This window comes from Aedoeadaptatus acetigenes (assembly GCF_025566985.1).
GTDB classification, from domain to species: Bacteria; Bacillota; Clostridia; order Tissierellales; family Peptoniphilaceae; genus Aedoeadaptatus; species Aedoeadaptatus acetigenes.
On record NZ_JAOQJD010000003.1, the window covers coordinates 57,672 to 173,014 of the forward strand.

The 115,343-nt window shown below is 48.8% G+C and carries 100 protein-coding genes, 1 tRNA gene, 5 pseudogenes and 2 riboswitches (2 of these 108 cut by a window edge); of the genes and pseudogenes, 19 read left to right on the forward strand and 87 right to left on the reverse strand.

Annotated features, from left to right (window positions below):
- The 14 genes from OCV31_RS01995 to purF form a co-directional block, all read right to left on the reverse strand.
- Window positions 1-6,405, reverse strand: the 5' portion of a protein-coding gene (locus OCV31_RS01995; protein ID WP_148472133.1) for an S-layer homology domain-containing protein. It extends 135 nt beyond the left edge of the window; 6,405 of the gene's 6,540 nt are visible here — the first part of the coding sequence; its start codon is at window positions 6,403-6,405; the stop codon falls past the left edge of the window.
- 283 nt (window positions 6,406-6,688) lie between these two features.
- On the reverse strand, window positions 6,689-7,405 hold the full coding sequence (locus OCV31_RS02000) for a hypothetical protein (RefSeq protein WP_148472135.1): 717 nt from the start codon (window positions 7,403-7,405) through the stop codon (window positions 6,689-6,691).
- A 137-nt stretch (window positions 7,406-7,542) separates the two neighbouring features.
- Window positions 7,543-8,241, reverse strand: coding sequence for a 50S ribosomal protein L1 (gene rplA, locus OCV31_RS02005; RefSeq protein ID WP_148472137.1), 699 nt, complete (start codon window positions 8,239-8,241; stop codon window positions 7,543-7,545).
- Window positions 8,242-8,283: 42 nt separating this feature from the next.
- Window positions 8,284-8,709, reverse strand: a complete 426-nt coding sequence (gene rplK / locus OCV31_RS02010) for a 50S ribosomal protein L11 (RefSeq protein WP_148472139.1) — start codon at window positions 8,707-8,709, stop codon at window positions 8,284-8,286.
- Between the two features lie 58 nt (window positions 8,710-8,767).
- Window positions 8,768-9,325 carry a transcription termination/antitermination protein NusG gene (gene nusG, locus OCV31_RS02015; RefSeq protein WP_148472141.1) on the reverse strand — a complete coding sequence of 186 codons (558 nt, stop codon included), beginning with the start codon at window positions 9,323-9,325 and terminating at the stop codon, window positions 8,768-8,770.
- Window positions 9,326-9,344: 19 nt separating this feature from the next.
- Window positions 9,345-9,566: a preprotein translocase subunit SecE gene (gene secE / locus OCV31_RS02020; RefSeq protein WP_148472144.1), complete on the reverse strand. Its 222-nt coding sequence runs from the start codon at window positions 9,564-9,566 to the stop codon at window positions 9,345-9,347.
- Window positions 9,567-9,577: 11 nt separating this feature from the next.
- Window positions 9,578-9,727 (reverse strand): 50S ribosomal protein L33, encoded by a 150-nt coding sequence (rpmG, locus tag OCV31_RS02025; protein WP_108831860.1) that lies wholly within the window; start codon window positions 9,725-9,727, stop codon window positions 9,578-9,580.
- A gap of 133 nt (window positions 9,728-9,860) precedes the next feature.
- Window positions 9,861-10,424 (reverse strand): hemerythrin domain-containing protein, encoded by a 564-nt coding sequence (locus tag OCV31_RS02030; protein ID WP_267303744.1) that lies wholly within the window; start codon window positions 10,422-10,424, stop codon window positions 9,861-9,863.
- On the reverse strand, window positions 10,411-11,961 hold the full coding sequence (locus OCV31_RS02035) for an NAD(P)/FAD-dependent oxidoreductase (protein WP_148472148.1): 1,551 nt from the start codon (window positions 11,959-11,961) through the stop codon (window positions 10,411-10,413). Before OCV31_RS02035 ends, OCV31_RS02030 begins: the two co-directional genes overlap by 14 nt.
- Window positions 11,962-12,075: 114 nt before the next feature.
- Window positions 12,076-17,019 carry a phosphoribosylformylglycinamidine synthase gene (locus tag OCV31_RS02040; RefSeq protein WP_148472150.1) on the reverse strand — a complete coding sequence of 1,648 codons (4,944 nt, stop codon included), beginning with the start codon at window positions 17,017-17,019 and terminating at the stop codon, window positions 12,076-12,078.
- Window positions 17,020-17,028: 9 nt separating this feature from the next.
- Entirely contained in the window at window positions 17,029-18,555 is a 1,527-nt protein-coding gene (purH, locus tag OCV31_RS02045) for a bifunctional phosphoribosylaminoimidazolecarboxamide formyltransferase/IMP cyclohydrolase (RefSeq protein ID WP_148472152.1), read from the reverse strand.
- On the reverse strand, window positions 18,552-19,106 hold the full coding sequence (gene purN, locus OCV31_RS02050) for a phosphoribosylglycinamide formyltransferase (RefSeq protein ID WP_148472154.1): 555 nt from the start codon (window positions 19,104-19,106) through the stop codon (window positions 18,552-18,554). The genes purH and purN overlap by 4 nt, the downstream gene beginning before the upstream one ends.
- Window positions 19,103-20,137, reverse strand: coding sequence for a phosphoribosylformylglycinamidine cyclo-ligase (gene purM, locus OCV31_RS02055; protein ID WP_148472156.1), 1,035 nt, complete (start codon window positions 20,135-20,137; stop codon window positions 19,103-19,105). The genes purN and purM overlap by 4 nt, the downstream gene beginning before the upstream one ends.
- 8 nt (window positions 20,138-20,145) lie before the next feature.
- Window positions 20,146-21,492, reverse strand: coding sequence for an amidophosphoribosyltransferase (purF, locus tag OCV31_RS02060; RefSeq protein WP_148472158.1), 1,347 nt, complete (start codon window positions 21,490-21,492; stop codon window positions 20,146-20,148).
- Between the two features lie 422 nt (window positions 21,493-21,914).
- On the opposite strand from purF, the gene OCV31_RS02065 reads away from it, so the two are divergent.
- The gene (locus OCV31_RS02065) at window positions 21,915-22,745 is read left to right on the forward strand and encodes a patatin-like phospholipase family protein (RefSeq protein WP_148472160.1); all 831 of its coding nucleotides are present in this window, start codon (window positions 21,915-21,917) and stop codon (window positions 22,743-22,745) included.
- 176 nt (window positions 22,746-22,921) lie between these two features.
- On the opposite strand, the pseudogene OCV31_RS02070 reads toward OCV31_RS02065, so the two are convergent.
- The 21 genes and pseudogenes from OCV31_RS02070 to OCV31_RS02170 form a co-directional block, all read right to left on the reverse strand.
- Window positions 22,922-23,089 (reverse strand): annotated as a pseudogene (locus tag OCV31_RS02070) (IS3 family transposase); the annotation flags it as partial.
- 201 nt (window positions 23,090-23,290) lie between these two features.
- Window positions 23,291-25,102 (reverse strand): ABC transporter permease, encoded by a 1,812-nt coding sequence (locus OCV31_RS02075; protein WP_148472164.1) that lies wholly within the window; start codon window positions 25,100-25,102, stop codon window positions 23,291-23,293.
- Window positions 25,086-25,781, reverse strand: a complete 696-nt coding sequence (locus tag OCV31_RS02080) for an ABC transporter ATP-binding protein (RefSeq protein WP_148472166.1) — start codon at window positions 25,779-25,781, stop codon at window positions 25,086-25,088. The genes OCV31_RS02075 and OCV31_RS02080 overlap by 17 nt, the downstream gene beginning before the upstream one ends.
- 69 nt (window positions 25,782-25,850) lie before the next feature.
- Window positions 25,851-26,891 (reverse strand): sensor histidine kinase, encoded by a 1,041-nt coding sequence (locus tag OCV31_RS02085; RefSeq protein WP_267303745.1) that lies wholly within the window; start codon window positions 26,889-26,891, stop codon window positions 25,851-25,853.
- 8 nt (window positions 26,892-26,899) lie between these two features.
- Window positions 26,900-27,580, reverse strand: coding sequence for a response regulator transcription factor (locus OCV31_RS02090; protein WP_148472168.1), 681 nt, complete (start codon window positions 27,578-27,580; stop codon window positions 26,900-26,902).
- Between the two features lie 121 nt (window positions 27,581-27,701).
- Complete coding sequence (locus OCV31_RS02095) at window positions 27,702-28,001, reverse strand: hypothetical protein (protein WP_267303746.1); 300 nt, start codon at window positions 27,999-28,001, stop codon at window positions 27,702-27,704.
- 210 nt (window positions 28,002-28,211) lie between these two features.
- Window positions 28,212-28,958, reverse strand: a complete 747-nt coding sequence (locus OCV31_RS02100; RefSeq protein WP_148472170.1) for an ABC transporter permease — start codon at window positions 28,956-28,958, stop codon at window positions 28,212-28,214.
- Between the two features lie 9 nt (window positions 28,959-28,967).
- On the reverse strand, window positions 28,968-29,666 hold the full coding sequence (locus tag OCV31_RS02105) for an ABC transporter permease (protein WP_148472172.1): 699 nt from the start codon (window positions 29,664-29,666) through the stop codon (window positions 28,968-28,970).
- A complete protein-coding gene (locus tag OCV31_RS02110) occupies window positions 29,663-30,580 on the reverse strand; it encodes an ATP-binding cassette domain-containing protein (protein ID WP_148472174.1) in 918 nt (305 codons plus the stop codon). Before OCV31_RS02110 ends, OCV31_RS02105 begins: the two co-directional genes overlap by 4 nt.
- A 50-nt stretch (window positions 30,581-30,630) precedes the next feature.
- On the reverse strand, window positions 30,631-30,894 hold the full coding sequence (locus tag OCV31_RS02115) for a hypothetical protein (protein WP_148472176.1): 264 nt from the start codon (window positions 30,892-30,894) through the stop codon (window positions 30,631-30,633).
- A gap of 31 nt (window positions 30,895-30,925) precedes the next feature.
- Window positions 30,926-33,361 carry an ABC transporter permease gene (locus OCV31_RS02120; protein ID WP_148472178.1) on the reverse strand — a complete coding sequence of 812 codons (2,436 nt, stop codon included), beginning with the start codon at window positions 33,359-33,361 and terminating at the stop codon, window positions 30,926-30,928.
- The gene (locus OCV31_RS02125; RefSeq protein WP_148472180.1) at window positions 33,354-34,034 is read right to left on the reverse strand and encodes an ABC transporter ATP-binding protein; all 681 of its coding nucleotides are present in this window, start codon (window positions 34,032-34,034) and stop codon (window positions 33,354-33,356) included. Before OCV31_RS02125 ends, OCV31_RS02120 begins: the two co-directional genes overlap by 8 nt.
- A gap of 52 nt (window positions 34,035-34,086) precedes the next feature.
- The gene (locus OCV31_RS02130; RefSeq protein ID WP_148472332.1) at window positions 34,087-34,947 is read right to left on the reverse strand and encodes a sensor histidine kinase; all 861 of its coding nucleotides are present in this window, start codon (window positions 34,945-34,947) and stop codon (window positions 34,087-34,089) included.
- 3 nt (window positions 34,948-34,950) lie between these two features.
- Window positions 34,951-35,601, reverse strand: coding sequence for a response regulator transcription factor (locus tag OCV31_RS02135; RefSeq protein WP_148472183.1), 651 nt, complete (start codon window positions 35,599-35,601; stop codon window positions 34,951-34,953).
- Window positions 35,602-35,727: 126 nt separating this feature from the next.
- The gene (locus OCV31_RS02140; RefSeq protein WP_148472185.1) at window positions 35,728-36,081 is read right to left on the reverse strand and encodes an IS3 family transposase; all 354 of its coding nucleotides are present in this window, start codon (window positions 36,079-36,081) and stop codon (window positions 35,728-35,730) included.
- Window positions 36,066-36,314: an IS3 family transposase gene (locus OCV31_RS02145; protein WP_148472187.1), complete on the reverse strand. Its 249-nt coding sequence runs from the start codon at window positions 36,312-36,314 to the stop codon at window positions 36,066-36,068. Before OCV31_RS02145 ends, OCV31_RS02140 begins: the two co-directional genes overlap by 16 nt.
- Before the next feature lie 41 nt (window positions 36,315-36,355).
- Window positions 36,356-36,940, reverse strand: a complete 585-nt coding sequence (locus tag OCV31_RS02150; RefSeq protein WP_148472189.1) for a helix-turn-helix domain-containing protein — start codon at window positions 36,938-36,940, stop codon at window positions 36,356-36,358.
- 66 nt (window positions 36,941-37,006) lie between these two features.
- A complete protein-coding gene (locus OCV31_RS02155; protein WP_148472191.1) occupies window positions 37,007-37,627 on the reverse strand; it encodes a hypothetical protein in 621 nt (206 codons plus the stop codon).
- Window positions 37,628-37,656: 29 nt separating this feature from the next.
- Entirely contained in the window at window positions 37,657-38,985 is a 1,329-nt protein-coding gene (mgtE, locus tag OCV31_RS02160; RefSeq protein ID WP_148472193.1) for a magnesium transporter, read from the reverse strand.
- A gap of 161 nt (window positions 38,986-39,146) precedes the next feature.
- Window positions 39,147-45,833: a S8 family serine peptidase gene (locus OCV31_RS02165; protein WP_148472195.1), complete on the reverse strand. Its 6,687-nt coding sequence runs from the start codon at window positions 45,831-45,833 to the stop codon at window positions 39,147-39,149.
- Window positions 45,834-46,351: 518 nt separating this feature from the next.
- Window positions 46,352-46,428, reverse strand: a tRNA-Pro gene (locus tag OCV31_RS02170).
- 157 nt (window positions 46,429-46,585) lie between these two features.
- Between OCV31_RS02170 and OCV31_RS02175 the strand changes: the two genes are divergently transcribed.
- Window positions 46,586-47,074: a ferritin family protein gene (locus tag OCV31_RS02175; RefSeq protein ID WP_108832209.1), complete on the forward strand. Its 489-nt coding sequence runs from the start codon at window positions 46,586-46,588 to the stop codon at window positions 47,072-47,074.
- Between the two features lie 260 nt (window positions 47,075-47,334).
- Here the strand turns inward: OCV31_RS02175 and lepB are convergent, their stop codons facing one another.
- From lepB to OCV31_RS02220, 9 genes are all read right to left on the reverse strand, one after another.
- Window positions 47,335-47,904, reverse strand: a complete 570-nt coding sequence (gene lepB, locus OCV31_RS02180) for a signal peptidase I (protein ID WP_148472197.1) — start codon at window positions 47,902-47,904, stop codon at window positions 47,335-47,337.
- Between the two features lie 110 nt (window positions 47,905-48,014).
- Window positions 48,015-48,707 (reverse strand): hydroxyacylglutathione hydrolase, encoded by a 693-nt coding sequence (gene gloB, locus OCV31_RS02185; protein WP_148472199.1) that lies wholly within the window; start codon window positions 48,705-48,707, stop codon window positions 48,015-48,017.
- 119 nt (window positions 48,708-48,826) lie between these two features.
- Window positions 48,827-50,554: a vWA domain-containing protein gene (locus tag OCV31_RS02190; RefSeq protein WP_148472201.1), complete on the reverse strand. Its 1,728-nt coding sequence runs from the start codon at window positions 50,552-50,554 to the stop codon at window positions 48,827-48,829.
- Window positions 50,551-51,459, reverse strand: a complete 909-nt coding sequence (locus OCV31_RS02195) for an AAA family ATPase (protein WP_148472334.1) — start codon at window positions 51,457-51,459, stop codon at window positions 50,551-50,553. Before OCV31_RS02195 ends, OCV31_RS02190 begins: the two co-directional genes overlap by 4 nt.
- Window positions 51,460-51,523: 64 nt before the next feature.
- Window positions 51,524-53,041, reverse strand: a complete 1,518-nt coding sequence (gene murJ / locus OCV31_RS02200; RefSeq protein WP_148472203.1) for a murein biosynthesis integral membrane protein MurJ — start codon at window positions 53,039-53,041, stop codon at window positions 51,524-51,526.
- A gap of 6 nt (window positions 53,042-53,047) precedes the next feature.
- Complete coding sequence (locus OCV31_RS02205; RefSeq protein WP_267303748.1) at window positions 53,048-54,067, reverse strand: polysaccharide deacetylase family protein; 1,020 nt, start codon at window positions 54,065-54,067, stop codon at window positions 53,048-53,050.
- A gap of 9 nt (window positions 54,068-54,076) precedes the next feature.
- Window positions 54,077-55,462 (reverse strand): hypothetical protein, encoded by a 1,386-nt coding sequence (locus tag OCV31_RS02210; RefSeq protein ID WP_148472205.1) that lies wholly within the window; start codon window positions 55,460-55,462, stop codon window positions 54,077-54,079.
- Window positions 55,463-55,531: 69 nt separating this feature from the next.
- Window positions 55,532-57,184, reverse strand: a complete 1,653-nt coding sequence (locus OCV31_RS02215; RefSeq protein WP_148472207.1) for a hypothetical protein — start codon at window positions 57,182-57,184, stop codon at window positions 55,532-55,534.
- Window positions 57,177-58,097 (reverse strand): FUSC family protein, encoded by a 921-nt coding sequence (locus OCV31_RS02220; RefSeq protein WP_148472209.1) that lies wholly within the window; start codon window positions 58,095-58,097, stop codon window positions 57,177-57,179. Before OCV31_RS02220 ends, OCV31_RS02215 begins: the two co-directional genes overlap by 8 nt.
- 125 nt (window positions 58,098-58,222) lie before the next feature.
- Here OCV31_RS02220 and hpf point away from each other — a divergent pair, with 125 nt between their 5' ends.
- Window positions 58,223-58,762: a ribosome hibernation-promoting factor, HPF/YfiA family gene (hpf, locus tag OCV31_RS02225; protein WP_148472211.1), complete on the forward strand. Its 540-nt coding sequence runs from the start codon at window positions 58,223-58,225 to the stop codon at window positions 58,760-58,762.
- Between the two features lie 47 nt (window positions 58,763-58,809).
- Here the strand turns inward: hpf and OCV31_RS02230 are convergent, their stop codons facing one another.
- Together OCV31_RS02230 and OCV31_RS02235 are read right to left on the reverse strand one after the other, a co-directional pair.
- On the reverse strand, window positions 58,810-60,084 hold the full coding sequence (locus tag OCV31_RS02230; protein WP_148472214.1) for a sensor histidine kinase: 1,275 nt from the start codon (window positions 60,082-60,084) through the stop codon (window positions 58,810-58,812).
- Entirely contained in the window at window positions 60,084-60,779 is a 696-nt protein-coding gene (locus tag OCV31_RS02235; protein ID WP_108831843.1) for a response regulator transcription factor, read from the reverse strand. The genes OCV31_RS02230 and OCV31_RS02235 overlap by 1 nt, the downstream gene beginning before the upstream one ends.
- A gap of 72 nt (window positions 60,780-60,851) precedes the next feature.
- Between OCV31_RS02235 and OCV31_RS02240 the strand changes: the two genes are divergently transcribed.
- Entirely contained in the window at window positions 60,852-61,784 is a 933-nt protein-coding gene (locus OCV31_RS02240) for a YihY/virulence factor BrkB family protein (protein ID WP_267303749.1), read from the forward strand.
- Window positions 61,785-61,803: 19 nt separating this feature from the next.
- Entirely contained in the window at window positions 61,804-62,580 is a 777-nt protein-coding gene (locus tag OCV31_RS02245) for a PhzF family phenazine biosynthesis protein (RefSeq protein WP_148472218.1), read from the forward strand.
- Window positions 62,581-62,631: 51 nt separating this feature from the next.
- On the opposite strand, the gene OCV31_RS02250 is transcribed toward OCV31_RS02245, so the two are convergent.
- The 12 genes and pseudogenes from OCV31_RS02250 to OCV31_RS02305 all read right to left on the reverse strand — a co-directional run bounded on the left by OCV31_RS02250 (window position 62,632) and on the right by OCV31_RS02305 (window position 76,138).
- Complete coding sequence (locus OCV31_RS02250) at window positions 62,632-63,261, reverse strand: ComF family protein (RefSeq protein WP_148472220.1); 630 nt, start codon at window positions 63,259-63,261, stop codon at window positions 62,632-62,634.
- Window positions 63,255-65,423, reverse strand: coding sequence for an SF1B family DNA helicase RecD2 (gene recD2 / locus OCV31_RS02255; RefSeq protein ID WP_267303750.1), 2,169 nt, complete (start codon window positions 65,421-65,423; stop codon window positions 63,255-63,257). The genes OCV31_RS02250 and recD2 overlap by 7 nt, the downstream gene beginning before the upstream one ends.
- A gap of 25 nt (window positions 65,424-65,448) precedes the next feature.
- Window positions 65,449-66,633 carry a methionine adenosyltransferase gene (gene metK / locus OCV31_RS02260; protein WP_148472225.1) on the reverse strand — a complete coding sequence of 395 codons (1,185 nt, stop codon included), beginning with the start codon at window positions 66,631-66,633 and terminating at the stop codon, window positions 65,449-65,451.
- A gap of 52 nt (window positions 66,634-66,685) precedes the next feature.
- Window positions 66,686-66,782: riboswitch (SAM riboswitch) on the reverse strand.
- Window positions 66,783-66,829: 47 nt separating this feature from the next.
- Window positions 66,830-68,143: an acetyl-CoA hydrolase/transferase family protein gene (locus OCV31_RS02265; RefSeq protein ID WP_148472227.1), complete on the reverse strand. Its 1,314-nt coding sequence runs from the start codon at window positions 68,141-68,143 to the stop codon at window positions 66,830-66,832.
- Window positions 68,144-68,186: 43 nt separating this feature from the next.
- A complete protein-coding gene (locus OCV31_RS02270) occupies window positions 68,187-69,527 on the reverse strand; it encodes a butyryl-CoA:acetate CoA-transferase (RefSeq protein WP_148472229.1) in 1,341 nt (446 codons plus the stop codon).
- A gap of 176 nt (window positions 69,528-69,703) precedes the next feature.
- Window positions 69,704-70,510 carry a nitrilase-related carbon-nitrogen hydrolase gene (locus tag OCV31_RS02275; RefSeq protein ID WP_148472232.1) on the reverse strand — a complete coding sequence of 269 codons (807 nt, stop codon included), beginning with the start codon at window positions 70,508-70,510 and terminating at the stop codon, window positions 69,704-69,706.
- A gap of 75 nt (window positions 70,511-70,585) precedes the next feature.
- A pseudogene (lysS, locus tag OCV31_RS02280) lies at window positions 70,586-72,070 on the reverse strand (lysine--tRNA ligase); the annotation flags it as partial.
- 16 nt (window positions 72,071-72,086) lie between these two features.
- Window positions 72,087-72,566 carry a transcription elongation factor GreA gene (greA, locus tag OCV31_RS02285; protein WP_148472236.1) on the reverse strand — a complete coding sequence of 160 codons (480 nt, stop codon included), beginning with the start codon at window positions 72,564-72,566 and terminating at the stop codon, window positions 72,087-72,089.
- Between the two features lie 104 nt (window positions 72,567-72,670).
- Window positions 72,671-73,615, reverse strand: coding sequence for a tRNA dihydrouridine synthase DusB (gene dusB, locus OCV31_RS02290; protein ID WP_148472238.1), 945 nt, complete (start codon window positions 73,613-73,615; stop codon window positions 72,671-72,673).
- Window positions 73,615-74,388: a type III pantothenate kinase gene (locus tag OCV31_RS02295; protein ID WP_148472240.1), complete on the reverse strand. Its 774-nt coding sequence runs from the start codon at window positions 74,386-74,388 to the stop codon at window positions 73,615-73,617. Before OCV31_RS02295 ends, dusB begins: the two co-directional genes overlap by 1 nt.
- Before the next feature lie 17 nt (window positions 74,389-74,405).
- Window positions 74,406-75,167 carry an ECF transporter S component gene (locus tag OCV31_RS02300; RefSeq protein WP_148472242.1) on the reverse strand — a complete coding sequence of 254 codons (762 nt, stop codon included), beginning with the start codon at window positions 75,165-75,167 and terminating at the stop codon, window positions 74,406-74,408.
- Window positions 75,168-75,217: 50 nt separating this feature from the next.
- Window positions 75,218-76,138, reverse strand: coding sequence for a P1 family peptidase (locus OCV31_RS02305; protein WP_148472244.1), 921 nt, complete (start codon window positions 76,136-76,138; stop codon window positions 75,218-75,220).
- A gap of 194 nt (window positions 76,139-76,332) precedes the next feature.
- On the opposite strand from OCV31_RS02305, the gene OCV31_RS02310 reads away from it, so the two are divergent.
- Window positions 76,333-78,714 (forward strand): transglycosylase domain-containing protein, encoded by a 2,382-nt coding sequence (locus tag OCV31_RS02310; RefSeq protein WP_267303751.1) that lies wholly within the window; start codon window positions 76,333-76,335, stop codon window positions 78,712-78,714.
- Window positions 78,715-78,774: 60 nt separating this feature from the next.
- Here the strand turns inward: OCV31_RS02310 and OCV31_RS02315 are convergent, their stop codons facing one another.
- The 12 genes from OCV31_RS02315 to thiS form a co-directional block, all read right to left on the reverse strand.
- The gene (locus tag OCV31_RS02315) at window positions 78,775-79,518 is read right to left on the reverse strand and encodes a cyclase family protein (RefSeq protein ID WP_148472248.1); all 744 of its coding nucleotides are present in this window, start codon (window positions 79,516-79,518) and stop codon (window positions 78,775-78,777) included.
- A gap of 128 nt (window positions 79,519-79,646) precedes the next feature.
- On the reverse strand, window positions 79,647-80,921 hold the full coding sequence (locus OCV31_RS02320) for an ISL3 family transposase (protein WP_148472251.1): 1,275 nt from the start codon (window positions 80,919-80,921) through the stop codon (window positions 79,647-79,649).
- A gap of 40 nt (window positions 80,922-80,961) precedes the next feature.
- Window positions 80,962-82,263 carry a phosphomethylpyrimidine synthase ThiC gene (thiC, locus tag OCV31_RS02325; protein WP_148472253.1) on the reverse strand — a complete coding sequence of 434 codons (1,302 nt, stop codon included), beginning with the start codon at window positions 82,261-82,263 and terminating at the stop codon, window positions 80,962-80,964.
- A complete protein-coding gene (gene thiD / locus OCV31_RS02330) occupies window positions 82,263-83,033 on the reverse strand; it encodes a bifunctional hydroxymethylpyrimidine kinase/phosphomethylpyrimidine kinase (protein WP_394800632.1) in 771 nt (256 codons plus the stop codon). The genes thiC and thiD overlap by 1 nt, the downstream gene beginning before the upstream one ends.
- Before the next feature lie 5 nt (window positions 83,034-83,038).
- A complete protein-coding gene (locus tag OCV31_RS02335; protein WP_148472257.1) occupies window positions 83,039-83,725 on the reverse strand; it encodes a thiamine phosphate synthase in 687 nt (228 codons plus the stop codon).
- Window positions 83,726-84,541 carry a hydroxyethylthiazole kinase gene (gene thiM, locus OCV31_RS02340; protein WP_148472259.1) on the reverse strand — a complete coding sequence of 272 codons (816 nt, stop codon included), beginning with the start codon at window positions 84,539-84,541 and terminating at the stop codon, window positions 83,726-83,728.
- 69 nt (window positions 84,542-84,610) lie between these two features.
- Window positions 84,611-84,707: riboswitch (TPP riboswitch) on the reverse strand.
- Between the two features lie 154 nt (window positions 84,708-84,861).
- The gene (locus OCV31_RS02345) at window positions 84,862-85,608 is read right to left on the reverse strand and encodes an EFR1 family ferrodoxin (protein ID WP_148472261.1); all 747 of its coding nucleotides are present in this window, start codon (window positions 85,606-85,608) and stop codon (window positions 84,862-84,864) included.
- Window positions 85,609-85,638: 30 nt separating this feature from the next.
- On the reverse strand, window positions 85,639-86,253 hold the full coding sequence (gene thiE, locus OCV31_RS02350; protein WP_148472262.1) for a thiamine phosphate synthase: 615 nt from the start codon (window positions 86,251-86,253) through the stop codon (window positions 85,639-85,641).
- Window positions 86,250-87,407, reverse strand: coding sequence for a 2-iminoacetate synthase ThiH (thiH, locus tag OCV31_RS02355; protein WP_148472264.1), 1,158 nt, complete (start codon window positions 87,405-87,407; stop codon window positions 86,250-86,252). Before thiH ends, thiE begins: the two co-directional genes overlap by 4 nt.
- Window positions 87,408-87,417: 10 nt before the next feature.
- Window positions 87,418-88,221: a thiazole synthase gene (locus tag OCV31_RS02360; protein ID WP_148472267.1), complete on the reverse strand. Its 804-nt coding sequence runs from the start codon at window positions 88,219-88,221 to the stop codon at window positions 87,418-87,420.
- Window positions 88,179-88,778, reverse strand: coding sequence for a sulfur carrier protein ThiS adenylyltransferase ThiF (gene thiF, locus OCV31_RS02365; RefSeq protein WP_267303753.1), 600 nt, complete (start codon window positions 88,776-88,778; stop codon window positions 88,179-88,181). The genes OCV31_RS02360 and thiF overlap by 43 nt, the downstream gene beginning before the upstream one ends.
- Complete coding sequence (thiS, locus tag OCV31_RS02370) at window positions 88,768-88,962, reverse strand: sulfur carrier protein ThiS (protein WP_267303754.1); 195 nt, start codon at window positions 88,960-88,962, stop codon at window positions 88,768-88,770. The genes thiF and thiS overlap by 11 nt, the downstream gene beginning before the upstream one ends.
- 651 nt (window positions 88,963-89,613) lie before the next feature.
- Here thiS and OCV31_RS02375 point away from each other — a divergent pair.
- Complete coding sequence (locus tag OCV31_RS02375) at window positions 89,614-90,996, forward strand: alanine/glycine:cation symporter family protein (protein ID WP_148472274.1); 1,383 nt, start codon at window positions 89,614-89,616, stop codon at window positions 90,994-90,996.
- Window positions 90,997-91,143: 147 nt separating this feature from the next.
- Here the strand turns inward: OCV31_RS02375 and OCV31_RS02380 are convergent, their stop codons facing one another.
- Complete coding sequence (locus OCV31_RS02380; RefSeq protein ID WP_148472276.1) at window positions 91,144-92,004, reverse strand: LysR family transcriptional regulator; 861 nt, start codon at window positions 92,002-92,004, stop codon at window positions 91,144-91,146.
- 100 nt (window positions 92,005-92,104) lie between these two features.
- Between OCV31_RS02380 and OCV31_RS02385 the strand changes: the two genes are divergently transcribed.
- Both OCV31_RS02385 and gorA read left to right on the forward strand, forming a co-directional pair.
- Window positions 92,105-93,118, forward strand: a complete 1,014-nt coding sequence (locus tag OCV31_RS02385; protein WP_148472278.1) for a YeiH family protein — start codon at window positions 92,105-92,107, stop codon at window positions 93,116-93,118.
- A 75-nt stretch (window positions 93,119-93,193) separates the two neighbouring features.
- The gene (gorA, locus tag OCV31_RS02390; protein WP_148472281.1) at window positions 93,194-94,543 is read left to right on the forward strand and encodes a glutathione-disulfide reductase; all 1,350 of its coding nucleotides are present in this window, start codon (window positions 93,194-93,196) and stop codon (window positions 94,541-94,543) included.
- A 49-nt stretch (window positions 94,544-94,592) separates the two neighbouring features.
- Here gorA and OCV31_RS02395 read toward each other — a convergent pair whose 3' ends face one another.
- From OCV31_RS02395 to OCV31_RS02415, 5 genes are read right to left on the reverse strand one after another with little or no spacing between them, the layout of a single operon-like run.
- Complete coding sequence (locus tag OCV31_RS02395; RefSeq protein ID WP_148472283.1) at window positions 94,593-95,135, reverse strand: hypothetical protein; 543 nt, start codon at window positions 95,133-95,135, stop codon at window positions 94,593-94,595.
- Window positions 95,122-95,757, reverse strand: a complete 636-nt coding sequence (locus tag OCV31_RS02400) for an ABC transporter ATP-binding protein (protein WP_148472285.1) — start codon at window positions 95,755-95,757, stop codon at window positions 95,122-95,124. The genes OCV31_RS02395 and OCV31_RS02400 overlap by 14 nt, the downstream gene beginning before the upstream one ends.
- Window positions 95,758-95,766: 9 nt before the next feature.
- Entirely contained in the window at window positions 95,767-96,480 is a 714-nt protein-coding gene (locus OCV31_RS02405) for a hypothetical protein (protein WP_148472287.1), read from the reverse strand.
- Entirely contained in the window at window positions 96,464-97,240 is a 777-nt protein-coding gene (locus tag OCV31_RS02410) for a hypothetical protein (protein WP_148472289.1), read from the reverse strand. Before OCV31_RS02410 ends, OCV31_RS02405 begins: the two co-directional genes overlap by 17 nt.
- Before the next feature lie 59 nt (window positions 97,241-97,299).
- Window positions 97,300-97,731 carry a hypothetical protein gene (locus OCV31_RS02415; protein WP_148472291.1) on the reverse strand — a complete coding sequence of 144 codons (432 nt, stop codon included), beginning with the start codon at window positions 97,729-97,731 and terminating at the stop codon, window positions 97,300-97,302.
- Between the two features lie 258 nt (window positions 97,732-97,989).
- Between OCV31_RS02415 and OCV31_RS09740 the strand changes: the two are divergent.
- Window positions 97,990-98,076 (forward strand): annotated as a pseudogene (locus tag OCV31_RS09740) (hypothetical protein); the annotation flags it as partial.
- A gap of 102 nt (window positions 98,077-98,178) precedes the next feature.
- Here the strand turns inward: OCV31_RS09740 and OCV31_RS02420 are convergent.
- The 6 genes and pseudogenes from OCV31_RS02420 to dnaX form a co-directional block, all read right to left on the reverse strand.
- Complete coding sequence (locus tag OCV31_RS02420; protein WP_148472293.1) at window positions 98,179-98,958, reverse strand: copper amine oxidase N-terminal domain-containing protein; 780 nt, start codon at window positions 98,956-98,958, stop codon at window positions 98,179-98,181.
- Window positions 98,959-99,256: 298 nt separating this feature from the next.
- Window positions 99,257-99,934 (reverse strand): annotated as a pseudogene (locus OCV31_RS02425) (ISL3 family transposase); the annotation flags it as partial.
- A gap of 12 nt (window positions 99,935-99,946) precedes the next feature.
- Window positions 99,947-100,531, reverse strand: coding sequence for a transposase family protein (locus tag OCV31_RS02430; RefSeq protein WP_148472297.1), 585 nt, complete (start codon window positions 100,529-100,531; stop codon window positions 99,947-99,949).
- 78 nt (window positions 100,532-100,609) lie between these two features.
- Window positions 100,610-101,209 (reverse strand): recombination mediator RecR, encoded by a 600-nt coding sequence (gene recR / locus OCV31_RS02435; protein ID WP_148472299.1) that lies wholly within the window; start codon window positions 101,207-101,209, stop codon window positions 100,610-100,612.
- A 2-nt stretch (window positions 101,210-101,211) separates the two neighbouring features.
- Window positions 101,212-101,550 carry a YbaB/EbfC family nucleoid-associated protein gene (locus OCV31_RS02440; RefSeq protein ID WP_148472301.1) on the reverse strand — a complete coding sequence of 113 codons (339 nt, stop codon included), beginning with the start codon at window positions 101,548-101,550 and terminating at the stop codon, window positions 101,212-101,214.
- Between the two features lie 9 nt (window positions 101,551-101,559).
- On the reverse strand, window positions 101,560-103,170 hold the full coding sequence (gene dnaX, locus OCV31_RS02445; RefSeq protein WP_267303755.1) for a DNA polymerase III subunit gamma/tau: 1,611 nt from the start codon (window positions 103,168-103,170) through the stop codon (window positions 101,560-101,562).
- A gap of 172 nt (window positions 103,171-103,342) precedes the next feature.
- Here dnaX and OCV31_RS02450 point away from each other — a divergent pair, with 172 nt between their 5' ends.
- The 7 genes from OCV31_RS02450 (at window position 103,343) to OCV31_RS02480 (ending at window position 109,887) form a co-directional block, all read left to right on the forward strand.
- Entirely contained in the window at window positions 103,343-103,618 is a 276-nt protein-coding gene (locus tag OCV31_RS02450; protein WP_148472306.1) for a hypothetical protein, read from the forward strand.
- Window positions 103,619-103,753: 135 nt separating this feature from the next.
- Window positions 103,754-105,508, forward strand: coding sequence for a zinc ribbon domain-containing protein (locus OCV31_RS02455; RefSeq protein ID WP_148472308.1), 1,755 nt, complete (start codon window positions 103,754-103,756; stop codon window positions 105,506-105,508).
- 124 nt (window positions 105,509-105,632) lie between these two features.
- Entirely contained in the window at window positions 105,633-106,949 is a 1,317-nt protein-coding gene (locus OCV31_RS02460; protein ID WP_267303756.1) for an aspartate kinase, read from the forward strand.
- A 161-nt stretch (window positions 106,950-107,110) separates the two neighbouring features.
- Window positions 107,111-107,407, forward strand: coding sequence for a thiamine-binding protein (locus OCV31_RS02465; RefSeq protein WP_148472312.1), 297 nt, complete (start codon window positions 107,111-107,113; stop codon window positions 107,405-107,407).
- Window positions 107,382-108,146: an ABC transporter permease gene (locus tag OCV31_RS02470; RefSeq protein ID WP_148472314.1), complete on the forward strand. Its 765-nt coding sequence runs from the start codon at window positions 107,382-107,384 to the stop codon at window positions 108,144-108,146. Before OCV31_RS02465 ends, OCV31_RS02470 begins: the two co-directional genes overlap by 26 nt.
- Window positions 108,147-108,155: 9 nt before the next feature.
- A complete protein-coding gene (locus OCV31_RS02475) occupies window positions 108,156-109,154 on the forward strand; it encodes an ABC transporter substrate-binding protein (protein ID WP_267303757.1) in 999 nt (332 codons plus the stop codon).
- A complete protein-coding gene (locus OCV31_RS02480; RefSeq protein WP_148472316.1) occupies window positions 109,135-109,887 on the forward strand; it encodes an ABC transporter ATP-binding protein in 753 nt (250 codons plus the stop codon). Before OCV31_RS02475 ends, OCV31_RS02480 begins: the two co-directional genes overlap by 20 nt.
- 147 nt (window positions 109,888-110,034) lie before the next feature.
- Here the strand turns inward: OCV31_RS02480 and OCV31_RS02485 are convergent, their stop codons facing one another.
- Complete coding sequence (locus tag OCV31_RS02485) at window positions 110,035-111,216, reverse strand: hypothetical protein (RefSeq protein ID WP_148472319.1); 1,182 nt, start codon at window positions 111,214-111,216, stop codon at window positions 110,035-110,037.
- A 78-nt stretch (window positions 111,217-111,294) separates the two neighbouring features.
- Complete coding sequence (locus OCV31_RS02490; RefSeq protein ID WP_267303758.1) at window positions 111,295-112,359, reverse strand: C39 family peptidase; 1,065 nt, start codon at window positions 112,357-112,359, stop codon at window positions 111,295-111,297.
- Between the two features lie 341 nt (window positions 112,360-112,700).
- On the opposite strand from OCV31_RS02490, the gene OCV31_RS02495 reads away from it, so the two are divergent.
- Window positions 112,701-112,859 carry a hypothetical protein gene (locus tag OCV31_RS02495; protein ID WP_267303759.1) on the forward strand — a complete coding sequence of 53 codons (159 nt, stop codon included), beginning with the start codon at window positions 112,701-112,703 and terminating at the stop codon, window positions 112,857-112,859.
- Between the two features lie 21 nt (window positions 112,860-112,880).
- On the opposite strand, the gene OCV31_RS02500 is transcribed toward OCV31_RS02495, so the two are convergent.
- From OCV31_RS02500 to OCV31_RS02505, 3 genes and pseudogenes are all read right to left on the reverse strand, one after another.
- Window positions 112,881-114,317 carry an S-layer homology domain-containing protein gene (locus tag OCV31_RS02500; RefSeq protein WP_267303760.1) on the reverse strand — a complete coding sequence of 479 codons (1,437 nt, stop codon included), beginning with the start codon at window positions 114,315-114,317 and terminating at the stop codon, window positions 112,881-112,883.
- 66 nt (window positions 114,318-114,383) lie between these two features.
- Window positions 114,384-114,461, reverse strand: a pseudogene (locus OCV31_RS09745) (YSIRK-type signal peptide-containing protein); the annotation flags it as partial.
- Between the two features lie 138 nt (window positions 114,462-114,599).
- Window positions 114,600-114,758, reverse strand: a complete 159-nt coding sequence (locus tag OCV31_RS02505) for a hypothetical protein (RefSeq protein WP_267303761.1) — start codon at window positions 114,756-114,758, stop codon at window positions 114,600-114,602.
- Between the two features lie 48 nt (window positions 114,759-114,806).
- Between OCV31_RS02505 and OCV31_RS02510 the strand changes: the two genes are divergently transcribed.
- Window positions 114,807-115,343 carry the 5' portion of a helix-turn-helix domain-containing protein gene (locus OCV31_RS02510; RefSeq protein ID WP_267303762.1) on the forward strand. Its footprint extends 48 nt past the window's final position, so only the first 537 of its 585 coding nucleotides appear in the window; its start codon is at window positions 114,807-114,809; its stop codon lies beyond the right edge, outside the window.

The window sequence follows — 115,343 nt, forward strand, 5'->3', positions numbered from 1 at the left end:
GCGGTCTCCGCCAAAGGATCCGTCCTCGTAGCCGACGACGATGCCCGCTTCTTTCAGGGCGCCGGCATAGCCTGCATACCACGCGTTTGCGGGAACATCTTTAAATCCGCCCTGTTTCGGTTGAAGGCCTTTTAATCTGGCGATCATGGTCACCGCTTGGGCTCTGGTTACCCCTTCATTGGGACGGTAATTGCCGTCGCCGTAGCCGGTAATAATGCCTGCATTGATTAAGGTTTTAAAGCTGTCGAAATACCAATCCGTGGGGCGAATGTCTGCCAGGGCTTTTTGTAAATCGCCGCTTACGCTTACAAAACGCGCCAGCATGGTGGCGATTTCCGAACGAACCACCTTTTGATTCGGTTTAAAGCTTCCGTCGGGATAGCCTTTGACGAAGGCTTCTTTCGGCACATTGACCGTAAAGTTCCGTTTCGTTTCCGTTACCTTCGGTTTTTCAACCGGTTTGCTTTCCTGAGGTTTCGACGAAGCGGATTGGGTGTTTGCGCCGAATCGATTGCTTGCGCTACCGGAAGAGGAGCCGCCGGGCCTGTTTTTATTTTCATTGGAAGGATTCGGTGTCGGCTTCGGTTGCGGCTGCGGCGTCGGCTTCGGCTGCGGCTTCGGTTGCGGATTCGGCTTCGGTTGCGGTTGAGGCGTCGGTTGAGGCGTCGGTTTTTGTGCTTCTTTTAAGCCGGCGACTGCTTTTCCAAGATCGGCTTTCGCCTTGTCTATGGCCGCTTTGTCCCTTCCCGCTACATCTCTTTCTGCCTGAGTGATGGCCTTTTCCACCGCTGTTTTCGTTTCGGCCGTGTAGGCCTTGCCGTCTTTCAATTTAGCTTTTGCTACTTTGATGGCCTTGGTTAAAGCCGTTTTCGCTTCTTGAAGCTTGGCGTCTTCTTGTGGAACAACTTCCTTTTCTTTAAGGGCCTTCACGGCTTCTTCAAGATCAGCTTTTGCCGCGTTCATAGCTTCGGCATCGTTGCCTTTTAATGCTTCATTAGCAGCTACCACTTTTTCTTCTACTGCTTGCTTCGTTTCGTCGGTGTAATCTTTGCCGTCTTTAAGCGTAGCTTCTGCGGCTGCGATGGCCTTGGTTAAAGCTGCTTTCGCTTCTTGAAGCTTGGCGTCTTCTTGTGGAACAACTTCCTTTTCTTTAAGGGCCTTCACGGCATTTTCAAGATTAGCTTTTGCCGCGTTCATGGCCGCTGCTTCGTTGCCTTTTAATGCTTCGTTAGCAGCTACCACTTTTTCTTCTACTGCTTGCTTCGTTTCGTCGGTGTAATCTTTGCCGTCTTTAAGCGTAGCTTCTGCCGCCTCAATGGCTGCCCTTAACGCATCCTTTGCCTTAGCAAGGCTCTCATCGGCCGACGTTTCGGGCGTCTTGAAGTCGACCGAGTAATAGAATTCCGTTTCGAAATTATTCTTCGAAAGCATGAGGCGTCGGGTCAGTTTGTAATTCGCGCCGGAATCCAACGCTGTTTCAATGACGGGGTTTAAGCTGTCCACCGGATCGATTTCCGATTCGATCTCGTTGTGGCCCTTGTTTTTCACAAAACCGTTATAGACCACTGTGGCCTTGACGCCGTCAATTTTTTCAATGGTGTCTTGAATCTTCCAGTCCCATCCGTCTTTATCCAAGACTTGTGCTATGGCCAATTGCTCGTTGCCTGTGCGAATGCCGTATTTCCTGTAAATGGTGTTTTCCACAAAGTCTTTGTATTCGCCGGGGCTCTTGAAGAATTTCCAATCGTTAATGTCGCCGCTATTCCAGTAGAACATTTGAAGTAAATCCAAATCTTGGCTTACCTTTACTTTGCCCTCTGCATAGCTCACTTGTGCATTCATGGCGCTACGTTGCGGTTGGTAATAGTTGTCGTGGGTGTCTTTTATGGTCACGCCCGCTTTTTTAATGATGGCCAATTCGGCGTCCGTCAAGGTAGATTTCAAGTAGTTGCAGGATACGTCGAATTTATTGAAGCGCACCCGTTGACCGCTTGCTTTTGCCGCGATTTTATCGAAGGGAATGTTTTTCAACAGATTGCCCTTTACGATTAAATTCGGATACTTCGTGGCGTATTTATTGGCGTTATCCGCCATGCGCAGCCAGAGGCTTTCCGGCAGGGATTCAATTTCGTTGTTTTCCAGGTAAAGAGATACCAGTCTGTTTAATTGATCCATGGTCTTCGGAAGGGCCTTCAGCCTGTTGTTGTTGGCGCGAAGTTCTTCCAAGGATTTGTACTTGCCGAATGCTTCCGGCAGGGCTGTCAATTCATTGTCGTTCACATTGATGATTCTCAAGCGTCTATACTTGTCCGCCAAAACTCCGTCCAGGCTGGTCAATTTGTTTTCGGAAGCATAGAAGGTTTCCAGGCGACTCGCATCTTTTAAGAAGCCTTCCGGCAGTTTTTCAATGCCGTTGTTGGACAGGTCGATCTCCTTGATGTATTTGTTTTTCGCCAACAGGCCTTTGTCCAGGTCTTTCAATTTGTTCCCGGACATCCACAAGGTGGAGAGGTATTCGTTGTTATCGAAAATGCCCTTGGGAAGGCTTTCGAGCTTGTTGCCGTAAATATTAATATGGGTGAGGCCCGTCATCTTATCGAAAAGCCCTGCGGGAATTTCGGTAATGTCGTTGCTGGAAAGCTCGATGCCCGTCACGCCGGGGCCGAGATCCTTCAACATGGAAATATCCGGCGTCTTAGCGATTTTTTCTCCGGAAAGATCCAGGTGGCCCGTGGCCTTTTGCAATTCTTCAGGGGAAAGCTTGCCGTCATCGTCCAAATCCTTTACGCCGGCATCGATAAGCTTCAAGGTAAGATTGTCGGCGTTTCTCTTCTTTTGTGCTTCGGGATCCGTGGGATCGTCATAGCCTGTAAAGCCTTTTTTAATAGGGGCTTTAAAGTGGAGGTCGGCCTTTGTATACTTATCGAACTGATCTTTTTTGTCGGCACTTCCTCCCATCATGCCGTTTACAAGAACAGCGAGCTTTTGAATTTGATCCAAGTCCTTCACTTCGCAAGTGTAGATGGCTTGATCTTGTTTTAAGCCATCGGTGGTTTTTACGCCGGATTTAAATTGACCGTCGATCTTCATGCCTAGGTCCAGTATTAGATTCGCCAGTCTGCCTGCTCGCAAGGACAAGGTCATTTTGCCGTCCTCTACGACAAGCCTGGCGCGATTGCCGATAATGCCGCTTACCATAGGAAGGTCTGTGGTTTCGCCCTCTCTCGATGCCATAAATCGAATGGTGTATACGCCGTCGGGAAGCTTGTCCGTTAAATTGAAGTTGTCGGTCTTCGCAGGTGCCTCGCCGGCTTTTCTGTTTTCCCACTGGCTTCCGTCGGAGAAGACCACTTTAATGTGAGGATTTTCTCCCGCCTTTTCTATGGCCTCTTGCAGGTCTCTGCTAATGACGTCGAAGGCATTGACGCTGCCGTAGGAGCAGTAGCCTTCCACATTCTTAACGGATTCCCTGCCGTTAATCGTAAAGGTGGCTTCCTTTATGGCCTTGGCTAAGGCCTTTTGTGCTTCTTTTTCATCTTTGTTCGGATAGTTTTTAAAGTAAATCTTTAGTGATTTCGAGCCGTAGCTTGAGGTTTCGAGTTTCACCGCTTCAATGGCGAATCGTTCATTGAGCTTCCTTGTATCCCCCGGCTTATCTTTTACGCCGGAAGTGACGAAGTAGTAGCTGAATTTGTCCGCTTCAAAGACGATGTTGTTCCCTTGGATCTTCACGCCTTTTACAAGTTCGGGTGCCGCTGTACTTTCTTTGTCGTAATGGTAAACCTTTACGCTGTCTTTATCGTGGGCCCCAAGGGGAAGGGTCACCATGATTTTGCGCTTCGGCTGTTGTTTCGCATTGTTAAGCAAGAAGCTGATGTCAAAAGCCGTTACAGTCTTGGCTTTTTCGGCAACAGATTTCACCGCTTCATTGTCTTTTACAAATTGATCGCCTGTGACACTTACAACTTTTAATTCCGTTCCGTCTTTGAACGCGCCCTTCGGGTATTCAACCGTTACCTTCGCCGCGTCGTCGGTTTTGGTGATCATCTTGTCGCTTGTCATGGCGTAGGTGGTAAAGGTGTTGGTGGAGTAGGTGATAAAATCCCCTTCCACTTTCGGTTCCACTTTGTAGGTTCCCGTTTGCAGTTGATCGTCGTCATCTTCGTAAGCATAGGCTTGATATAAATTAACGCCTGTCTTGTTGTGGCTGCCTAGGGGGAAGAATAGCTTCACATTCTTAATCGTACCTTGCTTTGCTCCGTTCTTTACGAAAGAAACAGTGTAGGCGGTGAAGTTGCCTGCATTTTCAATTTCCTTGGCAGCATTTTTATAGGTTTTTAAGAATGTCGCTTTTTCGACTTTCTCTACTTTAAATTCCGTTCCCTCTTCAAAGACATCGGACATGTATTCCGCTTTTACGCCTGTGGCAGCATCGACTTTGGTGACGAGCGTCGGCTCTTCCGGTTGCGGTTTCGGCGCATTGGGATCTGCCACGGGCTTAATGGTCACGGTTTTGGTCGCCGTCGTGTTGTCGTTGTAGGTAATTTCCACTTTGATTTCGCTCTTGCCGTAAAGGGCTTTGGCGATTTCTACATCGTTGGAAACGTAGTGATCGGTGACCGTACTAAAACCAAAGGTCGATTTGTCGTATGCTTTTCCGTTGATCTTAATGGTCTTAATTTCGTTTCCAACTTCTTTTGCCTTTTGAGCCGAACCGAAATCCAATTCCAATTGCGGTGAGGCTCCATTGATTCTAAAGATAATGTTTTGAATGGGGTATTCGTCTTTCTTTCCGGTTTCAGGTGCCGGCGTTTCGTGGCCGCTTTCGCCCGGTTTGTTGTCCCAAACGGAACCGTCGGAGAAGGTAACTACAATATGAGGATCTTCCCCGGCTTCTTTTATTGCTTTCCCTAAAGCCGGTCCGCCATATTCACTGGTAGAATAAGCTTCAAAACATTCCGTCGAACCGCGCGTGATCCAACCTTGAACATTGGTAATTTTTTCTCCGCCATTGATTTGGAAAGAGGCATTCTTCATGGCTTCTTCTAAAGCATTGCTCTCTTCCCTATTGGAACTCAGCGGAAGGTTTTTAAAGAAAATTTTAGGCGTACTGTAGTCGTATTCCTTTTTCCAGTTTTTAGAGAAACCGATGCGCTCGATTTGGAAGCGCTTCGCCAATGTGTTTTCATTGCCCGTTTCCGGTTTTTGCTTTTTATCTTCCTTTTCAATGTATTTCTTCACATCGAATTTAATTTCTTTCGGCGCTACATAGCCCGCTTGGGTGTAGGTAATGGTATTGTCGTCTTTAAAGCCGATTTCGATTTTGTGGGCCTTGTTGTCCAGTAATTTTAAGCCCGTCATGGCAAATTCGAGCTTCCCATTAAACAGCGTAAGATCTCTCGTGTCTTTCTTCGCATCGATAAAGAAGTTTGTAAAGCCCGGTCTTAAATCATTGCCTTGATTGTCGTCGACGAGGATGTAACGAATGTTTTGGAAGTATTTGGTATGCCATTGATCTTGCGGCGTATCACTTGAAAGGATCAGGGCGTTGCCTAATTTTTCAGGCGTTCCCACACCGGTAATTTCCAAACCTTCTGCCATGCCGCCGGTATTCACTTGGCTAAGTTTATTATTCGGCGCAGGTTCTTTGTTTTCGTCCACATAGCCCGCTTCCGTCTTCACGACTTCCGAGCCGTCTTTCATAATAATTTTAAATTCGTGGGCGGTTTTTCTGCCGAAGTTTTCTACAATGGCCGCCGCGTCTTTCATCTTATCCCAAGTGCGGAAAACGCCGCCTTGCCAGAGGAGATTGGGATAATTGTCGCTGCCTATAAAGTTCAGCGTCTTGCCGTCGATGACGACTTTTTCCACATTATTTTTTAATAAGTAAGTTAATGCGCCACCGTTGGAATCATGGGCGTATCTCAATCGAACACCGACATAAGTTCCCACGGGATCCGTGCTGGATTGGCCTGTTTCAATGGATGTGATCGTCAGACCGTCTGCCATTTTCTTTATGTTTTCGTTTTTGATCACGCCTTTATAAAAGGTATAACCTTGCGCCGTAATCTCAATGAGATTTTCCGGCAAGACGAGGACATGATTGTCGATGATGATCTTTCCTTCGTCTTCATCATATCCGAAGGTGTAATTCGCCTCGCCTGTCGACGTGCCCTCTCTGTAATAAGATTGCTTGTTGATTTTAATCGCCGTGATGCTTCGCATCCAATCGCTTTGTGCTTCTCCGGGCTCATCGCCTGCAAATCCTATTTTCAAAGCACCTTCCGATGTGTCGAAGACAATGCCCTGAGGCACTTCCTTCGCCCCATTGGCGTGGACACTGCTTACAGGAAAACTTGTCAGCAGCATACAAAAAGCCAACAAGAGTGCTATGTGTCGTTTCATTCATGTTCCTCCTTCTGTCTATGGTTTGATAAAAACTAACTGATTGTTGCTATCATTATATTAATTAAGCCGATAGACTTTATCAATGGATTCGGTATAATTTTTTCGTTAACCTCGGTTAACGCCCGGGGAGTGATATCATTTCTCATCGCTCCCTTATCCCGAAGATTTCAAGGTTTTTCCCACGGTAAACAGGGGGTTATTTTAATTTCAATCTTTGCTTTTCAATGGCACAAAAAAAGCACCTCCGTGGAGATGCTTTCGCCCTTTGGTATGAAATTTTTTACATTTTTACCGAGGTCAATAGGGACATAATTCCGTCGATGGCGTAGGAGCGGCGGCTCGGCACCTCGCCCTGTTTTCGCGGTTCTTTTTCTTTCACTGTGGCCACCAAATAGTTTCCGTCTTTCGCACCTAAGAGGAGCTGATCTTTTTTCGGAAAGTCTTTTGGGTTTTCTTCAATGGTGCCTAAGATTTCGCCGGTGGCTTTAAACTTAAAGGCGATGCTGTCTTTGCCCTTTACCACCTCCACCCCTTCGATGCCGTCTTCCGGCCAATCCCAGGTAATGGCGGGATCGCTTAGGGTTTCTTTTTGCGTGATGTCGCTGTATGCCAAATCCTTCCGGTCGAAGGTGCCCAGGACGAGGAGGTGCTTCTCTTCATCGTAGCAGACGGTTTTTTTCTGGGATTCAAAGACTTCTTCCATGTTCACGTAGCGTTTGTCGCCTTGAAGGAGGACGGTATCTTTTCCAATGGGAATTTGAATGATCTTCTCCCGCGTCGTTTTAAAGGACACATTTTTATCGTCTTTCACGGGCAGATAGCAGGCCTTTTCCATGACCACCGCTTCGTCGATGAATGCCTTGCCGTCTTTTCCTATGTAATCCGTTGCGTCCAATAGTTGACCGCAAAAGATCACATGATCGATCGTTCGCGACGCCGGCGCCGTGCAGCCCACCAAAAAAAGCAAGAGAAGCGCGGCGAATAATCCTTTTTTCATTTCATCTCCCCCTTTTTTCTCATTATAGCAGAGGCCGCTAAAGAAAAAGAGTCGGCGCATCTAAGCTTTTGCTAAGATTCAAGGCTTTGTTTGCAAAAGAAAAGCGCCCGCCGAGGCGAGCGCAATCTTTTATCTTGTTAATCCATTAATTTAGAGCCGTTTACGCGGATCCCGGGGCCCATGGTGGAAGCCACGGTGACGGAGCGCAAGTAGCGACCTTTGGCTGCTGCCGGTTTCGAACGAATAATGGCAGACATTAAGGTTTTGAAGTTTTCGGTAAGTTTTTCGGTACCGAAGGATTTCTTGCCGATGGGTACGTTGATGATGGCCGCTTTGTCGACGCGGTATTCAACTTTACCTGCTTTGATTTCTTGCACGGCTTGTGCTACTTCAAAGGTAACGGTGCCGGCTTTCGGGTTCGGCATGAGGCCCTTGGGACCTAAAACACGACCGATGCGACCGACGACGCCCATCATGTCGGGTGTTGCCACGACGACATCGAATTCGAACCAGTTTTCATCTTGGATCTTCTTCATGAGCTCTTCGCCGCCGACGTAATCTGCGCCGGCTTCTTCGGCTTCTTTTGCCTTTTCGCCCTTAGCGAAGACCAAGATGCGTTCCGTACGACCGGTGCCGTGAGGCAGGACGACGGTGCCGCGGACTTGTTGGTCGGCGTGACGGGGGTCGACGCCGAGACGAACGGCGAGCTCGATGGTTTCATCGAAATTAGCGACGGCGGTCTTTTGTACCAATTCAATGGCTTCGTTCACATCGTAGAGATTGGAACGATCGACGAGTTTAAGACTGTCTTGATATTTTTTACCTCTCTTAGGCATGTTTAACCTCCTTGTGGTTCAAACGAAATGGAATTTCTCCCACTAACCTTCTACTTCGACGCCCATGCTGCGTGCCGTACCGGCGATCATGCGCATGGCCGCTTCGACATCGGCTGCGTTTAAGTCGGGCATTTTCGTTTCGGCAATTTGACGGCATTGATCTTTGGTGATCTTGGCCACTTTGTTCTTGTTGGGCTCGCCGCTTGCCTTGTCGATGCCTGCCGCTTTTTTAATTAAGACGGCTGCCGGCGGGGTCTTGGTAATAAAGGTAAAGGAACGATCTTGGTAGACGGTCAAGACAACCGGAATGATCATGCCGGCTTGGTCTTGCGTCTTGGCGTTAAATGCTTTGGTAAATTCCATAATGTTAACGCCGTGGGGCCCGAGGGCGGTACCGACCGGCGGTGCCGGCGTTGCCTTGCCTGCGGGGATTTGTAATTTAACGATTGCTATGACTTTCTTTGCCATAGTACACCTCCTAATGTGGTTTTGCGGGGTTTCCCTCCCACTCTTAATGTGCTTACGTTTATGCCTCGGTTAATTGGTTGACATCCAATTCTACCAATGTGTCGCGGCCGAACATGGAAATGGTGACTTTCACCTTTCGATTTTCCTCGTCCAGCTCTTTGACAATGCCGACGAAATCTTCGAAGGGTCCCGTCAGAACTTTGACGCGATCGCCCACGGCATAGGTATCCGACAGGGCTTCTTTTTTCGTCACGCCTAAGTGCTTGACTTCTTCGTCGGACAGGGGAATGGGTTTGCTCCCCGGGCCGACAAAGCCGGTGACGCCTCTGGTATTTCTGACGACGTACCAGGATTTATCGTTCATAATCATTTTTACCAGGACGTAGGAAGGGAACATTTTGCGTTCCTTTAATTTCTTTACGCCGTCTTTTTCTTCGACGTAATCTTCCATGGGAACCTGGACATCAAAGATCATGTCGCCTAGATCCTGATTTTTCACCATGGATTCCATATTGTCTTTGACTTTGTTTTCGTGGCCGGAATAGGTATGGATCACATACCAATGGGCTTCTTCCTGAGAGGTTTCGCCCTGGGTGCGATTTAAATCATCTGTCAATTGAAATCCTCCATACCGCTTATATGCCGAAAATCAGGCCCATAATGTGGCTAAAGACAAAGTCAACGGCGTAAAGAAACAGGGCGGTGACGATGCTTACGAAAATAACGATTAAGCTATATTGGAATAATTGTTTTTTCGTCGGCCATACGACCCGTTTAAATTCCCTTTTGACACCGCGAAAATATTTCGTCAAGGATTGTTTTTCCTCAACTTTCGGCGTAGTGGATTTTTGCGCCATCGTATCTCTCCTTACTTCGTCTCCTTGTGGACCGTATGAGTCTTGCAGAATTTGCAATACTTCTTGATTTCCATACGTTCAGGCGTATTTTTCTTGTTCTTGTACGTGACATAGTTTCTTTGCTTGCACTCTGTGCATTCTAATGTGACGCGATCTGCCATCACACACCTCCTCTGACTAAATTAATGGAAATAAACTCAATAAAAAAGGGGCTTGTATCAAGCCGCTTTTTCCGGTTTTCCGGATTTGGTTTACGGAGTAATCTTATCAAATATCCGGCTTCCTGTCAATTGTTTAGGCCTTTTTATTTTCCAAAAGCCCTTCCCAACGGTCCAATTCCTTCAGGTAGTTTTCCCTACGCGCAGCGTGTTCGGTTTCAAATGCTTTCGTCTCCCGATCCACGGCCTCTAAACGCTCGGGACTTAGGTTCCTTTCGGCAAAGGGATAGACCACGGCGTTTTCACGCTCGGCGTGGGCCTCCAGCAAAAAGGCGTAGTTGTACATGAGCCCGAAGACATCCAGGAGATGTTCATCGGTGGGATCAGCTTCCCACACTTGCCACGCCTCGTCTAAATTCCTCACGATGTTTCGCGCCTGATCGTGTTCGGCAAACATGCCTTGGCGCACGATTTTTTCCGCCACGGGGCCTAAATCCGCGAGCATGTAGCGAAAGAGAATGTCTTCTTCCTTGCCGTGGTGATGGGCGTCGGAATAATTGCGAATAAATTCGATCATGGGAAGTACTTCGTCTTGAAACAAAACCTCCCCTTCCAATGCCTTGACTAAATAGCGGCGAATGATCCCGGTGAAGCGCAGGATCTGTTCGTGTTCTTTCATGAGTACATCAATTCCGTACATGGTTTTTCTCCTTTTCGATGATTTTTTCCGCCACGCGCATGCCGTCCATGGCGGAGGAGACGATACCCCCGGCATAGCCCGCCCCTTCCCCGGCGGGATAGAGGTTTTCGTGGCTTATGGATTCCAACGACGCCGAATCTCTCGTGATCCGCACCGGCGAAGAGGAGCGGGTCTCCGGCGCCGTGAGCAGCGCCTTTTCGATGAGGGCCGGGAAGCGGCGGCCCATGTCTTTGAGCCCTTCCGTCAAGGCACGGTCCAGTTCCTCGGAATAAATGGTATGCAGGTCTGCAAAAAATGTGCCGGGCTTGTAGGTCGGCGTAACGGCCGCCGTTTTCTCGCCGTAAAGGTAGCTGCTCGCGCTTTCAACCGGCGCCTTGTAGCTGTTCGTCATGGCGAAGACCTTCCGCTCGATTTCGCGCTGAAATTCCACGCCGGCGAGAACGCCTTCGCCGTAGGTGGTGTGATCCACGGTGACGAGGACGGCGGCGTTGGCATTTTCCCCGTCCCGCGCCTTGTAGCTCATGCCGTTGGTCACGACGCCGCCTTCCTCCGACGCGGCGGCCACCACTTTGCCCCCGGGGCACATGCAGAAGGTGTAGACGCCCTTTTCTTCCACTTTGGCGGTGAGGCTGTAATCGGCGGCGGGAAGGAAGCGGCACATGTCCCCGTACTGGCTTTCATTGATGGCGGCCTGTGGCTCTTCGATGCGAAAGCCCACGGCGAAGGGTTTCTGCTCCATGGCCACGCCCTTTTCGTGAAGCATATAAAAGCTGTCACGAGCCGAGTGGCCCAAGGCGAAGACCACATATTTGGCGCGAAAATCCCCGCTGTTTGTTGTGAGGAGATAGCCCTCTTCATCTTTTGTAATGGATTTTAACGCCGTGCGGAAGTGGATCTCCGCTCCCATATGCTCCAGTTCTTTTCTTAAAAGAACCAAAACCTTTCTCAGGGCATCGGTGCCTACGTGAGGCTTTTTCTTGTAGAGAATGCTCTCATCCACCGCCAGGCGGCTGAACAACTCAAGCACCGTGCGACCACGGGGATCTTTGGAGCGGCTGGTGAGTTTGCCGTCGGAGAAGGTGCCGGCGCCTCCTTCGCCGAACTGCACATTGCTCTCGGGATCCAGCTCGCCGGTTTCCCAAAAGGCTTCCACTTTTTTCACGCGATCTTCCACGGCGTCGCCTCGCTCCAAAAGGATCGGCGCCATGCCCCGCTTGGCGAGCACCCAGGCGCAGAAGAGCCCGGCCGGTCCCGCGCCGACGACGACGGGCCGCTCCGCCGTTTCTATGGGCGACAAATCGTAGGGCTTTTCTCTTACGGGAAGGATCTGTTTGTTTTTGCGCACTTTTTTGTCCGTGATTATGTCCACGGCGGCGGTGAAGCGCATGGTGCGCCCCTTCCTCGCGTCCACGGACTCCCGGTGGCGGCGCCAGGTGTAGTCGCCGGCCTTTAATCCGGTGATTTTTTCGATTTCGGCCTCGTAGGCTTCGGGTTTCGAGTCGATGGGCCGATGTAAATTGTTGATTCGATAGTTCATAGGCTCAATTATCCTTTGTCTTTTTCAAAAGGTCAAGTTCAGTGTACGGTATTTTCCTGAAAAATTCCGTAACTTATGTAACGAAAAAGCCTCCCCGCAGGAAGGCCTTTCGAATTATTTATTTTTCTTTCCCAAAATGTAGTCCACGCCCGCTTGAATCACCGGCATGATCTTCATATTCGGAATGTTTTTAAAGAGATTGTCTTCGACCCGTTCGATGTGGCCCATCTTTCCTAAGATGTGGCCGTCGGGGCTGATGAGCCCTTCGATATTGAATTCGCTGCCGTTGGGATTGTCCACATAGGTAAAGGCCACTTGATTGTTTTCGACCAGTGCCTTCGCCTGTTCTTCGGAAAGAACCAGCCGACCTTCCCCGTGACTGATGGGCACGGCGTATTCGTCGCCGGGATTCAGGTACATGAGCCAGGGCGAATCGTTGGTCATGACTTGGGTGGTGACCATGCGGGCCACGTGGCGGGAATTGTCGTTGAAGGTCAAAGTAGGCGAATCGCCTTCTTGCACGCGGGCTTCGCCGTAGGGCAGGTAGCCGGATTTAATCAGGGCTTGGAAGCCGTTGCAGATGCCGAGTACCAGGCCTTTCTTTTCCTTCACCAAATGATCCACGGCGGATTTCACGACCTCGGTGCGAAGGATATTGGCGATAAATTTCGCCGAGCCGTCCGGTTCGTCGCTGAAGCTGAAGCCGCCGGGAATGGCGAAGATGTCCGCTTCTTTGATCTTTTCGGCAAGTTCCGAAATGCTCTTCACCGTTTCTTCCGCCGTTTGATTCTTGAAGATAAAGACTTCCGCTTCGGCGCCGGCCTTGGTGAACACATCTTTCGTGTCGTATTCGCTGTTGGTGCCCGGGAAGCAGGCGATGAGCACGCGGCAGCTGTCTTTTGCGGCGGCGTTTTCCGTGCGGCTACTTGCGATTTGTACCGTGGCCAAAGCTTTCTTTTGATCGTGAATTTCCGGCGGGAAGACTTTGTCCAGTCCCGTCATGTAGGCGTTTTTAATTGCTTTTTCATCGAGGGTTTCGCCGTTTACCACATAGCCGGATTCTGTCAGGCTGCCGATGGCTTTTACGCCGTCGAAGGTTTCTTTGTATTCCACGATGATGTCGCCGTAGCGGGCGTTGCAAAGGTCATCCAGCTCGACGTCGAAGCCGAGATCGTTGCCTAAAGCCGAGATAATCATCCCCGGCAAGGTGCCCTTGTGGGTAATGGCTGCGGCGGAAAGAATATTCCCCGTCGCCATTTCTTTTTTCAGGACCTTGGCCGATGCCTTAAAGGCGTCGATGTCGATTCTGCCGTCGCCTAATCGTTTTGCTTCCACGATGCCCAGCTTGTTCCCTGCCGCCGTGAAGGCATTGCCGAGAACATCTTTCGCCGCCATGGGGGCGATGGCGAAGGAGACCAAGGTGGGCGGAACGTCTTTGTCCCGGAAGGTGCCGCTCATGGAGTCTTTTCCGCCGATGGGAGGAATTTCAAAATCCATGCAAGCGTCGAAGGCGCCTAAGAGAGCCTTTAAGGGCTTTTGCCAACGGGTTTCGTCTTCGGCGAGTTTTTCGAAATATTCTTGGAAGGTGAAGTACATGTCGCAGATTTCCGCGCCGGTGGCCACGAGTTTTGCCACGGATTCAACCACGGCGTAGTAGGCGCCCAGGTATTGATTTTCCGAAAGAAATTCGGGATTCGAGCCGTAGCTCATGACACTGGCCGTTTGGCTCTTCTTCCCTTCTACGGGAATGAGCCCCGCCATGGCTTGGGTAGGGGTGAGCTGCATCTTGCCGCCTAAGGGCATGAGCACCGTGCCGCGGCCGACGCTGTTGTCGAATTTTTCGATTAAATTCTTTTGGCTCACCACATTTAAATCGCCCATGCGTTTTAAAATGTCTTTGGCCTTGTAATCGTCGTAGCGATTCAGATAGCGGCAAGTGGGATCTTTTTCCACCTTCACCTTTTGACTCCGGTCCACGCCGGCGGTGTCGATAAAGGCGCGGTCCAAGTCCACGATGCACTTGTCTTCGTAGTAAAGGCGCATGGCGGCCTCTTCAGTAACTTCCGCTACCACGGTCATTTCAAGATTTTCTTCCCGACTCATTTCTTCGAAGAGGGGCAGGTCTTCTTTTTCGATGACCACGGCCATGCGTTCTTGGGATTCGGAGATGGCGATTTCTTTCGGCTTGAGGCCCGCGTATTTCAAGGGCACTTTGTCCAATTGCACGCGAATCCCCGGAGCCAGTTCGCCGATGGCGACGGAGACGCCGCCGGCACCGAAGTCGTTGCAGCGCTTAATGCGGGAGGCGATTTCCGGGCGGCGGAACAAACGCAGGAGCTTGCGCTCTTGCGGGGCGTTGCCCTTTTGCACTTCCGCACCGGCCGTGGCCAAGGAGGCCGCCGTGTGTTTTTTACTGCTTCCCGTAGCGCCGCCGATGCCGTCGCGGCCCGTGCGACCGCCCATTAAGAGGATCAAATCCCCGGGCTTCGGTTCGCCGCGCCATACATTGCTTTCGGGAGCGGCACCGACTACGGCGCCTACTTCCATGCGCTTGGCCATGTAGCCGTCGTGGTAAAGTTCTTCCACGAGGCCGGCGGGAATGCCGATTTGATTGCCGTAGGAGGCGTAGCCGTTGGCGGCTTCCGTGGTGATCTTCTTTTGGGGCAGCTTGCTTTCCCAAGTGTCTTCAATGGGCATGGTGGGATCGCCGCTTCCCGTGAGGCGCATGGCCTGATAGACAAAGGCTCTGCCGGAAAGGGGATCGCGAATGCAGCCGCCCAAACAGGTAGAAGCGCCGCCGTAGGGTTCGATTTCCGTCGGGTGGTTGTGGGTTTCGTTTTTAAACATGAGAAGATAGGGAATGGTTTCTTCATCGCCTGTGCGGAGATCTTCCGCCACCACGTCCACGCGTATGGAGCAGGCGTTAATTTCTTCCGATTCTTCCATATTTGTCTTTACGCCTTCGGCCTTTAGGTGTTTCGCCACCAAAGTGCCGAGATCCATGAGGCTTACGGGCTTTTTGCGGTTTAACTCTTCCCGCGTTTTCATGTAGCGATCGTAGGCGGCGGTAATTTTTTCATCCACGCCTTCGTCGAATTCGATTTCCAGGGCCGTGTTAAAGGTGGTGTGGCGGCAGTGGTCGGACCAATAGGTGTCCAAAATCGCCAATTCCGTTTCGTTAATGTCTCGGCCCACGTCTTTAAAGTGGTCTTGGATAAAGGCGAAGTCTTCAAAGCTCATGGCCAGATCCATGGCATCGAAGCGGCGCTTTAATTCCTCTTCGTTCCAGGAAATAAAGCCTTCGATCACGGCGTTGTCCGTATTCTTTTCCGACTCTTTTTTAATGGTGGTAGGCACGCCGAATAGGTTTCCGATCCTTTGATCCACGGGATTTACCAAGTGCTTCACGATGGCGGCGTAGTCGTCTTCGTCGATGTCGCCGATAAAATCGTAGACCGTAGCGCAGGTGGCTTCCAGGTGGGTGTGGCCGAAAATGGCCGTAGCCGTATCCAAAACGCCGGCTTGGCGCTGATCGTATTGACCCGTTTGGTATTCCACCACGAGGCCGTGATCCATGTCAGACTGGAGCTTGAAGGCGTCGGCATCGGCAAAGACCACGTCGCTCGGGGCTTCGGAAAGCACTTCTTTTGTGAGGCGATCCACTTCCGCAGCCGTCAGGCCTTCCAGATCGTAGCGGGCGTAAATTTTCACGTCGTCCAGATGAATGCCCAGCTCTTCGTTTAATTGGGCGGCGAGACCCTTGGCCGCATTGTCGAAGCCGAGCTTTCTGCCCACGTAGACGCGGCTGATCATGGGGCCGATGTCACGGCGGATTTGTTTATGTTCGAATTGAATTCTTTCCGCGCCGGCGTAAGCTGCGGCAACGGCCTCTTCGAAGGTATCGCCTACGGCGGTGACGGTGAGCACCCGTCCCCCGTCGGTGACGAGCTTTCCGTCTTCCATCTTCGTGCCGGCGTGGAAGACGGTGACGCCTTTTAAGTCCTCGGGAATGGTGATTTCAACGCCTTTTTCCGAGGATTCGGGGTAGCCGCCGCTGGCTAAGGTCAGGGACACGACTTTCTTGTCGTTTTCTTTTACGGACACTTTGTCCAATTCGCCCTTGGCTGTGGCCATCATAATGTCCAAAAGATCGCCGTCGAGGCGTTCCAGCACCGATTGGGTTTCCGGATCGCCGAAGCGGCAATTGTATTCGAGAATTTCCGGGCCGGCGTCGGTAATCATAATGCCCATGAAAATCAGGCCGCGGAAATCCATGCCGTCTTTTTTCAAGCCTTCCATAAAGGGGCGCACCAATTTTTCGTCGATGGCATCCAACAGGGGCAAAGCTTCCACATTGGGAGCGTAGCTGCCCATGCCGCCGGTGTTCGGTCCCCGGCCGCCTTCGTAAATGGATTTGTGGTCCTTGGCCGTGGAAAGGGGCACGATGGTTTTGCCGTCGCAGAAAGCGAGCAGGCTCATTTCAAAGCCTTCAAGGAATTCTTCCACGACGACGCGGTCCGTATGGAAGCGGTCTTTTTCATAGACGTCGATCAAGAAGGCCTCGATCTCCGCTTCCGAATAGGCGATTGCCACGCCTTTTCCGGCGGCCAAGCCGTCGGCTTTTAAAACGCAGACGCCTTTATCCGCGAGAAGATTCATGGCCGCTTGGCGCACCGTATCGCGATCCGTGGATTCGGAATAGGCCGCCGTGGGAATGTTGTGGCGCATGCAAAATTCCTTCGTAAAGAGCTTGGAGCCTTCCAGCTGTGCCGCTTCTTTTCTGGGACCGAAAATCGTAAGGCCCGCATCTTCAAAATCATCGACGATGCCGTCGACCAGGGGCGCTTCGGGGCCGACGACGGTTAAATCCACGGCCATGTCTTTGGCGAATTTCAACAGGCTTTGAATGTCGTCAGCGGAAATGGCGATGTTTTCGCCTACATCTTCCGTGCCGCCGTTGCCCGGTGCAAAGTAAATTTTTTCTACCTCTTTGTTTTTGGCGATGGCATGGCCGATTGCGTGCTCGCGACCGCCGCCGCCGACAATTAGTACCTTCACAATGCCTCCTTAATGTTTAAAGTGACGGACGCCCGTAAATACCATGGACAGTCCTTTTTCGTTACAAGCTTTGATGGAATCCTCGTCGCGAATGGAGCCGCCCGGTTGCATAATGGCGCTCACGCCCTTTTCCGCCGCCGCCTTGACGCAGTCGTCGAAGGGGAAGAAGGCGTCGCTGGCCATGACGGAGCCTGTGAAATCGCGATCGGGATTGTGGTTAAAGATATTTTCAAGGGCCCAGATGCGGCTGGTTTCGCCGCCGCCCACGCCCAAGGTCATGCCGTCTTTAATGAGGACCACGGCGTTGGAGCGCACGTATTTTACCACCTTCATGCCGAAGAGGAGGTCCCGTTTTTCAGCTTCCGTGGGCGCCTTGTCCGTGACGACTTTGTAGTCTTCCGCCGCGTCGAGATCCGTATCTTGAACCAGAACCTTGCCGCTTGCGAAGCGCATTTCTTTTTTCATGGTGCCGGCTTCGTAGTCCACTTGAATCACCCGCAGGTTTTTCTTTTGTTTAAAGACCTTCAGGGCCTCGTCGGTAAAGTCTTTTGCCGCGACCACTTCCAGGAAGATTTTTACCATTTCTTCGGCGCAGGCCTTGTCTACAGTAGTGTTTAAGGCCACGATGCCGCCGAAAATGGAGAGGCTGTCCGCTTCAAACATCTTCTTGTACGCGTCCACATCGGTTTCGCCTAAGGCGACGCCGCAGGGGGTGGCGTGTTTTAAGCCGACGCAGATAATGCCGTCTTTTTCTTCGTCGAATTCCCCGGCGAGACTGACCGCCGTGTTAAAGTCGTTGTAGTTGTTGTAGGAAAGTTCCTTGCCTTGGAACTGTTTCAGGTGGCTGAAGTAGCTGTTGACCATGGGATCGGAATAGACCGCGGCCTTTTGATGGGGATTTTCCCCGTAGCGCAGATCCGCATCTTTCTTCAGGCCGATGGTCAAGAGATCGTCCTCTTCCCCGGTAACTTCCTTGAAGTAGCGGGCGATCATGGAATCGTAATAGGCGGTTTTGCTGAAGGCCTTCATGGCGAGCTTCCGACGGAAGGCGAGGTCGTCTTTTCCTTCTTTTAATACGCTGAGCACGTCGTCGTAATCGCAGGGATCGGTGACGATGAGCACGTCTTTGTGATTTTTCGCCGCGGAGCGCACCATGGAGGGGCCGCCGATGTCGATGTTTTCGATCATGTCCGCTTCGGATTTCTTTTGCTTGTAGCTTTCTTCAAAGGCGTAGAGATTGACGCAGACCAAGTCGATGGCGCCGATGCCGTGTTCCTTCACCGTATCCACGTGGCTCTTTTCGTGGCGTTTAAATAAAATTCCGCCGTGTACTTTCGGGTGCAGGGTCTTTACCCGGCCGTCGAGCATTTCGGGAAAGTCTGTGTAGGCATCAATGGGGGTGACCTCCACGCCGCCTTCGGCGATGGCTCTCAAGGTGCCGCCGGTGGACAAAAGGGTGAAGCCCAGATCCACCAGGCCCTTGGCGAAGCTCACAATATTTGTCTTGTCCGTAACGGACAGCAATGCGTATTTCATAGTATGCCCTCCTCGCAAAATCGAATGGCTGTCTTAAGTAATTGATGCTCCAAGACGAGCACCGTTTGTTGAATGGCTTCCGGCGACGTTAATTTTTCTATGTCCACGGAAGATTGAAGCAGGATGGCGCCGCCGTCGACGGTTTCCGTGACGTAGTGCACCGTGGCGCCGCTTCTCTTTTCCCCGTGGGCGAACACGGCCTCGTGGACGTGGAGGCCGTACATGCCCTTGCCGCCGTATTTCGGCAGAAGGGCCGGATGGATGTTAATGATGCGCCCGGCGTAGCGCGTCAAAAGATCCTTCCCGAGGATTTTTAAATAGCCGGCGAGGACGATAAAGTCGATCTCGTTCGCTTCCAAGACGGCCATAAGGTCGCCGTCTTTTTCCACAAAAGTGGCCTTGCCCGCTTCCTTCGCCCGCACGAGGCCATAGGCGTCGCGGCGATTGGAGACGACCAGGGCGATTTCCGATTTGAAAAACCCCTCCGCCTCGGCATCGAGGAGGGACTGCAAATTGGTCCCGGAGCCGGAAATAAATACGGCGATTTTCATTTCAGCACGGTCTTGCCTTCGCCTGCGGTGATTTCGCCGATCACCGTGGCTTTTTCGTCGGTCTTTTCATTTAAATAGGCCAGGGCTTTTTCCGCTTCGTCTTTGGCCACGATAAGAACCATGCCAATGCCCATGTTAAAGGAGCGATAGAGCTCTTCTTCGGCGATGGCGCCGGTGTTTTCGATAAAGGTGAAGAGATCGCCCTTGTCCCAGCTGCCCTTTTCGATGGTGCAGTTTAAATCGTCGGAGAGAATGCGGGGAATGTTTTCGATGAATCCGCCGCCGGTAATGTTCGAGACGCCCTTCACTTCCACCTCGTCCATCAGACCCAAGACGGGCTTCACATAGAGGCGGGTGGGGCGAAGGAGCACCTCGCCCACCGTGCCTTCAAGGCCTTCCACGGTGCTGTGAATGTCCAATTTTAAGTGATCGAAGAACAGCTTCCGCGCCAGGCTATAGCCATTGGAGTGAAGGCCGCTGGAGGCCAGGCCGATGACCACGTCCCCTTCTTTTACTTTGCTTCCGTCGATGATTTTATTTTTATCGCAAAGACCTACGGCAAAGCCCGCCAGATCGTATTCGTCTTCCGCGTACATGCCGGGCATTTCCGCCGTTTCACCGCCGATTAAAGCGCAGCCCGATTGGCGGCAGCCTTCGGCCACGCCTTCCACGATCTTTTGCATTTTTTCAGCGGACACGCGGCCCGTGGCCACGTAATCCAAAAAGAACAGGGGCTTCGCGCCTTGGCAGATCAAATCGTTCACGCTCATGGCCACGAGATCGATGCCCACCGTGTCGTGAATGTCCATCATTTGGGCCACCATGAGCTTCGTGCCCACGCCGTCCGTGGCGCCTAAAAGCACGGGATGTTCCATGTCCTTGGCGGCGGAAAGGTCGTAGCCGCCTGAGAACAATCCGATGTCACCTAATACATTCTTGTCGTAGGTGGATGCGACGGCTTTTTTCATGAGTTCGACGGCGCGATTGCCTTCGGTAATGTCGACGCCGGCGTCTTTGTACGATAAAGTCATAATGCCTCCTAAATAACCGTGGGGTCTACCGGGTAGTCCCCGTTAAAACAAGCGATGCAGTAATTGTCCATGCTCTTCTTTCCGGCGCGTGCCAGGCCGTCCATGGAGATAAAGGCCAAGGAATCGGCGCCGATGTTTTCTTCGATTTCCTTAATGCTTTGATTGGCGGCGATTAAGTGTTTTCTGTTCGGCGTGTCGATGCCGTAGTAGCAGGAATATTTTACCGGCGGCGAGGTGATGCGCATATGCACTTCCTTGGCACCGGCCTCGCGCAGGCGGTGAATTAAATTGCGGCTCGTCGTGCCCCGCACGATGGAGTCGTCCAACAAGACGATGGATTTTCCCTTCACCACGTCGCCTAAGGGATTGAGCTTGAGTTTTACCGCCATGTCCCGTTCCTTTTGGGTGGGCTTAATAAAGGTGCGGCCCATGTAGCGGTTCTTCACCAGGCCTTCGCCGTAGGGAATCTTTGCCGCTTGGGCGTAGCCGATGGCCGAGGGGATGCCGCTGTCCGGCACGGGAACGACGAGGTCCACATCACAGGGCGCCTCTTCCCACAAAATTTCGCCGCAGCGTCTTCTGAAGGTGTAAGCGTTAATGTCGTCCAGTGTGGCGTCGTTTCTGGCGAAGTAGACGTATTCGAAAATGCAGTTTTTCGGCGTATCTTCCGATTCAAAGTGATCGGAATGGATGCCCGTTTCGTCGATGACGAGAATTTCCCCGGCGCCGATGTCTCGGGTCATTTGGCCGCCGATAATTTCAATGGCGGCATTCTCGCTGGCCACGATGACGTCGTCTTCGTCGCGGCCTAAAACCAAGGGGCGGAAGCCGTTGGGATCTCTGAAGGCCACCACCTTGCCCTTGACTAGGGCCGTGACGGAATAGGCGCCCTTAATGACCTTCATGGTCTTTTTAATGGCGGCCACGATGTCGCCATCGTAGTAGCGGGTAATTAAGTACAAGATGACTTCCGTGTCGTTGGTGGTTTGAAACATCATCCCCTCTTCTTCCAGGCGCTCCCGAAGCACTTGGTAGTTCACCAAATTCCCGTCGTTGGCGATGGCGATGGTTTCCCCGCCGACAAAGCCCATGATGGGCTGAATATTGTAATCGTGGGAACCTTCCGCCGTGGAATAGCGCACGTGTCCGATGCCGATATTTCCCGCAAGCTCCCGCAAACTTTCTTCCGTGTAGGCGTCGATGACCAAACCCATGGCCCGCTTTCTCAGAATTTCCTCCCCATTGTCGATGGCCATGCCCGTGGCTTCCTGTCCCCGGTGCTGCAGCGAATTCATGCCGTAAAAAAGACTGGTTGCCACATTCGATTTGCTATAAATTCCAATAACTCCACACATACTTTGCGTTTGATCCTTTCTATATAACGATACCTTCTTTGTTCGTGCTACTTGATTGTTTTAAAAGGATACTTCTTCATCGGCTTCTCTTATGAAGCCACGCACAAAACCTCCTAAAAGTGAAAAAAGAGATACGGGTGCCGTATCTCTTTAAATGCCTACACTAAGGCCGTGGAGTGGTCGAATTTTTCGCGTAAAAAAGCAAGCTCGCGAAAAGCCATGTGCTTTAAATGCAATTGAATGAAATCAAATCGGATCAACCCCACGCCCCCCTTTTTCAGAAATATTGTACCATATTTTTTTAGGCGGAACAATCGACCGGGAAAAAAACGGGACGTGTCGGGAAAATCCATCTTGTCAGTTTCGATCAATCGTGAAATAATGAAAACAAAACAAGATTTCGTCAACGAAAAGAGGGATACATGCTTGGAATAATTGATGTAGGCGGCGGCATGCGCGACGTGTTCGGCGCCGGCGTATTGGACTACTGTTTGGATCATGGCATTCAATTCGACTACTGCCTCGGCGTCTCCGCCGGTGCCAGCAATTTAATCGGCTACTTGGCACAGCAGCCGGGCCGCTCCAAAACCTTTTACACGGACTACGCCTTTCGCGACGACTACATGGGCGTGAAGCACTACAAGGAAACAGGGGATTTCATTAATCTGGATTACATCTACGGCACCCTTTCCAATCACGACGGGGAATACCCCCTGGATCTGGATCGGGTAAAGGCCTCTTCCGCGCAATTTGTCATCGTGGCCACCGATGCCTTCACAGGCGAGGCCACCTATTTTACAAAAGACGATTTGGCCCAAGACCGCTACGGCGCTATCGCCGCCTCGGCCTGCGTGCCGGTGGTCAATCGCCCTTTGGCGTTTCAGGGCGGCCGCTACGTCGACGGCGGCGTCTCCGATCCCATTCCCATCGAGAAGGCGCAAGCCGACGGCGTGACAAAGACGGTGGTTATTTTGACGCGGCCAAAGGATTACTTCAGGCGCCCGCGGCGGGATCTCTACTTCGTCCTGCGCCTCCGGAGAGAATATCCCGCCCTGGCCCGGGCCCTTTCCAAGCGGGCCGAAACCTACAACCGTCAGCTGCGCCGCATATTGGCCGACGACAACGCCCTCGTCATCGCCCCCAAATCCACCCTTCACATGAAGACCTTGAAATTGGATCTGGAGAAAATGAACATCCTCTACGACGAGGGCTATAAAAAAGGTGCGCAAATCGAAAAATGGCTTGCCCGCTGATCCGGCACCGATAACAATTCCATTTCCGACAAAAAAAGACCCGCGATAGAGTGACCCCATAAAGTTGGACTTAATCGAGCAAGCGAAATGCTTGCTCGATTTTGTTTTACATAATATTCGTTATATGCAGATTGCATCCGTTCACGGTATTGCTTTGGACTCAAGCCTCCTAACTTTTATTTGATTCGATCGTTGTTGTAATAGTGGATAAAGTTTTTAATAGCCCGGACGAGTTCTCTCCGGCTCTGGTAGATGTGACCGTCGTAGATTTCTCTTTTCAGTACACTGAAGAAGTTCTCCATGGGTGCGTTGTCGTAGCAGTTGCCTTTTCTCGACATGGTTTGAGTGGTCAGTATGGATAAAATTTCATATTTCTCAAAAGCCTCGTATGTGGGAAAATGTTAATCAATAAACATCTTATAATTCATTATATCATTTTAGAGTTAAGAAAAAACAGCCCATAAAAGAGCTGTTTAAATCCTCTAATTGAACTAATTATAATACTACTAAGATGACCAGCAAATATAGCTATAAGAAAGAATAATTTACAATTCATTTATATTGTCAGTTATGGACATCTTATTAATTCTTTTAATAGGTTTATATGTTGAAATGATTACTGAAGTCAATATAAAACCTATCGAAATTATTACCGGCAAAATTGGAAACTGCCAAACAGCATAGGAAAAGTGATTTTCTATCAGTTTTGTGAAGATAATTTTATTCAGTAAAACACCAACTATTATCCCTATAAAACAACCAAAGAAACCATAGGTTGCTGATTCTACTTTAATCATTCTCTTAATTTGAAGCTTATCCATACCAACTGCACGCATCATTCCATATTGTTTTATTTTTGATGATACGCTTATGGATATGCTGTTGATACTATTTAATAGACTTACAAGACCAATAATCGCTATGAAACCATATACAAAAAACATAAATGCCATATATGTTCCCGTTGTCTTTTGTTCTCTACGATCATTTATTGTATTCTTGTTCCCCATAATCTTTTGAACTTCGTTTATACTTTCATTTGAAAAATTCTCATCAGTCTGTAACATGACTAAGTTATATCCATTTTCATTTGTTATCTGTTTGAATGTTTCATTTGAAGTTATTATTGTAGTTTTACCTCCAGTTTCACCATCGCTACTAAATGGATCATATTTCAATAGTCCAGCTATTTCAAAATCTTCTCCTTTAATTTTTATTTTATCTCCAATTTTATTATTGCTATCTCTATCCCAAGTAGATAAAACATAATGGCTATTGCCAAATACATTCGATAAATCACTTTTTCTCTTTAGGGCTTTATCTTTTTTTAGACTTTTTAAATCAAAATCATCATATGAGATAATATCTATTTTTTCTCTACGGTTAGATTCAGATTCTAAAATTGCATTTACATCAAAAGCGCTTCTTCTACCATATACATTTTTTACTCCATATACTTCTTTTAATTTATTCAACAAATTTGGATCAATATTATTTGAAATATCCTTACTTGTAATCTCTATATCTGCTCTGGCAGAAGATTGTGGCATTATATAATTTACAAATTGTCCGAAAACTATAAATGTTAGAAACAAGATAATACTTAATGCAAAGGAAGCTGACATTAGAAATAAATTCTTTTTATTTTCTATAGCATGATTTATTCCTAGTGATTTTTCAATATGAAAGAGTCTATTATTTACTAATTGTTTATTTCCTATATTAGATTCTGTATTTCCAGAAAGAGCCGCAATTGGAGAAATCTTAGAGGCTTCTTTCGCAGGTTTTTGTGCGGCAATTAAAACACTTGCAAGTCCTACCAGAACACCTGCTAGAATACCAGTTACACTTATTGTAAAAATAGGTATGTTAGAAAATTCTTCCCCAACTATATATCTTAGTCCACCACAAAGAATCCAAGTTGAAACAACACCTATTAACGTACCAATAGGAATAGCTGTTTTGCACCAATTTAGTGACTCTAACCTTACAAACTTTTTAATCTGACCTTTGCTCATCCCAAGAGAGCGCATCATACCAAAAAACTTAGTTCTTTGAGCAACACTATTATTAATACTTCCAGAAATCATTAAAGCACCAGCTACAAGTATCAAAATAAATAATAACATAGCTACAGGAATTAAAGTTTGCCCCAAGTAACTTTTTAATACATCATTGAAACTAAAACCAGTATGCTTTAACTTCAATCTATCAATTTCCATTCGTAAGCCAATTTCAGCCATACTAAAAATTGCTGTTACCAAAAATACTGAAATAGCTATGCACATTATAGTTAAATGATTCTGTTTTTTACGAATTTTAGCTGATATTGGAATTAAACTAAGATAACTTTTCATTTGTAGCACTTCCCTGATCAACTAGTATTCCATCTGAAACTCTTAAAACTCTATCTGCTGCTTGAGCTATCGAACGGCTATGTGTAATCATAATTATAGTTTGTTCATATTTCTGTGAAGATTCTTTTAGTAAACTAATAACCTCTGAACTATTTTTAGAATCTAGGTTTCCCGTTGGTTCATCCGCTAGAATTAGAGAAGGTCTTGTTATAAGTGCTCTACCTATAGCAACCCTCTGTTGCTGACCACCAGAAAGTTCACTTGGCAAGTGATTCTTTCTCTCTTGTAGTCCTAATATATTTAATAGTTCTTCAAGATACTTTCTATCTGGTTTCTTGTAATCCAATAAAACTGGAAAGATTATGTTTTGTTCCACAGTTAACTCTGGAATCAAATTAAATCCCTGAAAAACAAAACCTATATTTCTGCGGCGAAATACTGTAAGCTCGCTATCTTTCATTGAAAACAAATCTTTATTATTAATAATAACCTTACCTTCAGTAGGAGTATCTAGCGCACCTATTATATTCAGTAAGGTACTTTTCCCAGAACCTGACTCTCCTACTATAGCTATATATTCTCCTTTATCTACAGAAAATTTAATATCTTTTAAAGCATGCACTGCATTGTTGCCTTTTCCATATATTTTAGAAACAGATTTAACTTCTAATAAACTCATAAAACACCTCGATCTTATTCTATTTATTAAAGAATAACACTCCATTCCTACAATTAAATTACTAAAATCCTACAATTTTGTAGGATTTCTAAAAGTTAATATAAAATTAGTCCCATAACCTAATTCACTAGAAACTTCAATTGTGCCTCCATGTCCTTCGATGATAGACTTTGCTAAGGGTAGTCCTAAGCCTGTCCCTTGCGAATCTGTTAAATGTCTACTTCTATAGAAACGCTTGAAAATATGATAAAGATCATCCTCATGTATACCAAAGCCATTATCAGTAATTTTTATCTGTAAAATCGACGAGAATTGCTCCCATTCAATTTTAATTACATCACCGCTTTTAGTATGGTCAAAAGCGTTTTTGACAATATTATTTATTGCTTCCAATAGCCAATCTCTATCACAAGTAAGATTTATTTTTTCATCTCCAGAAACTTGTAGATGTTTTTTTTCACTTTTCGCACGGTATGTAAAGTGGAGTTCTACATCTTTAATCATTGCATACACATTTTCATTCAATTTTTCAAGAACAATCACACCTGCATCAAACTTAGCTAACTTCAAAAGGTTTTGTATTAATGTATTCATTCGATTAAGCTCATGGTCTGACGCTTCACATAAATCTTTAATTGGATAATCTTTATCAACCTCATTAAAAATAAGTTCATTATATATGTTTAAAGCTGCTAATGGTGTCTTTAGTTGATGAGATATATCAGATATAATATCTCTTAGAAATTTCTTCTCTTTCGTTTCATTCTTGGCTCGGGCATTTAATATTGAAGCCATCTGATTTATGGAATTAAATAACCTGTAAATTGTCCCTTCTTTGTCAGAATCAATCTGAACATTATGATTGCCTTCAAGATACATATTGATTTGTGCTTCTGCATTTTCTATAATTTCTTCTTGGCGTTTTAAATAAAGATAAAATATACCAGGTGTCAAAAAAATAAAAATAAGACTTATAAAAATTGAAGGAGTAGAAATAGTTTTGAACTCTTTCCAAGTAAATATTTGAATTAATAAGGCGAATAAGACATTAACTGTAAAGATATGTTTGAAATATCTTTTATTGTTTTCATCTGAAAATACTGACATCATTGTTTACCTCAACAAGAAACGTTCCACTTATATCCCAGACCTCTAATAGTTTGTATCATTTTGGGATGGCTAGGATTGTCTTCAATTTTCACTCTAAGTCTGCGAATATATACAGTTACGGAATTATTGTCTATATAATTATCATTAATATCCCATAATTTCTCTAAAATTTGATCTTTAGATAGGACAATATCAGGATTTTTCATGAATAAACAAAGCAGTTTATATTCACCACTCGTTAGATCTAAAGCGTGACCATTTTTATAAGCAACACTTTCTGATAAATGAATTTTTATACCATTTGATTCGATATTTTGGTTATTATATTTTTCTGTTCTCCTAAGAAGTGCATTTATTCTTGAGATTAAAATACTTAATCTAAATGGCTTAGTTATATAGTCATCTCCACCAATATCCAGACCCATAATTACACTTGTTTCTTCGTCAGAGGCTGTTAGAAAAATAATAGGTACATCAGAGTTTTCTCTGACTTTTCTGCAAAATTCAAACCCTGATCCATCAGGAAGATATACATCTAAAATTAATAATTCATATTTGTTTTTTGACCATAAATCTAAAGCTTCGCTTATAGTTCTAGCTATATCAGCGTCAAACCCTTGCTTTTCAAAAGAAAATGACAACCCATAAATAAGGCTCTTGTCATCTTCTAATAGTAATATCTTGTTCATATAAAATCTCCTAAAAATCATTAAATCTATGTTAGATTATACATTATAAGTACAAAAATACACTCTATTTTATAATATCACCATTTTCAGTATAAGTAAAAACAGACCCATTACGGATCTGCTATTTGTCGATATCAATTTCAATTTCAGACTTGAATATTACTTTAAGCATTTCATCATAAACCACTATCTTATCCACTAGTTTCCTTACCAATTCTTCATCATAGCTTTCTATTTCTAATTCTTGATTGTCTAAAAACTCTTCTAATTCCATTAGTCTGCTTTGTTCATTCTTCTCTTCCGCCATTTCAAGGAGTATCTTTTCTTTTTCATTTCTTAACTCTTCTACTCTGTCTGCAAGGTCTGTGTAGTCTTTCTTGGCATTAGCTACTATTAAAAGCTCTTCTTGAACCGCCAGCATTTCTTTGTCTATTTCTTCTATCTGCCTACCTCCGTCACCTGTGATGGCATTTTTAATGTTCTGTCTTATTATTTCTTTTAATTCTATCTTTTTTATTCCTATTATACTTTATTATTTAGTCTCAAGAAGTACCAATCTTTTCGCATGGCTTGAGTAATCGATATGGATAAAATTTGGTATTAGGCTAAAACTAATTTCAAAATTTTAACTCTATTTCAAATCTACTTTCTTAAAAGCATGACTCGCCAGCATAGTAAAAAATATGAAGATTATCAAAGCACTAATAATAATCATAATATGATTATTAGCACTTAAATTCTCATAAAGAACATATCTAATTTCTATTAGTGGAATAAAGTTTAATATCTTCACTTTATCAAATAAGCCTTCTGGTTTTCCATAAGCCATTAATAAGGAAAATGCTAAAATATATGTTGCTGACAAACTTAATGTCTTTCCTATATCCCTACACAAAAAAGAAATAAATATACACACAGAGAACATGGCGCTATTTAACAGAATGGAGTAGAGAATTATCTTTATTATGTGAGCTATCCCTCCTGTCATACTAATGGGAAATCCAAGTTTTGGAATCATTCGTATACATCCTGCTAAAGGAAAAGTTATGATGAGTAAATTATAAATGATTAGGCAACTTATGATTTTAGAGATAAATATATCTTTTCGAATGTTTCCAAAATAGATATCGTTATTTATAGTTCTATTTTTAAATTCTATTCCCAATAATGTTGATGTTATAAGTGTTGCTAAAATCACTATTATTGTGGAGTCAAATACCATAGCATCAAATATTCCTATGGCATCTTTACTACTTTTTAAGTCTAAAATATAGCTCTCCGCACCAAAAACCCCCATTAGTATAATGGATAAAAAGGAGATGAGTATAATTTTATTATGTTTTATTTGATATAGGTCTTTTTTAATCAAGTTTTTCATCTTATCCTCCTATTTCAAATCACATTCTTCAAAATATCTTTCTATCAAGATATTAAATATTAATAAATAACTTATAGCAACCAATAAGGCTTCAATATTTCCTGTTGTATTTTCTATTAGGAGCCTTGCTTGTCCTAGTGGGAGTATATGCGCAAAACTTAAAGCCTTTTGTGAATTTAACAAAAATATTGTTAAAAAATACAAGGCAGTTGAAGCTACTAGTATCGTGCCTGGTTTTTTTAATAAAATTGCTAAGAACATGATTACACTTATAGAAGCACTATTTAATAAAATACTCATTAATATAATAGTTATCCCTTGTGATAAAGAGTACATTTGACCCCAGCCCTTTATTGATGTATAGATAATAGTTACAATAAGCGGTTGTAATATTAAAATCAAATTAGAGAAAAATATAGAGATAACACTCTGGGCAAATACTACATCTTTTCTCTTATGGCCTGACACAATATATTTATTAATTTGTCTTTCAGAAAAATTATCACCAATATATAAAGAAATAAACACATTCACAACTATAAAAACTAGAGATGTATTGTAGAGAGTTTGATATAAAGCTTCTGCCCCATCCTTAATATCGCTATCTAGTAGTAAAACAGAGCTTATAATTAAGGATACAATCAAAATAAATAGGTTTTTTTTATCTTTTCTTATTTGATAAAATTCTGATTTTAGTATATCCTTCATAACTGTGGCCTCATCTTTGCAAATACATAGTTTTCTAGTGATTCTTTTTCGCTACGCATTTCTCTTATGTTGATTTGATTTTCAGTAAGCAAGATAGATAAATCATCAATATTCTCATTGAAGTTTTCTATTAATATACGTTCTCCCTCTATATCTATTCCTACATCAGGAAATTTATCTTTTAATATGCTGATTGTCCTACTGTTATCACTAGTAACTATATAAATATAATCTTTTCTTTTATTTAAAAGTTCGTCTTTAGATATTTCTTCTATGATGTTTCCTTCATCTATTAAAATGAAATCTGTCGCAGTATTCTCAAGCTCTCCTAAAATATGGCTTGAAATTAAGAAAGTCTTACCTTTATTTTTATTTAGGTTATCTATAAGGATTCTAATTTCTTTTATTCCCTCAGGGTCTAGACCGTTTATCGGCTCATCCCAAATAAGAAAGTCAGGATTTCCTATAAGGGACATGGCTATTCCAAGTCTTTGCTTCATTCCCAAAGAGAAGTTACGTGCTTTTTTATTTCCAACACCGCTAAGTCCAACAAGGTCTAAAAGTTCACCTATCTCACGTTCATCTTCTTTTCCTAACTGAATTTGTTGAGCCTTTAAATTCTCTTTAGCACTCATAAAAGGATATAAGGAAGGGCCTTCAACTAATGCTCCTATCTTTCTTCTAGCTTCTTGTAGTTCTTTTTCTCTTGAGTTTCCAAAAAGTGATAATTCTCCACTAGTTAGAAAAGCTAGTCCTGTAATAATTCTTATAAATGTGGTCTTACCTGCACCATTTTTACCAATAAAACCATAAACTTTACCTTTTTCTAGTTTTAAATTAATATTATTAAGTGCAGTATTGTGTTTATATTTTTTTGTTAAGTTCTTTGTTTCTAAAATTACTTTTTCTGTCATTTCCTTTGTCACCCTCCATCATTAAAATATAGCCTAGAATCCTAATTTAATTATACACCTATGACATGACCTACAAACATTGCTATAGGCAGTAATAAGATTAACATAATATTCAGCACTATAAATAATCTGTCATTTTCCTTTACCCCAAATATTAAACCTATTAGTCCAATAATTGGGCAGACAAGCATGGATGTGAGTCCAGTTGGTCTTAGACTTGTATAGCTTTCAAAGATGTCTATTGGCAGTAGGTAGGAAATCGCAAAAATCGTGAGTCCAAGTAGAAATAATTTTTTACTGATATTTTTCTTCATACTATTCTCTTACTATTCTCTTACTTTGAAATTATATTGTTCGAATTAAATCTATCGTCGGTCTGTCTAAAATTCTCTTTAAGGAGAAGTGATAGATTAGTAAGTTTATACAATATACTATTAAAGAAAATCCCAGAAACAATTTATAGTCATAATATCTTATTAATACATTAAGGCTAAAATTAGGAGCTATACGAGATATTACAAACATGACTACTAATGTGGTTATTCCGGCAACAATAAATGATTTTATTTGCTCTTCTATAAACTCTTTTCGATAAATATTCTTTAACTCATCTACGTCCATACCGCATGAATAAAGGCTGCCAATTTCCTTCTTTCTACTCATGAGACTTAAATTAATGGATGAATAACCATTTGTCACATTAAGAATAAAAATAATGAAAGCCATCGCAAATGCGACTTTCTTTAAAGATTCTAGATCACTTTTTCGATTCATTTCAATATCTGCTTTTGTGTTAATATCGTACTTTTCATTTGGCATTATCGATTCTCTTATCTTATTATCCAAATAATCCTTTACATTTCTCATATCCGAGTCTTTTACATTCACATTTAATACATACGGAGCATTAATAAATTCTTCATCTTTTGACTCATCCATAAGTTGGAAGAAGGTATCGAAATCTGTGTAGATTTTTACATAAAATGGTAAAGTTATTGAATCATAGTTTCCTAAATCCTCTATAGTTTTAGAAATTTTTATACTTTTTCGAAAATTTTCCCCTATCTGGAAGTTTATATCTTTCGGATTATTAAAATATGGTATTTTATTTGCTTTAGCTACTGGAGTGTTTGGGTCTTCTTGTACCATATTATAAAGAATAAAATCACCCTTACTTGCTCCCAATTTACTAAAGTCTTCATCTTCTAAAGCTATAAGCATCCCATTCAACTGGCTTGAATGACTCTTTTTCAAATAATACTCTAACTTTTGATCTAGAGACATGTTAATAGCTTCTTTGGACAATTCTAAATCATTATCTACCTGAATATAACTTTCTTTTGAAACATAGGACTTATTATTTGGAATTTCTCGCTGAATTTCTTTAAAGACTTTAGGAACTTTCTTATTTTCACTATAATAATTAGCTATTACATTGTACCCTGCATCATAGTAAGAAAAATCTCTGTTATATTTAGTCACTGTAATAATAATGACTAAAACAGAAATAGTAATGACACCAATAGCAGAAATATAACGCTGTGATTTAATACTATCAAGATTGTTTAATTTTAATTCTTTCCATAAATTCCTAGATCTTTTTTTCTTAAAGCTATCAAAGTCTAAATTTCCCTTTATACCTTCAATAATAGATATTTTTGAAACTTTCTTTGCTGGTTGAATAATAGAAAATACTACTACTAAAAGAGCTACTGTAACAATCGCTAGGCTAAGTAAAGGACTGAAATAACTAGATACCAAGTTTTCGACCCCTTGATCAATCTCAAGATGCCTAAACAATTTTAAGATAAGACAGTATCCAAAGATATGACCAATTAATATAGGTAGAACAGATAGGAAAATACCTTCTTTTAATAGTAACAAGTATATCTGAAAATCCGTAGTGCCTATAGACTTATATACAGAAAGTTCCTTGATTTTCCTAAAAGCCCACACCTTGAATATATTTTTTACAAAAAATACAAATAGTAATATAGCCCCTATTACAGAAAGAATGGTTCCTAATTCAGTTAAAATATTATGGGGAAAGTCATACTCAACACCGTAATAATCTATTAAATTAGAATTGAAAGTTAAGGGAACATCTCTACCTAATTTTTTATTGATTTCATTTTGTAGATTTACTTTGTTATCATAAGCCTTTTCAAAAGAATTAAACTTTAAAACTACTTTGCCTGGATCCTCTTCATTTTTCAGTGCTAAAGCATAATTAACTCTACTGTATTTATTATAGACATCTTCATAAATTCCAACCAGCTCAAAGTCTTTGCTAAAACTAAGATTGTAAGACTCCTTATCAGTAAAAGTACTTATGGCATCTATCTCCTTACCCTCTATTAGTCTATGCCCAAAATCAAGCTGTATTTTATCTCCTAATTTTAGCTTATTTTTTTCGACTAGACTTTTCGATAATACTATTTCTCCATCACTTTTAGCAAAGTGTCCTTCAAGTAAATCTGAATGCTCTCTCATTTTATTTATATCATTATCTTGATAATTTACGGCAATCAAATCATTCTTGTACTTTGCCGATTCAGGATTTATGGACATTTCACCTACAAATTCTATATTATTAATATCTTTTATTTTTTCAATATCATTACTTGTTAAGTTCCCTTCAAGTTCTGCATCATAAAAATTTACGGTCATGAAACTTTCATCATTATATTTAATAATTGTATAACCATAATAAAAAACCACAGTAAAAAACAAACTTACAATAAATAAAGAAATAAAAATAGGAAAATTCTTCTTATTCATTTCTTTCATCTCCTACAATTTTTCCATCGACTATTGTAATAATACGATTTGTTTGTAAGGCTATTTCTTCATCATGGGTGATTAGGATAATCGTCTGTTTTAAGGTTTTGTTAAAATATTTGAAGATTTCTATAATTTCCTTAGAATTTTTTCTGTCTAAATTACCTGTTGGTTCATCTGCTAGTATTATAGATGGATTGTAGATAAGACTTCTGGCTATGGCAACTCTTTGCTGCTGACCTCCTGAAAGTTCACTTGGAAAAGAGTCAAGTTTACTTTCTATACCAAGTTTTTTTACTATATCTGAAAATTCATCTTTATTTATTTTTCTTTTATCTAGTTTTAGTGGAAGTTCTATGTTATGTCTAACGGTTAAATTTGGAATCAAATTATAAAATTGATAAATTAGTCCAACTTTTCTTCTTCTAAAGTAGGCCAATTCTTTTGTAGAATACTTTGAGATGTCGTTACCATCTATATAAACCTTACCATCATCTGGGCTATCCACTCCTCCTATGATATGTAGAAGTGTTGATTTACCAGAGCCACTCGGCCCTACAATGGCAACAAATTCTCCTCTTTCAATTTCAAGGTTAACACCGTCTAAGGCAATGACCTTAGAATTACCCTCGCCGTATTCTTTTCTTAGATTTTCTACTTTTAATATTTCCATAACTGCCTCCTTTTTCTTGTGTCAAGGTAAGCATATGAAAGTAAAGTGACTTTTAGGTGACATTGTAAAATTTAATTTCAAATCTTGCTCCACCATCAATATTTGAAACAGAGATTTCCCCGTTGTTTTTTTCGACAATTGTCTTTGCCATAGCAAGTCCTATGCCAAAACCATTTGAGTCAGGCGTTTTATAAAAGCGTTTAAAGATTTTTTTGATATTATCTTTTGCAATTCCTCCGCCATTGTCTTCAATGATTAAGCATGTATAGATGGGGGTTTTGTATGATGAAACCAGGATTTTATCACAAGTCGGTCTATTATCAGCATTTTTTACAATATTAATGAAAGCTTCTGCCAGCCAATAAAAATCTCCATAAATACTATTTTTCTTTAAACTTTCTGCTACTTCTGCATTAGTAGATCTCCTTAAATCTAAACTATCTAAAGCATAAGCCACTAATTCATCTAAACGAATTTCTTCTTTTTTCATAAGATCTTTGTTGGCATCAAGGCTTGAAAGTTTGAGCAAAATATCTGATAGAGAGTTTAATCTAATAGTTTGTCTTTTTAAAATTTCTATATCTTCATTAGCTGGAAAGTCCATCTCCAAATTTTCTATAGAAAAAAGCATAGAAGTAATTGGAGTTTTTATTTGATGAGCGATGTCTTCTAGGTGTTCGATTTGCTTTTCGCTATTTTTTCTGCTTGTTTCCTTGGCTTCTACTATTTCTATAAAAAGCTTATAAATTTTATCTTCCAAAATTGAAAAATCATCTTGCTTCATAGGAATTTTGTAGTCCTGGTTTTTCATATTTTCTATTAAATCTATAAGCTCATTTATCCTATTTTTCTTCCTTTTTTCTAAAATATAGTAAAGAAGTCCCAGACTTATTATCCAAAATACATATATCATCATCTAATCCATCCTATATCCAATTCCTCTAACAGTAGAAATAACTTCCCTATCAAGCTTTTCTCTGATTCTCTTAATAGTTGATGTGAGGGTGTTATCATTTACAAATTTATCCCTATCTTCCCAAAACATTTCTAACAGTTGACTTCTGGTATAAACTCGTTGAGGATTTTTAATAAATAGGACTAGGATTTCATATTCAAGTGGAGTTAATTCTATTTGCTTATCTTTAAAATAAACTTTTGAATCATTTAAATCTATTTTGATATCCTTATAAGTAATTATTTTGTCTTGACTTAGAGGTATTGTTCTTAATACCGCATCAATTCTTGCCCTTAATATTGCAAGGGAAAATGGCTTTGTTAAGTAATCATCTGCTCCCTTATCTAAAGATTCAATTATAAAATCTTCATCATTTTTTACTGTTGTTACAATGACTCTTATGTCCTTATCTTTTAATCTTTCTATCAAATGTTGACCGTCTTTATCTGGTAGATTTATATCAAGTAGTGCCACATCCATGTCTACATTCATCTTATAGCTTGCTTCGTAAAAAGATGATGCAATCTCTACTTCATAACCATTATTAACTAAATACTTTTCCATTTGTGATGAAATTTCTTTATTATCCTCTATAATCAAAACACTCTTCATTTTAACCCTCTCATGTATCAACTCTTATATTAAAAACAGACCCTTCACGGTAGAGTGACCCCATAAAGTTGGACTTAATCGAGTAAGCATTTCGCTTGCTCGATTTTGTTTTACATAACATTCATTCTATGCAGATTGCATCTGTTCACGGTATTGCTTCGGACTCAATCCTCCTAACTTTTCTTTAATTCGATCGTTGTTGTAGTAGTGGATAAAACGTTCGATGGAACGCACGAGTTCTTGTCGGCTCCGGTAGATGTGACCGTCGTAGATTTCTCTTCTCAGTACACTGAAGAAGTTTTCCATGGGTGCGTTGTCGTAGTAGTTGCCTTTTCTCGACATGCTTTGAAAGATGAGATGTTTTTTTAACATGGCTTGATAGGCGGTCATTTGGTAACCCCAACCGCGATCGAAGTGGAAGGTGCGGCGGTAGGGGCAGGTGTCGGTGCGCTTGATAGCTTCTTCTAAACCTTGCCGCATGGTGACGCCGTTGGGTTGTGCGAAAGGATGTAGCTGATGATTTCAAGATTATACAGGTCCATGACCTGAACCAGTCGTTGAATTTTCTTTTTGCTCACCACCCCTCCCCGGTTCTTCAGCTCCAGATGGATCCCTCGATAGCCGTAGTCTTTGTGTTCGCGCCGTATGGCCAGGATCTCGTCTTTCAAGGCTTGGTCTTTGTCTTCTTCGTTCCACTTTTTCTGCCAATACATGAAAGTGGATTTTGGAAAGTTAATGGCGGCGAGGATCTCGGTTAGTTGGAATTGTTCTCGGAGTTTGGCGACGATCTTCGCCTTTTGTTCGTTGCTTCTTCCCTCTCCAAACTCCTTAATTGCTCCCAGAACATTTTTTGAATGGTAAGTTTCCGATTCTCAGCTTCTAATTCTTTGATGCGATTTTCCAATGCCTCTCGTGTGGAAGCATCAAGATCTTCACTCGACTTTGAAGGATTTGGTGCTTGATTGCGGTCGTCTTTCTTCGTCACAGGTCTCCCTCGCTTGTGTGGTCGCAGACCCTCAATGCCCTCCTCTCGGTATTTCCTGCGCCAGTTAACAATCATGGATGGATTTGTTAAACCGAGTTCAAGGGCCAATTGTTGGTAGCTGCATTCGCTCGTTTCGTAGCGTGTGATGGCTTCTAACTTAAACTCTACACTGTACGCACGTTTATTTCTAGAGCGCATTAACCCTTCATCGCCAAAATGTTTGTAATTGTTCACCCAGCGTCTGATCTGCGAATGGTCAATTTGATATTTCATAGCCAGAGTTTTATAACCTGCTTTGCGGCCCAAGTATTCCTCAACAATTTTCCTTTTAAATTCATAACTGTATTTTGCCATTAAAAGACCCCCAAAGGTTGGATTTCTTGGTCCAACTTTTGGGGGTCAGTTCACGAAGGGCCTTTTTTATTCCGGTTCCACCGGCGCATTTAATGTTTCGTTTTCGAAAAAACTCGTGCCGTCATCCCCATTGCCTTGGAAGGCGCCGAAGGTGGAAATGTAGTTTTCTCCGTCCACGGTGTAATGCACTTCCACCTGCAGGTATTCCAGAAAGTATTTTTCGTATTGACGGCTGTAACGCTTGGTGGTGTAGCTGAAGCCCAGGTCCCCTTCATCTTTAGGCTCGCCTGTAATGATCCGCGTCTTCTCGGGATCGTCGTAATGGGATGCGTGGGCGATGATTTTCATGCTAATCTTTTCAGGCTTCACGGGCTTTTCGTCTTTCTCAAATTGAAAAAAGATCCGCGGTTTTTTATTTAATTTGATGCAGGGAATGTCGCCTTCGATCTTTCCGCCGATTGTATCCTGCACCTTCGCCAGTTGATTCTCCGTTAAGTCAAGATAGTCTTTTTCTTTAAAGGTGCGGATAATGGGTTTGCGCTCGTCCCATGCCACGACAGCATCCATGCACACGCCGTCCACGGTTTGATTGCGCATAAAATCCGGCGTCGGCGAGAAGGCGTAGGTGATAAAGGCCGCTCCTGCCGCTATTAAAATACCCAAAGCGATCAATGCTTTTTTTACCATGGGCACCTCGCTTTCCTTTCAGTCGACAATCAGAAGACGCTCAGCAAATGGCTCGCCACCTCGAAATACACGAGAAGGGCGAAGGTGTCCACCAAGGTCGTAATAATGGGCCCGGCCATGACCGTCGGGTCCACGTGGATTTTGTCGGCGATCAAAGGCAGCATGCCCCCGACCATTTTCGAAAGCATAACCGTAATTAAAAGGGTCAGAGACACGGTGAGCTTCACAGGCAGGGTCTCCGGTCCTAAAAGAGTCATGCGGATAAAGTTTACGATCACGAGAATACTACCCGTAATAAAGCCGACGCGCACCTCTTTCCACATGACCTGAAGGGTGTCGGAAAAGCCGATGTCGCCGGTGTAGAGGAAGCGAATCACCGTGGTGGAGGATTGGCTCCCCGCGTTTCCGCCGCTGTCCATGAGCATGGGAATGTAGGCCGTAAGGGCCACACTGGCCGCCAAAAGGGATTCGTAGCGCTGAATGATAAAGCCCGTCATGGTGGCGGTGATCAAACAGATAATGAGCCAGGTGGTGCGGTCTTTTGCGATGGCGAAGATGGAGCGATCCAAATAGACGTCGTCGGAAGATTCTTGAATCCCGTGGATGTTCGACAAGTCTTCTTCGTACTCTTCGTGCATAATATCGACGGCATCTTCCAAGGGAACCGTCCCGATGAGGCGCCCTTCGGAGTCGGTGACGGGAATCTCCGACAAGTCGTAGCGGTAGGCGAGCTTTGCGACGATTTCCTGATCGTCCGTAGCCTGAACCGTGCGAGGCAGGGGATTAAGCATCTCTTCTACCGGCTGATCCATGTAGCGCAACACGTCGGCCAAGAACACGTAGCCCAAAAGCATCAAAGAATCGTCGGTGATCCAAATTTGCTCTAGCTTGTCCCCGTCCAAACTGGACGTCATAACGCGCTGATAAATATGTTCCATGCCTGCGGAGGCCTTGGCGGAGACGAACTCCACAGTCATAATGGCGCCGACGCTGTCTTCCGGATAGCCTAATAATTTATTGACGATCACCCGACGGTCGCCGGTGACGAATTCATCCATGAGGCGGCGCACCATATTGGCGGGCAACTCCTGCAAGGTATCCACCAGCTCGTCCTCGTCGAGCTCCTGAATCAGGGTTCGTATGGCATCGTCGGTGTAGCTGTCGATTAATTGACGCTTCGTGTCCCTGTCCAATTCCGCGAAAGTATCCGCCGCCTTGTCCTTATCCAAAAGCTTCAGCCACAAGGCCACGGATACGGGATCCATGTCCTGCAAACGATCCGCCAAATCCACCGGATCCATTTGATTGATTTCCACTTTCAGAGACTTAATTGCGTCCACATCGTAATTACGCGTCATATCGTCCCCCCTTTTCTAAAGAAAAAGGATCGAGCGCACTCAATCCTTTTTCTTTGTTTCCAATGAATAGCCAAATTATATCATAGGCCGTGGAAAGAAGATAGTTTTCACATATTTGCACAAAAAAAGACAGACCGGTCTTTCCGATCTGTCTTTTGATTTTAGTGGCCGAATTGATAGATGACTTTTGCCAGTTGCGCGCGGGTGAAGTTTCCTTTCGGAGCGAAGGTTTTGTCTTCGTTTCCTTGTAGGATTTCGTAGCGGCTCATGTGCATTACCGCTTCTTGTGCCCACGAGGGAATGGTATCGAAGTCGGTGTATTGCGGCACTTGTTCTGTTTCTTTCAATTGAATTTTTAAGGTGTTGGTGTATCGGTAGAGTATGGTCGCCATTTCGGCGCGATCCAGTGTTTTGTTCGGTGCAAAGCGATTGTCGCCTACGCCCAGGACGATTTTGTTTTCTGCCGCCCACGCGATGTAGGGGGCGGTGAAATCACCTGCGTCCACGTCTTTGTATGGCGCAAATTGATATTTGCTTGTGTCCACGTTTGCGTAGCGTGCCAGGACGGTGACAAATTGTGCCCTTGTAACGGGGTAATCGGGCATGAAGGCAATGTCGCCTGCAATGTTGTTGAAGTAACCTTTTGCCAAGGCATCTCGTATAACGGCTTCCGCCCAGTGGCCGGTGAAATCGTCTTTTATTTGCGGCGCTTTGTTTCCATTGGCAGGATCTTGGGAAGCGGATCCCCGGTTCGGTGTAGAGGGGAACCGATTTTGACTCGATCCTCTACTGCCTGGCTTCGTTCCGGGATCGGGCTTCGTTCCGGGATCGGGCTTCGTTCCGGGATCGGGCTTCGTTCCGGGATCGGGCTTCGTTCCGGGATCGGGCTTCGTTCCGGGATCGGGCTTTGTTCCGGGATCGGGGTTGCTCTCCGTATCTTTCCATTGCGCCGTAATGGTCATGCTGTCGTGAATGGTGACTTGGGTGCCGGGTTGCATCAGTTTGCCTGATACGAGCCAGCCGACAAATTCCTTTCCTGCCGGTGCTTGCAAGCCGTTTTGCGGCAAGGTAATGGTAGAGTCTTTTTCTACTTCCCTGGATTGTTCCATACCTTGTCCGCATGCTTTTTCGAAGTTGACGGTTATTTTTTCTATAGGTTTGGCGTATTTAAAGACGGCGGTAATGTCGAGATTTTTTGTGGCGTTAAGGACTTCGCCCGGTTGACGTAACCCTTTAAGGTCTTCCTTTTCCGCCGAGGGTGCCCTGCCCTGTGCTCTCGACACGCCATCCATAAAGGCGTTGGCTTCTTCTACGCGCCATCCCGCGAAGACTTTGCCTTTCGGCGCCGTCAAAGTGCATTCCGGCAAGGCGAAATCTTCCCCTTGGACGATGCTTGCGGGTGCCATGGTGCCTCCGCCTCCGCCGGCATGGAATTTAACGGTGACCTTCGTATTTTCCTTTTTGACCAGTTTGTCTTTCTCAGGATCGAAGCTCATAATTTTCACGGTCGTATTCCGCGCGTAGTCTTTTGCCACGACTTTGATTTCATAAGGAGCGTCGCCGTATTTTTCTAAGTTCGTGTCGGCGATGTAAGGTTTGCCGTTAATGAAAATTTCTTTTTCTTGGATTTTTCCTGCTTTTTCGTTGCTACGCTTATCCGTTACGCCGACATAAAGTTTTTTGTCCATGCCATAGGGAATGGCTTGGCCATTTTCTACGGAATCTTTGGAAATAGTGACCTCGGGTTTTACATCATCTAAATAGAGATGGTATTGGGTTCTGAGGGCTCTTTGAACGACATTGCCTTCGCCGTCTTTAATATCGCCGGGCATGCCGTTTCCGGAGTAATCTTTTGCCGCCCAGTCCAGGCGATCGCCGTCTTCGAAGGGTATTTTCACTTCAAAGGGTCGGCTGTTGTCGCTCTTAAGGTCGCCGTAGATCAAGTATTCGTCTACAATGCTTTCATTGATGCGCAGGTGCCAGTTGAAGCCGCCTTTATCGCCGACGACGCCTTTCATTACCAAGGGGCTCTTGCGAACGTAGAGTTCGCTGTCGGCAGTGGGGTTGAAGAAGTTTTTATCCATATCCAATTGCACAGCGTCTTTATCGAAATAAACGCATTTGCCTTTTTCGGAAATGAGATTTTCTTCTTTCAGTTCTACCTTGCCGTCCTTTTTAATCGCATTACCCTTTTCATCTAAGGCAATTCTGTAAACTTTGTAGTTTATGTGGTTAAAGCCTTGGAGAATATTGAAACGAATATTTTCGTCTTTTCCATATTCCTGACCTTGTTCGCAACGGGATGCGTCGCAGTAATACACGTCGGAGCTTAAGGGCTTTAAGCCGTTTTTGCCCGGGTTGAAGGATGTGATCTTTACGGCGTAGCCTTTGTAAATCTTCAGCTCTTCCCGCATTTTAAAGATGGTTTTGCCGTTGACGTCTTTAGCTGCTTCTACTTTGCCGTTTAAATCGCTATTGCTAAGTTCTTCGATATCGCCGACTTTGGATTCGACGGGGTGGAACTTTTTCGCTTCTTTTTTCTTCGTTTCGGGCATTCTAAAGAAGATTTCTTTGCTCTTTCCCTGTTGATCGACGACGAATAGTTTAATATCCCGTTCGTAGTTGGTTCCCTTATCGTTATTGACGTCGTCTTTGTTGCCGTAGAAGTCGAAGGAAAGGGTATTGTTTTTGTCGTTGTAATCGAAGGTCATGACCTCGGCCCGTTTGCCGGTTTTTATCATGGTCGCCGATTGATAGTAAAGCTTCGCCTTCTTCGATACATTTTTGAGGGTGCCGGATACGCGGAAGCCGCCGTCTGCATCGGGTGTAATTTTGCCGACATAACCTTTTGCCTTTAGATCCTCCATGGTTTCCTTGGTATATTCCATCTTCGTTCCGTCTTCATAGAAGAGGGGGTTGCCGTCGGCGTCGAGTTCCCCATAGAAATCGCCGTAATCGGTGTAAGGCTTTTCTTCGCCGGTAACAAAATCGTATTTGTTATAGGTCTTGGGTTTCGGCATCCTCCGTAAATCGGCTTCTTCTATTTTTCCTGTAGTGGAATGTTTTTCATCCAAGACAATCTCCGGCTTTCCTTCGACCTTTTTGTCGTTTCCTTGTTTTTCTTCTTCCGGTTTGTTTTCAAGAGGCGCGGCAGTCTTCAACTTGCTGCCGTCGATGGCATACTTGTCATCTGTCTTGTAGCCCTCTTCATCCTCGTTTGCCTTTGCGTTTACTTCATATTTCAGCTTCCCGTCGGTGAGATTTTTGTCGAATTTCACGCGGAAGGTGTCGGAGAAGTTGGTGGCGCCGTCGAGGGCCGCCAATTCCAGGGTTTTGCCTTGAAGATCGCTGTTGGCGCCTTTAATGACGTAGTGCGTTTCGCCGGTATTGGCATCGTAGCCTTTGTTGAGAACTTTTAGATTCGGCTCTTTAATTAAGTCGCCGTATTCATCCACAAAGGATGCGCCTAAGAACCAAAGTTTGTTGGAAACTTCTTTAAAGGCCTCGGGATGTTGTTTTTGATCGTAATTAAACCACGTCTTCGATTTGTCCGGGTTTTGGTGATAGGTGTCCTTCGCCACGACCTTAATTTCATCGGGGTTGGAACAATCGACAGAAAGAATCTTCGGCGCCGTATTGTCAACTTTTACAGGAACATAGGACACTTGATAGGGGTAATCCGGGGTGAGGCGGTATTGGAATTTGTAGTAGTATTGTCCTTCCGCCAAGGGCGTCAGACCCGGCTCGATGTAGTCTCCATCTATTTCCATGGTTTTCGGCGAATACACTTTGCCGTCCCATTGCATTTCGGGGAATACTTTCATCTTGGATTTTTTTAAGCCCTTTGCCGTGTTGCTCTTACAGTTTAAAATGCCCTTAACAAATTGTTGTACGGAAAGCACTTTAAGGTTCCGTTGGCCCGCTTCTTCCTGCTGGTTGACGATGGCCACTTTCGCGTCGTAGGCGGAGCGTAAAATAAGGGGCGTAGGCGTTACCATTTTATCGGTGGTGTAGCCCTTGATAATTTTACTGTCGCCGGTGGTTTGTTGCATAAAATCCATACTGTTATTCAAGGAGAAGAAAGCGGGGTCTTGTTCAAAGTTCGGGTTGCCGTCTTCAGTGTTTTGAATAACGCCTGCCGGGTTAAAGAGGTCGATGCCGTGTTCGCCTCCGCGTCCGCGGTTCATGGTGCCGGGGCGTTTTAAGTTGCCTTCGTCGTCGTGGCCGACGATGCCTTTGGATTTAGATCCATCTTCCCACGCCCATTTGTCGATAATGGTTTCTTTGTTCCAGTCTCCTGCAAAGCCCATGACCGGCATGGAAAGGGAAGGTTGTGCGTTTTCGTTTTTGCCGTCGGCAGCTTCTTTCGATTCAAAACTCAAGAAGCTTTCCACAAATTGATTGTTCGCTTTGCCCGTTTCCATTTTCGCCGCCAAATTGTAGCTGCTGTGTGCGGGAACAGTTATGGTTTCGGAACCAAGGCTTAAGCGGGCACCTTCTACTTTTTTCGGATGGATTTCCGCTACGATCTTTTGTCCGTCTTGGCTCTTTTCGTCTTTGTATTCTTCGTCCAGTTTTTTCACCGGCGTTTCCCCGTCGGTGGTGACCGGGCTTGCGGACACGTTAAATGTCAGGTCGCGGTCGGAAATGTTTCGAAGGGTAATGGTGAAATCTTTCGATCTGTCTTTAATTTCCCGCAAGGAAGCGGAACCGTAATCGTTGGATTGGCCGTCGCCGCCTTTGGCTTTTACGGACACGATGACATTGTTCTTCAACGCTTTTTCCACGTCGATAATACCTGCCCCTTGTTGACGAGGCGATGCAAACAGCGTTTGATTTTGTTCATCTTTCGTCGTCGGGTCTTTCATGGGCCGCGCCGTATTTTGAAGCATGATCTTCGTCAAGGTTACGAGGTCGATGCCCGATCCTTTAATAAGAGGATCTTTTTCAATTTGTTTTAAGCGGGGCCGAATCAATACGGTGGACGCGGAGACCACGGGGGTCGCCATGGAAGTGCCGCTCATGTATTGATAGGTGCTCTTTCCGTTGATGACGTTAAGTGTGGAGTAAATGTTTTTACCGGGAGCGGATACGTCGGGTTTTAGGAGCAGGTCGGTACGGGGTCCCCAGGACGTGGAGCCTGCCGGCACTTCTTCGTCGCCCCATTTGATTTTATCGTTTAAAAATTCGACGGAAAGATTCTTTTCCTGTCCGACGGCAGGTTTGTGTGCGTCGAATGCCTTCATGTCGATGCGGTAATCGCCTTTTTTGTTTTGCTTTTCATCGGCAGTCGTTTGTTTGCCGGTGATCATGTCCCAAAGATCTCGGCCATCGTAACCGGATACGGAGAAGACTTGTACTTGTGTACGTTCATCTTGTTCGTATCCCATGGCAGGCACATTTTCCCAGTCGTCGCGGTTGTAATAATTTACGGTGTTGACGACGATAACGCCGACTGCGCCTTTGTTTTTAACTTTTTGGAAGGCGTATTTCATGTCGGTTGAGAAAATACGATCCATGACCACGATTTTGCCTTTCACGTCTTTTCCGGCAATGTCTGCGTCTTGGCATTTACCTAAGTAAATAAAGTCGTAATCTTTTTGGGTGAAGTGGTTTTTGTCGAAGAAGGCGCCGATTTGAGAATAGCGCATATCTTTTCCCCCGATCTTCACACCGTTAAATTCCACGACGGTATTTCTCGACGATGCGACGGCGATGGCATCTTCATGTGCCGCCGTACGGGTGACGTTCCCCGTGTCGGTCATGTTAAGGGCATTGTTGCTGTAACGGTCCCATGAGGAATCCGATGCGGATGTGGCGTAGTTCCCCGTGGCGACGCAAACGGGAATGTCGGCTTTCCTCAGGCCGCGAATGGCTTGCCAATATTTTTCGCCCACAAGGCCCGTGCCCGTAAAGCCCGACGAAATGGAAATAACGTCCGCTCCGTGGGTAATGCAGTCTTCAAAGGCGTGGAACATGGTTTCGTCGCCGGCAAAGCCGTCGCTGGCGTCAGAGTACATTTTGTACGCCATTAATTGGGCGTTGGGAGCAATGCCGCGGATCCCGTTTTTAGCCTGAAGATCTTGTTTCGTGGCGTTGGCCGCTAAAATCCCGGAAATGTGCATGCCGTGGGGATCGTGATAATCGCTGCCGTCGTCATACATTTCCTTCGTAATCACGCCGCCGCTTAAGTAGTTGAAGCTACGAGGCACTTTCGGCGACAAGTAAAAGGGCTTGTCCTCGGGTTTTAAATTTTTTTCCTGTATTTTAGCGGCCGACAAGGCGTCGTCATCTAAGCGCATGTCCTTGTGCTTGTAGTCCATCCCCGTGTCGATGTTGGCGATGAGCATACCGCGGCCGTCGTAATGTTTCCCGATTTCGGGATTGGTGGCATTGATGGCCTTTAAGTAATCGGTGGCTTTATCCACTTTGACGACTTCGCGCGCATTTTCCATTAAAGGTTCGAGGGTTCCGCAACGCTCCACACTCTTGACCCCCGGCAATGTTCGGATAACTTCCGCCTGTTCGGGATAGGTTTGTATGGAAACCGCATTAAAAAGAATGTGATAATCGTATAGGATTTTCACATCTTTCATCTTTTTCAATTTTTCCTTCACCGAATCACGCATCGCTTCTTGTGAAAACTCTACGATGTAGGCGAATTTTTCGTTTTGCACTGCCACATTTTTCTGTGACGCTTCAAATTTTTTTACGATGGCACTGGCTTGCGGCGCTTTATTATGTACCGTCGCCTTTTTGGTGACGTCAACAGCTGCTGCAAGCGCACTTTCAGCCGATGAAAAAATCATCGTCGCCGCCAAAAGCAAGCTAATCGTCTTCTTCTGCATCCAAAACCTCCTTCAGTGGATCGCTAAACTATTCTTGGGAACGATAACTATTATCGTTCGATAAAGATTATAAGTTTCTAACTATTTCACGTCAAGAGACTCTTTACTTTACTGAAATTTAAACAAGTCTTTCACTGCAGGCGGATGATCGTGGTGGATTTTTTCGCGAGAACGTTCTAATTGATAATATTAATCGAAATTAATTTATTCCTTTTTCGAAAATCGATCGATCATTTTATCTTCTCTGAAAATAAAAAATGCCTTCTAAAAAAAGAAGGCATGAAAAGTTTTATGTCACGTATAATTTTTTACGACGAGGGTTCTTCCAATGCTTCGATGGACTTGATTTCATCCAACAGTGGCTCGCCCGCCTTTCCTCTAAACATCGTCACATACAAATCGGGATAAAAGTCGGGAAATCGGGATCAAAACCTCGATAAAGGGATGAGATGAAACGAAGATTGAAAAAGAAAAACGGCTGATTTACGCCGTCAGACGTAATCAGCCGTTTTTACAATTGGTCGAGATGACAGGATTTGAACCTGCGACCCCATGTCCCCCAGACATGTACGCTACCAAACTGCGCCACATCTCGATGCAACAATGGTATTATAACAACTTTACAGAGCCTTTGCAAGTGGCTCGACGATATTTTTATTTTAAGCACTACAAGGCTTCTGTACATTGGTCATTTTGCGGATCATGTTGTACAATAGGGTTGAATCATTTTATCATAGATTGAGGAGGAGTTTATGAGTCAACGAGTAGATGGAAAGGCCATTTTAGAACTGCTGGCCAAAAACGAACAAGAGGTCGCCAAGGTGTATCGTTACCTTGCGGAAGACGCAAAGTTCGGCGATATGTTTTTTGAAATTATGGCAAAAGACGAGGATCGCCACCACGATGTGTATTTGAATTTGGCGAAACAAGCCGAAGCCGACGGCGGCTGGGTCGTAGAAAAAGACGACTACGACTATTTCCGCCTTCGCCTGGAGAGAAGCCTCTTGGCGAAGCCCGAAGAGCTCGTCGAAAAGGCGAAGAAAATTCGCGACAAGATGGATGTCTTCGAATTGGCCGAACGCATCGAACGGGAAACCGTGGAAATCGTGCGGGAACTCCAGGACATCGTGCCCCGCTTTGCGCCGAAGGAATTAAAACTTATCGAGCAACAGGAAAAGGCCCACTTGAAGAAAGTGACCGAGCGAATTCGCGACAACATGCTTAATGTGCGCGGCATGTAATCGAAAAAAGAGAGCGTCCCGGATTTAGACTAATCCCATAAGTTAGACTTAATCGAGTAAGCAATTCGCTTGCTCGATTTTGTTTTACATATCATTCCTTCTATGCGAATTCCATGGATTCTCGGTATTCCTTCGGACACAGATCTTCCAAGCTCGGCAGAATACGGTCAAAGTAAAATAATTCAATACATTTCTCTCTTACGCAACTATATAACGATAAAGACGGGGCATAGTCATTACGCCCCGTCTTTATCGTTATACTAATCAAAATGTCTGATTTTTGTTAAAGGGAAAATTCTATAGCTAACTTTGCCCACTACATTCTTAAAAGGAACTTCGCCAAAAGTCCTACTGTCGATACTTCCTCCAGGATGCCTATTATCGCCAACTACAAACAGTTCATCTTCCGAAATGGCATGAGGCCCGGCTAAATGAATTGCTTCAGTGTACAAATCATTTTCTATGTAAGGTTCATTTAGAAGTTTATCGTTAATATATAATTTTCCTCCTTCTATACTTATCTTATCGCCCGGTAAGCCTATTATTCTTTTAATGTATAGCTTTTTATTACCTTTTGTCGGAGGAGAGAAAATTATTATCTCTCCTCTCGTGTATTTTGGATGTTTAATGATGTTCTCATATTTTTTGACAATTAGTAATTCCCCATCTTCAAATGTAGGATGCATAGAACTTCCATCCACATAAGCAGTCTGAAAAATAAAGGTTCTGATAAATAAGGCCAACAAGAAAGCGACTCCTATGGTTAAAGCCCATTCTCTTATACTTCTTAGTTTATTAGTATCTTTAACAGCACAAAATATTTTTTTCATTATTTGTCACCCCACAATAGTCTCTGGTACAACCCATCGTACACGAAGCATATTGCAAAATCAAACCCATTTGTAATGCAACAAACCACCGGCAAAGCCGGTGGTTCTGATTAGCTGCGATCGCGCTCTTTTCGGTAGCGGACAAATTCGTCGAAATCGTCGATGACGAGGAAGGGATTCACCTGCTTTTCCTTTCCGATGGTGGTAGGGAGAGTCACGGCGCCTTCTTCTCTCAGGCGGCGCACCCGCTCCAATTCGTTTTTCGTGGCGTCGTTTTTTAAATAGTTCACGCTCTGTTCAAGATTGGACAGGGAGTATTCGTGGGCGGAATAGACTTTCACCTCATCGTCCATGGCCTTTAATGCCGCAAGGCTTTCAAACATGGCTTCGTAATCGCCGCTGAAGACCCGCCCGCAGCTGGAAAGGAAGAGGGTGTCGCCGATAAAGAGATGGTCCTTCATTTTGTAGGCCACATGGCCTTCCGTGTGGCCCGCCGTGGCGATGACATCAAAGGTTTCGCCCAAGGCCTCGATGTGCTCTCCGCCTTTTACGATTTCCGTGGCCACGCCGGTTTCCTCGGGGCCGTAGACCGGCGCCGGATGGGCTGCGATTAAATCTTTCACGCCGCCGATGTGATCCGGGTGCTTGTGGGTTAAGAGCACGGCTTCGAGCACGTAGCCCTTCGCCTCCATAACTTGAAGCAAGAGATCCGCTTCCGAGGGATCCACCACGACGATGCGCTTTTCTTTTTCGATGATCCAAATATAATTATCCGACAGTGCCGGCAGGGGCATAATGTTCATTTTCTTCACCTCATCTACCTTATACCCTATTTTCCTTTTCAATCGAAGACATTCTTATTCCCCTTGTTCCCGACGCGGGATCGGTATTCAAACAAAAAAAGAGCCCTCGAGGCTCTTTTCTATTGCAAGCGTTCCACCACGCTCTTTAAATATTTTCCAACGACCACGGAGAAGCGCTCCAAGTCTTTGATACGCACAAAGTCCGTGCCGAAGATGAGTCTTTCCTGATCCAGCTCCTTGTCCTCGCCGGTAAAGACGCCGAGGACGGCGCGCTGCTTGAGTTTTCCCTGAAGCACTTCCGCCGCCGTGTCGTAGACCGCATCTTCCCCTTCGTAGTCGACGACGCTCCCCTTGGCCGTGTCCAGGCCGATGGAGAGAAGGTCGTTTGGCATGCCGTCGGAAAGGACGATGAGCACTTTCGTGTCCGATTCGATTTCTTCCATGGTATTGAAGACGTAGCGCAGAGCGAAGCCGTCGCGATTGGATCCGCTGGCCTTGTAGGAAAAGATCTCGCGATTTTCTTTGTTGTCGTCTTTGTAGTCCCGGAAGATGCGAATGATTTGGTAGTTAAAGAGATTGCAAAAGCCCATGACGCGGGTGGGTATCCTCAGTTGGGTCAGGGCCTCGGCGATGAGAAAGCCCTGAATGGCCACTTCCGCCTGGCGATCCTGTTGGGAGCCGCTCATGTCCAAAAGAATGTCCACGGCAAAGGAATTTTCCTGCTCGAAGGAATTTTTCTTGAATATGCGGTCGTCGCCTAAGATCACGTGGCGCCACAAGAGGCCGGTGTCCACGGCGCCGTTGGCGGCGCGCACGGCTTCCTGTGAGGAGTCGTCTAAGAGGTTTTTTCGAATGATTTCTCTTAATTCAAAGATGGATCGTTCGTAAATGTGGCGGTCTTTCTCGTAAATGGCTTCCGTCTCCTGCCTTTGGGCGAGAACTTGGTCTTCGAAAAACCGCGCGCCCATGTCGTGTTCGAAATTTCCCTTTGTCACGTGCAGGCGCATGCCGTGGTGCATGCCCGTGGCGATGGCAGATTCGATTTTTTTGGTCTTGGCGGGAGAAAGGCATTCCTTGCCGTAGTGTTTGCGCACCCGATTCAATGTGCGGGCTTCGCTGTCGGCGCGGGTCCGCGTAATGGACGCGTCGGATTCCACGACTTTCGACGTATCTCGAATGACGCCGGAAAATTCCGCCGACTCGATGATCTCCGTGTCCTTGTCTTCGATTTTTTCCGCTTTGGTCTCCACGATTTGGCGGCGCTTTTTCTTCGGCTCCGGCTGATCCGGCGGAGGCGGCGTTTCTTTGTCTTCGATCTTTTTTTCCACTTCAAAGGTCAAGGTGGGGTTCACGTGGAAATGCTCCCGCCACAGCCGCGCCAGGTAATCGTAGAACTCGCCTTCGTTTTTTATTTTATCCCCGGCGATTAATTTTCGCATTAAGGGCTCTAAAAAAGTGCCCGCGCTCATGGGCTTGCCCATGCGGTAGGCGGCGTATTGCATTTCGATTTCTTGGGCCATGTCCCGTTTGTTTAAAAAATCCAGTGCTCGGTAGCGAGCCTTGTAGGCGTCTTTGGCCATGGCCTTGATTCCCGGGCGCTCCGCATAGAGGTCGGCCTTCGTGTATTGCAAGGCCAGGATCCGCGCCACGGCGTTCATGTCCTTGCCGTTTGACACATTTTCCGTGTTCTTGGCCAGGAAGTTCGCCAGGCGATTTTTCGGAAAGGCCCGATCGATCATTCCCGATTCCGCCGCATCGAAGCCGTCGCCCTCGCCCTGGTAGCGGCGCTGGTAATTGCCGCCCACGGTCCAGTACACATTTTGCCGGCGCTTGTCCGTCCAGGTCATCGGAACAATTCACCTTTCGTCACGCCTTTTGCAAATAGGGTGTCGATGACATCGTCCACCACTTCTTTTTCGAAGCGGTCAAAGGATTTATTGACGATGCCCATGTTCAGGGCATCTTTCACATCCAGGCCCCGCTCGATCATATTTAGGGCGCCGAAAAGGCCCCGCATGTCCACGGCCTTCGAGGAAATTTCCCCTTCCAAACTCTTGTTTTGAAGATCCGTAAAGAGGCGGGCGAAGAGCAGCATGCCTTCTTCGTTTAAATTGGTTTCTTCGCGCAAAATCTGCTTCAGGCCCTCCCCTTCGAGAATGGGCATGTCGATGACCATAAAGCGGCTGATCAAGGCCTCGTTTAATTCCCGGGTGCCCATGTAGCCGTAGTTCATGGTGCCGATAAAGCGAGTGGCATCGTCGAGAGGAATGCGGTCGTAGCCGGGCACGTCGATCATGCGGCGAAAGTCCAGGGCCGAGTGCACCACGGAGAGGGATTCGTTTTTCGCCATATTGATTTCGTCGAAAATAGCGAAGCCGCCCTTTTCCGCCGCCAAGGTGACGGGGCCTTTTTTCAATACCACTTCCCCGTTTCGGAAGGTGTCCACACCGATTAAGGAGGCGCTGTCCACATTGACGTTTAAGGACATGTTCCACATGGGGCGATTAAAAAGCTGGGCCAGGTTTTCGGAAAAGACGTTTTTCCCCGTGGCCTTCGGGCCCGAAAGCAAAATATGGTAGCCGGATAAAATGGCGTAAATGGCTTTTTCCCAAATGCTTTTTCCGTAGTAGCGGTAAATGGATACAGGCACGCGGTCCGCCACGGCGGGATCCACTTCGTGTTCACGGACGAATTCTTCCACCTCCTTCAACAAGGTGGCGTCGATGGCTTGTTTGTGTAAAAATTCTACCAATTGTTCTCTCTTCATGCTCTTCCCTTCTCTATATTATTTAATTAATTTATAGTCTCGCTCTAGTTTATACCTTATTTCTCTTGGCATAAAGCAATTTTTTTATTTGTTCGATTTCATCAAATTTCATCACGAAGGCCAAAAGGAGGTAGCTCACCCCCGCCACGACGATGGCGCCGATCAGGGCCACATTGGGCGAAAGAAAGCCCATAAGGATTTTCTCCGCCACCTTGGCGAATAGACCCATAAGGGCCGAAGCCAGGGCGATTTTACCGAGATTTTTCCCGCCGCGGGTGAGCTTTAAGCCCATGGCGGTGCGCTTTAAGTGGATCAACATACCCACGGCCCCCACCCAAAGGGAGGCGGAGGTGCCCATGGCCAGGCCTCTAAGGCCCACGAGTTTCCCGAGGATAAAGCTCAGGGCCACGTTCACCGCTACCATGTAGGCGGCGTTGATTAAGGGCACGGCGGCGTCTTTTCGGCTGTAAAAGATTCGGACGCCGATTTCACGTATGCCGATGGCGAAAAGCCCCAGTGCGTAAAACAATAGCACTTCCCCCGTGGCGCGCACGTCTTCCGCGGAAAATGCGCCGCTTAAAAACAAGAGCCGCACGATTTCCTTGTGAAAGCACACGACGCCCACGGTGGCGGGCAGGACGAAGGCCGCCATGAGTGAGAGGCTCTCCCGCATCACCCGGGACAGTTCCTCGCTGCTTTCATCTTCCACGAGCTTCGCCATGCGGGGATAGGTGACGGTGACGATGCTCGTCACCACGATGCCCGTGACGAAGCCCTGAATTTTCGTGGCGTAATTAATCACCGCCACGCCGGTGGGAGCGATGGTGGAGGCCAGGGCCTTGCTCACGATGTTGTTCAGTTCCAAAACCGAAGTGGAGATCAATATGGGCAGAATCAAAAGCCACATTTTCTTCATGGCCTCCCCCTTTAGGTGATAGCCTCGTCGCAAGTGAAAGCCGCTCTTTTTCAAATAAGGGAGAAAGATCACGTATTGGAAAGAAAAGGCAAAGAAAATGCCCAGGGCCAGAATGCGCAAGTCGCCGGCGCGGCCTAAAAACATGGCGACGATTAAAATGGAGTTCATGACCACGGAGTGGAACATGGACACGATAAAGTGTTCGTGAATTTGCAAATAGGCTTTGAATATTGAAAAGACGGCCGTCACCGTCATGCTCAACGCCGTCACGCGGCTCATGGCGACGGTTTTTTCGAAGGTGGCTCCGTGAAAGCCCGGCGCCATGAGGTGCACCAACGTCGGCGCAAAGATAATGGCGAGAATGCTCAACACCAGGGCGATGGCGGCCACGGCGAAGGCCAAGGTGGTGGTAAAACGATCCGCCTCGTCGTCTCCGCCTTTGTGGGCCATTTCCGTATAGACGGGAATAAAGCCGCCGGAGATGGAGCCGGCAAAGAGATTGGAGAGAACCATGGGCAGGGTAAAGGCGATAAGAAAAATATTCGCCACATCCGATGTACCAAAAAAATGGGCTAGGGCTTTTTCCCTAGCCAATCCAAAACATTTGGTCCCTATGGTAATGAGCATTAAGAGCAGGGATGTGTGTTGCATAATTCCCTACTTCAAAATGCCGAAGCTGTAGCCGTCGTCGCGAAGGGCGTCGATGACGTGAGGCAAGGCGTCGGCGCTAAGCTGTTTGGTTTCCGCGTCGTGCATTAAGATCACGATTACCGAGGCGTCGTCGTTTTTCGGCATGGATTTCTTTAAAAATTCCACCAGACCCGGCGCCGTCGTGGGGCGGCGGCTCGCCGGTTCCGCATCGCCGGTGAGGGCGTTCCAGTCGATCCAGGAAATTCCCAAATCCTTTAACTTGCTGTCGGCTGCCTCGAGGCCTTGCCAGCTCATGTGCCCGCCCGGGTAGCGCCACACGCCGGAATGGAAGTTTTTGCCGAGAATGTCTTGAAGGGCGCCTTGGGTCTTTTTCGCCTCCTCTTCCACGGCGGCCGCACTGGCTACCCGTCCCGGATAGAGCTTGTGGTAGTCGTGGCTGTAGGAGTGAAGGGCGATGGCGTGGCCGTCGGAAAGTTCCCGAAGGAGCACGTCCCGATTCTTTTCGCCGACGCTTTTTCCTATGACAAAAAAGGTGGCGTGGGCTTCTTTTTCCTTCAAGGTATCCAGGATTTGAGGCGTAATTTTGTGATTCGGCCCGTCGTCAAAGGTTAAAAAGGCGATTTTCTTCTTTCCCGTGTACTCCCGCTTGCCTTGAATGATGTCGGAGATTTCGCCGGCGTCGTAGGCGTAGTCGGAGGCGCGGGTAATGTGGTTTTCGCCCTTGGCCAGGCGAATTTCAATGCGGTCATTAATGATGTTGTTGGTTAGGTTGCCGATTTCTTGAGGCGTATAGGCCCGCTTCGGATTCAGCGCGTCCATATTTTTCAGGACAAACCATTCGATTTGATTGCCGCCTACGCCGGATGCGCCCTTTCCGGCCAGGCTCTTTAATTTATGAAAGGCGCCGGCGAAGAGGACGACGATGACGATTAAAAGGACCACGCCGCGAATGCGCGCTTGGCGTTTTTTCTTTTTTATGCGCGCTTTTCTGCGTCGCCGTTGTCTTTCCATTTCTTCTCTGTTCATAACTCCTCCTTAAGGATGCACCGTAATGGTCTGTGCTATCTTCACGCCGTCGCCGTAGACATAGCCTTTCAGCACATTGCCGTTGTATAGCCACAGAACCCGCCGGCCTTTCAATGTATCTTCTATATTTACCATGTCCAGAAAATAGGCCATGTCGGAATCTAAATCCCTTAACTCGACTGCGTTCCCCTGACCCAGCGCCAGGTAGCGATCGCCCATAAGCTTCACGCTGCAGCGCTTGCTCTTGTCGTAGGCCATGGACGCCTTGACGTCGCGGGTATCTGCATCGAGGACCGTCACAAGTCCCAGGTCCTCGTCGTTTAAGAGGACGGAAGATGTGCTCAACTTGGCTTCTTCGGCCCGCGAATCCAGGGGGATGTCTTCCCGGTCTTCTTCATGTAAATAGAGCTCTCCGTCGAGTCGGTAGATGACGCGGCCGTTTCGCGCCTCGAATGCTTCCGCTTCTCTGTCCACCACCCGCTTCAGCACTTTCGATTTCGGCTCGTAGGCGTAAATGCCGCCGAGCCTTTGAAAGTACACGCGACCGCGATCGTAGCGGAAATTTTTCGCCCCTTCCATGGCGTAGGGCACGGGGTAAATCCTGCGGCTCCCTTTGTCAAAGGAATAAATCACGATCCGACGCCCGTCTACGGCGAGAACCGCCTTCGCCTCCTCGTCGTAATCCGCGGGGGCTTCCAAGGCCAAATTGCCGGTGTAGCGAACGGACTGCTTTTCGTCGATGTAAAAAAAACTGCCCAAGCCGCCGGGCACTTTTTCGCCCCAGCCAATGAGGCGGGTGCCGTTCGTGTCGAAAATCTCCGTTGCCATGGTGCCGTCGCGGTAGGGAGAAATGCTTCCCACTTTCACGGCGCGATCGGGCACCACCTTGCTCTTTTCCCTCGGCGGCACGATGAGCATGCGGGTTTCGTCGCCCGAGATATTCACCGTGTAGCCCATTTCTTTCAGCGAAAAGACCAGAGGCACATAGAGTACGTCCCCTTCAAATGTGGGATAGGCTTCCGCCTCCGCTCGGCCCGATTGGCGAATCACCGCCCTCTTGTCCACGGCCATGTAGACGCGATTGATTTGATTGAGGGTAATGATCTTGTCCTCGGGCAGGTAACTTATGCGGTCCTTGCCCACCAGGTGGACGAGATCCTTATAGGCCATAGCCCAGGCACCGTTTATTTTTTTTATGGGATAGGTGTAATACACCTCCGCCGCGCCCTTCGACGGGCGAAAGGTTAAAAGCTCCGGCACATCAGCGGGCGTTTCCACCGCCGGTTTTTTCGATTGAATGTCGCGAAAAAACCGCTCCTCCAAGGCATAGGGCTTTGCCCCTGCCAAAAGAAAGGCGAGGAGTAAACAGGCCGCGCAAAGGGCTTTTCGTCTCATGATCCGCTCGCCTCCTCTATTATTTTACCACAGCCTAAGGCCTCGAAAATCTAAATTAGATAGCTCTTATCATTCGAAGGGCGCAATCACATTGTCTTTTTCCAAAATGCCCATGTAGCTAAAGGCCGCCGCGCCGAAATCCGTGGGAATGAAAAACACATCGCCGCCGGGATCCACGGCCATATCGTAGAGATCCAAATCCCGCCCCAGCTGAAGGATACGCAGGCGAATCATGGCCTCTTTATCCTCGGGCGCTTCGATTAAAAGGCCCGCGCCGGCGCCGGGTTTTAAGCTCTCGGCGAAGACTTCCTGTATGGGCCATTGGCGGAAGTAGGTGTCGGTGCCTCGAAATTTTTCGTTTAAGAGCGTGCTTACCCAGAGCACCACCTTGTCTTCGTCGTCCATTTGCATGTACTGTTCCAGGCGGATCGTAGGAAGAAGCAGGCCGTCTTCTTCAAAGATCATGCTCTTTAAAAGGGCGAATTTTCTGAAAAAGACCAGCTCCGGAAAACTGCTTTCCCGATTGGCCTTGCTCGTCTGGAGGAAAATCGGCACATTCTTTCGCACCAGGGCCAGGCTCTTTTGATTGATGGCGCCGCTTTTCGTAACCACAAGGTCCTGATCCAGCACGGTTTCCAAGTAGCGATCGAACTGATCGATCCAATTGGAGGAACGGTTCATTTCCCCACGGGCTTTGACCAGGCTGTTGATGCGATACATCCCCCGCACGGAGCGGGCAAGGCGCCTTTTATAATCCAGAATTTTTTTGTCCGCAGGCTCCAGAGATTTTCGTCCGGCGTCGTTTTTTTGCTCCACGCACCAGCGGCGGAGCAGCTCGTAGATGCGGAGCAATTGGGCGTCGTCGATAAAATCCCCGTCGTTTGATGCGGCGATCATCAGTTCGTCGTAGTGGATGAAGCGATTGTCCTCGAGATTCACGCCCTCGGCCATGAGCGCCGCCGAGTCCATGTGCTCGAGAAGGTACATGTCCGCGATTACCGCATCTTCGTCCTCTGAAAACTCCTGGGCCAAGGCGAGAATGCCGTCGTCCACATCCAAGAGTTCATCGTCCTCGTCAAAGGGATAAGGGACCTCGCGCTCCTGCGCCTGAACGTAGGCCAGGGCAAAGAGAAAGAGAATCTCGGGATTGCCGTTCTTTAAGGTTTCCTGATACACTTTCGTGTTCTCGCGAATCATGGGCTGGCGCTTTTTCAGCTCCTCCACCTGCTCGGAAAAATCTTTCCGCAGATTCTCCGGCACGACATTCGCCTTGTTGAAGAGGAAATGGCCCACGGAGGAATCCACGATGCGGCCTAAGAAGATCTCCCCCTCGTTCAGCTCCTTCGCCCCTTCCGTGGCCTCGATGATGACGGCGGGCTCGGGAAATAAAATGCTTTGCACGTAAATGCCCCCCTCGCTCTTGTAATTGACGCGGTAAAGGGAGAGATAGGAATCGAAAATGCGTTCCAAATAGGGCTCCACGCCCCGCATTTTGTGAATGTGACGCCACAACTGGCCCACCAATTGGCTCGTGGTGGGGCGATTTTCCTCCGTATCGAACATGAGCCAGGCGGCCAAATCGAAATGGGATATGACGCTGCGCATGGGCGTGTACATTTCTTCGTCTTTAAATAAGTCGTCCATGGGGATGCTGTGGCGCGTGGAATCCACGATGGCCACGATATCATCCAGGGTTTTCAGCCAAAGCTGTTTGTTAGACATGGGTCACTCCTTCGTCGTAGAGGGCTTTTGTGGCCTGAAGTTTTTCCAACACCACGTGCACGTGAAAGTTTACGATGGGATCGGGAATCACTTCGTCCATGCCCTCAAACAGTTCCGTGTAGTGGAACAGTTCTTGAATAATCAATTTATTTTCCATGGTTAATTTACTTTCCATAATGTTCATTTGAGACAAAACCCGCAAAGAAACAAAGCATTCGCTGAACAGATCCAGGAGGTTCTCCACGCCGTAAAGGTCCAGCTCCCGAGCAAAGGGCTCGGTAATTTCCTTTTTTATGAGTTCAAAGGATTCCTGGGTCTTAATCAATTCTTTTTCCAGGGCGTCCAGCTGCGGCTTTTCGTCGGCGAGAATAATTTCCTCGGAGAGGCGGAAAATATCTTCGTAGGTATGCTCCAGCAGGTTTTCAAAGCTTTTCTTCGGCGTGGGCCGGGCGATAAAATAGTTGATGAGTAGGGAGACGAAAATACCGAGAAAGGTCCCGATCAGGCGGTTGACGCCGTAGATTAATTGGGATTGATCCGATGAAAAGCTGGCCACGAAAATAATATTCGTGAGATTAATGAAGCGGTTCATCTTAAACTTCAACAGCGTCAGGATAATAATCACGATGCCGAAGCCGGCGATAAAGGGGCGAATGTAGATATTATCGGTAATCAGGGCCAAAACATAGCCTAAAACCACGCCCATGACGCAGGTAAACATTCGAAGCCTCACGGCTTTGTGGGTTTCGTGAACCGAGGGCTGCATGGTGGTCATGGCGGCGATGGCCACAAACAGTGGGGTGTGAAGCCCCAGTATATTCGATAAAAACAATCCGATAACCACGGCCAATGCCGTCTTAAAGGTGCGCATGCCCACGTGGGGCAGAAATTTTTTATTCGACGGAATGTTCAAATTCTATTCTCCTTTTTCACTTCTAGAAAAAGTATAGCAAACTGAAAAAAAACTGCAAGGGACGCCCCGTTTCAATCGCCCGAATCGGGGTATCATAATAAAAAGTAGTGAGAGGAGACATGACTATGCGTATTGAATTTTACGGAAAGAACATTGAAGTAACGCCGGCTTTGAAGAAGCAAGCGGAAAAGAAGTTGTCGAAATTGGACAAGTACTTTGCCGAAGAGGTGAAAGCGAAAGCCACGTTTTCCGCCACCAAGGGTGATCACACCACCGAGATCACGGTGTTCTTACCCTCCAGCATCGTCCGCGCAGAAGAGACGACACAAGACATGTACGCCTCCATTGATTTGGCCGTGGACGCTCTGGAGCGGCAAGTGCGCAAGTACAAGACCCGCCTGAAACGGCGCAATCAAAATGCCGATACCATTCGCTTCGAAAACTTCGAACAGGCCATGCCTGAATCGGAAGAAGACGAACAGGGCAAGATTATTTCCAAGAGAAAGCACTTCAAGCTTCTGCCCATGCACGAAGAAGAAGCCATGCTTCAAATGGAACTCTTGAACCACAATTTCTTCGTCTTCTTAGATGCCGAAGACAGCGAACCGGCCCTGCTTTACAAACGGCGCGACGGCAATTTCGGCCGCATCGACTTCGATATTTAATCCGATACACTCCCCATAATAAAGAAACCGGACGCTCTGTCCGGTTTTTAATTTTTGGATTCAATTTCTTTCGGCAGCTCGATAAAGACCTGGAAGTAGTCTCCGTCGATAATCATGCGAAATTCGCCGCCCAAAATCTCCACCAAGTTTTTTGCAATATAAAGACCCAGGCCGCTGCCTTCCGTGGTGCGGCTCTTGTCCCCGCGAATAAATTGACTGGACAGCTCGGCGGTGGACTGGTTGATCTTGTTTTTCGACCGATTCTTCATATTGAAGTAGATCTTTTCCCCCACCACCGAAGTGTTGGCGGTGACGGTGGTGCCTTCTTTTGCGTATTTGTAGCAATTGGTGAAGAGGTTTTGTACGACCCGACTTAAGACATTGCCGTCGGTGTAAATGGGAATGTCTTCCACGTCGGAAGTGTAGGCGAAGTTTAAATTTCTCGATTCGTAATCGGCGGCGACGTCGCCGTAGATCTGGCCGATTAATTCGTTGAAGTCGATAATCACCGGCTCCAAGGTAACATTGCCGCTGCCTGTCTTTGAGGCTTCAATCAGATTGATGATCATGCTCTTGAGCCGCTCGGAATTGCGCCCCAAGATGTGGATGTAGTTTTTCGCCTCGTCGTCCATGACGTCTTTTTTGCTTAAAATATCGGCGTAGTTAATGATGCTCGTTAGGGGCGTCTTTAGATCGTGGCTGATATTTGTGATGAGCTCCGTCTTCATTTTCTGGGACTTCACCTGGGCCTGGGCCGCCTGATACATGCTGTCTTTGATTCGGGTCAGATCCATTAAGGCCTCGTAGGTTGATTCCTTCATCATGGGCGAAAACACCGTAATGTCCACATAGCTTTGGGTCTCGGCGATGGCGGCGCGGAGAATGCGGTTTTGAATGACCTCATCTTCCCCCATAAGCATGAGCCGCAACACGGGCATAATCAAAATGCCGTAGAGCACGGGAAAGCCCGTAAGCACCATGAAAAAATACAGGATTAAAATAATGTTCACGAAGCAGAAGAAGCCATAGATGGCTTCTTTTTTTATTTCCCGCACCAGATTGACCGTAAGCCAGGTGCGCGTCGTGGCTCGCATAAAGAGCTTCACGCCCCAAAAGGCCAAGAGGAGCACGAGGGTCGCGAGGCCGTAGAAGGCGGAGCGGGAGGGATCGTAGGCCAAGCCGCCGAAAAAGGATGCGAAAAGATTCATGCACCCCATGACGAACCACAGATCCACCCAAATGATTTCCAGATAATTGGTCCGCGCGTAGGTGTAGGCGCGGGATTTAATTCTTCGGAGAAGCCCCTTGCCGCCTTCGGGCATCAGTCCACATCCTCAAACTTGTAGCCCATGCCGTAGACGGACTTAATGTAATCGGGCTTTCTCGGATTGATTTCCACCTTGTCCCGCAAATGGGAAATATGCACGGAAATGACTTTTTTCACGTCGTGGGCAGCTTCTTCCCACACGATTTCGTAGATTTCGTCGCTGGAAAAGACCCGCCCCTTGTTTTTCATAAGCAGGCGCAGGATCTTGTATTCGTGGGGCGTTAAATTGGCCACTTCCCCGTCGACCCGCACTTCCTTGGCATTGTCGTTTAAACTGATGCGGCCCACGGTGTAATTGCCGTCGTCGATTTCCGCCGCGCCTAAGGAGGTGTAGCGGCGAATGCCGGAATTGACGCGGGCGATGAGTTCCACGGCATTAAAGGGCTTGATAATGTAATCGTCGGCGCCCATGTTCAGGCCGATGATTTTATCGGTAATTTCACTTTTTGCGCTTAAGATAATAATAGGGATGTTGCTGGTTTCGCGGATTTTTAAAATGGCGGACATGCCGTCCATATTGGGCATCATTAAATCCATTAAGACCAAATGGATGTCTTCTTCTTTCATGACTTCCAGGGCTTCGAGGCCGTCGTAGGCCGGAAAAACCTTGTAGCCTTCCGCTTCTAAGTAAATTTTTATTGCAGAGACGATGTCCTTTTCGTCGTCGCAAACCAAAATGTTGTATTGCATAAATCCTCCTCCATGATGGGTCTATTCTATCATATATATGTTATAATCGCCTTAGGAGGGAAGAAGGATTCTATGAATAAATTGAAAAGGAAACTCAAAGGTTTCGTTACAAAAAAGCCTTTCGCTTTTTTCGATATCCTTTTCTATCACATATTGAAAAACGATTTGATACAAAAGGCGGCGAGCCTGTCCTATTTTTTTGTCTTGGCCATCTTCCCCTTTTTTATCGCATTATTAAATATTCTAAACGCGGTGAACCGCAGCTATCTTTCCAAGGTGACGAAGATTATAGACAGTCTGCCTCCGGAGATACAAACCATCGCCGCGAGTTTTTTTAAAGACCTGCAACTGAACTCGTCTTCGGCGCTCTTGTCGATTTCCTTAATCGGCACCATTTACGTGGCGAGCAAGGGGATTAAGCAGCTCATTAAAAGCATCAACGACGGCCTGCCCATTACGGAAGACCGAGGTATTTTGGCTCTCACGACCCTGTCTTTTATTACCACCATCGCCCTTTTCGCCCTGGTGATTTTGCTTTTCGTGACCCAAGTCATCGGCTCGAATGTCATGCACTTTTTATTCCAGTATCTGCAAATGCCGCCGAAGGCCTACAAGCTTATTCGGCGCACCACCACCATCGTGCCCCTGGCCTATATGTTTTTAAGTTTCTACTGCCTCTACCGCTATTCGCCGAAATGGCCCGAAGGCACGAAGCCGAAGGCCACCATTCATTTGGCCGCCGCTTTGTTTTCCACCGTGGGCATTTTGCTCTCAAACGCGGTGTTCAGCTATTACGTGGCGAATTTTTCCAATTATTCCAACACCTACGGCTCTTTGGCCGGGATGATTATTTTTTTGGTGTGGCTCTATCTCTTCGGCTTGATCCTGCTTTTCGGAAGTTCCGTTCAGGCAAGTCTCTACATTTTACACACGAATGGCGCCCAATGGCCTCGGGAAGAAACCCTGCTCTCGGGCCTCGTCTCATCGCACACACAAGTGCTCTGATCAGTTTATAGGAGTTATTATGAAGCAATTTATCGTCGATACCTTTACGGAAAAAGTGTTTAAAGGCAATCCCGCCGCGGTTTGCCTGCCCGATCGCCTCTTAACCGATGAGCTAATGCTTGCCATCGCCAACGAAAATAATTTATCGGAGACGGCCTTTATCGTTAAAGACCGGGACAGGTACATTCTCCGCTCCTTTACCCCGGAGGAGGAAGTGGATTTTTGCGGCCACGCCACCTTTGCCGCCGCCTACATCGTGTTTTTGATTTTAGAGCGGGAAGAGGACACGATCTACTTCGAAACAAAATCCGGCACCTTGCCCGTCACGCGGAAAGGTGACATTTACAATGTGGATCTGCCGGCTTTTGAGTTGGAAAAAATCTCCGTCACCGACGAGATGGTCGAGGCCGTGGGCGCGCGCCCGAAGGAAGCCTATATGGGCCGGGATCTGCTTTTGGTCATGGAAGATGACTTCGACTTAACGGGATACGAACCGGATATTTTAAAGATCAGGGCCTTGGACGGCACCATGCTCCACCTGACAAAGGCGGGCGACGGGGAATACGACTGCTTCTCCCGCTCCTTCGCGCCGAAGCTGGGCGTGGACGAAGATCCCGTTTGCGGCTCCGGTCACTGCCACATTTCCGTCTACTGGGCACAGAAGTTGAATAAGCCCGACATCCTGGCCTACCAAGCCAGTCGCCGCGGCGGCATTTTGGACACCCATGTGGCGCCGGGCCACGTGAATTTATCCGGACATGCCGTCATGTTTTACCGAGGCGACATTCATATTTAATCCCTTGCGCAAAAAAGCGATCACTCTATCTTGAGCGATCGCTTTTTCTTTTTATTCGTAATTTACGTCCCGGGCCTTCATGCACACGATGCCGGTGACGGAGGCCGCTCCGGCGTCCATGCAGGCAATTTCCGCGGCCTTCATGGTGGCGCCGGTGGTGTAGGTATCGTCCAGCAGGAGGATGTGCTTCTCGGCTACATTTCTCGCGGCGAAGGCGCCTCGCACATTGAGGGCGCGGGCCCCCACGCCAAGGCCGATTTGATCCTTCACTTTTTTCGTAAGATAAAGGGCCTCGTAAAAGGGAAGCTGCATCCGCTCCGCCATCTCCCCGGCGATGAGCCCCGGTGGATTGTAGCCCCGAATCCGCCGCTTCTTCGCCGAAGTGGGCACGCAGACGACAGCATCGAAGGGGCCGAGACTCTCGTGGCGCAAAAAATCCGCCGCTATCTCGCCGAAGACCTCCGCCCAAAAGCGCTCTTCCCGAAACTTCAATCCCTCGATCATAAAGGACGCCGACCGGTTTTCCCGGAGCAGGGCGTAGACGGGAAAGGTCTTTTCGCTGTAAATTTCTTCTCCCATAAAGGAAAGGGTGTCCAAACAGCTTTCGCACAGGTGAAATTCGGCCGCCGCCTCTTTTTTGCACATACAGCAGTCGCCGGATGCGAAAAGTCCCCCTACCATTCTCTCTTCTCCTTTAAAATACTGTCCAGATCGGAGTAGCGCCAGCGAATGCGATTGTTTTGCACCATGCGCTCCAGTGCCTGAAAGCTCCCGACGATGACCACGAGCTTCCTGGCCCGGGTCACGCCGGTGTAGAGGAGGTTTCGCGTATAGAGCATGGGCGGGCCGTTTAAAATGGGCATGACCACCACGGGAAATTCCGATCCCTGAGACTTGTGCACGGTGCTGGCGTAGGCGGGCATGAGCTCCGGCAGGTATTCGCTCGTGTAGGTGCATAGCCTGTCGTCGTAGAGGACCTTGAGCCAGGCGCCGTCCGGATCCACCGCCGTGACCCGACCCAAATCGCCGTTAAAGACGCCCTCGCCCTCATTGTCGAAGACTTTGTTTTGCGACTTCCAGGGCATTTGGTAATTGTTTTTCGTCTGCATCACCTTGTCGCCGACGCAGTAGGTGAAGCCGCGGCTCGCGAGGCCCTTCTTTCCGGGATTCAAGGTCTTTTGCAAGGCTTCGTTTAAATGCTCGATGCCGCAGATCCCTTTCTTCATGGGAGCCAAGACCTGAATGTCTTCCATGGGATCCACGCCGTAGTAGGCGGGAAGGCGGTTTTTCACCAGATCACAAATAAGTTGCAGGGCTTTGTTGGGATCGCTCTCTTCTATGAAAAAGAAATCCGTGCCCTTTTCGTTAACCTGAGGCAACTTGCCGCGGTTGATGCGGTGGGCATTTTTTACGATGTAGGAGGTTTCCGCCTGGCGAAACACTTCGTCCAATTGCACGGAAGGCACTTCCCCGGAATCCAAAATATCCTTCAGCACATTGCCCGCCCCCACAGGAGGCAGCTGATCCACGTCGCCGACGAGAATCAGGCGGGTCTTTTCCTTTAACGACGTGAGCACGTCCCGCATCAAAAGCAGATCGATCATGCTGGCCTCGTCGATAATCAACACGTCGGCGTCGATGTCGTCGCCGGAGACGATGGAGTTTGTGCCCTCTTCGTCAATGTAGTCGTATTTTAGGAGGCGGTGAATGGTAGAGGCGCCTCTACCCGTGGCCTCTTCCATGCGCTTCGCAGCGCGGCCCGTCGGCGCCGCCAAGGCGATGGAAAGATTCAGACGATCCATGGCATCGACGATGGCCCGAAGGGTGGTGGTCTTTCCCGTGCCGGGCCCGCCGGTAATGACGAGGAGGTGGGAATCCACCGCCCGCATGAGGGCTTCTTTTTGTTTTTCCGCCAAGGTCATGTCCAGCTTTTCGCACACGGCATTGACCATGTCCTCCGCCATGTGCTCGGCCAGATCCACTTTGCCCCGCTTTTTAATTTCCCGCGCCACCAGTTGCTCGGCGCGGAAGTAATTGAGGAAGTAGATTTTCACCACGCCGCCGCGCTGGGCCAGGTAGATGTCCGGATCCACGGCGAGGATTTGAAGAAATTCTTCCACAAAGGCCACGTCCATCGTTAAAACCCGAGCCGCCTCTTCCATTAACAGGTCCTTGGGCAGGTAGCAGTTGCCGTCCAAGACCCCGTTGGTCAGGACGTATTTCATACAGGCGACGATGCGCTTCGGGTCGTCTTCCGCCATGCCGATTTTTCTCGCAATGCCGTCGGCCTTTAAAAAGCCGAAGCCCCGCACCTTCCCCGCCAAGGCGTAGGGATCTTTTTCGATCACGGCCGGGGCGTCTTTTCCGAAGACTTTGTAAATGGCCATGGCTTCTTTGTTGGTGAGGTCGAAGGCCGCCGCGTCCAGAAAGAAATCCCGCATGTCCTTCTGCTCTTTTAAGGCTTCCAAAATCACGGCAAGCTTTTTCTTGCCGATTCCTTCCACCTCTTTCAACCGCTCGGGATTTTCTTCGATGACCTGAAGGGTGTCCTCGCCAAAGGTGGCCACGATTCGCTTCGCCGTCACCTTTCCCACATGGGGAATAAGGCCGCCGGAAAGGTAAGCGGTAATGGCTTCCTTTCCTCGCGGCCTTATTTTTTCCGCCCGATCAAAGGCGAACTGCTCCCCGTACTTCGGGTGGTAAATCAGCTCGCCTTCCAGACGCAAATGTTCTTTTTCATGGAAGGCCATGGACGTGCCCACGATGACGATGTCCGTATCCGCCGTAATAAATTTGGCGACGGTGTAGCCATTGCCCTCGTTTCGAAAAATAATATGATCCAAAACGCCTTCGATGATCACAAAGTCCCTACTTTCTGTTTTTTAATGCCTCGCGAATGGCTTCCACCTTGTTCGTTTCTTCCCATGGTGCCGTGACATCTTCGCGGCCGAAGTGGCCATAGGCGGCGACGTCTTTGTAAATGGGGCGCAGAAGATCCAAATCGCGAATGATCGCTGCAGGACGCAGGTCGAATACGTCGTGAACCAGCGCTTCGATTTCGTTATCGGAAAGATCCGAGGTGCCGTAGCTTTCCACGTAGACGGACAGAGGCTTGGCGATGCCGATGGCGTAGCTCAAGCCGATTTCGCATTTGTCGCAAACGCCTGCGGCCACGAGGTTTTTCGCCACGTAGCGGGCGGCGTAAGCGGCGGAGCGGTCGACTTTTGTCGGGTCTTTGCCGCTGAAGCAACCGCCGCCGTGACGGGCGTAGCCGCCGTAGGTATCCACGATGATCTTGCGGCCCGTGAGGCCCGCATCGGCCACCGGTCCCCCTTCCACGAAGCGGCCCGTGGGATTGATGTAGATCTTCGTGTCGTCGTCCATCCACTTGTCGGCGACCACGGGGTCGATGACGTATTTTTCGATGTCTTTTCGAATGGTATCCAGATCCACCTCCGGATCATGTTGGGTGCTGACCACAATGTTTTCCAGGCGCACCGGTTTGCCGTCGTGGTATTCCACGGTGACTTGGGTCTTGCCGTCGGGACGCAGGTAGGTCAAGGTGCCTTCCTTGCGCACGTCGGAAAGTTTCTTGGCCATTTTGTGGGCGAGAGAAATGGGCAGGGGCATGAGCTCTTCCGTTTCTCTGCAGGCGTAGCCGAACATAATCCCCTGATCCCCGGCACCGAAGGCGTCCAGTTCGTCGGTGCCCGCTTCTTTAAAGCGGTCCACGCCCATGGCGATGTCCGGAGATTGTTCCTTAATGGCGGAAATCACCGCCACGGATTCGGCTTCGAAGCCGTTTTGCACGCCGTGAACGTAGCCGATGTCCGTTAAGGTTTGGCGAACCACATTGGTGAAGTCCACATAGGCATTGGTGGAAATTTCACCGGTGATCACCACCATGCCCGTGGATACCAAGCTTTCGCAAGCCACGCGGGCGTTTTTGTCTTTTGCGAGAATCGCATCTAAAATTCCGTCGGAAATTTGGTCGCACACCTTGTCCGGGTGGCCTTCAGTGACCGATTCCGAGGAAAATAACCATTTATTCATCTTTACCTCCTCATTGATTCCATAAAAAAAGCCTGCACGCGGCAGGCTTTCATTCTTATCTTTCAGACCTGTCGCGTCTGTAGGATTTAGCACCAAAAAAGGTTGCCGGGTTTCACAGTGCCTATTCACTCCACCGCTCTTAATAAGAATGTTCAACAATGATATCAGTATAGACGAATCAAAGAGAAATTGCAAGTCACGGCTTCCAAAAGCCTTTAGCCATGGCGGCCTTGATGAGTTCGTCGCGAAATTCCGGATGGGCGATGGCGATTAAGGCCTTGGCCCGCTCATAAAGGCTCTTGCCCTTTAAATTGCAAATGCCGTATTCCGTGACTACGTACTGAGTCACCGGGGCCGGCAGGGTAATGGCGGTACCCATGACAAAATCGGGGACGATGTTTGAGTGGCGCACGCCGTTTTTGTCCACGCGGGACGAGCGCAGGCAAATAAATCCCTTGCCGCCCGGGGCCAGGTAGCTGCCCACGGCGAAATCGAATTGGCCGCCGGAGCCCGAAATTTGCCTCGTGCCCACGCTTTCCGAGCTCACTTCCCCGCGCAGATTCACCTGAATCGCCGTATTAATGCTCGTCATTTTGTGCTGGGCGGCGATGGTGGCGGCACCGTTGACATAGTCCACCGGCCCCACCATAATGGAGGGATTTTCGTCGACGAAGTCGTAAAGAGCCTCGGTGCCCGCCAAAAAGGCACTGACTTGACGACCACGGTCCAATGTTTTTTTCATGCCCGTGACTTTTCCCGCCAAAGTCATTTTCATAAAGCTGTCCACATACATTTCCGTATGCACGCCTAAGTCCTTTAAGCTGCTGTCTGCGATCACATCGCCGATGGCATTGGGAAGGGCGCCGATGCCCAGTTGCACCGTAGCTTCATCTTCCATGCGCTCCACGACGATTTCGGCAATTTTTCTGTCCAAATCGCCGTAGGGCCGATTGGGCAGGATGCCCATGATGTGAGGCTCGGCCTCGATGATCACATCCACCTGATCGATGTGCAGTTCGCTCTCATTACGGCCGAAGATCCGCGGCTGCTTTTCGTTGACCTCCACGATCACCGTCTTCGCCTTTTCCGCCAGACGGAAAAAGTGGCTGCCGTCGATGCCGAAATTAAAGTAGCCGTGCTTGTCCATGGGAGAGACGGAAATCACCAGCGCGTCCGTGTCCCTGTTTTCCGTGACGTAGCGAATGATTTCCGAATAGCGCACGGGAATGTGATTGGCCGTGCCCCCGTCCATGGCGCGGCGCACATCGCCGGTGCCGTGCCAGCTTTGCCACAAAAAGGGGCCGCCCACGGCCACGAGGCGAGAGGAATCCACGAGGACGCCGTTTCGTATGGCCACGTGATTCAGCTCATGGGCCCTCTCCGCCAAGGCCGCATCGAATTCCACGGGGAAATTCGCGCCGAAGCCGATTTCGATTTCGTCGCCGTCTTTAATTAAGGCCGCCGCCTCTTTTGCGGTTTTTAATTTTTCTTTGTAAATCGTTTCGTACATGGTTTTTCCCTCACAAAAAAAGCCGACCGCAGTCGGCTCTTTCTTATCGTTTGTTGCTTCTGCGCCAAATGCCCATTTCTTCAGCGTTTTTAATGAGTTCATCTCTGAAGTCGGGGTGTGCTAAGTTAATGAGGCCTTCGGCTCTTTCCCAGGTGCTGCGGCCCTTGACATTGAAGATGCCGTATTCCGTACAGATCATGTGGGTGTTGGGACGTGCCACGGTAATGGCGGAGCCGGTCGCAAAGTTGGGGAGAATCCGGGAGACGGTTTCGCCTTGCTTATTGGTGAAGGTGGAGCTTAAGCAGATAATGCTCTTGCCGCCCTTGGCCAGGTAAGCGCCCAGTGCGAAGTCTAATTGACCGCCGGCACCGGAGATGTGGCGAAGGCCGGTGGATTCGGAGGATACTTGGCCCCACAGGTCCACGTTCAGCGCGTTGTTAATGGAAATGAAGTTGTCGATTTCTGCTACGACACCTGCACTATTGGTGTAGTCGACAGGGGCTGCCATACATTCCGGGTTTTCGTCCAGGTATTCGTATAATTCCTTGCTGCCTGCGGCGAAGGCGTAGACTTGACGGTATTTGTCGATGGTTTTCTTGGAACCGTTGACTTTGCCTTTTTTCGCCATGTCGACGAAGGAATCCACGTACATTTCAGAGTGAACGCCCAAGTCTTTTAAGTCACTGTCTGCGATTAACGCGCCGACAGCGTTGGGCATGCCGCCGATACCTAATTGAAGGGTGGCGCCGTTGGGAATTTCGTCGACGATAAATTCAGCGACTTTCTTGTCTACATCGCCGTAACCCGATGCGGGAAGTTCGACGGGAGAAAGGGAGCCCGCTTCCACGATGTAGTCCACATTGTCGATATGAATTTCCGATTCGCATTTACCCGGGCAGTAGGGGAATGCTTCGTTGACTTCAACGATAACGGTTTTGGCTTTTTCCAAAATGGCCATTTGGTGAGACGTGTTTAAACCGAAGTTGAAGTAGCCGTGTTTGTCCATGGGCGTCGTCATCACGATGGCGACATCGATTTCGACTTCTTCTCTGTAATATTTCGGCAGTTCGGAATAGCGCAGGGGAATGTAGAATGCACCGGCGCCGGCATTGATGGCTTTTCTTTCCGGGCCACCTGCGTGCCAGGAATTCCAAACGAAATGTTTGCCTTCCGGGTCTACTTTAAGTACTTCAGGTGCGGCAAAGGCCAAGCCGCCGTAGATTAATACGTCTTGAAGTTCGTCGACGCGTTTTGCAAGTTCCTTGTCTACTGCTTGGCTGACACCTGCAGCCCAGCCGAGTTCCACGCGGTCGCCGGATTTCACCTTGGCGGCGGCCTCCTTAGCGGAAATCAATTTTTCACTGTATTTCTTCGAATAATCCATGATAATCCTCCCTGGTTTTTGATTATAAAAACGTTCGCTTGTTTAATAATACACGATATTGTATTGTTTTTCAATTTGAACTTGCCCGACTTTGTTATTTTTTTATAAAAATTTTATCTTCGCCACGAAAAAAGCCCTCTCCCTTTCGGAAGAAGGCGTTTCATTTCTCTTGGAGCTTACAGGCCGTGTTTCCGGTACAGATCCCGGCGCCGGTCCTCTAAGAAGTGTTGCCAGGCTCTGGCTTCGTCGAGAAGGCCCTTGTCGAAGGCGGCGGTGACGATGCCCTCCTCGCTTCCTGCGGCGGCCATGAGATCGCCCTTCGGGCTTACGAGGGCGCTTCCCCCGCTTTTTACGCCGTTTTTCTCGTCGTGCCTCAACAGGCCTGCGGCGGCGACAAAGCATTGGTTTTCGATGGCGCGGCTTCGGATCACAAGCTCCATGTGCCCCAACCACTTGGGCGGCCAGTCGAAGGCGGCAAAGAGAATGTCCACGCCATTTAAAGCGTAGCAGCGAATCCACTCGGGGAAATCCATGTCGTAGCAAATAGCCACGCCGCAGTCGATGCCGTCGAGGGTGACGAGGCCGATCCCGTCCCCCGCCGCGTAAAATTCCTGTTCGATGCCCGCCTGATACAGATGGGCCTTGTCGTAGACCAAGACTTCTTCTCCACTGCGGTCGAAGACGTGGCAGGTGTTGTAGAGCTTTGAGCCTCGCGCTTCCGCCACGCTGCCGCCGACGATGTTTACCCGGTGCGCCTTCGCCAGGCCTGAGAGAAGCTTCCGCGTCTTGTCGCCGTTTCGATCGGCCCCTTCCATGTGCTCTTCGGGAGAGGAAAACAGATTCCACTTTTCCGGCAGAAGGATCACGTCGGGATCCTCCTGAGCCGCTCGGTGAATCCAACTCTCCGCGTAGCCGTATGGATCCTTTTTCGCTTTATACGCGTCGATTTGCACGGAGCTCACTTTCATGGACCAGTCTTTCACGGTTTTTCTCTCCTCTTCCTACAAAAAAGACCTTGCACTTGCAAGGCCTTGAATTTATTCTTCGTCTTCGTCCCAGGATTCGCTTTCGCCTTCGCCCAAAGGTTTCATGGTGGGGAAGAAGAGAACGTCGCGAATGCTGGATTGGTCGGTCAAGAGCATGATCATGCGATCCACGCCGATGCCCAAGCCGCCGGTGGGGGGAAGACCCACTTCGATGGCGTTGATGAAGTCGTAGTCCATGGGGTGGGCTTCGTCGTCGCCTTTTTCCTGATCCGCCACTTGCTCTTCGAAACGGGCCCGTTGGTCGATGGGGTCGTTTAACTCGCTGAAGGCATTGGCAAATTCCCAGGTGTTAATGAAGGCTTCGAAGCGGCGGGTAATGCGGGGGTCCTTGGGATCCCGCTTGGCCAAGGGGCTGACTTCCACCGGATGGCCGGTGACGAAGGTGGGCTGAATGAGTTTTTCTTCGCAGAATTCTTCAAACATCTCGCTGATGACGTGGCCGCGGGTCCAGAAGGGTTGAACGTCCAGGCCCTTTTCCTTGGCGATGGCCAGGGCTTCTTCGTCGGTTTTTACGGTGGAAAAGTCCACGCCGGCGTATTCTTTTACGGCATCTTCCATGGCCACGCGGTTCCACGGCGGCGTCAGGTCGATTTCCGTGCCTTGGTAATTGATCACGGCGGATCCCAGCACTTTTTCAGCGGCATAGGCAAACATGTGCTCGGTAATGTGCATCATTTCGTCCATGTCCACGTAAGCTTGGTACAATTCGATATTGGTAAATTCCGGATTGTGACGGGTGTCCATGCCTTCGTTTCTGAACATTTTGCCCATTTCGTAAACTTTGTCGAAGCCGCCGACGATGAGGCGCTTCAGGAAAAGCTCGTTGGCGATGCGCATTTGCAGGTCGATGTCCAGGGCGTTGTGGTGGGTAAGGAAGGGACGGGCGTTGGCGCCGCCGGCCACATTGCCTAAAATCGGGGTTTCAACTTCCAAGAAGCCCTTGTCGTCTAAAAATTCCCGAATGGCTTTAATAATGGCGGAGCGCTTGAAGAAGACCTCTTTCACGTCGGGGTTGACGATGAGGTCCACGTAGCGTTGGCGGTAGCGAAGGTCCATGTCCTTTAAACCGTGGTATTTTTCCGGCAGCACCTGAATGCTCTTGGAGAGGATTTCCACTTCCTCCGCTTCCACGGAAATGGCGCCGGCTTCGGTCTTGATGACCTTGCCCTTGACGCCAAAAAAGTCGCCGACATCGGCGGCCTTTACCACTTCATAGGCATCTTCCAAAATATTTTTCTTGGCGAAAATTTGGATTTGGCCGTAGGTGTCCTGTACGTCTAAAAAGGCGATTTTTCCGTGGCGGCGCTTGGAAATAATCCGGCCGGCAACGGAGACGGTCTTGCCTTCCATGGCGTCGAAGTTGTCGACGATGTCTTTGGTGTAGGTGTCCACGTCGTATTTTTCGACGATGTAGGGATTGTTGCCTTCGTCGATTAAATTTTGGACCTTCTTAAGTTTCTGTTCTCTTACTTCACTGCTCTTTTGGCCTTTCGCCATGGTCTACCTCCTACTCTTATGCGATGGAAATCTTCAATACCTTGAGTCTGACTTTGCCTTGGGGCACGTCGATATCGGCCACATCGCCGATGCCCATGCCCATGAGACCGGCACCGATGGGGCTTTCGTTGGAAATTTTTCCTTCCAGAGGATCGGCCTCGGCGCTGCCCACGATGTAGTAGGTGTCTTCTTCCTGCGTGTCTTCGTCTACGACGGTGACGGCGCTGCCTACATTGACGATTTGATCGTTCAGGTCGTTGCCCTTCACCACTTTGGCGTTTCGCGCCATGTATTCCAATTTGGCGATGCGCTCTTCCACTTGGGCCTGTTCGTTTTTCGCCTCGTCGTACTCGGAGTTTTCCGAGAGGTCGCCGTAGCCCAGGGCCACTTTAATCCGCTCGGCCACTTCCTTGCGGCGAACGGTTTTTAAGTATTCGATCTCGCTTTCGATTTTCTCTAAGCCTTCTTCTGTAATTAATACTTCATTTCCTGCCATAGTATCACTCCACTTCGTTTCTCGTCGTTTATGAAGAAAGGACCCGACGTCGGGTCCATGTAATCAAGTCGCCCTATTATATAAAAAAATGCTCCGTCTGTCAATTAACGGGCCTCTTCCGCCAACCGATCCAGGTAGTCGTCGATGGCGTCTTTTTCGGAAAGGGAGAGGATTTCGTTGCGGCGCCTTTTCGCTTCGCTGAAGCCTTTTAAGTAGCCGATGAAGTGCTTGCGCATTTCGATGACGCCGAGATGCTCGCCTTTTTCCGCGACGCTCATGGCCAAATGCTCCTTGGCCACGGCGATGATTTCTTTTTGGCTCGGCGCTTCCGGGACCTCGCCACGAAGGGTCGCGCGGATTTCCCGAAAGAGAAAGGGATGGCCCACGGCGCCACGGCCGATGGCCACGCCGGCCAAGGATTCGTCCATGTGATTGAGCACATCTTCCGCCCGCTGAATGTCGCCGTTTCCCACGACGGGCACATCCACGGCCTCGGCCACGCGGGAAATAAAGTCCCAGTCCGCCGATCCGCTGTAATAGGCTTCCCGGCTCCTTCCGTGAACGGTGATTTCGCTTACGCCGGCCGCTTCGGCGATTTTCGCGATGTCCATTCCTTCCTCGCCCCCTTCCTCGAAACCCTTTCGGATTTTTACGGAAACGGGGATGGGGGAGGTTTCCACGCAGGCCTCTAAAATGGCCCGGGCCTTATCCGGCGTCTTTAAGAGGGCGCTTCCCGCCCCGGTCTTCACGATTTTCGGCGCGGGACAGCCCATGTTAATGTCCAAGCTGCGGTAGATTTTCAATTCATCGCCGAGATCTTTAAGAACGGCGCGAAAAATATCCGCCTCGTCGCCGAAAAGCTGCAGGCTCACCGGCGCCTCGTCTTGTGCCACGGCCATAAGGCGGCGGGTCTTTTTGTCTTTGTAATAAAGGGCCTTGGCGCTCACCATTTCCGTGGTGGCGTAGTCCATGCCGTATGCCGTGCAAATGCGGCGAAAACTTTGGTCCGTGTAGCCCGCCATGGGGGCCAGGGCAATGGTAAAGGCCATTAGCTGTTCAGCTCGTAGAGGATTCTGAGCCCGTCCATGGTTAAGTCGCGGTCGATAATAATATCGTAGCGGCTGTCGGAAACCAGGAGATTGGCGAAGCCGCCGGTGGCGATGATATTAATTTCTTCGCTCGCCATGCCCAGTTCGTTGCAGATATGGGTGAGGATGCCGTCGATCATGGTGGAGAAGCCGAAATAGAGGCCGTTTTGCATGCTGCTCACCGTGTTTTTTCCGATGACTTTCTCCGGCCGAATGATTTCGATTTTCGGCAGCTTCGACGTGCGGGACACCAAGGCATCGGCGGAGATAGAAATGCCCGGCAAGATCAAGCCGCCCAGGTAATTTTTCTTTCCGTCCACGACGCAAAAGGTAATGGCCGTGCCCAAGTCGATAATAATGCAGGGCCCGCCATATTTTTCCACGGCCGCCACGGCATTGACGATGCGATCGGCCCCCACTTCCTTGGGATTGTCGTAGCGAATATTGATTCCCGTCTTCACGCCGGCACCGACGATAATCGGGTAACGGTGAAAGTATTTCACGATCATGTTCTGCATGGTATGCATAATATTCGGCACCACCGAAGACATGATCACCGCTTCAATATTCACCGGCTTCAACTGCACATTGTCCAACATTTCCGTGACCAACATGCCGAATTCGTCGCTGGTCTTGTTTTGATCCGACGAAATGCGCCAGTCGTGAATCAGTTCTTTTCCCTTGTACGCCCCGAAGACGATATTTGTATTTCCGACATCGATTGCTAATAACATAATGCACCCTCTTGATTCTAACTGCTCTTGCCGGCCGTCCACGCCGTGACGACGCCGGTGGAGACGATGCCTGCGAGGATTCCCTCGGGCACGCCCGATGTAATAATCGTACCGAATATAACTGAATTTACCAAGGCCTCCGACGCCCCCACGGCGCGAACAAATTCCTGAGCGAAGAAGATATAAATGCCGCCCATGACCATGACGGAGTGGAGGATGGTGGAGACGAAGGCCGCAAGGACCACGGCGCTCGCCTTGGTTTTTGTCCGCATAATCCAAATAAACAGAACCGCGGAAAGGACGAGGAATCCGCCGTTTAAAATAGCGGAGGCCCCGTAGGTTTTTGCGGCGATGTTTTTATAAAGACCCACGGCCAAAAAGACGATGACGCCGAGCCATGCCGCCATGCCCATTTTTTTTAATCCGTCGGCGTCGAAGGATTTAAAGAAGCGGAAAATATAGGCGGAGATCACGCCTAAAAGAATGCGCGGCAAGATGGAGATGAGGGGATTGTAGAAGACAAAGGAGATGGGGGTGGGACGGGTAATGGCGTTAAAGAGGGAGCTGAGCCCGAAGATCAGCCCCACGAAGCCGCCCACCACCGGCCCTTCGATAAAGGCGGCGATGAGGACGGGAATGTGCATGGTGGTGGCATTTAAGGGGCCGATGGGCACAAAACCCAAAGGCGTCATGCCCAACACCACGGTAATGGCACCGAGAATGCCGATAATCACGATCTCTCGCGTGGTGAGAAAGGGCTTTTTCATTTTGTTGTTCATAAAAACCTCCGATCCGGCTCTCGAGGATGCCGGTCTGTTTCATGGAAATACTATTCTACGCTGTACAAACTGTTGGCCACGGCCCGCGCCATGACTTTCGGCAGATAATACTCCGCCAGCTGCATGGAACAGTCCACTTCATTGGTGGCCAGAGAAAAAATTGTGTCCCCGTCCAGGCCCGTGTGCACCGGGGTAATGGATTTCGCGTAGCCGTTGTGGGCCACGGATGCCAATTTACAGAGTTCGGTCTTCGAAAAGCGGCCGTTGGTTGCCACGACGCCCAAAGTGGTGTTTTGATGCTTCCCTTTTTCGAAATCCACGGCGCCTTTTAACAAGGCCTCTTCCACGGAATAGGTGATGCCCTCCACTTCCGGTGCCGCCAAGACGTCGCCGGTTTCCGCATCCTGAATGTGGCCGAAGGCATTGACCACGACCAGTGCGGAAAACACTACGTCCCCCACGGTCATGGAGGCGCTACCCACGCCGGATTTTTTCGCGTAGGCGGGGCCCATGGTCTTCGCCACCGTGGCGCCGCATCCGGCACCGATTATGCCCTGCCTCTTGTCATCAACGCTAGCCGCATCGTAGGCGGCTCTTCCCATGGCTTTGTCGGGCCAGGCGTCGGCCCTCTTATAGGTCAAATCGAACAAGACGGCGGCGGGCACGATGGGCACCACGCCCACGCCTACATCGAAGCCGATCCCGTCGTCGCGTAAGGCTTCCATGACACCGGTGGCGCTGTCCAGGCCGAAAGCCGATCCGCCGCTTAAGACGATGGCGTGCACTTCGCTTACGGCGTAGGTCGGGCCCAAGAGCACACACTCTCTGGTGCCCGGGGCGCCGCCTCTTACATCCACGCCGGCGGTGGATCCTTCCGGCGCAAGAATCACCGTCACACCGGTGCCGCCGGTTTCATCTTCTTTGTGCCCGACGGCGATGGCCGCCACGTCGGTTAAGTGTCCCGAATACATAGTCCCTCCTTTTTAACGAAACGATTATACCATATCTTCGCCTCGCTCACGGCAGGAAATGGCAATACAGCGCCTTTCTTTCCCCTGAAAAGAAAATAAAAATCCAGCTTTTTGTTAAGATGGTGAAATTCGCGGAATTCCTGTCAACAAGTCAGATCCTTTTGATATAATAGACAATTATGAAGGAGGTTTCTATGGGTAAACGATCCGGCCGGAATCAACGAGAGGGAAATTCACTCCGTTGGAGCTCGGCCTTTAAAATCCTATTATTATTAATCGTCATCGCAGGCATCACCATGGTGGGCATCGCCGTGGCCTATGCCGTGACGGCGATCAGCCAATCGCCGGCCATCGATCCGAAAAATATCCGTTCGGCTATTTCGGAAACCTCGGTGGTGCGCGATAAAAACGGCGACAATGTAGAGCAATTGGTACAAAATGAATTCAGCGAGTGGGTGCCCATTAAGCGCATGCCCGATTACTTGCTCGATGCCGCCGTGGCCATTGAAGACCAACGGTTTTACGAGCACCACGGCGTGGATTTCCGCCGCCTGGTTTCGGCCACCGTGCGCAATCTCCAAAGCATGGACTTCAGTCAAGGGGGCTCCACCATTACCATGCAGGTGGCAAAAAACCTGTACACCTCGCCGGTAAAAAGCTATGCCAGAAAGTTTCAGGACATTTACTACGCCTTCCAATTGGAGAGCAATTTAAGTAAAGAGCAGATTTTGGAAGCCTATTTAAACTCCGCCGCCTTCTCCAAAGGCACCAAGGGCGTGGAAGCTGCATCGAAGACCTTCTTCGACAAAGACGTCAGCGATCTTTCCCTGGCGGAAGCCGCCATGATCGTGGGCATTACCAATCGCCCCTCGGAGTACACGCCTTTTAACGCCGTGCCCATCGAAGCGGACGACGATCTGGACGCCATCGAGTTCAGCCTCATTCCCGCCGAATCCATCGGCGCGGAAGTGACGGAGCGGGACAAGGAATTAGGCGACGCCCTGGCAGAAAAAGATTTAATCGATCCCTTCGAGCACAGCCAAATCGCATCGGGGGTGCTGGTCGCAAGAAAGGCCGTGGCCAATCCCGCCAGCAAAAAGCGCCAGGAATTGATTCTTCACAAAATGAATTCCCTGGGTATGATCGACGAATCCACCATGAAAGAGGCCATTAACGAAGAGATTCATCTGGACTTGGGCAGCCACACCACCAAGGGCATTTCGTCCTACTACGTGGACGCGGTAAAAGATGAAGTCTTGGATATTCTGAAAGAGAAAGGCTACAAAAAAGACGAAGCCCAAAAGATTCTCTACAACGGCGGCCTGGTTATCGACACGCCGCTCAATCTGGATATTCAAAAAATTCTGGAAGAAAAGGTTGCTCAAAACAGTTTCTTCCCCGGCCGTCACACCAACGAAAAAGGCATTATTCAGCCTCAAGTCGGCATTACCATTATGGATCACCAAACCGGTGAAGTGGTAGCCATCGTCGGCGGCCGCGGCATCGGCGGCAACAATATTTTGAACCGAGCGAAAAATCCCCGTCAACCGGGTTCGTCCATTAAGCCCATCGGCCCCTACCTCGCCCTCTTAAATAAGGGCGGCACCGCCGGGGACGTCTACCGAGACCTTCCCCGCCCGGGCGGCTGGCCGAAAAACTCCACAGGCTACCAAGGCTGGGCCACGGTGCGCAATTTGGTTCGCAACTCGTCCAATGTCGGCGCATACCTCGTCGGCAAGGGCCTGGCCCCTGGCGAAGATGAAGCGGCACAAATGATGATCGACAATTTAAAGAAAATGCAGATCTCAAGCTTGGTTCTTCCCGAAGATCAAGACAAATATCCCAATATCGATACGATGAAGTACAACGACGTGAACTTGGCCTCCCTCACCTTAGGCGGCATGACCGTAGGCATCAGCCCCCTGGAAATGGCCGGGGCCTTCAGCACCTTCCCCAACGAAGGCAAGTTCATCAAGCCCACCTTTATCGAAAAAATTACCGATAAGAGCGGCAAAGTCATCTACGAAAATCCCAAGGAAGAAGTCGAAATCACCTCCCCGCAAAACGCCTACATTATGACGTCCATGCTGGAAACCGTCGTAAAGAGCGGAACGGGGACCTACGCCAATTTCAGCGGGCAGGCCATCGCCGGCAAGACCGGGACCACCAACCGCAAGAGAGACAGTTGGTTTGTCGGCTTCACGCCCTACTACACCGGCGCCGTTTGGATCGGCAACGACGACAACACGCCTCTGTGGGACTACTCCCGTATGGCTGCCAATCTGTGGCGTTCCATTATGCGCGACGTCCACGCGGACTTGGAGTACAAGGATTTCGTCGAACCGGAAGAGGGCCTGTACAAGAAGTACATTCCCGTTTCGGGCTACACGGAAATCTTTGCCGAAGGCACCTCGCCCAAGGGCCTGAGAAATCTTTATCGTAACGTTCCGCCGAAACCGAAGAAGACGGAAGAAGATAAGGACAAGGATCAAGACAAACAAAACGGCAATTCCGATTCCCAATCCTCGAAAGGCGGCAACAAGAGCGGCCAACAGGGTGGAAATAACGAAAATTAATTCGCCGCAAAGAAAGAGAGCAAGACGTTCGGGTCTTGCTCTTTTTTCATGGGCATCTATTTACTTTTCTTCCTTTTCATAAAAGCCGAAGCAGCGGGCGGAAAAACCGGGGCCGTGCACCACATTGGGATAGCCCACGGAGATCACACCGCCTGTGGCGGGCATTTTATCCAGATTCCGCATAAGCTCGATTTGGTAAATGTCTTGGGCCAAGACATAGGTTTCCACGGGAAGTCCACCGGCTTCGTTGGAAATAATCGAGGCGTCGGTGTCCGAGGTTTCGTGGCCGATGGCCTTGACCTTCCGCTCTTTAATCAGAAGCTCGCAGGCGGGGATGGACCAGCCCGGGTAGTGGCTCACACCGTTTACGTCGATGTTGTCGAAGTTTTCCCTGCGCTTGGACCAATCGGTTCTCAGGGCCACGAAGCAGCCTTCGGGAATGGTGCCGTGGATCTTTTCGTGGGCGAGAATGTCTTTTTCCGTGACCACGTAATCGGCATCGGCCTTCACCTTGTCCACCACATCCACGACGACCAGAGGCAGAATCGTATCCTTGGGATCCAGCTCATCAAGCATGCGTCCCCCTTCGGTGAAGTGGCCCGGGGCGTCGATGTGGGTGCCGTATTGGCTCACGATGCTGTATCGCATGGCCGTAAAGGCGTGTTCTTTGAAATTAAAGATCTCCTCCCCTTCCATCGGCGGAAAACCCGCCCAGTGGGGCGTCTTGGCGCTGACCGAGTGGGACAGCTCCACCATTTCCACGCGGGATTTAAAATCTTTAAGCTCTTCCCATAATTTGTTCATAAAAAATCACCTCTTCTCTTTCCCATTGTATCACAGGATAAGAAGAGGTGAATTGTTTTGGCTCTATGTCAACCATTGGGGAGTCTAGTGAAAACTAGGCTCCTTTTTGTTTTCCTAAAAGCCATTCATCACCGGTCTTTTGAACAGACGAAAAGCAGTTTGGTTCGGAAATGATGAAAGTTACGCATCCCAAAAGCGACGCGCTTCACGGTCTTGATCTTGTTGTGCGTTCCTTCCACGTAGCCGTTACTCCACGGGTAATCAAAGCTGTTGGTGATCTCATCGAACCAGTTTTTGTAGGCGCGCAAGCAGTAGCGCCATTCCTTTTGCCCGCCTTTCTTTGCCTCTTCCATCCACTTTGAAAGAGCGGTGGCGGCGGTTTCTTTGTCGTTCCGAGAAAGGACGTAGGTGTAAAAGCCTTCTTTTAAGATGTAGGCGGTTCGTATGGCATCGCTCTTTTCGAGCATGGTGGCGACGAGACCTTTTTCCGCCTCTGTAAGGTCTTTAGCCGGCTTTTTCAGTAGACTGCGGCTTCGTTTAAACCATTTTCTTTCCGTCGCCGTCATCCGTTTCTGTTCCCGCTTCCGCACATTTTCCAAGGCCCAATGGACTTGACGGATGAAATGGTACCGGTCGATGACATGGGTACTTTGTGGAAAGAAAGCCTCTTTCACGCCTTTAAAGGTGCCGCACATATCGCTGACAAAGATCTCGACGCCGCGTCGTTCCGCTCGATCAATGGAAGAGAAATAAGCGGCTAAATCCTTGCCGTAGCGCGTCGGAAGAATATCGATGATTCGATGGGCCTCTCCATCGGCCAAGGTGGTTTGGTACTTGCTTCCGCCACTATCGCCCTTAAACTCGTCGATGCAAAAGACGCGAGGCAGCCGTTGACGGGGCACAAACAGACAAGCCACAATACGGAAAATACTCGTCGTTGAAATGCCCACTTCCCGCGCCAACTCCGACACAGAACGAATATCCCGAAAAGCATCCACCACATAAGCGATTAAGCGCTTTGTCATCTGCTTGCCCTTGGCGGCAAAGGAAAGAGGTGCCTCAAAGCGCGCCCCGCAATCCTTGCAATCATACCGTGTCTTCTTAACCCGCAGAAGCACGTGCTTTCGGCGCATCGGTGCGTCCCGAAGCACTTGCTCCCGGTGATCGTGGACCCAAGCGTGGGTCGAGCCACAGTGAGGACAAACCCGATCATGAACGGGTTTGCAGTCAATGGTAATGAGCCGTCTTTCTTCTAAAACAGCGGTAACCTCAACATCTTGGATTCCTAAAAGTAATGTGGTAATATTGTTTTGCACTTGTTTGCCCCCCTTTATTATGTTGTGGTGATTTAATTTTAGGTGATAGGGAAAACAAGTGCTATCTTTTTGCACAAAAATATCCATTGAGGAATTACTCCCCAATGGATATTATAGAGCCATTGTTTTACAGAATATCGACTTCTTCGCCGGCGAGAGCTTTGTTCATGCTCCGTACGGCACAGAATTTCCCGCACATGGAGCAGGTTTCTTCCACTTCCGGCGCGCGGTCGTCCCGTACGGCCTTGGCGTGTTCCGGATCCATGGCTTCTTTAAACATGGCGTCCCAATCCAATTCCCGACGGGCCTTGCCCATGCGGTCGTCGGCATCCCTCGCGCCGGGAATGCCCTTGGCGATGTCGGCGGCGTGGGCGGCGATCTTCGATGCCATAATCCCTTGCTTTACGTCGTCGGCATTGGGAAGAGCCAAGTGTTCCGCCGGGGTGACGTAGCAGAGGAAAGCGGCGCCGCTCATGGCTGCCACGGCCCCGCCGATGGCGGCGGTGATGTGGTCGTAACCCGGGGCGATGTCGGTGACGATGGGCCCGAGCACGTAGAAGGGCGCGCCCTTACAGAGGCTTTGTTGAATTTCCATATTGGCCTTGACTTGATTCAAGGGCACGTGACCCGGGCCTTCGACCATGACTTGCACATCTTTGTCCCACGCCCGTTGAGTCAATTCCCCTAAGCGAACCAATTCTTCGATTTGAAGCAAATCGCCGGCATCGGCCAAACAGCCCGGGCGCGCGCCGTCGCCGAGGGAGATGGTCATGTCGTATTCGCGGCAAATGTCCAAAATTTCGTCGTAGTATTCGTAGAAGGGGTTTTCGTTGCCGGTCATGCTCATCCAGGCGAAAACCAAGGAGCCGCCGCGGCTGACGATGTTGGTGGTGCGGCCGAAGCGCTTTAATTGTTCCACCGTGCGGCGAGTCAGGCCGCAGTGCAAGGTGACGAAGTCGACGCCGTCTTCCCCGTGGGCGCGAATGACTTCGAGGAAATCTTCGGCCGTCAATTGACCCAGGTCTTTTTTATGGTAGATAACGGAATCGTAAATGGGCACGGTGCCGATCATGGCCGGGCATTCGGAGGTGAGCTTCCGTCTGAAAATCTTCGTATCCCCGTGGGTGGACAGGTCCATAATGGCGTCGCCGCCGAGTTCCACGGCGTAGTTTACTTTTTCCAGCTCTTCGTCCAGATCTTCCACGTCTTTTGAGACACCTAAGTTGACGTTGATCTTGGTCTTTAACATGGAGCCGATGCCCGCGGGATCCAAGGATTTGTGGTTAATGTTGGCGGGAATGGCGACTTTTCCTTCCGCCACCCATTGTCTGATTTCTTCCGCCGTGCGATTTTCCTTTTCGGCGACGATTTCCATTTCCTTCGTAATGATTCCTTGACGTGCAGCGTCCATTTGTGTTGCGTATGCCATTATTTATTTCTCCTAACCATGTGATTGATCGGGCCTCGTCCTCGTCCCAGGTCGAGACCGTCAGCGATTGCGTCGTATACGTAATTTTTTGCTTCTTCCACGGCCTTTGCCTCATCGAGTCCCAGGGCCAAATACGAGGCGATGGCCGATGACAGGGTGCAGCCCGTGCCGTGGGTGTTGGGATTGTCGAGCATGGGTTTTTCAAAGATGTGGATGTTTCCGTCGTAGAATACATCCGCCGCCCGACCGGTGCCGTGGCCGCCTTTTACCAAGGCCGATGCGCCGTAGGCGTCGTAAAGGGCTTTGGCCGCCTTCTCTTGATCCGCCGCGGATTCGATTTTCATGCCCGTTAAAAGTTCCGCTTCGGGGATATTCGGCGTAAGGAGCGTGGCCAAGGGAAAGAGAACGGTTTTTAAACTTTCCATGGCCTCGTCTCGTAACAAAGGCGATCCGGAGGTGGCCACCATAACCGGATCGAGAACCACCGGGCCTTTGTAGCCCGCCAGCTCTTCGCCGATGATTTTTATGATCTCAGGGGATGAGACCATGCCGATTTTTACGGCGTCGGGGGAAATGTCCGTCATTACAGAGCGAATCTCTTCCGCCACAATCTCGCCGCCCAAGTCGAAAATGGCCTGCACCCCGGTGGTATTTTGCGCGGTAATGGCGGTAATGGCCGAGGTGGCGAAAACCCCCAGGGCCGTGGCGGTTTTTATATCCGCCTGAATCCCCGCGCCGCCGGAGGAGTCGCTGCCGGCGATGGTGAGCATCGTCTTCACTTCGCCGCCTCCCACTTCTCTGCCAATTCTTTCGCCGCGGCCTTGGGATCTTCCGCCGAGGCGATGGCGGAGACGACGAAAAATCCGTCCACGCCGGTTTCGGCCAGGGCTTTCATGTCCTCGGCCTTTACGCCGCCGCCGATGGTAATGGGCAGAGGCGAAATGGCCGCGAGCTCCTTAATTTCTTCGACGGTGCGGTAGACGATGTTTCCGTTTTCGTCCAGACCGCAGTCTTTTTTCGTATCCGTTTCGTGGAAGGGGCCGGCGCCGAAGTAATCCACGTCCTTGAAATTTCCTTCCCGGACGTAGCGGGTCAAGTCGCCGGTGGGCGCGGAGAGGCCGATGACCGCATCGGGACCTAAGTATTTTCGGCACACGGACACGGGAATATCCGATTGGCCCATGTGGACGCCGTCGATTTTCGCTCCCGCTTCTCGCGCCGCCAGAGCTACGTCCATGCGGTCGTTAATGAGCAGTGTGACCTCGTCTTCTTTCTTCATGGATGCGATGAGATCCGACGCCCCACGAGCCAGGTCGATCATTTCCCGCGCCGATGCGGTTTTCGAACGCAGCTGAATGCAGGTAAATCCCGCCTCGATGGCATCACGAATAATGGGAAGCACCGGGCGGTTCCAGGTGTTTTCAGGGCCGACGACGAAGTATTTTTCAATGCTGAATTTCATTTAAATCTCCTTCATGGGGCAGGCGGTCAAATCGTCGCCGGTCATATTGGACAGGGCGTCTAAAAAGGCCACCTTAAAGCTCGCCGTGCCCTCGGCTTTCTTTTCCGCTATGGCGCCGGCCACATTGTAGGCATTGGTGGCCGCCACCGCCGCCGTAAAGGGGTCCGTGACCGAATGATAAACGGCGCAGACGCCGCCTAAAGAGCAGCCGCTTCCCGTAATGCGGGCGAAGTATTCGCTGCCGCCGAAGGAGAGAATGGTGCGCTCGCCGTCGGTGATTAAATCGTCTTTTCCCGACACGCAGACGGCGCCCTTAATGAAGCGGGCCAAGGTCTCCGCCGCTTCTCGCGCCGATTCCACGCTCTCCGTGGAATCCACGCCGCGCACTTTGCCTTCGTCGGTGTCGATTAAGCCCCACATTTTCGCCAGGGTAATCACTTCCGAGGCGTTGGCGCGGACGATGGCCGGGGGATAATCTTTCATATCCGTCAAGAGCTTGGTCCTCAGCTCGCCCATGCCTGCCGCCACGGGATCCAACACATAGGCGCACTTTTCGTGGGCGGCCTTCGCCGCATTGGGCACGGTTTCGGCGTGGACGGGAATCAAGGTGCCCACGTTGATGTAGAGGCATTTGGCGATCTCTGCCATGGTATTTCCCTCGTCGGGCATGTAGACCATGGCCGCCGAACCGCCCACGGCGATTTGTGCGTTGGCGACGAAATCGATGGTGACGAAATTTGTAATAGACGGAGCCATGGGGCAGTTTGCCCGCACGTCTTCCTGTGCTTTTATTAAGGCATTCTTTAAATCGTTCATTTTGTCCTTCCTTTCGAGACAAAAAAAAGGCATCTTCCCGTGAGAAGATACCTAAATTAAGGCCGCCCGAAAAGGCGGGCCATGCATTCCTACGCGAGTCTTAACTCACAGGTTCAAAGGGTCAGGTTTTACCTTCTCAACTATCAAAGTTCCCCTTGCGCTATTCATTTAAAAAGACCTTACCATTCGGCAAGGTCTTTGTCAAATAAAAAACCACGACGAATAAGCCGACCCGCGCTTCTGAAAAGTCGACAGGCGGCTTATTTCGCGCCACGTGGCGCGCGCCGTAATTTTTTTGGACGGATAAACGATCGATGGCTCTATTTTTCAAGCACCTTTTCCAGCGTATAGCGGAATTTTCCCGCCGTCTTCTTTCCGTACTCGATGGCTTCCACCGGGCAGTAATTCATGCAAGCCATGCAGTGGGTGCAGCGGTCGTACCACACGGGCCGCCCTTCCTCGAGCTTCACATTGGCTAAAATGCAGCGGCGTTCGCATTCGCCGCAGGAGATGCAGTTGTCCTTGGCGTAAAAGGGCTTGGCCTTCACAAAAAGGGCGTAATAGGCGCCGTTGATGGATGTAAGCAGTCGGCCGAGAATGCCCGCGCCTTTCGCGCCGCTTTTTTTCGCCGCGATTCTATCTGCGATTTCATCGATTTTTTTATCGGCTTTGGCGATAATGGTTCGGGCTTCGGCCGTCTTCGGCACATCGAACATGGCGATGTAGTTTTCAGGCATGATCACCTCAAAGGCGCCGCCGTAGGCCAGGTTTTTCTCCCGGGCCATTTTTTCTTCGTACACCGACGCGCCGCCGATGCCGGAGCCGCAGGTCATGACCAAATAAAGGGTTTCGGCCTCCACCTCGATCTGATTCCAGTAATCTTCCACGATGCGGGGCACGCGCCAACAATAGGTCGGCGTCACCAAGATCACGGTGTCGTCCTTGATGGCCTCCATGGCGCCGGTTTTGATGCGCTCCCCTATATCCACGGCGTCCACACCTAATTTATCGGCCAGTTTTCTCGCCACATAGGCGCTGTTTCCCGTGCCGCTGTAATAATAAATCATAAACCCCTCCTATGGGAGCAGTATAACATATTACAGATCTTTCATTCGGGCGCGGAGGCTTTTTACCGCCGCTTCGGGATCGACCGCGTATTGAATGGCGGAAACCACGCAGATGCCGTCGAAGTCCTCGCCCTTTAGCTCGGGGAGGGTCTTTTCGTTGATGCCGCCGATGGCGTACACGGGCACCTTCGCGCATTTTTTAATGGCGCGGAAGGTCTCCATGGACGTGTGGCGGGTAATGACTTTGGTCTGCGTGGGGAAAAGGGCGCCGGTGCCGAAGTAGCTTGCCCCTTCCGCTTCCGCTTCTTTTGCCCGCTCCACGGTTTTTACCGAGGCGCCGATGAGGGCATTTTCCCCTAAAATGGCCCGAGCTTCTTTCACGGCCATGTCGTCGTCTCCCAAGTGGACGCCGACGCCTAATTTTTTCGCCACGTCCACCCGATCGTCGATGATCAGGGGCGTGTCGTATTTATCCGCTTCTTTTTTTATTCGAAGGGCCCGCGCGTAGACTTCCTCGTCGGAAAGCTCTTTTTCTCTGAGCTGGATCAAATCCACCCCGCCTCGTAAGGCCGCGAAGACGTCTGCGAAAAAATCCTCTTCGTCGTCGTACTTTGTGGAATCCGTAATGTAATAAAGCGTCTTCATAGGCGAATGTAGTCGTTTCTCAGGACGTAGAGGCCTTCTTCTTTCAGATCCTTTTCGATTTCATCCAAGGTGCGGGTGTCGGCGATGACGAATTGTTCTTCCCCTTCGTCTTCATCGGGCTCTTCGCCGCGGCGACCGATCCCCGTATCCACGGAAGCGGAAATCTTTGTAGCGGCATAGATCATGGCCTGATCTCTGAATTCTTTTCTTTCCCGCGTGGAAATGGTAATGGATGCAAAGGGCATGAAAATCCGCATGGCACAAATAAATTGCATGAGCTTCTTTTCACCGATGCGATTGGTATTGTCTACATCTTCCGCGCCGTGGGTGGGGCGAATTCGCGGGAAGGACACGGCGATTTCCACGTGGGGGTACTTCCGTTGTACCAAGTAGGCGTGAAGGCCCAAGCGGAAGCAGTCGGCCACGGGATCAGCCAAGCCGAAGAGCACGCCGAAGCCCACGCCCCGCATGCCGCCCATGGCGGCCCGCTCTTGGGTGCCCATGCGGTAGATGATGCTCCGTTTGTTTCCCCGGGGATGGTAGTAGTCGTAGACTTCGGGATCGTAGCTTTCCTGGAACACGGTGACGAAGTCGGCGCCGGCTTTTTGCAGCCGTTCGTAATCGGCTACATTGGCGGGATAAATTTCAAGGCTCACGACGCGGAAGTATTTTCTCGCAAGCTTTACGGCTTCTTCGATGTATTCCACCGACGAATAGTGATTGCTTTCGCCGGTTAAGATCAGCACGTCTTCGATGCCGTCTTTTGCCAGTGCCCGCATTTCCACTTCGATTTCATCGGAATTCAGCGCCGCCCGCTTAATGTCGCTCTTGGCGTTAAATCCGCAGTAGCGGCAGCCGTTTTCGCAGTAATTGGCGATGTAGAGGGGCGAGAAGGAATACACATTGTCGCCGAAGTATTGCCGGCGAAGGCCGCGGGCTTTTACCATCATTTGTTCGAGATAAGGTTCCGCCGCAGGAGAAAGCAGGGTGTAGAAATCATCCGGTGTGAGGCGATCTTTCCTGAGCACTTCCGCTACTTCGGCGCCGGTAACGGTCCTTTTGCTTTGCCGTTCGTAGGTGGATGCGATTTCTTCGGGAATGGCCTCGGAGATTTGATCCATGCCCGGGGCGTAATCGAATACTGTTTTAATCATAAAGCCCTCCTCAATCAAAGAAGTCTCTCAAAGGAGAAGAGGGATCGGCGCCTTTGTCCAGGACGCGGCCCGGTCCGGATAAATAGCCCAGGCGGCCCGCTTCGATAGCCAGCTTAAAGGCCTTGGCCATCATGGGAATGTCGTTGGCCGTGGCGATGCCCGTGTTGGCCATAATGGCGGCGGCGCCCATTTCCATGGCTTCGGCGGCTTGGGAGGGGCGGCCGATGCCCGCATCGACGATAATGGGCAGGTCGATTTCGTCGATTAAAATTTGGATAAATGCCTTCGTGGCCAAACCGCGGTTGCTGCCGATGGGCGAAGCCAAAGGCATAATGGCGGCGGCACCGGCACTTGCCATGTCGCGGGCGTAGTTCAGATCCGGATACATATAGGGCATGACGACGAAGCCTTCATTGGCCAAAATATCCGTGGCCTTTAAGGTTTGTTCGTTGTCGGGGAGTAAGTACTTGGAGTCGCGCATGATTTCGATTTTAACGAAATTGCCGCAGCCCATTTCCTTCGCCAAGCGGGCGATGCGTACGGCCTCATCGGCGTTGCGGGCGCCGCTGGTATTGGGAATCAAGGTGACGTTTTTCGGAATAAATTCCAAAATATTCGTCACATCCGCCGTGTTCGCCCGGCGAAGGGCCACGGTAATCATTTCCGCACCGGCGTGGGTAATGGCGGCGTCGATTAATTCCGGCGCGTACTTGCCCGATCCTAAAATAAAGCGAGACTCAAAAGTCTTGTCCCCTAATTTCCACGTATCTTTCACTCGAATCCTCCTATCATCAGTTCGAAAACAACTTGACATTCCATGGCGGCGATGGTCATGACCTTGGGCAGGTAACAATCCCTGCGGTCCTCGCCGTTAAAATCTCCCACCATATGAATGTGACCGAAATCCTTGCGCATCACGGCGCCCGAGGGCCCCGCCACGCCGGTGGTACAGACATAAGGTGTTGTGTGCTCTTGGAAAAAATCAAAGGCCTCTATTTTCGACCGGACGCCGTCGTAGGCCTCCACCACAATGTCGGCCTCGGCTTCAATGCCTTCAAGCACCTCGGCGTCCACAAATTCATCGCGCGCCTCCACACAAACGTGGGGCAGCCAATCCTTTATGCGCTCCGCCGTGGCCTGCGCCTTCTTTTTTCCTATATCTGAAACGCTGTAGTTTTGGCGATTTAAATTCGACGCCTCCACCACATCGAAATCGTACAAAATAAGTTTTCCGACGCCCAGGCGAGCCAATATCCACGCCACTTGGGATCCCAAACCGCCGCAACCTAATACGGCGACGGTAAAGTCCTTCACGGCTTCGCTGATCTCGGGCCTTTGACGGGCCAGGACGTCCTCTCGTTTAACCTCCACCGGTAAAAGAAAACACCTCCAATACATCTTCGTCGTCGACGACTGTATTCGCCATGTCCGCCCGCTTCACCAGGACCCCGTTCATTTCCAGGGCCACGCCGGAAGCGTCGTAGCCGGCGCGGATCAAAACGTCCACCAAGGGTTCGGGGCCGCTTAATTTCACGACCTTCCCGTTAATCTTCACAGTCACCTCCTCACAAAAAAAGGCACGAAGAAATCACACCCGCGGTGGTGTGCCCCTTCGTGCCTTGCACTCTGCCCAGAGTATAACACGGTCGCTCTCCCGTGACAAGTCATATAGGTGTAAAATCTTCAACCTTACCCCTTTTTCCCTGTGCTTCTTTCTTTAATACGCCCTTTCCCAATGCCTTTTATTTTCCCGTAACTTGCATCTTTTTGACGGCGGATCCGCTTTCCTTCCGAGGCCACGGCAAATAACGCGGACAACGCCCCCTTTTTTGCACATGTGGCGATTTTTATTAAAATGCCCTCGGAGAAAGGGGAAAGTCCTCGGGAAAACTTTTTATTTACCCTTTTAATTAACTTATAGATTATTCATTATTTTGATTTATCGGCTTCCGGTGCGTTCCCCTGGTTGATTCACCCGCTTTTCGTTTTGCCGCCTTTTCACCTTAAATAATTCCTCCATTTTTCCTGTTTTTTAAAATTTTAATTTCTCCGAATCTTTTCACTTGATAATTTTATCACCTGTCCCGTCCTACAAAAAAATAATTTTAAAAAAAGTCAACTTTTTTGTAAAAAGAGGTTTAATTTTCTGAAAAAGCGTGTATAATGTATTCACAAGCAGTTATTCATACTTATTTGGAGGTGACTTATGAGTTTTGCAGAAGTACTAGGTAAGATTGATGCGTTCCTATGGGGTGTTCCTTTAATGGTATTGCTCGTCGGCGCAGGTATTATCTTGTCCGTCCGCACCGGTTTCGTCCAATCGAAACATTTCGGCTACATCATGAAAAATACCATGGGCAAAATGTTTGAAAAGAACGAAATCGAAGAAGGCGCTATCTCGCCCTTCCAAGCATTGTCCACGGCACTGGCCGCCACGGTCGGTACCGGTAACATCGTCGGCGTATCGGTCGCCATCTTAGGCGGCGGTCCCGGCGCCGTATTCTGGATGTGGGTTGCCGCATTCTTCGGTATGTGTACGAAGTTCTCGGAAGTTAACTTATCCGTCGCTTATCGGGTGAAAACCGAAGACGGCTACGCCGGCGGCCCCATGTATTACTTAGACCGCGGCTTAAAGAAACCCTGGTTAGGCAAGTGCTTCGCCTTCTTGGCAGGTGTTGCCTGCTTCGGCATCGGTTGTTCCGTACAATCCAACGCCATCGCCGGTACGTTGAAGTCTTCCTTTAACGTTCCGCCCATGATCACCGCCGTGGTCATCACCATCGCCGCTTCCGTCGTTATTATCGGCGGGATTCAATCCATCTCGAAAGTTACCGAAAAGCTCGTTCCCTTTATGGCAGCTTTCTACATTGTCGGCGGTTTAATCATTATTATCTCTAACGCTCACATGCTTCCCTTCGCCATCCGCGCAATCTTCGTCGGCGCATTCAATCCGTCGGCAGTCGGCGGCGGGGTCATCGGCTACACCATTATGTTGGCTATGCGCAACGGCGTCAGCCGCGGTGTCTTCACCAACGAAGCCGGCTTAGGTTCTTCGCCTATCGCCCACGCCACGGCATCCACCGACCACCCGACCCGTCAAGGTATGTGGGGTGTTACGGAAGTATTCTTGGATACCTTTGTTGTCTGCACCATCACCGCACTCGTAATCATTACTTCCGGCGTTTTGGACGAAGGCATCACCGATGCATCGGCTCTCGTAGCAACGGCATTCGATATGCACTTGGCTATCGGTAGATACATCGTATCCTTAGGCTTATTGCTCTTCGCATTCTCCACCATTCTCGGTTGGGAATACTACGGCGAAACCTCCGCGCGCTACCTCTTAGGTAGAAAGATCAGCAAACCTTACAAACTCCTGTATGTCATTATGATCTTTGTCGGTTGCGTTATGAACTTAGACCTTGCATGGACCGTCGCAAACATTCTCAATGCTTTAATGGCTATCCCGAACTTAATCGGTCTGATCGGACTCTCCGGCGTCGTTGTCGCTCTCGAAAAAGACTTCTTCAGCGACGACCGCAAACGGACGTCCCCTGCAGAATACGAACACTTATTGAATTTAAAATAACTCATACTCATACTGCTAAAGAGGCCCTCGGCAATTGCCGGGGGTTTTCTTTTTGGTCAATGTTTGGAAGTCGAATAGGATCCCTCGAAAACAAATATAAAAACGTCCTTCCCTTTTTTAGGAAAGGACGTGTCGCTTTTTGAATTTTTACAGTTCTTCCGCTCCTTCGATTAAACGGCGGTACAATTCGATGCCGCCGGTTCCCTTTAGTGCCACCAGGGAAAATTCGTGGCGGTCCGTAATTCCCTCCACGTGAAAGGTGGCGAGACGAGGATTGTTTTTCGCGATGCTTTCGTAGCCGAAGGAGATTCCTACATTTGCCGCCACCAATTTCGAAATCAGAGCCAAACTCGACGAGGTGACGAGACGCTTAAAATCCTGCACCTCATAGCCCTTGTAGCGCAGTTTGTCTTCAAGAATTTCCCGGGAACCGCTCCCCGGCTCCCGCACCACCAGACAATCTCCCGATACGGCTTCCAGGGAAAGACTGCGGCCTTTGTAGGGGTGATCGGCGCTGCAGATTCCCGTAAAGGTCTCTTCTTTTAGCACAGAAAAATCGAATTCGTTTTTCGCAAACTGCCCCTCCACCATGAGAAAATCCAGGCGGGCGTTTCGCAGCCGGTCCAGCAGGGCTTCCGTATTGTCCACGGTCAAGACGAAGTTGTTGGGCCGATCGTTTACCAATGCCGCGAGTTTTTGGGCATAGGCGTATTCTCCCAAAGTCTTTGTGAGGCCGATGCGTATGGTGCGGGCCTTTTCTCTTTTAAAGGCATTTAGGGTATCCCGGTAATTTTTTTGTTGGCTGCGAGCGTAGTTTTCCAGCACCCGGGCCTCGTCGGTGGGAATCATCTTTTTTCCGTCGTAGCGAAAAAATACGGCGCCGAATTCCTCTTCCAAGGAACGCATGTGTTTGGTCACCGCCGGTTGGGTAATGTGCAAATTTTCCGCCGCCCTGGTGTAATTTCCCGTGGCGAGGACTTCCAAAAAGGTGCTGAGTCGAATGTCCACATTGCCTCCATATCGTTTCGTTATCGTTCTATAATGAATTATAATTTTATTTTATCCTAGATTTGTGAGATGATCAATGCACAAAGAAAGGAGCATTCCGTTGAAATCCATCCAAGCAATTATTCCCGGGGTCCTGTTGACCGTCGTTATCGCTGCGACCTCGAAATTCATCGAAAGCATATTGCCTATGCCCTTAATCAGCGCCTCGGTTATCGCCCTGTTTATCGGCATGATCATTAATTATTTTTTACAATCCGACAATCCGGTGACCAAAGGCGCCACCTTCGCTTCGAAAAAATTATTGAAGCTCGGGATTATTTTACTGGGGGCCTCCCTGAACATGGCCACGGTCTTTCAAGTAGGCCGCCTGTCCCTTTCCGTCATGGTCTTTACCCTGCTCACCTGCTTCGGCATCGGCCACTTCTCCGGTAAATTCTTCGGACTGAACTGGAAGATGTCCAATCTCATCTCCGCCGGCACGGGGATTTGCGGCGGCAGCGCCATCGCCTCCATCGCCCCGGTCATCGAAGCCGACGATTTGGACGTGGCCTATGCCATGAGCGCCACATTTATTTTCGACATGGCCATGATTATTCTCTTCCCCATTATGGGCCATGCCCTGGGCCTCTCCGACATGGCCTACGGCCTCTGGGCGGGCACCGCGGTTAACGACACCTCGTCGGTGGTGGCTGCAGGCTACGCCTTCTCCGACGGCGCCGGGGACTTCGCCACCATGGTCAAGCTCACCCGCACCCTGGTTATCATTCCCACGGTCATTACCTTCGCCTTGATTAGCGCCCACTTAAAATCCAAAGAAGAACACAAGCACGAAAAGGCGAAATTCTCTTTGACGAAAGTCATTCCCTGGTTTATCTTGGGCTTTTTGGCACTCACCGTCATTAACACCGCCGGCTTCATCCCCGAAAGCGTGGGCCACACCTTTAAACTCATCAGCAAATTCCTTATGGTTATGGCCCTTGCAGGCATCGGCCTGAAGACCTCCTTAAAGGATATGAAGAGCGCCGGCACCGGCCCCATGCTTCACGGCTTCGTGATTTCCGCTCTCGTCGTCATCGTCGCCATTGGTGTCGAATATTTTATGGGTCTCGTATAAAATTGGGTATATTAAAAAGAGGATCATCGCGTCCTCTTTTTTTCATACGCCATTTTATCTGTGAAAGGAGTTATTATGTCTCATAGATTTGATTATATCGTTATCGGCGGCGGCAGCGGCGGCAGCGCCACGGCCAATCGCGCCGCCCAATACGGCGCCAAGGTCGCCATTGTGGAAGAAAAAGATTATGGCGGCACCTGCGTGAACCGGGGCTGCGTGCCGAAAAAAATCTTTTGGTACGCCTCGGGCATTCGCAGAACCCTGGAAAAGGAATCGGACAATTACGGCTACAATGTCGGCGACTGGAACTTTGATTTTAAAAAATTGCGGGAATCCCAACTGGGCTATATCGGCCGCGCCAGAGACAGTTTCGAATCGGGCCTGGAAGATAACGGCGTCACCAAGCTCTTCGGCAAGGCACGATTTAAAGACGCCCACACAATCCTCGTCGACGGCGAAGAGTATAGCGCCGACCACATTACCATCGCCGCCGGCGCCCACCCGAACCCCTGCAAACTTCCCGGCGCGGAACTTGTCGACTATTCCGACGATTTCTTTACATGGGAAGCGCTGCCCAAAACCATCGCCATCGTCGGCGGCGGCTACATCGGCACGGAGCTTTCCGGATTTTTAGCCGGCATGGGCGTGGAAACCCATCTTCTCGTAAGAAAAGATCGGATCCTCAGAAAATTCGATCCCTTTATTACCGACGCCGTCACAGAAGAATTGGAAAAAGGCGGCGTGAACATTCACTTCAACACCTCGTCGAAAAGCTTTAAGAAGGTGGACGGCGGCATTGAAATCACCTTCGAAGACGACACCACCGCCGTCTTTGAAAAGGTACTTTGGGTGGCCGGCGTGACGCCGAACATCGAAGACCTGGGCCTTGAGAACACCAAGGTGGAAGTAGACGAGAAAGGCCGCATCGCAAGCGATGCCTATGAATGCACGGCGGAAGAGGGAATTTATGCCATCGGCGATGTCACGGGCAAATTGGACCTCACCCCCGTGGCCATCGCCGCGGGCAGACGCCTTTCCGATCGCCTCTTCGGCGGCAAAGAAGGCGCCCACTTGGACTACGACAATGTGCCCACCGTGGTCTTTAGCCACCCGCCCATGGGCACCGTGGGCCTGACGGTAAAAAATGCCGAGGAAAAATACGGCGAAGACGCCATTAAGACCTACACCTCTTCTTTCACGGACATGCGCTCCTCCGTGTCGGGCGATCCCCAACAATGCAAAATGCTCCTGGTCTGCGCAGGCGATGAGGAAAAAATCGTGGGCCTTCACGCCATGGGCTACGGCGTGGACGAAATGATGCAAGGCTTCGGCGTGGCCGTAAAAATGGGCGCCACCAAAGCCGACTTCGACGCCACCGTGGCCATTCACCCCACCAGCGCGGAAGAAATGGTCACCATGCGCTAACCTATCAAACGAAAACATGGAGAAAGGTCTCTTCCTCTCTCCATGTTTTTTATTTGTTATTTTTTAGAATATCATCTAAATCCATTTTTATACAGCTAATGGTTTCTTTCTTATGAATATTAAAATCGGGACTAACGAAGGCGTACAGATCCCTCGGGCGATTATGCTCGCGAAGAAATTGAATCATTTCTTTTTCTATGTGCAAAACTAGATCGAATGTGGCGGTATCTCCCTTTATATCGTAGGGATCCGAAAAATAACACATACCGACGTGTTGATCATAAAGCTTAAAGCGGTAGGCCGTCGCTAAATCACTTACGTTGGTTTGTACTGTCATCTTAATCAGCACATTTTCATTTGGATCCAGCTCGCTATCTTCTAAATACTTGGCGTCCTGCGTTGGCTCGCAGTTTAGTAAGGTGAAAAACTTGCCTTCCCCTAAATCTACGGATTCGCCAATTTTGTGCATGGTGTAAATGGAATTCTCTTTTGGCACATTGATGGGTAAATTGATGTAGACGATCCGCACTACAGCCGAAAGAGCAAGCAGGAGCAGGGCAATTTTTATTCCTTTCGCACTATTCTTCCCCATACAATCTCCCTTCGCTCATCTTAAAACGCATGTCACACAGTTGACGCAAGTCTTCCTTCTTGTGAGATACCACGACCACCGTTCGCCCCGCCCTCTTTAATTCACTTAAAAGAGCGTAAAAGCGTTCCACGGAATCTTCATCCAAAGCATTGGTCGGCTCGTCCAGCAAAACAAGCGGCTGCTTCTCCATAAGGGCTTGAACGATGGCAAGCTTTTGGTTCATCCCCAAGGAATAGGTATTTACTTTGTTGTCTATGTAATGATCCATGTCAAAGTAATAGATTAGCCTTTTTGCCTCGCTGTCATCAAAGGGGCCACGAACCTCTCCTAATAGACGAAGGTTCTCCCAACCCGTTAAATTTCCGTAGAAAGCTACTTTTTCGATAACGACACCAATGTTGAACCCCGGCGCTTTGCCGTAGACGCACTTCTCCCCGTTCACAAAAATAGCACCCGAATCTACGTCCATCAGTCCGGCGATGGCACGTAAGAGCATGGTTTTTCCTGACCCGTTTACACCGTAAACACCGTAGATTTTTCCCTGCTCCAGTTCCAGAGAAATGTTCTCTAAAATAATCTTCCCTTTAATCCTTTTGCTGACATTTTGTAACGATACGATCATAGGTCTCTCCTAATCCAAAAAATCTATCTTCTTCACCCTCAGACTCACAAGAAAAGTAAGCATCCCAATGGCAAATAACAATCCGCAGCTTTTTATCGTTGTGTAGGTCATCGCCCCACCCGGTATAAGTAAAAATTTCGATAAATAAAATTGATGATAATTGTAAGTAAATAGCCCGACAACACGGGTTAATACCGAGGTACGATAGCTGTTAAAGGTAAAGAAAGCCAAGACAAAAATCGTGCCTAAAAATTCGTTTCTCACCCATACGTTAAACATACAGCTCAACAAGCCGATAGCCGAAAGACTCAAAATCAATTGCGCCGCCTGCATCAGCCCGAAGAGAGCGGCGGAAGCATAATGTCCGTTAAAAAAGCCCTGCACATAGCCCGCTACCATAAAAAGAAAGACGGATGTGATGCTCATAAGAAAGGCCGGAAATAAAATTTTCAAAAGATGATACTGCAAAATCACGTAACGACTCTTGTAGCGAACCGCTGTCAAACTGTTGTATTCATAAGCGAGAAAAAGAGTGCTTATCAAAAAGAAAGTTCCAATCTCTCCCGCTACTTTTTTATAGTCTTCCAACGCGTAGAGACCGGCCCCTTCAAAATCGGTAAAAAACTGCCGCCCTAAAAAAGCCACGAAGATCAAGTAGATAGCTATTAAGAAGATCTTATTCTCTCTCCCGTTTCGCCGCAGTTCATTAAATGCTGTCTTCACGATTCCGACTCCTTATGAAAAGTAGGCACGCAGGTATGGAAAGACACAGAAAAATCAAGCTGAAAATAAAAGTTTGTTCCGTCATATAGACTGTAGGAAAAAACATAGAGACAGTGTAAATTTTATCTGCAAATCGTGCATTTACAGTCCAGAGCAAGAAAAAAGCCGCAAAGGGAAGAATGTTCTCAAAATAACGCCTGCGACTGACCATGCTTACGGCGAGGGTCAGGAGAGAAAAGAACGCACACCAGAGCGCATACAAGAAATAAAACATCAGGTTGATCATATAGGGATTGGACGTATAGAGAAATCCGCTACGGTAGCTTATGGCGTGAAAATAAATATCCTGAGCATAAGGAAAGGGATAGACGAGAGCCATTAGCAGATCGTGAAAAACGAGGGGGAGGAGCCCGGTCAGGACACCCAAAATGACGGTGACCGCAACAGTATTTTTTATGTATGATTTTCTGCCCATGCGACTGATCAGTAGGCTGTCCATGTTTTTTCTCCGATCACCGCTGTAGATGGCGGATGCCGTAAAGGGAGCGAAAAAAATCAAAAACGTATAGTATATGTTTGCCCCCACGCCGAAATAATTTAGAAGCATAAGATTGTTGGACAGATTGTCGTCGTATAGTCCCTCATTACTCTTTCCTATAATTTGGATTGCGAATAAGACAGCAGTATATAAAAAGACAACCAGAATACGCTTATCTTTTAAATAGCGAGAGAGTTGATTGTGTATGTACGATTTATTCATAAGATCCTCCGAAAAAAAATTGCCAAATCCTTTGCCCTAATTAAATATATTTAACCTTACTAATATCCGGAGGTATTGTTGGGGCTCCAAACGCCACTGGCGGATACTTGACTCCCGTCACCGCTTTCAACGGCTAATTGAATCATACTACCAATCGGCGCATCATTACTCAAATATTTAATATCGCCGTTAGATACTCTGTATTTTCTACAATTGGTACCGGGAATCCAAATCCTGATTCCCACGGAAGGTCTGCCACAGCTTTTCACACGTACATAAGCTGCCGTTTTATTGGTCTTTTTTCGTGCCGCCGTATAGGAGTTAGTGTTGCCGGATCGTAATGTAAAACTCCATGCTGTATCTTTGGTATTCCCACCGACCGCCCGCGTATCATAAACCGGCGTCTCCGCTTTTACGAAATCATTCGACACAAATGCTTCACTATACGATGCTGCTTGTGCCATATGAGGTATCATCATTACACCAAGCAAGGCGACATATCCTAATTTGCTACCTGGTTTTCTTTCCCTCTTTACACTAACTCGTCACCGCCCCACCTCTACATTATTCATTGTATCTGCTGACTTTTTATCCGTCAATATAATTGATATCGATTTTTTATTTCCTTCCCATAACAGACCTCTTTCTCATGAACAGGAAGATGGTACTAAACTTCATGGGCGTACAAGAAAGCGCCGGCATCCCGACGCTTTTCATTACTTGTTCGCCTTTAAGGCTTCGGCGTCGCCGTAAAGATGGGCGCCACGAAAGCCGACTTCGACGCCACCGTGGCCATTCACCCCACCAGCGCGGAAGAAATGGTCACTATGCGCTAATTTACAAAAACAAAACGCTTCTACCAAATGGGGTAGAGGCGTTTTTTCTTGAAATTGGAAATCCCATCGGCATTTTCGCCGACAGGATTCTTCCTCTATTTATTATTTTCCTACGCGGACCGTCATCAAGATGTCGTCGATGCGGTCGTGGGCTTTTTCGAATTTTTCCTTCAGGTCTTTGTCTTGAATCATCGCCGGTTCGCCTCGGAAATCCGCGCCGTAGTAGACGCCGTCTTTATAGGCGAGGATGACGGGCCAATTATACCACTCCGCCTTCGGATTGTTGACCTTCGATAGATCAAAGAGAAAGCCGTCGCCGCCCTTTTCTTCATTGGACTTTTCGTAGAAGCAGAGGCTTTTGCCTTCGAGCTTGTAAGTGATCTCCACATCCTTGGGCAGCACGAAGGACATGTTCACGTCTTTCACATAGATGCGCTCACCGGCCGGCGCATCCTTTTGGGGATAGCTTCCCACGGTGACGACGCGCACCTTCGGCATCCACTTGACGGGAAGCCCCGTGGCTTCGCCTAAGTAGCGAGCGGGAATAAAGGTGCGATTTTTTTCCAGATAAGGTGCCACGTCCATGACCAATTCCTTGCCGCCCAGGCGGTAAGCTTTCTCTCCGATGGTCATGATCACGGAAGAATCACCCTTCGTCAGGGTCACTTCCCCTTTATCTCCGTTCCATGCCACGGTGTAGCCCAACTCTTCGGTCACCGCACGCAGGGGCAGGAAGGTGCGATTGTGGCGAATGGTGGGTGCCGCCTCTTCAGTAAAAAGCTCCCGGCCGTTGACGTAAATCGCGATGGGATCCGGCCCCTTCGCCAGGGCCGCCGAGGGAAGGAGCAGGAAACAGAGTAACAATGTGGCTAACTTTTTCATAAATACCTCCTTCGATCATCCGTAGATGATTGCATTTTATCTTACACTCACGTCATCTCTTGCTTCCACTGAGGATTTAGAAAAAAATATCTTTAATCCATGGGACACAGCAGAAGAATTTGTGCTTTCCTACTTTTATTATACCCCCCCCGACAGTTTTTCAATGTTTTTACGGAGCAAGAACATCCATGGCTCTCGGCCGATGAAATTTTTCCGCACAATAAAAAAAGGTTCTATGTCAACCATTGGGGAGTCTAGTGAAAACTAGGCTCCTTTTTGTTTTCCTAAAAGCCATCCATCACCGATCTTTTGAACAAACGAAGAGTAATTTGGTTCGAAAATGATGAAAGTTTTGCATCCCAAAGGCCACACGCTTCACCGTCTTGATCTTGTTGTGTGTTCCTTCCACGTAGCCGTTACTCCACGGGTAATCAAAGCTGTTGGTAATCTCCTCGAACCAGTTGTTGTAGGCGCGCAAGCAGTAACGCCATTCCTTTTGCCCGCCTTTCTTTGCCTCTTCCATCCACTTTGAAAGAGCGGTGGCGGCGGTTTCTTTGTCGTTCTGAGAAAGGACGTAGGTGTAAAAGCCTTCTTTTAAGATGTAGGCGGTTCGAATGGCGTCGCTCTTTTCGAGCATGGTGGCGACGAGACCTTTTTCCGCCTCTGTAAGGTCTTTAGCCGGCTTTTTCAGTAGACTGCGGCTTCGTTTAAACCATTTTCTCTCCGTTGCCGTCATCCGTTTCTGCTCCCGCTTCCTTACGTTTTCCAAGGCCCAATGGACTTGGCGGATGAAATGGTAGCGGTCAATGACATGGGTACTTTGTGGAAAGAAAGCCTCTTTCACGCCTTTAAAGGTGCCGCACATATCGCTGACAAAGATCTCGACGCCGCGTCGTTCCGCTCGATCAATGGAAGAGAAATAAGCGGCTAAATCCTTGCCGTAGCGCGTCGGAAGGATATCGATGATTCGATGGGCCTCTCCATCGGCCTAGGTGGTTTGGTACTTGCTTCCGCCGCTATCGCCCTTAAACTCGTCGATGCAAAAGACGCGAGGCAGCCGTTGACGGGGCACAAACAGACAAGCCACAATACGGAAAATGCTCGTCGTTGAGATCCCCACTTCCCGCGCCAACTCCGACACAGAACGAATATCCCGAAAAGCATCCACCACATAAGCAATTAAACGCTTTGTCATCTGCTTGCCCTTGGCGGCAAAGGAAAGAGGTGCCTCAAAGCGCGCCCCGCAATCCTTGCAATCATACCGTGTCTTCTTAACCCGCAGAAGCACGTGCTTTCGGCGCATCGGTGCGTCCCGAAGCACTTGCTCCCGGTGATCGTGGACCCAAGCGTGGGTCGAGCCACAGTGAGGACAAACCCGATCATGAACGGGTTTGCAGTCAATGGTAATGAGCCGTCTTTCTTCTAAAACAGTGGTAACCTCGACGTCTTGGATTCCTAAAAGTAATGTGGTAATATTGTTTTGCACTTGTTTGACCCCCTTTATTATGTTGTGGTGATTTAATTTTAGGCGATAGGGAAAACAAGTGCTATCTTTTTGCACAAAAATATCCATTGAGGAGCTTACTCCCCAATGGATATTATAGAGCCCAAAAAAACAAGCCCCCTTGAGAGACTTGTTCACAGTGCTTCTTTACTTTTCCCTGTAATCCGTGCGATGAGCAAGAGCCGTGGCCACGGTGAGCTCATCGTAATACTCCAAATCGCCGCCGACGGGAATGCCGTGGGCGATGCGGGTAATGTGAATGTCCACATCGGCCAAGGTGCGGGTAATGTAGCGGGCGGTCATGTCGCCGTCTTTCGTGGGATTGGTGGCGAGGATCAGCTCTTTAATTGGCTCGTGCTTCAGCCGCTCCAAAAGCTCTTTGATTCGAAGCTTTTGGGGCACAATGCCCCGCTCCGGCACGATGACGCCGTGCAGCACGTGGTACAGGCCGTTATACTTGCCCGTGGCCTCCATGACCTGCACGTCTTGGGGCCGCTCCACCACGCAGATCACCGTGCGGTCCCTGTGCTCGCTTTTACAAATGCTGCAGGGATCGGAATCGGTGTAATCGTGGCAGATGCTGCACTCTCTGATTTTCTCGCGAGCTTCCTGAATGGCCATGGCCAATTGCTCCGCCTCTTCCTGCGGAGAATCCAGCAAAAAGTAGCTGAGGCGCCTGGCGGTCTTCGTGCCGATCCCCGGCAGCCGACTCAGGCGATAGATCAGCTCTTCCAGGGGCTTGTCCATGATTAAAACAGACCCGGCATATTGAGGCCGCCGGTCAAGCGGGACATTTCCCCTTCCGTCTTTTCTCTGGCGCTCGCCATTGCCTCGCGAATGGCGGCGAGAATTAAGTCTTCCAAGGTTTCCACGTCTTCGGGATCCACCACGTCGGGATCGATGGACAGGCGCAAGAGCTCTTGCTTGCCGTTTACGACCGCGGAAACGACGCCGCCGCCTGCCGTAGCTTCAAATTCCTGTTTATCCAGGTCCGCCTGCATTTTTTCCATGTCTTTTTGAAACTTTTGTACCTGTTTCATCATATTGTTCATATTTTTTCCGCCCATATTGGGAAATCCCTTCGCCATAGTGCCTCCTTATTCTTTTTCAATGGTTACGTCTTTAAATACGCGCTCGATGGACTGAAGGACATCGTCGTCCGCATCGCCGATGGCTTCCACCGCCACCGTCGTCTCCGGCCCGAGCGCTTCCTTCACACCTTCGGCCAGGGCCTTTACATTGGCCTCTTTTTTCAGCATCTGTAAATGGAAAGAAAACTTCGGCTGATATAAAATGGTGAGCCGATTTCCCTCCATCTTCGCGCTTTGTGCGTCTTTCAACAGGGCCGCGCAGGCCACGCTTTTCTCGCGAACTGCCGACTGCACCCCTTGCCACTGATCCGGCGCAAGGGCCGTCTTGTCGCCTTCGATTATATCACGGTCTCGGGCTTCACTCAAAGTCTGCTGCCCTTCGGATGCCTCCGGAATCGTTTCGGCGTCTTTTGTTTTTTCTTCAATTGACGATGCAACCGCTGCCGCCTCTTCCCGCGGCTCTTCGGCTTTTTTTACCGGCACTTTTTTTCGCGGGGCCGCGTCCAAGGACACGATTTCGTCACCGAGAAGGGAACCCGCCCCTTTCAAGTGAAGGGCTTTCAATAGTAGAATTTCCACCACAGTCTTGGGATCCTTGGCGTAGCGAAACTGCTCCCGCCCCTGTTGAAAGAGCTGAAGGACCTGAAAACCGTAGCCCTCGTCCAGATTTTTTGCGTGGGCTTCAAAGGCCGCCTCCTCGCTTTCGCTGAGCCCCTTGGGAACTTCCCGGGTGTAGCCGTAAAACAAAAGGTCCCGGAAGTAGTCGATGAGGGCATCGAGAAGAAGGGAAAAATTCTTCCCGCGGTCGTGGGCCCTGTTTAATGCATCGACGATAAGGGCGCCGTCTCCTGTAAAGAGGCCGTCCACAATCCGAAAAATCCCCTCTTCTTCCGTAAGGCCCAAGGCGTCTCGCACAAGCTCCCCGTCCACGACGCCACCGTCCATGGAAAGGACCTGATCCAAAATGGAGAGGCTGTCCCGCATGCTGCCGTCGCTGTGGGCGGCGATCACCGCCAGGCCTTCGTCGGTGTAGCTTCTCTTCTCCAAATCCAAAATCCGGGCGAGCTCCCCTTGAATGGCTTCTTCCTTTAAGCGAAAGAAAGTAAAGCGTTGGGCCCGGGACAAAATCGTGGCGGGAATTTTTTCCGGCTCCGTCGTGGCCAAAATAAAGAGGGCGTGGGCCGGGGGCTCTTCCAAAATTTTCAACAGGGCGTTAAAGGCCCCCTTGCTGAGCATGTGGACCTCGTCGATAATGTAGACTTTTTTCTTCGCCACCGCCGGCGCATAGGCCACGTGCTCGCGAATCTCCCGTATGTCGTCCACGGAATTGTTGCTGGCCGCGTCGATTTCCATGACATCGAAGAGGCTTTCTTCTAAAATCCCGCGGCAGACCTTGCATTCGTTGCAGGGATTGGCCCCCACAGGGGAGAGGCAGTTCACGGCGCGGGCGAAAATTTTCGCCACCGACGTCTTGCCTGTGCCCCGGGTGCCGGAGAAAATATAGGCGTGGTGAACGCGGTTTTCTTTTATTTGATTTTTCAGTGCGGTAATGGTCATCTCTTGGCCGACGACGTCTTCGAATGTCTTGGGCCGATACCTTCTGTACAGTGCTTGCATAATCGCCTCCGGCTAATAGTATACATGAAAAGCGAGCTGCGAGAAATCTTTTCCCTTAGTCCTTTCTTAGTTTGGATCCGAAAATTTTGACCAATCCTTCACGATTCTATCACATGGGGCGGTTATACTAAGGCTACATCAATGATATGAATCTTTTAGGAGGTATTTCGAAATGAAAAACTTAAAGAAAATCGCTAGCGCTATGGCAGTAGGTACCCTTATGTTCGGTCTCGTTGCTTGCCAACCCAAAGCTGATGAAGCTCAAAACGCTGCAAACAACGCTGCTAACGCTGCTAACAACGCTGCTGCTGAAGCTAACAACGCTCAAAACGAAGCTGCTAACAAAGCTGAAAACGCTGCTAAAGCTAACGCTGCTGCTGACAACGCTCAAGCTGCTGCTAACAACGCTGAAGCTTCCGCTGACAAGGCTGAAAACGCCGCTAAGTAATCGACGATTCGATTTTAAGAAAAGCTCCGGTTTTTCCGGAGTTTTTTTTATGACTTCATTTTTGTGACTTCATTCTGTAATCAACCGAATCTATGTTATAATTTGGTAAAACAGATGAAGAAGGAGGACGATCCATTGTATTGTTTTCAATGTGGCGAAGAACTGGTCAAAGGCGCGAAGTTTTGTCACGTCTGCGGTGCCAATCAGGAAGAAGCGCGAAAACTCTTCGAGAAAAATTTTAAAGACGCCTCGCCTGCACCGAAAGCCGGTTTGGATCATCCCGCTTCCGGTGGCGACACGAAAGTCGCCTACTCCTCCGATCCGGAAGACGGCGAAGCCTTAAAAAATTACTTAAATAAAGTGGATACCCACGTGGGCATGAGTATTCAAAAACACGAAACCCTCTCCGGCGCGCGCCCGAAGCCGAAAAAAGAAAAGCCGAAGAAAAAAGCGGCAAACGCCCATGTCGAAGCTGCGCCTTCTGCCGCGGCCGATTCGAAAAAAGCCGATACGCGGCCTCAGCCCGCTCAGCCTACGGAAAAAAAGAAAAAGAAGAGCTTTTCCGCTATTTGGAACAGCTTTATCGACGAGGAAGACAATCCCTACTCCGTCTTCGGCGAAATGGCCGATCGCCTGGAGCGGAATCAAAAGATGTTGGACGATTCCGAGGCCGATCGCCTGCGCGTGTCTCAGGACATGGACGGTATGGATCAGGAAACCTTCGCCCAAACCGGCGACGTGTCCTCTTTAAACAAAAAGGTCAACGAAATTTTAGACGCACAGGAAAGAGAAAACGAGGAAAAAATGACCTCGAAAGGCGTCCTCTCTTCCTTCTTCTCGAAAAATAAAAAATCCGAAGACACCACGGCGAAAAAAGAAAGCCCCGCGTCGGCAACGGAAAAGGCGCCTGAGAAAGAAACCATCTCCCCCGCCGATGCCTTCGATGGGAAGGAGCCGAAGAAGGACGCCCTCATCGAGACGAAGGAGGTCGTCGCAGAAAAAGAAAGCGCCGATGATACCTTGATTCAAGCCGCCGATTCCTTCGCCGATACGAAATCCGTAACCACGCCCGTCGAGAAAGACGTGCCGGCAGCTTTCGAATCAGAGGCAATTTCTGAAAAAGTAGCCCGCAAGCAGGCGAAAAAAGAAGCCAAGGCGGCGGCCAAGGCTCAAAAGGCGGCAAAAAGAGCGGCGGCATCCGACGAGAAAAAGGAAAATCCTTTCACTTCCTTCTTTGCCGGTTTGAAAAAAGAAAAATCCGACGTGAAAAAGGCGGAAAAACCCGCCGAGGAAAAGCAACACCATCAAATCAGCGAGCTTTCCGACAATACCTACGTCTTAAAAGCCTACGACCGACTCTCTCGCGGGCGGGACCGCGTCATGGCAAAGGGCAAACAAGGGGTCTACGGCCTTTTAGGCATCGGCCTTATCATCAGTACCCTACCGATTTTCTTTGCCTTCGGAAGAATCGGCATTCTGGCCGTTATCTTTGCTGTGTTAAAAGCGCTGATCGATCTGTTCCGCTTTTTCTTCGCAAACAATGTGGCCCGCACCAACAGTTGCGTGGAAGATAATTTGCGGGAACGTACCGTGGACAATCTCTTCCACTGGATCCTGTACCTGATCCCGTCGGCCATCGTGTTTTTCGTCCTGCCCGCCTCTACGGCCATGGGGCGCACGGTTTTGGGTGCGGTGACGCCCCATTTCCTCATGAGCATCCTGCTCTATGTGTGGGTTATGTTTTTGGCCTATTCTTCGGCCCATTCCATCTTGCCGAAAGAAAACAGCCGCGATTTTCTCGCCTGGTACGGCATTATCTTCGTAAGCATCGACTTGATCTCCAAACTCTTTTGGATCATCGCCATCTTTCTTACGTCCACATTCGCGTAAAACGGAACCGCTTCGGCGGTTCTTTTTTCTTTCTCCCGTCTGTTACCGCTTTTTCACGGAAAAGCACTTGTTTCGATGAAGAAAAAATCTTACAATAGGATAAGATTACCTAAAGGAGGAAATTATGCCCATCGTATGTAAATTCGGCGGTTCATCCCTCGCCAATAGTGAACAGTTTAAAAAAGTTAAAGATATTATCGAAAGCGATGAAAACCGCCTCTATGTCATCCCTTCGGCGCCGGGAAAGGCCCGAAACGGCGATCAAAAGGTGACGGATCTGTTGATTCTTCTTTACAACATGGCCGTGCACAAGCTATCGCCCAACGAAGTCATGAGCATGATCGAAGCCCGCTACCGCGAAATCTTAGACGGTATCGGCATCGAATTCGATTTGAAGGCGGAGCTTGACACGATTTTGAGCACCATTACCTCCGGCAAGGTGAGTAAATCCTACGTTCTCTCCCGAGGCGAATACTTAAACGGAAAAATTTTGGCCGCTTACTTGGGCTACGATTTCGTCGACGCCGCCACGGTGATTCGCTTCGACGAAAACGGCCAATGGGACGAAGAAGCCAGCTATCGCGCTCTGGAAGAAATGAAAGAAGAACACGCCTCTGCCGTGATCCCCGGTTTCTACGGCTCCACGCCTTCCGGTAAAATCATCACTTTCAGCCGCGGCGGCAGCGACCTTTCCGGCGCCATCGTGGCCCGAGGTGTCGGCGCCGATCTCTACGAAAACTGGACCGACGTCTCCGGCCTTCTCGCCGTGGATCCTTCCATCGTGCCCCATCCGCGAAAGATCAAAAAGATCACCTATGAAGAGCTTCGCGAGCTCTCTTACAGCGGCGCCAAGGTCATGCACGACGAGGCAATGTTTCCGGTCATCGAAAAAAATATTCCCGTGGTGATCCGAAACACCAATGCCAAAGATGAAGACGGCTCCTACATCGTGGCCAATGTGCCCGACGATATGGAAGGCGAAAACATTACGGGGATCGCCTGCAGAAAGGGCTTCGACGTCATCAATATCGAAAAATTCCGCATGAATCGGGATCTGGCCTTTCACAGAAAAGTTCTTTCCGTCCTGGAAGCCAACGACATTTATCTGGAACACATGCCCTCTTCCATCGACTCCATCTCCCTGGTCATCGCCAGCAAATATCTGAAAAATAAAACCGATCAGCTCATCGCCGAGCTTCAAACCTTTACCAATGCCGATCGCATTACCGTGGACCACAACATCGCCCTGATCACCATCGTCGGTCGCAACATGAAAAACCGCGTCGGCACCAGCGCCCACATTTTCGGCGCCTTGGCCGGGGCCAATGTCAATATCCGCGTCATCATCCAAGGGGCCAGCGAAATGAACATTATCGTCGGCGTCCTGGACGAAGAGGCGGACAAATCCATCGAAGCGATTTATAACGCCACTTTCTCATAAAAACTTTTCGAATCTCTCAAAATCGGGTATACTCTAACTGTATAGGGGTGCTCACAGCTGAGAGAGAATTACTCAACCCATTGAACTTGTACAGGTAATGCTGTAAAAGGATCGAGCCGATGCACCCCGTGCGTCGGCTTTTTTTGTGAAAGGAGAAAGAAATGAAAGCAAGTATGGCCATTCAAGTATTGCCGACGGTAGACGGCGGCATCAAAGAAGTTGTTCGCATCGTCGACGAGGTTATCAAAGTAATCGACGAAAGCGGTTTAAATTACGTGGTGGCCCCCTTCGAAACCACGGTAGAAGGCGATTCCATGGACGAAATCATCGACCTGCTCCGCAAATGCCAAGCCAAGGTGCTGGAAGAAGGCGCCGAATCCGTCATGTGCTATGTCAAATTAAATCACGGAAAAGAATCCATTTTATCCATCGATGAAAAAATCGACAAATATCAGTAAACTCTTCAGAGGGAGCATCCTCATCGTCGCCCTGCTCGTCCTGTGGCAGTTCTTGAGCACGTCGGGCCTTTTGCCCGCCTACCTGCTCCCCTCGCCTGTACAGGTCATCAAGGCCTTTGTGAAGGACTTCCCTCTGTTGGTCGTTCATTCAAAAGTCACGTTGCTTGAGGCCGCCATGGGCCTTTTCTTCGGCATCGTCTCGGGCTTTCTCTGCGCCTTTTTAATGGATCGCTCGGCCTTCTTGAAGGACGCCCTCTATCCCCTCTTGGTCCTCACGCAAACGGTGCCCACCGTGGCCATCGCGCCCCTTTTGGTTCTCTGGATGGGCTACGGCATGACGCCGAAGGTGGTCCTGATCGTCATCGTCACCTTCTTTCCCATGGCCGTCAATCTCTACGAGGGCTTCGCCTCGGCGGATGTGGACGAAATGCGCCTTTTGCGCGCCATGGGCGCGGGCAAGCGGGAAATCTTTTCTTATGTGAAGCTTCCCAATGCCCTGGACGGCTTTTTCTCCGCCTTGAAAATCTCCGCCTCCTACTCCGTGGTAGGGGCGGTCATCGCCGAATGGCTCGGCGGCTTCCAAGGCCTCGGTGTCTACATGACCCGGGTGAAAAACGCATACAGCTACGACCGCATGTTTGCCGTGATCTTTTTGATCTCGTTTTTAAGCTTAATCCTCATGGGCCTGGTGAATCTCTTTCAAAGAGAAGCCATGCCCTGGAAACAATTGAATCGTTAGGAGCATACTATGAAACGTTACATGAAACGCTTGTTGCCCGTCCTTTTGGCCGTCTTTATGCTGGCCGGCTGTTCCTCCGGCGGCGGTAAAAAAGCCGACGGAGACAAACAAAAAGTACGCCTGGTCCTGGACTGGACCCCGAACACGAACCACACGGGAATTTACGTGGCCAAGGAAAAAGGCTTCCTCGACGAAGCCGGCATCGATCTCGAAATCATGCAACCGCCGGAAGGCGGCGCGGAAGGCCTGGTAGCCAACGGCGGCGGCGAATTCGGCGTCTCCTTCCAAGACACCATCGCCGCATCCTGGGCCAAAGAAGAACCCCTTCCCGTTACCGCTGTGGCAGCCATGGTGCAACACAACACCTCCGGCCTTTTGAGTGCGAAAGATAAAGGCATCGACTCCATGGGCAAACTCACCGGCCACACCTACGCCACCTGGAACATGCCCATCGAACTTGCCATGATTAAAACCATGGTGGAAGACGACGGCGGCGATTTCTCCAAGGTCAACCTTCTTCCCTCCAATGTTACCGACATCGTGGCCGCATTAAACAGCAATGTGGACGCCGTGTGGGTCTACTACGGTTGGGACGGCATTAAAACCAAGGTCGAAGGCCTGGAAACCAACTACATTCCCTTTATCGAATCCCACCCGGAATTCGACTACTACAGCCCCATTTTAATCGCCAACAACGACTTCCTGAAAAACGATCCGGACACGGCGAAAAAAGCCCTGGCCGCCATTTCCAAAGGCTACGAATACGCCGCCGAACATCCGGAAGAAGCCGCCGAAATTTTAGTGAAGGCCTCCCCGGAATTGGATAAGAAAATGATCGACGAAAGCCAAGCGTACCTTTCCAAACAATACATTGCCGATGCGAAACAATTCGGCATCATCGACAGCAATCGCTGGAACGCTTTCTACGGCTGGCTCTGGGAAAATAAATTAATCGATCGGGAAATTCCGAAAGATTTCGGTTTCAGCAATGACTACCTCCCCCAATAAGCCCCTCTTAAAGGGCGAAGGCATTTGCCGCCGCTTCGGCGAGAAAGTCGTGCTGGACGAAGTGAATCTTTCCGTGAACAGGGGAAAAGTCGTGTCCCTTTTGGGCCAAAGCGGCAGCGGGAAAACCACCCTCTTTAACATTTTGGCGGGGCTGGACGTTCCCGACGCGGGCACGGTGCATCTCCTGGACGAAGACGTCACCGGCGAGCCGGGCCATGTGGCCTACATGCTGCAAAAGGACTTGCTCCTTCGCCATTTAAAGATCATCGACAATGTTTCCCTTCCCCTGCGCCTTTCGGGCAAGAGCAAAGAAGAAGCCCGGGCTGCGGCCGACGGCTACTTTAAGGAATTCGGCCTGGAAGGCACCCAGTACAGCTACCCCGGCGCATTGAGCGGCGGCATGGCCCAGCGGGCGGCCTTTTTAAGGACCTTTCTCTTCTCGAAGGACCTGGTGCTCCTGGACGAGCCCTTCTCCCGCTTAGACGCCATTACAAAGGCGTCCATGCAGGATTGGTACCTGGCCATTAAGGACAAATACGCCCTTACCACCATCCTCATTACCCACGACATCGACGAAGCCCTGCGCATGAGCGATGTGATTCACGTCCTGTCCCCGAAAAAGAAATCCATCGCCTACACCTACGAGGTGCCGGAAGGGGACCGCAAGGAATTTGAAGTCTCCCGCGATTATTTGGACGCGAAGAAGGCCATTCAGGAAGCCATTATGGCTTAAAAGACTTCCGAAGACTCAGTTAAATGAATACGAAAGGCTCTTTCCCATCGAAAGGATGAGAAAGAGCCTTTTTTCTGTCTGTTTTATTTCTAAAGCATCCATGGATTAAAATCCGGCGGGCCGTTTCAGGTGCATGTAGGCGGCGAACTACTTCTCCACCCTTCCCCAATACAAATAACTCTTGTCCCCGTCTTCTTCCACGAAAGACAAAATGCCGTCGTTGCTGAAAAAGAACGAGCGCAGATTTTCTTGTCTTGTAGAAATTTTCTTTGCCCTCATCTCGGAAAGATCTACGAAGTCGAGGCTCATATCCCCGTCAATAAAGAGGCGGCCGTCCTCCAAAATTCTCGATTCGCGAAGAAAATTCGAATAGTCGTAGCCCGGCAAGACATAGGGCCGATACCCGTCGTCCTCTTTTTTGTAGAGGGTGCAGCGATCTTTTTCCGGATCTCCCTCGGGATTCGGCGCGTTCAAATTGACGATGAGGTCGGGATCTCCCGCCAAATATCTTGAAAGCCTCGTAATAAAAGGGATCTCGTAGAGGATATGTTTCTCTCTGTCCAGCAAATAGGATCCCTTGGCTTCGGTGACATTTTCCGAATAATCGTCCAGTTCCTGAAATCCCACGGTATTTCCCATGCCGTAGAAATTCGTAAACAGATGCCCTTCTTTCACTTTTTCGTCTTTTCCTAAAGTAAAGGCCGCATTTAAAATTTCATCTGCCTTCTCCCCGCCGTATTCTATAAAGTACATGGCGTTTTCCAATTTATTTTCGCCGAGCACTTTTTCCAAACTGACGTAAAAGCCCGCTTTTTCGGCAAAGGCGGCGATTCGGTCGAAATCCGAAAGGGCCACTCGTTTCACCTTTCCGTCGGGATGAACCTCGACGTAATCCACACCGGCATCCGTATTGGATCCGATAAAATAAAACGTCCCATCCACCACTTTTTCGGCGTCCATGTATTTATAGGCGCGCTCCAATTCCACATCGTGACCCTCACCGGTCTTGAGATCGGTGATTCGGATGTTTTTAAACGCTTCCAAAGTGGGATCGCTGATGTCTTGGTATAAAATCTCCTCTTTCGGATCGAATCCGAAAACTGAGCCCTCGGAAATCTCTTTTTTCGAAAAACCCTCCTTGATCTCGTCCAAGGAAAGGACGGTAAACTCCATCGTCTTCGGCTCTTTTAAATTGTCGGAAAGCACCTTCGTCTCCCGAGCCGAATTTTCCAATCCCTTTTCCGCTCCCGAGTTCCCCTGAGGCACGGCCTCTTTTCTCCCACAGGCAAGCAAGCAAAGCAATATACACACAATGGCAAATTTCTTCATGGCCTTCTCCTTTCCTTTATTATCCTTTCCTACGACGATCTGTCCTATAAATTAAAAAAGGGGATCGCTCCCCTTTCTTTAATGAATGATTTGCTGTCTAAAGTGCTTTTGATTTGCCCGATACAAATCGTGCGCCGGATAGACCTTTGTGCCGCTGAATTTATAATGGGGATCCGTCACCTGAACTTCGTTCGGTACCGAGCCAAATCGATAGCCGCTTACATTTAAAATGTGGCCCGTCGTATGATACTCGAATGAATCGATACCATCGGTTGAGATATCCAGCACCGCGGGTCTGTTGTTATCAATGGAGTTCACGACGATCCGATGCCAGTTATCGAAACTGCCGATGCTCGATAAAACATAGCCGGACTTCACGTAATCGCGCAAAAACTGTTTGACGCGGGAAAAATCAGTCCCTTGGAAAGTAGTGCCTAAAAAGCCGGCAATTTGTTTTTGCGTATACCTCTCTCCGTTAAAATAATCGTCCAATTGCTTCACCGTAGCCACACCACCGTAATACGTGGTTTCTTGCTTTCTCACCGGCACATTTCTGACATTTTGATAGATCTTGCCGGCTTCAAAGCTCCCTCGCTCTTCAGAGAAAGGCCTCGACGTCTTTTCATCCGTTGATGGAACTTTGCCGGTCTTATTATATTCTTCTTCCGCTTTTTCACTGGCTTTTAAGGCTGCTTGATAACGGAGATCTTTCACTTGATTCGCAATCTCTTTTTCTTTTCTTTCCTTCTCTAATCTTTCCCCTTCATGCATCTTTGGCCACAAGACAGCTCCGTCCTCAAGGGTAAGATCGCCGGTATTTCCCTTCCGCACTTGCTGCATCAGTTCATATTCGCTTTCTTCCATCTCTTTTCTTTCCGCTTCGGAAACTTCGGGCCACAGAACGGCCCCATCCTCAAGGGTAAGATCGCCGGTATTTCCCTTTCGAACCTGCTGCATCAGTTCATATTCTTTTTCTTCCATCTCTTTTCTTTCCGCTTCGGAAACCTCGGGCCACAGAACGGCTCCGTTCTCGAGGGTGAGATCACCGGTGTTTCCGCCGGGTAGCGTGGAAGAATCCGCTGCATACACGAGGCTTGAACACAGGAGCACTACAGATAGACCAATCGTCAGTATTCGTTTCATCATCCTACCTCCTTACTTTAAATCTGATTTCAGATATTCTTATTCCTTTTATTGTATTCAATATACCATTCTAAGCATCGTTACGCAATAGCGATTTTCCCGTAAATGACCTCATTCCGAAGGGATATAAAAAAACCTCCCCGATTTTTCTGTCGAAGAGGTCTCTTTTTCGTTTAACTAATCTAATTGGCGTTTTAAATTCAGCATCATTTGGGTGGCCTCTTCTCGGCTCGCCGTGCCCTTGGGATCAAAGATATTTCCGTTCTTGCCGTGTAGAATCCCCCGCGTCTTAAATTTGCCACGGCAGGCCGATAGACGAGCTATTCTTCCGCTTGGTTGCCATGACAAGGGCATTGTATTTGCCCATTAAAGAAAAGTACGCTCTTACCAGCATCCTCATTGCCCACGACATCGACGATGCCCTGCGCATGAGCCATGTGATTCACGCCCCCCGAAAAGAAATCTATCGCTTACACGCACAGGATTCCGGAAGAAGTTAAAAGAAAAGATTCTGTGGGATTTTACTTGTGCGCGGCCAATGCATCAAGCATGGCTTGATAATTGTTTGCCGCCATGAGGATTTGGACATATGCCCAGTGATTTTCACTGACGTCCTTAAAGGAATTGAAGTTCCCTCTAATCTTCATCAGATCTTGCTTGCTCATATTCCTGCCGTCGTAACGATTCAGAATCGTCACGGCTTCAGCTCTCGTAATGGCTCCGTCGGGCTTAAAGGTGCCGTCGGGGTAGCCGATAATTCGGCCGTTGCCGAAGGCTTGATTAATAGCAGCTTCAAAAGGATGACCCTTTACATCGGCGAAAGGCGCGATGCGATCCGTCTTTTTGTCGATGCCGGCCAATGCCCGGGCAAATTCAGCTCGCGTGATGGGCTCGTTGGGACGGAAGTTTCCGTTTTTATCCGCCAACATTAAATCATTTTTCACCATGGCGTTGATCACTTCGTTGTACCAACTGCTGTCCGTGTCTTTGAAATCGGGTTTGGCCTTGTTGCTCGTATCCAAACCGGCCAGAGAGGCGATCATGGACGCCGCCTCGGCGCGACTGATCTTTCCTTCCGGGCGGAAGCTGTTATCGCCGTAGCCGAAAATAAATGCCTGATGCTTTACTTTCGGTGCCTCAGGCGTACTCGGCGTTCCCGGATTTTCCGCAGCCGTCACTGCAACCATATCTCCGTTTTCAAAATACGTGTCATTTGCAAATTTTACATAGACGATAGGTTTAATATATTTGGCATTTTCGGGTAGCTTCGTGATTTCGATTTCATAGCCGCCGGCTACTTGTTTTACCGTGTAATCATCCCGAGGCACTTCCTGCTTCTTATATTTCGGCGTCGCCGACGTGCTTGTATCCACCCTCGTCGATGGACTGCTTACTGCCTTGGGTTTCCCTTCTTCAAAATCCTTCTGTGTCACATAATTCAGCTTAAAGAAAGCTTCTTCATTCTCGCCGATCTTTCCGGCCCCTGCAAGATTCGACTGAATTTCAATCTTATTGTCCTTTAATGCCACATACTTTTTATTATTGTGGGGGTTGAGCTGATCTCGCGCCCCCAGCACCTTATAATTGACGAGAGCTTTTTTCGTATAATCCCTGAAGAGGCCGGATTTCTTTCCATTAACCTTTTTATAAGGGACACTTTCAATAAATTTCAATTCCTCTTCCGTAATTTTTTCTTTGCCTAATAAAGTCTTCGCTTTTTCAACGGCGCCCTTGACTTCATCTTTCACGCCCGGCTGAAATTCAATGGAATCGCTGTTAAGAACCTTCTCTTCCACTGTTTTCATGTACCTTTGAAGTTCGTCCTTGGCCTGTCTAACCCTTTCGGCAAATTCCACATTGGTCTTGTCCGCTTTGGAATTTTTCTCTTTCGCTTGCTCGCGTTCAAGGCGACTTATACTTTGGTTCCCGACAAGCGCCGGCTTTTGATTCGCATCCATTGCCCTATTCGTTCCGGAGCCGGAGGCGGCATAGGAGGACCCCGGTAAAAATCCTGCAATTAAGGTAAAGCCTAAAAGGCATGAGACGAAACCGACAGACAATTTTCGCATTCCGTAACGAGGTCGTTGCTCTTTTTGTTTCATATTTTCTCCTTCATTATAAATTCCATGGCCCCTTTGTCCGCATCAAATCTATGTATTTTTCCATAGCAGACCTAATCCAAAGTTGTCATGAGCAAAGTGATCTTCTAATTCGAAATTATATCACGCTGATATTAATTATCAACTGTTGTTTTTATATTTCTTCTCTTTTCCTTTATTTTTGCTTTCTGCTGCCTTTTTATTCTTATGTTCTAGCTCATTTAAATTATTTCTTCCGCGCGGCTTTTTGATGGCTCTTTCAAAGTAAAGAAAAAGCCTCTGCAGTCGTTTCTCATGCACTGACCCCCAAAAGTTGGACCAAGAAATCCAACCTTTGGGGGTCTTTTAATGGCAAAATACAGTTATGAATTTAAAAGGAAAATTGTTGAGGAATACTTGGGCCGCAAAGCAGGTTATAAAACTCTGGCTATGAAATATCAAATTGACCATTCGCAGATCAGACGCTGGGTGAACAATTACAAACAATTTGGCGATGAAGGGTTAATGCGCTCTAGAAATAATCGTGCGTACAGTGTAGAGTTTAAGTTAGAAGCCATTACACGCTACGAAACGAGCGAATGCAGTTACCAACAATTGGCCCTTGAACTCGGTTTAACTAATCCATCCATGATCGTTAACTGGCGGAGACAGTATCGAGAGAAGGGCATTGAGGGGCTGCGATCACACAAGCGAGGGAGACCTGTGACGAAGAAAGACGACCGCAATCAAGCACCAAATCCTTCAAAGTCGAGTGAAGATCTTGATGCTTCCACACGGGAGGCATTGGAAAATCGCATCAAAGAATTAGAAGCTGAGAATCGGAAACTTACCATTCAAAAGATGTTCTGGGAGCAATTAAGGAGTTTGGAGAGGGAAGAAGCAATG

Excerpts from the sequence above, each read along its gene's own strand:
- OCV31_RS02000 (WP_148472135.1), bottom strand. The coding sequence starts at position 7,405 with ATGAAAAAAGGATTATTCGCCGCGCTTCTCTTGCTTTTTTTGGTGGGC.
- rplA (WP_148472137.1), bottom strand. The coding sequence starts at position 8,241 with ATGCCTAAGAGAGGTAAAAAATATCAAGACAGTCTTAAACTCGTCGAT.
- rplK (WP_148472139.1), bottom strand. The coding sequence starts at position 8,709 with ATGGCAAAGAAAGTCATAGCAATCGTTAAATTACAAATCCCCGCAGGC.
- secE (WP_148472144.1), bottom strand. The coding sequence starts at position 9,566 with ATGGCGCAAAAATCCACTACGCCGAAAGTTGAGGAAAAACAATCCTTG.
- rpmG (WP_108831860.1), bottom strand. The coding sequence starts at position 9,727 with ATGGCAGATCGCGTCACATTAGAATGCACAGAGTGCAAGCAAAGAAAC.
- OCV31_RS02030 (WP_267303744.1), bottom strand. The coding sequence starts at position 10,424 with ATGTACGGAATTGATGTACTCATGAAAGAACACGAACAGATCCTGCGC.
- OCV31_RS02035 (WP_148472148.1), bottom strand. The coding sequence starts at position 11,961 with ATGAACTATCGAATCAACAATTTACATCGGCCCATCGACTCGAAACCC.
- purH (WP_148472152.1), bottom strand. The coding sequence starts at position 18,555 with ATGAAATACGCATTGCTGTCCGTTACGGACAAGACAAATATTGTGAGC.
- purN (WP_148472154.1), bottom strand. The coding sequence starts at position 19,106 with ATGAAAATCGCCGTATTTATTTCCGGCTCCGGGACCAATTTGCAGTCC.
- purM (WP_148472156.1), bottom strand. The coding sequence starts at position 20,137 with ATGACTTTATCGTACAAAGACGCCGGCGTCGACATTACCGAAGGCAAT.
- purF (WP_148472158.1), bottom strand. The coding sequence starts at position 21,492 with ATGTGTGGAGTTATTGGAATTTATAGCAAATCGAATGTGGCAACCAGT.
- OCV31_RS02065 (WP_148472160.1), top strand. The coding sequence starts at position 21,915 with ATGCTTGGAATAATTGATGTAGGCGGCGGCATGCGCGACGTGTTCGGC.
- OCV31_RS02075 (WP_148472164.1), bottom strand. The coding sequence starts at position 25,102 with ATGAAAAGTTATCTTAGTTTAATTCCAATATCAGCTAAAATTCGTAAA.
- OCV31_RS02080 (WP_148472166.1), bottom strand. The coding sequence starts at position 25,781 with ATGAGTTTATTAGAAGTTAAATCTGTTTCTAAAATATATGGAAAAGGC.
- OCV31_RS02085 (WP_267303745.1), bottom strand. The coding sequence starts at position 26,891 with ATGATGTCAGTATTTTCAGATGAAAACAATAAAAGATATTTCAAACAT.
- OCV31_RS02090 (WP_148472168.1), bottom strand. The coding sequence starts at position 27,580 with ATGAACAAGATATTACTATTAGAAGATGACAAGAGCCTTATTTATGGG.
- OCV31_RS02095 (WP_267303746.1), bottom strand. The coding sequence starts at position 28,001 with ATGCTGGCGGTTCAAGAAGAGCTTTTAATAGTAGCTAATGCCAAGAAA.
- OCV31_RS02100 (WP_148472170.1), bottom strand. The coding sequence starts at position 28,958 with ATGAAAAACTTGATTAAAAAAGACCTATATCAAATAAAACATAATAAA.
- OCV31_RS02105 (WP_148472172.1), bottom strand. The coding sequence starts at position 29,666 with ATGAAGGATATACTAAAATCAGAATTTTATCAAATAAGAAAAGATAAA.
- OCV31_RS02110 (WP_148472174.1), bottom strand. The coding sequence starts at position 30,580 with ATGACAGAAAAAGTAATTTTAGAAACAAAGAACTTAACAAAAAAATAT.
- OCV31_RS02115 (WP_148472176.1), bottom strand. The coding sequence starts at position 30,894 with ATGAAGAAAAATATCAGTAAAAAATTATTTCTACTTGGACTCACGATT.
- OCV31_RS02120 (WP_148472178.1), bottom strand. The coding sequence starts at position 33,361 with ATGAATAAGAAGAATTTTCCTATTTTTATTTCTTTATTTATTGTAAGT.
- OCV31_RS02125 (WP_148472180.1), bottom strand. The coding sequence starts at position 34,034 with ATGGAAATATTAAAAGTAGAAAATCTAAGAAAAGAATACGGCGAGGGT.
- OCV31_RS02130 (WP_148472332.1), bottom strand. The coding sequence starts at position 34,947 with ATGATATATGTATTTTGGATAATAAGTCTGGGACTTCTTTACTATATT.
- OCV31_RS02135 (WP_148472183.1), bottom strand. The coding sequence starts at position 35,601 with ATGAAGAGTGTTTTGATTATAGAGGATAATAAAGAAATTTCATCACAA.
- OCV31_RS02140 (WP_148472185.1), bottom strand. The coding sequence starts at position 36,081 with ATGCGGCAAGGTTTAGAAGAAGCTATCAAGCGCACCGACACCTGCCCC.
- OCV31_RS02145 (WP_148472187.1), bottom strand. The coding sequence starts at position 36,314 with ATGTATTGGCAGAAAAAGTGGAACGAAGAAGACAAAGACCAAGCCTTG.
- OCV31_RS02150 (WP_148472189.1), bottom strand. The coding sequence starts at position 36,940 with ATGGCAAAATACAGTTATGAATTTAAAAGGAAAATTGTTGAGGAATAC.
- OCV31_RS02155 (WP_148472191.1), bottom strand. The coding sequence starts at position 37,627 with ATGGTAAAAAAAGCATTGATCGCTTTGGGTATTTTAATAGCGGCAGGA.
- mgtE (WP_148472193.1), bottom strand. The coding sequence starts at position 38,985 with ATGACGCGTAATTACGATGTGGACGCAATTAAGTCTCTGAAAGTGGAA.
- OCV31_RS02165 (WP_148472195.1), bottom strand. The coding sequence starts at position 45,833 with ATGCAGAAGAAGACGATTAGCTTGCTTTTGGCGGCGACGATGATTTTT.
- OCV31_RS02175 (WP_108832209.1), top strand. The coding sequence starts at position 46,586 with ATGAGTCAACGAGTAGATGGAAAGGCCATTTTAGAACTGCTGGCCAAA.
- lepB (WP_148472197.1), bottom strand. The coding sequence starts at position 47,904 with ATGAAAAAAATATTTTGTGCTGTTAAAGATACTAATAAACTAAGAAGT.
- gloB (WP_148472199.1), bottom strand. The coding sequence starts at position 48,707 with ATGAACATTATGCCCCTGCCGGCACTGTCGGATAATTATATTTGGATC.
- OCV31_RS02190 (WP_148472201.1), bottom strand. The coding sequence starts at position 50,554 with ATGACCTGGACGGACAAGCGCCGGCAAAATGTGTACTGGACCGTGGGC.
- murJ (WP_148472203.1), bottom strand. The coding sequence starts at position 53,041 with ATGCAACACACATCCCTGCTCTTAATGCTCATTACCATAGGGACCAAA.
- OCV31_RS02205 (WP_267303748.1), bottom strand. The coding sequence starts at position 54,067 with ATGAACAGAGAAGAAATGGAAAGACAACGGCGACGCAGAAAAGCGCGC.
- OCV31_RS02210 (WP_148472205.1), bottom strand. The coding sequence starts at position 55,462 with ATGAGACGAAAAGCCCTTTGCGCGGCCTGTTTACTCCTCGCCTTTCTT.
- OCV31_RS02215 (WP_148472207.1), bottom strand. The coding sequence starts at position 57,184 with ATGTCTAACAAACAGCTTTGGCTGAAAACCCTGGATGATATCGTGGCC.
- hpf (WP_148472211.1), top strand. The coding sequence starts at position 58,223 with ATGCGTATTGAATTTTACGGAAAGAACATTGAAGTAACGCCGGCTTTG.
- OCV31_RS02230 (WP_148472214.1), bottom strand. The coding sequence starts at position 60,084 with ATGCCCGAAGGCGGCAAGGGGCTTCTCCGAAGAATTAAATCCCGCGCC.
- OCV31_RS02235 (WP_108831843.1), bottom strand. The coding sequence starts at position 60,779 with ATGCAATACAACATTTTGGTTTGCGACGACGAAAAGGACATCGTCTCT.
- OCV31_RS02240 (WP_267303749.1), top strand. The coding sequence starts at position 60,852 with ATGAATAAATTGAAAAGGAAACTCAAAGGTTTCGTTACAAAAAAGCCT.
- OCV31_RS02245 (WP_148472218.1), top strand. The coding sequence starts at position 61,804 with ATGAAGCAATTTATCGTCGATACCTTTACGGAAAAAGTGTTTAAAGGC.
- OCV31_RS02250 (WP_148472220.1), bottom strand. The coding sequence starts at position 63,261 with ATGGTAGGGGGACTTTTCGCATCCGGCGACTGCTGTATGTGCAAAAAA.
- metK (WP_148472225.1), bottom strand. The coding sequence starts at position 66,633 with ATGAATAAATGGTTATTTTCCTCGGAATCGGTCACTGAAGGCCACCCG.
- OCV31_RS02265 (WP_148472227.1), bottom strand. The coding sequence starts at position 68,143 with ATGTACGAAACGATTTACAAAGAAAAATTAAAAACCGCAAAAGAGGCG.
- OCV31_RS02270 (WP_148472229.1), bottom strand. The coding sequence starts at position 69,527 with ATGGATTATTCGAAGAAATACAGTGAAAAATTGATTTCCGCTAAGGAG.
- greA (WP_148472236.1), bottom strand. The coding sequence starts at position 72,566 with ATGGCAGGAAATGAAGTATTAATTACAGAAGAAGGCTTAGAGAAAATC.
- dusB (WP_148472238.1), bottom strand. The coding sequence starts at position 73,615 with ATGGCCTTTACCATTGCCCTGGCCCCCATGGCGGGCTACACGGACCAA.
- OCV31_RS02295 (WP_148472240.1), bottom strand. The coding sequence starts at position 74,388 with ATGTTATTAGCAATCGATGTCGGAAATACAAATATCGTCTTCGGGGCG.
- OCV31_RS02300 (WP_148472242.1), bottom strand. The coding sequence starts at position 75,167 with ATGAACAACAAAATGAAAAAGCCCTTTCTCACCACGCGAGAGATCGTG.
- OCV31_RS02305 (WP_148472244.1), bottom strand. The coding sequence starts at position 76,138 with ATGTATTCGGGACACTTAACCGACGTGGCGGCCATCGCCGTCGGGCAC.
- OCV31_RS02310 (WP_267303751.1), top strand. The coding sequence starts at position 76,333 with ATGGGTAAACGATCCGGCCGGAATCAACGAGAGGGAAATTCACTCCGT.
- OCV31_RS02315 (WP_148472248.1), bottom strand. The coding sequence starts at position 79,518 with ATGAACAAATTATGGGAAGAGCTTAAAGATTTTAAATCCCGCGTGGAA.
- OCV31_RS02320 (WP_148472251.1), bottom strand. The coding sequence starts at position 80,921 with ATGGATATTTTTGTGCAAAAAGATAGCACTTGTTTTCCCTATCACCTA.
- thiC (WP_148472253.1), bottom strand. The coding sequence starts at position 82,263 with ATGGCATACGCAACACAAATGGACGCTGCACGTCAAGGAATCATTACG.
- thiD (WP_394800632.1), bottom strand. The coding sequence starts at position 83,033 with ATGCTCACCATCGCCGGCAGCGACTCCTCCGGCGGCGCGGGGATTCAG.
- OCV31_RS02335 (WP_148472257.1), bottom strand. The coding sequence starts at position 83,725 with ATGAAATTCAGCATTGAAAAATACTTCGTCGTCGGCCCTGAAAACACC.
- thiM (WP_148472259.1), bottom strand. The coding sequence starts at position 84,541 with ATGAACGATTTAAAGAATGCCTTAATAAAAGCACAGGAAGACGTGCGG.
- OCV31_RS02345 (WP_148472261.1), bottom strand. The coding sequence starts at position 85,608 with ATGATTTATTATTACAGCGGCACGGGAAACAGCGCCTATGTGGCGAGA.
- thiE (WP_148472262.1), bottom strand. The coding sequence starts at position 86,253 with ATGAAGACGCTTTATTACATTACGGATTCCACAAAGTACGACGACGAA.
- thiH (WP_148472264.1), bottom strand. The coding sequence starts at position 87,407 with ATGATTAAAACAGTATTCGATTACGCCCCGGGCATGGATCAAATCTCC.
- OCV31_RS02360 (WP_148472267.1), bottom strand. The coding sequence starts at position 88,221 with ATGTCAAGTTGTTTTCGAACTGATGATAGGAGGATTCGAGTGAAAGAT.
- OCV31_RS02375 (WP_148472274.1), top strand. The coding sequence starts at position 89,614 with ATGAGTTTTGCAGAAGTACTAGGTAAGATTGATGCGTTCCTATGGGGT.
- gorA (WP_148472281.1), top strand. The coding sequence starts at position 93,194 with ATGTCTCATAGATTTGATTATATCGTTATCGGCGGCGGCAGCGGCGGC.
- OCV31_RS02395 (WP_148472283.1), bottom strand. The coding sequence starts at position 95,135 with ATGGGGAAGAATAGTGCGAAAGGAATAAAAATTGCCCTGCTCCTGCTT.
- OCV31_RS02400 (WP_148472285.1), bottom strand. The coding sequence starts at position 95,757 with ATGATCGTATCGTTACAAAATGTCAGCAAAAGGATTAAAGGGAAGATT.
- OCV31_RS02410 (WP_148472289.1), bottom strand. The coding sequence starts at position 97,240 with ATGAATAAATCGTACATACACAATCAACTCTCTCGCTATTTAAAAGAT.
- OCV31_RS02420 (WP_148472293.1), bottom strand. The coding sequence starts at position 98,958 with ATGAAAAAGTTAGCCACATTGTTACTCTGTTTCCTGCTCCTTCCCTCG.
- OCV31_RS02430 (WP_148472297.1), bottom strand. The coding sequence starts at position 100,531 with ATGGATATTTTTGTGCAAAAAGATAGCACTTGTTTTCCCTATCGCCTA.
- recR (WP_148472299.1), bottom strand. The coding sequence starts at position 101,209 with ATGGACAAGCCCCTGGAAGAGCTGATCTATCGCCTGAGTCGGCTGCCG.
- OCV31_RS02440 (WP_148472301.1), bottom strand. The coding sequence starts at position 101,550 with ATGGCGAAGGGATTTCCCAATATGGGCGGAAAAAATATGAACAATATG.
- dnaX (WP_267303755.1), bottom strand. The coding sequence starts at position 103,170 with ATGCAAGCACTGTACAGAAGGTATCGGCCCAAGACATTCGAAGACGTC.
- OCV31_RS02450 (WP_148472306.1), top strand. The coding sequence starts at position 103,343 with ATGAAAAACTTAAAGAAAATCGCTAGCGCTATGGCAGTAGGTACCCTT.
- OCV31_RS02460 (WP_267303756.1), top strand. The coding sequence starts at position 105,633 with ATGCCCATCGTATGTAAATTCGGCGGTTCATCCCTCGCCAATAGTGAA.
- OCV31_RS02465 (WP_148472312.1), top strand. The coding sequence starts at position 107,111 with ATGAAAGCAAGTATGGCCATTCAAGTATTGCCGACGGTAGACGGCGGC.
- OCV31_RS02470 (WP_148472314.1), top strand. The coding sequence starts at position 107,382 with ATGAAAAAATCGACAAATATCAGTAAACTCTTCAGAGGGAGCATCCTC.
- OCV31_RS02475 (WP_267303757.1), top strand. The coding sequence starts at position 108,156 with ATGAAACGTTACATGAAACGCTTGTTGCCCGTCCTTTTGGCCGTCTTT.
- OCV31_RS02480 (WP_148472316.1), top strand. The coding sequence starts at position 109,135 with ATGACTACCTCCCCCAATAAGCCCCTCTTAAAGGGCGAAGGCATTTGC.
- OCV31_RS02485 (WP_148472319.1), bottom strand. The coding sequence starts at position 111,216 with ATGAAGAAATTTGCCATTGTGTGTATATTGCTTTGCTTGCTTGCCTGT.
- OCV31_RS02490 (WP_267303758.1), bottom strand. The coding sequence starts at position 112,359 with ATGAAACGAATACTGACGATTGGTCTATCTGTAGTGCTCCTGTGTTCA.
- OCV31_RS02495 (WP_267303759.1), top strand. The coding sequence starts at position 112,701 with ATGACAAGGGCATTGTATTTGCCCATTAAAGAAAAGTACGCTCTTACC.
- OCV31_RS02500 (WP_267303760.1), bottom strand. The coding sequence starts at position 114,317 with ATGGATGCGAATCAAAAGCCGGCGCTTGTCGGGAACCAAAGTATAAGT.